The organism is Senegalimassilia anaerobia JC110 (assembly GCF_000236865.1).
Lineage (GTDB): Bacteria > Actinomycetota > Coriobacteriia > Coriobacteriales > Eggerthellaceae > Senegalimassilia > Senegalimassilia anaerobia.
In genome coordinates this window covers 567695-672358 of the sequence record NZ_HE611014.1, presented here as the reverse complement: position 1 = coordinate 672358, position 104664 = coordinate 567695, and the positions used below count along the sequence as shown (strand labels likewise).

General features: G+C 61.8%; 86 protein-coding genes (1 of these 86 running past the window's edge). 47 read left to right on the top strand and 39 right to left on the bottom strand.

Annotated elements, in window-relative coordinates; all coding sequences use genetic code 11:
- Positions 1-343: 343 nt before the first annotated feature.
- Entirely contained in the window at positions 344-514 is a 171-nt protein-coding gene (locus SFHG_RS10925; RefSeq protein WP_187364754.1) for a hypothetical protein, read from the top strand.
- Positions 515-1096: 582 nt separating this feature from the next.
- Here SFHG_RS10925 and SFHG_RS02800 read toward each other — a convergent pair.
- Positions 1097-1978: a LysR family transcriptional regulator gene (locus tag SFHG_RS02800; protein ID WP_042433113.1), complete on the bottom strand. Its 882-nt coding sequence runs from the start codon at positions 1976-1978 to the stop codon at positions 1097-1099.
- Between the two features lie 137 nt (positions 1979-2115).
- Here SFHG_RS02800 and SFHG_RS02795 point away from each other — a divergent pair, with 137 nt between their 5' ends.
- The 7 genes from SFHG_RS02795 (at position 2116) to SFHG_RS02765 (ending at position 6978) form a co-directional block, all read left to right on the top strand.
- Entirely contained in the window at positions 2116-3135 is a 1020-nt protein-coding gene (locus tag SFHG_RS02795; protein WP_042433110.1) for an aldo/keto reductase, read from the top strand.
- A gap of 4 nt (positions 3136-3139) precedes the next feature.
- Positions 3140-3373: a hypothetical protein gene (locus tag SFHG_RS02790; RefSeq protein WP_042433107.1), complete on the top strand. Its 234-nt coding sequence runs from the start codon at positions 3140-3142 to the stop codon at positions 3371-3373.
- 5 nt (positions 3374-3378) lie between these two features.
- Positions 3379-3720: a carboxymuconolactone decarboxylase family protein gene (locus tag SFHG_RS02785; RefSeq protein WP_042433103.1), complete on the top strand. Its 342-nt coding sequence runs from the start codon at positions 3379-3381 to the stop codon at positions 3718-3720.
- Positions 3721-3760: 40 nt separating this feature from the next.
- A complete protein-coding gene (locus SFHG_RS02780; protein ID WP_042433101.1) occupies positions 3761-4234 on the top strand; it encodes a flavodoxin in 474 nt (157 codons plus the stop codon).
- Between the two features lie 36 nt (positions 4235-4270).
- Positions 4271-4717, top strand: a complete 447-nt coding sequence (locus SFHG_RS02775; protein ID WP_238318251.1) for a cupin domain-containing protein — start codon at positions 4271-4273, stop codon at positions 4715-4717.
- Positions 4718-4729: 12 nt separating this feature from the next.
- The gene (locus SFHG_RS02770; RefSeq protein ID WP_042433098.1) at positions 4730-5578 is read left to right on the top strand and encodes an aldo/keto reductase; all 849 of its coding nucleotides are present in this window, start codon (positions 4730-4732) and stop codon (positions 5576-5578) included.
- A 152-nt stretch (positions 5579-5730) separates the two neighbouring features.
- Positions 5731-6978 carry an MATE family efflux transporter gene (locus SFHG_RS02765; protein ID WP_392391968.1) on the top strand — a complete coding sequence of 416 codons (1248 nt, stop codon included), beginning with the start codon at positions 5731-5733 and terminating at the stop codon, positions 6976-6978.
- Positions 6979-7472: 494 nt separating this feature from the next.
- Here the strand turns inward: SFHG_RS02765 and SFHG_RS02760 are convergent, their stop codons facing one another.
- Positions 7473-7892, bottom strand: a complete 420-nt coding sequence (locus tag SFHG_RS02760) for a YjdF family protein (protein WP_042433091.1) — start codon at positions 7890-7892, stop codon at positions 7473-7475.
- A gap of 777 nt (positions 7893-8669) precedes the next feature.
- Between SFHG_RS02760 and SFHG_RS02755 the strand changes: the two genes are divergently transcribed.
- The 3 genes from SFHG_RS02755 to SFHG_RS11230 all read left to right on the top strand — a co-directional run bounded on the left by SFHG_RS02755 (position 8670) and on the right by SFHG_RS11230 (position 11876).
- Positions 8670-9878 carry an ATP-binding protein gene (locus tag SFHG_RS02755; protein ID WP_042433088.1) on the top strand — a complete coding sequence of 403 codons (1209 nt, stop codon included), beginning with the start codon at positions 8670-8672 and terminating at the stop codon, positions 9876-9878.
- A 564-nt stretch (positions 9879-10442) separates the two neighbouring features.
- Positions 10443-11327: a helix-turn-helix domain-containing protein gene (locus SFHG_RS02750; RefSeq protein WP_148514789.1), complete on the top strand. Its 885-nt coding sequence runs from the start codon at positions 10443-10445 to the stop codon at positions 11325-11327.
- A gap of 387 nt (positions 11328-11714) precedes the next feature.
- Positions 11715-11876, top strand: coding sequence for a type IV toxin-antitoxin system AbiEi family antitoxin domain-containing protein (locus SFHG_RS11230; RefSeq protein WP_374110311.1), 162 nt, complete (start codon positions 11715-11717; stop codon positions 11874-11876).
- A gap of 20 nt (positions 11877-11896) precedes the next feature.
- On the opposite strand, the gene SFHG_RS02745 is transcribed toward SFHG_RS11230, so the two are convergent.
- Positions 11897-12115: a winged helix-turn-helix transcriptional regulator gene (locus SFHG_RS02745; protein ID WP_238318250.1), complete on the bottom strand. Its 219-nt coding sequence runs from the start codon at positions 12113-12115 to the stop codon at positions 11897-11899.
- Between SFHG_RS02745 and SFHG_RS02740 the strand changes: the two genes are divergently transcribed.
- Positions 12107-13324: a radical SAM protein gene (locus SFHG_RS02740; protein ID WP_238318249.1), complete on the top strand. Its 1218-nt coding sequence runs from the start codon at positions 12107-12109 to the stop codon at positions 13322-13324. The genes SFHG_RS02745 and SFHG_RS02740 overlap by 9 nt on opposite strands.
- A gap of 82 nt (positions 13325-13406) precedes the next feature.
- Here the strand turns inward: SFHG_RS02740 and SFHG_RS02735 are convergent, their stop codons facing one another.
- The 3 genes from SFHG_RS02735 to SFHG_RS02725 all read right to left on the bottom strand — a co-directional run bounded on the left by SFHG_RS02735 (position 13407) and on the right by SFHG_RS02725 (position 23242).
- Positions 13407-13589, bottom strand: a complete 183-nt coding sequence (locus SFHG_RS02735; RefSeq protein WP_042433078.1) for a hypothetical protein — start codon at positions 13587-13589, stop codon at positions 13407-13409.
- A 1053-nt stretch (positions 13590-14642) separates the two neighbouring features.
- Complete coding sequence (locus SFHG_RS02730) at positions 14643-21326, bottom strand: chitobiase/beta-hexosaminidase C-terminal domain-containing protein (protein ID WP_148514788.1); 6684 nt, start codon at positions 21324-21326, stop codon at positions 14643-14645.
- A 1448-nt stretch (positions 21327-22774) separates the two neighbouring features.
- Positions 22775-23242, bottom strand: a complete 468-nt coding sequence (locus SFHG_RS02725) for a MerR family transcriptional regulator (protein ID WP_042433072.1) — start codon at positions 23240-23242, stop codon at positions 22775-22777.
- A gap of 187 nt (positions 23243-23429) precedes the next feature.
- Between SFHG_RS02725 and SFHG_RS02720 the strand changes: the two genes are divergently transcribed.
- From SFHG_RS02720 to SFHG_RS02700, 5 genes are read left to right on the top strand one after another with little or no spacing between them, the layout of a single operon-like run.
- Positions 23430-24098 (top strand): dihydrofolate reductase family protein, encoded by a 669-nt coding sequence (locus tag SFHG_RS02720; protein WP_238318247.1) that lies wholly within the window; start codon positions 23430-23432, stop codon positions 24096-24098.
- Positions 24099-24119: 21 nt separating this feature from the next.
- Positions 24120-24551: a cupin domain-containing protein gene (locus SFHG_RS02715; RefSeq protein WP_042433067.1), complete on the top strand. Its 432-nt coding sequence runs from the start codon at positions 24120-24122 to the stop codon at positions 24549-24551.
- A 13-nt stretch (positions 24552-24564) separates the two neighbouring features.
- Positions 24565-24891 (top strand): carboxymuconolactone decarboxylase family protein, encoded by a 327-nt coding sequence (locus SFHG_RS02710; protein WP_042433065.1) that lies wholly within the window; start codon positions 24565-24567, stop codon positions 24889-24891.
- A gap of 4 nt (positions 24892-24895) precedes the next feature.
- The gene (locus SFHG_RS02705) at positions 24896-25765 is read left to right on the top strand and encodes an aldo/keto reductase (RefSeq protein ID WP_042433063.1); all 870 of its coding nucleotides are present in this window, start codon (positions 24896-24898) and stop codon (positions 25763-25765) included.
- A gap of 14 nt (positions 25766-25779) precedes the next feature.
- Complete coding sequence (locus SFHG_RS02700; protein WP_052297777.1) at positions 25780-26256, top strand: flavodoxin; 477 nt, start codon at positions 25780-25782, stop codon at positions 26254-26256.
- 521 nt (positions 26257-26777) lie between these two features.
- Here SFHG_RS02700 and SFHG_RS02695 read toward each other — a convergent pair.
- The gene (locus SFHG_RS02695; RefSeq protein ID WP_042433059.1) at positions 26778-27146 is read right to left on the bottom strand and encodes a hypothetical protein; all 369 of its coding nucleotides are present in this window, start codon (positions 27144-27146) and stop codon (positions 26778-26780) included.
- Between the two features lie 306 nt (positions 27147-27452).
- Positions 27453-28319: a LysR family transcriptional regulator gene (locus SFHG_RS02690; protein WP_042433056.1), complete on the bottom strand. Its 867-nt coding sequence runs from the start codon at positions 28317-28319 to the stop codon at positions 27453-27455.
- A gap of 159 nt (positions 28320-28478) precedes the next feature.
- Between SFHG_RS02690 and SFHG_RS02685 the strand changes: the two genes are divergently transcribed.
- Positions 28479-29387 carry a DMT family transporter gene (locus SFHG_RS02685; RefSeq protein WP_042433053.1) on the top strand — a complete coding sequence of 303 codons (909 nt, stop codon included), beginning with the start codon at positions 28479-28481 and terminating at the stop codon, positions 29385-29387.
- A gap of 224 nt (positions 29388-29611) precedes the next feature.
- Here the strand turns inward: SFHG_RS02685 and hcp are convergent, their stop codons facing one another.
- On the bottom strand, positions 29612-31186 hold the full coding sequence (gene hcp, locus SFHG_RS02680) for a hydroxylamine reductase (protein WP_202898050.1): 1575 nt from the start codon (positions 31184-31186) through the stop codon (positions 29612-29614).
- Between the two features lie 95 nt (positions 31187-31281).
- On the opposite strand from hcp, the gene SFHG_RS02675 reads away from it, so the two are divergent.
- Both SFHG_RS02675 and SFHG_RS02670 read left to right on the top strand, forming a co-directional pair.
- On the top strand, positions 31282-31932 hold the full coding sequence (locus SFHG_RS02675) for a Crp/Fnr family transcriptional regulator (RefSeq protein ID WP_042433050.1): 651 nt from the start codon (positions 31282-31284) through the stop codon (positions 31930-31932).
- 47 nt (positions 31933-31979) lie between these two features.
- Positions 31980-32243 carry a VOC family protein gene (locus SFHG_RS02670; protein WP_316244720.1) on the top strand — a complete coding sequence of 88 codons (264 nt, stop codon included), beginning with the start codon at positions 31980-31982 and terminating at the stop codon, positions 32241-32243.
- 134 nt (positions 32244-32377) lie between these two features.
- Here SFHG_RS02670 and modD read toward each other — a convergent pair whose 3' ends face one another.
- From modD to SFHG_RS02645, 5 genes are all read right to left on the bottom strand, one after another.
- Complete coding sequence (gene modD, locus SFHG_RS02665) at positions 32378-33220, bottom strand: ModD protein (protein ID WP_042433048.1); 843 nt, start codon at positions 33218-33220, stop codon at positions 32378-32380.
- A 55-nt stretch (positions 33221-33275) separates the two neighbouring features.
- Entirely contained in the window at positions 33276-34007 is a 732-nt protein-coding gene (locus tag SFHG_RS02660; RefSeq protein ID WP_202898049.1) for an ABC transporter ATP-binding protein, read from the bottom strand.
- Entirely contained in the window at positions 33989-34879 is an 891-nt protein-coding gene (locus tag SFHG_RS02655; RefSeq protein WP_042433042.1) for an ABC transporter permease, read from the bottom strand. Before SFHG_RS02655 ends, SFHG_RS02660 begins: the two co-directional genes overlap by 19 nt.
- Before the next feature lie 3 nt (positions 34880-34882).
- Complete coding sequence (gene modA, locus SFHG_RS02650) at positions 34883-35701, bottom strand: molybdate ABC transporter substrate-binding protein (RefSeq protein WP_202898048.1); 819 nt, start codon at positions 35699-35701, stop codon at positions 34883-34885.
- A gap of 346 nt (positions 35702-36047) precedes the next feature.
- Positions 36048-37190 carry an aldo/keto reductase gene (locus SFHG_RS02645; protein ID WP_042433039.1) on the bottom strand — a complete coding sequence of 381 codons (1143 nt, stop codon included), beginning with the start codon at positions 37188-37190 and terminating at the stop codon, positions 36048-36050.
- Between the two features lie 340 nt (positions 37191-37530).
- On the opposite strand from SFHG_RS02645, the gene guaA reads away from it, so the two are divergent.
- The 4 genes from guaA (at position 37531) to SFHG_RS02625 (ending at position 40785) form a co-directional block, all read left to right on the top strand.
- Entirely contained in the window at positions 37531-38511 is a 981-nt protein-coding gene (gene guaA, locus SFHG_RS02640; protein ID WP_081468892.1) for a glutamine-hydrolyzing GMP synthase, read from the top strand.
- A 120-nt stretch (positions 38512-38631) separates the two neighbouring features.
- Positions 38632-39267: a GyrI-like domain-containing protein gene (locus SFHG_RS02635; RefSeq protein ID WP_042433036.1), complete on the top strand. Its 636-nt coding sequence runs from the start codon at positions 38632-38634 to the stop codon at positions 39265-39267.
- Between the two features lie 657 nt (positions 39268-39924).
- Complete coding sequence (locus SFHG_RS02630; protein WP_042433033.1) at positions 39925-40134, top strand: helix-turn-helix transcriptional regulator; 210 nt, start codon at positions 39925-39927, stop codon at positions 40132-40134.
- Positions 40135-40200: 66 nt separating this feature from the next.
- Positions 40201-40785: a hypothetical protein gene (locus SFHG_RS02625; RefSeq protein WP_042433030.1), complete on the top strand. Its 585-nt coding sequence runs from the start codon at positions 40201-40203 to the stop codon at positions 40783-40785.
- Between the two features lie 156 nt (positions 40786-40941).
- On the opposite strand, the gene SFHG_RS02620 is transcribed toward SFHG_RS02625, so the two are convergent.
- Together SFHG_RS02620 and SFHG_RS02615 are read right to left on the bottom strand one after the other, a co-directional pair.
- Entirely contained in the window at positions 40942-41778 is an 837-nt protein-coding gene (locus SFHG_RS02620; protein WP_042433673.1) for a DegV family protein, read from the bottom strand.
- Positions 41779-42204: 426 nt separating this feature from the next.
- Positions 42205-43470 carry a RidA family protein gene (locus SFHG_RS02615; RefSeq protein ID WP_042433027.1) on the bottom strand — a complete coding sequence of 422 codons (1266 nt, stop codon included), beginning with the start codon at positions 43468-43470 and terminating at the stop codon, positions 42205-42207.
- A 489-nt stretch (positions 43471-43959) separates the two neighbouring features.
- On the opposite strand from SFHG_RS02615, the gene SFHG_RS02610 reads away from it, so the two are divergent.
- The 3 genes from SFHG_RS02610 to SFHG_RS02600 all read left to right on the top strand — a co-directional run bounded on the left by SFHG_RS02610 (position 43960) and on the right by SFHG_RS02600 (position 45959).
- On the top strand, positions 43960-44982 hold the full coding sequence (locus SFHG_RS02610) for a DUF5692 family protein (RefSeq protein WP_052297786.1): 1023 nt from the start codon (positions 43960-43962) through the stop codon (positions 44980-44982).
- Positions 44937-45173, top strand: coding sequence for a DUF5692 family protein (locus SFHG_RS02605; protein WP_042433024.1), 237 nt, complete (start codon positions 44937-44939; stop codon positions 45171-45173). Before SFHG_RS02610 ends, SFHG_RS02605 begins: the two co-directional genes overlap by 46 nt.
- A 63-nt stretch (positions 45174-45236) precedes the next feature.
- Positions 45237-45959 (top strand): TetR/AcrR family transcriptional regulator, encoded by a 723-nt coding sequence (locus SFHG_RS02600; protein ID WP_202898047.1) that lies wholly within the window; start codon positions 45237-45239, stop codon positions 45957-45959.
- On the opposite strand, the gene SFHG_RS02595 is transcribed toward SFHG_RS02600, so the two are convergent.
- Genes SFHG_RS02595 through SFHG_RS02570 form a run of 6 tightly spaced genes read right to left on the bottom strand, consistent with a single transcriptional unit; the run spans position 45956 to position 51979 of the window.
- Complete coding sequence (locus SFHG_RS02595) at positions 45956-46954, bottom strand: XdhC family protein (protein WP_042433021.1); 999 nt, start codon at positions 46952-46954, stop codon at positions 45956-45958. The genes SFHG_RS02600 and SFHG_RS02595 overlap by 4 nt on opposite strands.
- Before the next feature lie 16 nt (positions 46955-46970).
- A complete protein-coding gene (gene yqeB / locus SFHG_RS02590) occupies positions 46971-47771 on the bottom strand; it encodes a selenium-dependent molybdenum cofactor biosynthesis protein YqeB (RefSeq protein WP_052297775.1) in 801 nt (266 codons plus the stop codon).
- Positions 47759-48418: a selenium cofactor biosynthesis protein YqeC gene (yqeC, locus tag SFHG_RS02585; protein WP_052297774.1), complete on the bottom strand. Its 660-nt coding sequence runs from the start codon at positions 48416-48418 to the stop codon at positions 47759-47761. The genes yqeB and yqeC overlap by 13 nt, the downstream gene beginning before the upstream one ends.
- A 14-nt stretch (positions 48419-48432) precedes the next feature.
- Positions 48433-50724, bottom strand: a complete 2292-nt coding sequence (locus SFHG_RS02580) for a xanthine dehydrogenase family protein molybdopterin-binding subunit (RefSeq protein ID WP_042433019.1) — start codon at positions 50722-50724, stop codon at positions 48433-48435.
- The gene (locus SFHG_RS02575; RefSeq protein ID WP_042433016.1) at positions 50717-51190 is read right to left on the bottom strand and encodes a (2Fe-2S)-binding protein; all 474 of its coding nucleotides are present in this window, start codon (positions 51188-51190) and stop codon (positions 50717-50719) included. The genes SFHG_RS02580 and SFHG_RS02575 overlap by 8 nt, the downstream gene beginning before the upstream one ends.
- On the bottom strand, positions 51191-51979 hold the full coding sequence (locus SFHG_RS02570; protein ID WP_262362177.1) for an FAD binding domain-containing protein: 789 nt from the start codon (positions 51977-51979) through the stop codon (positions 51191-51193).
- Positions 51980-52106: 127 nt separating this feature from the next.
- On the opposite strand from SFHG_RS02570, the gene SFHG_RS02565 reads away from it, so the two are divergent.
- Complete coding sequence (locus SFHG_RS02565; RefSeq protein ID WP_042433010.1) at positions 52107-52748, top strand: nucleotidyltransferase family protein; 642 nt, start codon at positions 52107-52109, stop codon at positions 52746-52748.
- 155 nt (positions 52749-52903) lie between these two features.
- On the opposite strand, the gene SFHG_RS02560 is transcribed toward SFHG_RS02565, so the two are convergent.
- On the bottom strand, positions 52904-54391 hold the full coding sequence (locus SFHG_RS02560) for a uracil-xanthine permease family protein (RefSeq protein WP_081468890.1): 1488 nt from the start codon (positions 54389-54391) through the stop codon (positions 52904-52906).
- Between the two features lie 363 nt (positions 54392-54754).
- Positions 54755-55732, bottom strand: coding sequence for a diaminopimelate dehydrogenase (locus SFHG_RS02555; protein WP_042433007.1), 978 nt, complete (start codon positions 55730-55732; stop codon positions 54755-54757).
- Between the two features lie 353 nt (positions 55733-56085).
- Here SFHG_RS02555 and SFHG_RS02550 point away from each other — a divergent pair, with 353 nt between their 5' ends.
- The 3 genes from SFHG_RS02550 (at position 56086) to SFHG_RS02540 (ending at position 61720) form a co-directional block, all read left to right on the top strand.
- On the top strand, positions 56086-57009 hold the full coding sequence (locus tag SFHG_RS02550; RefSeq protein WP_042433005.1) for a LysR family transcriptional regulator: 924 nt from the start codon (positions 56086-56088) through the stop codon (positions 57007-57009).
- 239 nt (positions 57010-57248) lie between these two features.
- Entirely contained in the window at positions 57249-58367 is a 1119-nt protein-coding gene (locus SFHG_RS02545; protein WP_042433002.1) for a 5-methyltetrahydropteroyltriglutamate--homocysteine S-methyltransferase, read from the top strand.
- Positions 58368-58582: 215 nt separating this feature from the next.
- Positions 58583-61720 (top strand): ATP-binding protein, encoded by a 3138-nt coding sequence (locus tag SFHG_RS02540; RefSeq protein ID WP_042433000.1) that lies wholly within the window; start codon positions 58583-58585, stop codon positions 61718-61720.
- A 211-nt stretch (positions 61721-61931) separates the two neighbouring features.
- On the opposite strand, the gene ung is transcribed toward SFHG_RS02540, so the two are convergent.
- The 5 genes from ung to SFHG_RS02515 all read right to left on the bottom strand — a co-directional run bounded on the left by ung (position 61932) and on the right by SFHG_RS02515 (position 68312).
- The gene (ung, locus tag SFHG_RS02535) at positions 61932-62663 is read right to left on the bottom strand and encodes a uracil-DNA glycosylase (protein WP_052297773.1); all 732 of its coding nucleotides are present in this window, start codon (positions 62661-62663) and stop codon (positions 61932-61934) included.
- A gap of 284 nt (positions 62664-62947) precedes the next feature.
- Positions 62948-63370 carry a potassium channel family protein gene (locus SFHG_RS02530; protein WP_042432998.1) on the bottom strand — a complete coding sequence of 141 codons (423 nt, stop codon included), beginning with the start codon at positions 63368-63370 and terminating at the stop codon, positions 62948-62950.
- A complete protein-coding gene (locus tag SFHG_RS02525; RefSeq protein ID WP_042432993.1) occupies positions 63363-64739 on the bottom strand; it encodes a chloride channel protein in 1377 nt (458 codons plus the stop codon). The genes SFHG_RS02530 and SFHG_RS02525 overlap by 8 nt, the downstream gene beginning before the upstream one ends.
- A 312-nt stretch (positions 64740-65051) precedes the next feature.
- Positions 65052-66101 (bottom strand): inorganic phosphate transporter, encoded by a 1050-nt coding sequence (locus SFHG_RS02520; protein ID WP_042432990.1) that lies wholly within the window; start codon positions 66099-66101, stop codon positions 65052-65054.
- Between the two features lie 255 nt (positions 66102-66356).
- Positions 66357-68312 carry a fructose-bisphosphatase class III gene (locus SFHG_RS02515; RefSeq protein ID WP_042432987.1) on the bottom strand — a complete coding sequence of 652 codons (1956 nt, stop codon included), beginning with the start codon at positions 68310-68312 and terminating at the stop codon, positions 66357-66359.
- Between the two features lie 247 nt (positions 68313-68559).
- Here SFHG_RS02515 and SFHG_RS02510 point away from each other — a divergent pair, with 247 nt between their 5' ends.
- The 3 genes from SFHG_RS02510 to SFHG_RS02500 all read left to right on the top strand — a co-directional run bounded on the left by SFHG_RS02510 (position 68560) and on the right by SFHG_RS02500 (position 70795).
- Positions 68560-69054, top strand: a complete 495-nt coding sequence (locus tag SFHG_RS02510; protein ID WP_042432983.1) for an S-ribosylhomocysteine lyase — start codon at positions 68560-68562, stop codon at positions 69052-69054.
- A gap of 175 nt (positions 69055-69229) precedes the next feature.
- Positions 69230-69946, top strand: coding sequence for a 5'-methylthioadenosine/adenosylhomocysteine nucleosidase (locus SFHG_RS02505; RefSeq protein WP_238318246.1), 717 nt, complete (start codon positions 69230-69232; stop codon positions 69944-69946).
- Between the two features lie 150 nt (positions 69947-70096).
- The gene (locus tag SFHG_RS02500) at positions 70097-70795 is read left to right on the top strand and encodes a class I SAM-dependent methyltransferase (RefSeq protein WP_081468889.1); all 699 of its coding nucleotides are present in this window, start codon (positions 70097-70099) and stop codon (positions 70793-70795) included.
- 16 nt (positions 70796-70811) lie between these two features.
- Here SFHG_RS02500 and SFHG_RS02495 read toward each other — a convergent pair whose 3' ends face one another.
- On the bottom strand, positions 70812-71723 hold the full coding sequence (locus SFHG_RS02495) for a LysR family transcriptional regulator (RefSeq protein WP_202898044.1): 912 nt from the start codon (positions 71721-71723) through the stop codon (positions 70812-70814).
- Positions 71724-71973: 250 nt separating this feature from the next.
- Here SFHG_RS02495 and SFHG_RS02490 point away from each other — a divergent pair, with 250 nt between their 5' ends.
- Complete coding sequence (locus tag SFHG_RS02490) at positions 71974-73284, top strand: bactofilin family protein (RefSeq protein WP_042432980.1); 1311 nt, start codon at positions 71974-71976, stop codon at positions 73282-73284.
- A 178-nt stretch (positions 73285-73462) separates the two neighbouring features.
- On the opposite strand, the gene SFHG_RS02485 is transcribed toward SFHG_RS02490, so the two are convergent.
- The 3 genes from SFHG_RS02485 to SFHG_RS02475 all read right to left on the bottom strand — a co-directional run bounded on the left by SFHG_RS02485 (position 73463) and on the right by SFHG_RS02475 (position 79066).
- On the bottom strand, positions 73463-74905 hold the full coding sequence (locus tag SFHG_RS02485; RefSeq protein WP_148514787.1) for a sodium-dependent transporter: 1443 nt from the start codon (positions 74903-74905) through the stop codon (positions 73463-73465).
- 224 nt (positions 74906-75129) lie between these two features.
- Positions 75130-78219, bottom strand: coding sequence for a mechanosensitive ion channel domain-containing protein (locus SFHG_RS02480; protein ID WP_042432975.1), 3090 nt, complete (start codon positions 78217-78219; stop codon positions 75130-75132).
- A 22-nt stretch (positions 78220-78241) separates the two neighbouring features.
- A complete protein-coding gene (locus SFHG_RS02475) occupies positions 78242-79066 on the bottom strand; it encodes a transporter substrate-binding domain-containing protein (protein ID WP_042432972.1) in 825 nt (274 codons plus the stop codon).
- A 304-nt stretch (positions 79067-79370) separates the two neighbouring features.
- Here SFHG_RS02475 and SFHG_RS10345 point away from each other — a divergent pair, with 304 nt between their 5' ends.
- The 4 genes from SFHG_RS10345 (at position 79371) to SFHG_RS02460 (ending at position 82050) form a co-directional block, all read left to right on the top strand.
- Positions 79371-79820, top strand: coding sequence for a LysR family transcriptional regulator (locus SFHG_RS10345; RefSeq protein ID WP_081468888.1), 450 nt, complete (start codon positions 79371-79373; stop codon positions 79818-79820).
- Positions 79742-80275, top strand: a complete 534-nt coding sequence (locus SFHG_RS02470; RefSeq protein WP_162096554.1) for a LysR substrate-binding domain-containing protein — start codon at positions 79742-79744, stop codon at positions 80273-80275. Before SFHG_RS10345 ends, SFHG_RS02470 begins: the two co-directional genes overlap by 79 nt.
- A gap of 143 nt (positions 80276-80418) precedes the next feature.
- On the top strand, positions 80419-81279 hold the full coding sequence (locus tag SFHG_RS02465) for a pyridoxamine kinase (RefSeq protein WP_202898043.1): 861 nt from the start codon (positions 80419-80421) through the stop codon (positions 81277-81279).
- 132 nt (positions 81280-81411) lie between these two features.
- Positions 81412-82050 (top strand): TatD family nuclease-associated radical SAM protein, encoded by a 639-nt coding sequence (locus tag SFHG_RS02460; protein WP_042432964.1) that lies wholly within the window; start codon positions 81412-81414, stop codon positions 82048-82050.
- Positions 82051-82142: 92 nt separating this feature from the next.
- On the opposite strand, the gene SFHG_RS10065 is transcribed toward SFHG_RS02460, so the two are convergent.
- On the bottom strand, positions 82143-83663 hold the full coding sequence (locus tag SFHG_RS10065) for a YARHG domain-containing protein (protein ID WP_052297772.1): 1521 nt from the start codon (positions 83661-83663) through the stop codon (positions 82143-82145).
- 355 nt (positions 83664-84018) lie between these two features.
- On the opposite strand from SFHG_RS10065, the gene SFHG_RS02445 reads away from it, so the two are divergent.
- The 3 genes from SFHG_RS02445 (at position 84019) to SFHG_RS02435 (ending at position 85781) form a co-directional block, all read left to right on the top strand.
- On the top strand, positions 84019-84330 hold the full coding sequence (locus tag SFHG_RS02445; protein ID WP_042432961.1) for a YbjQ family protein: 312 nt from the start codon (positions 84019-84021) through the stop codon (positions 84328-84330).
- Positions 84331-84441: 111 nt separating this feature from the next.
- Positions 84442-84957 (top strand): NUDIX hydrolase, encoded by a 516-nt coding sequence (locus tag SFHG_RS02440; protein ID WP_042432958.1) that lies wholly within the window; start codon positions 84442-84444, stop codon positions 84955-84957.
- Positions 84958-85091: 134 nt separating this feature from the next.
- Positions 85092-85781, top strand: a complete 690-nt coding sequence (locus SFHG_RS02435) for a phosphatase PAP2 family protein (protein WP_042432955.1) — start codon at positions 85092-85094, stop codon at positions 85779-85781.
- Between the two features lie 245 nt (positions 85782-86026).
- On the opposite strand, the gene SFHG_RS02430 is transcribed toward SFHG_RS02435, so the two are convergent.
- The 4 genes from SFHG_RS02430 to nifJ form a co-directional block, all read right to left on the bottom strand.
- Complete coding sequence (locus SFHG_RS02430) at positions 86027-86368, bottom strand: arsenate reductase family protein (RefSeq protein ID WP_042432952.1); 342 nt, start codon at positions 86366-86368, stop codon at positions 86027-86029.
- Positions 86369-86387: 19 nt separating this feature from the next.
- Positions 86388-90104 carry a UvrD-helicase domain-containing protein gene (locus SFHG_RS02425; RefSeq protein ID WP_042432949.1) on the bottom strand — a complete coding sequence of 1239 codons (3717 nt, stop codon included), beginning with the start codon at positions 90102-90104 and terminating at the stop codon, positions 86388-86390.
- 2 nt (positions 90105-90106) lie between these two features.
- On the bottom strand, positions 90107-93133 hold the full coding sequence (locus SFHG_RS02420) for a PD-(D/E)XK nuclease family protein (protein WP_148514786.1): 3027 nt from the start codon (positions 93131-93133) through the stop codon (positions 90107-90109).
- A gap of 226 nt (positions 93134-93359) precedes the next feature.
- On the bottom strand, positions 93360-96893 hold the full coding sequence (gene nifJ, locus SFHG_RS02415; protein WP_042432946.1) for a pyruvate:ferredoxin (flavodoxin) oxidoreductase: 3534 nt from the start codon (positions 96891-96893) through the stop codon (positions 93360-93362).
- A 424-nt stretch (positions 96894-97317) separates the two neighbouring features.
- Here nifJ and SFHG_RS02410 point away from each other — a divergent pair, with 424 nt between their 5' ends.
- The 5 genes from SFHG_RS02410 to SFHG_RS02390 all read left to right on the top strand — a co-directional run bounded on the left by SFHG_RS02410 (position 97318) and on the right by SFHG_RS02390 (position 103940).
- Positions 97318-98931, top strand: a complete 1614-nt coding sequence (locus SFHG_RS02410) for an ABC transporter substrate-binding protein (protein WP_042432943.1) — start codon at positions 97318-97320, stop codon at positions 98929-98931.
- A 134-nt stretch (positions 98932-99065) separates the two neighbouring features.
- Positions 99066-99968, top strand: coding sequence for an SGNH/GDSL hydrolase family protein (locus SFHG_RS02405; protein ID WP_042432942.1), 903 nt, complete (start codon positions 99066-99068; stop codon positions 99966-99968).
- Between the two features lie 142 nt (positions 99969-100110).
- Positions 100111-101067, top strand: a complete 957-nt coding sequence (locus SFHG_RS02400) for an ABC transporter permease (protein ID WP_042432940.1) — start codon at positions 100111-100113, stop codon at positions 101065-101067.
- 3 nt (positions 101068-101070) lie between these two features.
- Positions 101071-103092, top strand: coding sequence for a dipeptide/oligopeptide/nickel ABC transporter permease/ATP-binding protein (locus tag SFHG_RS02395; RefSeq protein ID WP_042432938.1), 2022 nt, complete (start codon positions 101071-101073; stop codon positions 103090-103092).
- A complete protein-coding gene (locus SFHG_RS02390; protein ID WP_042432935.1) occupies positions 103092-103940 on the top strand; it encodes an ABC transporter ATP-binding protein in 849 nt (282 codons plus the stop codon). The genes SFHG_RS02395 and SFHG_RS02390 overlap by 1 nt, the downstream gene beginning before the upstream one ends.
- Before the next feature lie 331 nt (positions 103941-104271).
- On the opposite strand, the gene SFHG_RS02385 is transcribed toward SFHG_RS02390, so the two are convergent.
- Positions 104272-104664, bottom strand: partial view of an N-acetylmannosamine-6-phosphate 2-epimerase gene (locus tag SFHG_RS02385; RefSeq protein ID WP_042432932.1) — the 3' portion only. The gene runs 288 nt beyond the window's last position; 393 of the gene's 681 nt are visible here — the last part of the coding sequence; its start codon lies beyond the right edge, outside the window — the gene reads right to left on this strand; the stop codon is at positions 104272-104274.

Here is a 104664-nt window from a genome sequence, read left to right as displayed (position 1 = left end):
CATCTAACTGTAGCGCATAAATCGCGCAGTAAGGGGAGACCAACTTCAATTTCTCGACAAAGACGCATCTCTTCGGTTTTCGCTTATAACAGCGCGAGTCAGATACTAGGCTGGAGCTGAAGAAGGAGCTTGGCGGACAGGTAGGTCGATACTGGTTCCCGGAACGGTGATCCAGCCAATTACACCAGGGCTCTAGCCATGCAGGTAAACCCAATCCATGACGGGAAATAGGTCCTCTTCTCTAGCTCGACGTCTTTCGCGGGCGACGGGTTAATGCGGCTGGCGGGGTTCCCTGCACGAAGCCGTTGTCGCCACCGCCTCCAGGCGCGGCTCATTTGGCAAGATGGGCGACTACGAGGCCGTGCTCGGCGAGGTCAGAAGATCCGATATGATGCGGGGCATCTGGTCCTCCTGCGTCTCGGCATCGCCCTATGCGGAAGGCGTCGATTTCGAAGAGGCGGTCGATTCGGCCATCGAGCTCGCAAGGCTTTCCGAGCTTGACGATTTGGACTGATGGAGGCGAGAAGCCCTTCACCGCGCCAATACCAGACGATTGCGCTATAGGCATCTCTCCGACCCTTTGAATCACCCCTTTTCACGCCACCCGCTACGAACCCCGGCGGAAACCAGGGAGTGATTAAAGGAGCGACCTGCGGTTTCGCGAATCAATTGAGTCATTCCCGAAATCGCGAATCAAGGGGCTGATTCGCCCAAGTTGCGCGCGAATCAGCCCTTAGGCGGTACGACGCGACACGCATCGACAACACTCGGACTGGATCAGTCACTGAGTGGGAGTAGGCTGGTAGGGTTCTGGCCTGCACTTTTGAGTGCCGCACTGTGCCGCCGAGTTTCGTTTCGTGCGAGAGTCATGGCAAAGCCGCCAGCGACGGCGGTGAGTAAAAACGATTATCGAGCCTCCGTTCCCGCGTTGGGACGGAGGCTTTTTCTTTGCCGTTTTACTCCCTTTCATCTGCGATTTCGCCATTTGCTCCCCGTGTTTCAAGACGGCAAAGTATTGGGCGGTATTCGGAGGAACGGGAGTAAGGATTTATCCTTCTCTCATATCAACGAATGCGACCAAGGGGCTGCCTCTTTGTCACATTCCATTCAAGCGGTTCAGGAACTCTTCGCAGGCGCGGGAACACAGGCGATATTTTTTCCACACCAGGTACGACGCGATGGTAAGCGGCGGCTCAAATGGGATAAACCGAAGGTCGCTGCTTTCGTCCACCTGCAGCAGGCTGCCAATGGCAACGGCACACGCAGTGCCCGAACGCACCAGATGCGATGCGTTGCCGATCAAGTCGAAATGCCCCACGACGTTGAGGTTATCGATGGTAAGGGCGCCGCAAGACCACGCCGCCAAATCCAGTGCTCGATTCGACGTGCGCGAGCTCAGCAGCAACGGCATTTGCGCTACGTCCGCAGGCGTCAGCACGTCTAAGTCGCCCCAGGGGCCGCTTGCCGCAACGACTACACCGGCTCGATCTGCCTCGGGCATACGGATCCACTCGTATTTCTCGACGTTAACGGGCTCCAACAGCAGGGCAAAGTCGAGCAGGCCACGCTCCAGGCGCTCCTCCACCGCGTCGGCATTGCCGGTGTTGAGCTCGATCGTCACGCCGGGATGGTCACGACGCAGCTCCGCAAAAGTGTCGAGCACCAGCCGCATCGACTTGGTCTCGCCAGCGCCAATGCGGATATTGCCCGCAATGCCGAGCTCCCGATCCGCCAGCTCCGACTCGGTCTGCTCAACCAGCGAGATGATTTCTTCGGCACGCTGGCGCAGGCGCATGCCGTCGCTTGTAAGCACGCACGACCGATTGGTGCGCTCAAACAGCTCGACGCCCAGCTCGCGCTCCAGGTCGGCGATCTGGCGCGACAGTGTGGGCTGCGTCACATGCAGCACGTTTGCCGCCTCGGTCATGTTTTCCTCGCGCGCCACCGCCAGAAAATAGCGCAGCGTTCGCAGCTCCATGGCGCCCCCAATCCGGCTAAATCCGTCCTTCGACTAGCCATTCGGTCATCGTATATCTAGATAGTCGCTATAAGCAATATACATCATCCGCCCGTCAACGTACGCTATAGCCATCCCTCAAGAACAAGGAGAGAGCCATGCAGTACACCACCCTTGGACATTCCGGCATCAAAGTTTCCAAACTCTGCTTGGGCGGCATGAGCTTCGGTGAGGCCAGCCCCGACTTCCACCAGTGGACCATCGGGCCCGACGATACTCGCGCCGTCATCAAGCGCGCGCTCGACGCCGGCATCAACTTTATCGACACCGCCAACTGCTACAGCTTCGGCACGAGCGAGGAATATATCGGCGCCGCGCTGCGCGACCTAGGGATCGCACGCGAAGACGTCGTGCTTGCCAGCAAGGTCCACTTCAACGAAGGCGGCCTTTCCGCCGCGGCCATCAAGCGCGAGATCGAAGGTTCGCTCAAACGCCTCGGCACCGATTACTTGGACCTCTACATCATCCATCGCTTCGATTACGACGTACCCATGGAAGAGACCATGGAATCGCTCAACGACCTGATGCGCGAGGGCAAGGTTCGTGCTCTCGGCGCCAGCGCCATGTACGCCTACCAGCTGCATAACCTCCAGATCGTCGCACGCGACAACGGCTGGACGCCCTTTACGAGCATGCAGTGCCACTACAACCTGCTGTACCGAGAGGACGAGCGGGAGATGATTCCGGTGTGCCGCCAGTTTGACATGGCCCTTACGCCGTACAGCCCCATGGCGTCGGGACATCTCTGCCGCCCTACCTGGGAGAGCACCAGCACCCGCGGCACCACCGACAAGACCATGGTCAACAAATACGACCACGACCGCGCCATCGACATGCCCATCGTCGAGCGCGTGGCCAAGGTTGCCGCCGATCACGGCACGCCGATGTCGCAAGTTGCATTGGCATGGCACTGGGCACGCGGGGTCGAGGCCCCCATCGTGGGCTGTTCCAAACCCGAGCGCGTCGACGATGCCGTGGCCGCGCTCGATCTGACGCTCTCCACCGCCGAGGTCGATTTCCTCGAGGAGCTCTATCGGCCGCATGCACTCGTGGGGCCCAAGAGCCGCCCGGGCGAGAAGCCGCTCGCCGGCACGACCAAGGTCAAAACTTCAAGGTAGGCCTATGGACGGTAGCATCATCGACAACCTCCGCGACGCCGGCTGCAGCGAGGAGCTCATCGAGCAGTACACCTCCGCCGACAGCGGCTGCGCGCGCATCTGCCTGCTCAAACAATATCGTCGCGAATTGCTCGAGAACATCCACTCGGAGCAAAAGAAGCTCGAGTGCCTCGATTATCTCATCTACCAGCTGCGCAGCGTCTCAACCGGGTGCTGTTCACGTAATTCAAAGGAGTAACCAGCATGACCATCAAACAGACCGCGGGCCACGACGCCTTGGGCGAGTTCGCCCCGGAGTTCGCGCATCTCAACGACGACATTCTCTTTGGCGAAGTGTGGAACCGTGAGGACAAGCTGCCGCTCAAACTGCGCAGCATCGTCACCGTGAGCGCGCTCATCGGCAAAGGCATCACCGACAGCTCGCTCAAGTATCACCTGGCCAGCGCCCACGCAAACGGAGTCACGCGCGAGGAGATGGCGGAGCTTCTTACTCACATCGCCTTCTACGCCGGCTGGCCCAACGCCTGGGCGGCCTTCAACGTGGCCAAAGAAGTGTATGCCGACGATGCCGACACCAAGGAATAACCCGGCATAAACCCGAACCGCAACAACGAAAGGATTCCCGATGGCCAAAACACTTGTGGCATATTTCAGCGCAACGGGCACCACCACGGACGTTGCAAGTCGACTGGCACGCGCGACGGACAGCGATCTGTTCGCCATTGTGCCCACCGATCCATACACAAACGCCGACCTTGACTGGCGCGACAAGCAGAGCCGCAGCACGCTGGAGGCGGCCGACCCCTCCTGCCGCCCCGCCATAGCCTCCAGGGTCGAGCATATCGAGAACTACGACACCGTCTTTTTGGGATTCCCCATCTGGTGGTACGTGGCGCCGGCGATTATCAACACGTTCCTTGAGTCTTACGACCTGGCAGGCAAAACAATCGTCTTGTTTGCCACCTCGGGCGGAAGCGGAATGGGCAAGACGGCGTCGATGCTCAGAGCATGCGCACCGGATGCAAAGATCGTCGACGGCGGCGTTCTCAACAACAAGAGCGACGCCGAACTCGAGAAGTTTGCAGCAAGGTACCTCTAACGCAGCAAGGACCAACAAATGAATGAAGGGAACACCGTGACTATCAAAAATGAAGGCGCAGCACCTGAGGCCCACGGCGGAATATTTGGCCTCGGTGAGCCCAACGACGCATTCGCGCCGTACTTTATCGGGCAGAGCTACCTCAATGCGCTGACCGCCCCGGGCGATTACCTGCCCATCCACAACGTCACCTTTGAGCCGGGCTGCCGCAACAACTGGCACGTTCACCACGCGAGCAAGGGCGGCGGACAGGTATTGATCTGCGTCGACGGCGAGGGCTGGTACCAGGAAGAGGGCAAACCCGCCCAGCGCCTGCGCCCCGGCGATATCGTCGAGATCCCCGCCAACGTCAAGCACTGGCATGGCGCCGTCGCCAACAGCTGGTTCAGCCACTTGGCCTTCGAGTTCCCCGGCGAGGGCACTAGCAATGAATGGCTCGAGCCCGTGGACGACAAAGCCTACAACGCGCTCGGCAATAACTAGAAAGGAACCAACATGAATTACGTGACACTCAACAACGATGTCAAGATGCCGCAGGTGGGCTTGGGCACGTATCTACTTTCACCCGACGACGCGCAGCTGTCCGTCGCCTACGCCCTGGACAACGGCTACGAGCTCATCGACACCGCCAACGCCTACGTCAACGAGCGGGCTGTGGGCCGCGGCATGCGCGACTCTAGCCGCACTCGCAATCAGATCTTCCTCGAGACCAAGTTGTGGCCGTGCTTCTATGAGTCCGACACCGCCGTGGACGAGACCCTTGAGCGCCTGGGCTGTGACTACATCGACCTCATGATCCTGCACCAGCCCGCAGGAGACTACGTAGCCGGCTACGCCAAGCTCGAGGCAGCATACAAAGCAGGCAAGCTGCGCTCTATTGGCATCTCCAACTTCAATCAAACGGAGATCGAGCATCTGCTCGCCCACTGCGAGGTTATGCCCGCCCTTATCCAGGTGGAGTGCCACCCCTACTTCCCGCAGACCGAGCTCAAGGCGCTGCTGGAGAAGCACGGCATCGCACTTCAGGCCTGGTATCCGCTGGGCGGCCGCGACAACAAGGTCATCCTCGAGGAGCCCGTCGTTCGCGAGCTTGCGGCTAAGTACGGCAAGACCCCGGCTCAGGTCATCATGCGTTGGCATATTCAGCAGGACAACGTTGTGATCCCCGGCTCCAAAACGCCGTCACACATCAACGACAACATCGACATCTTCGACTTCGAGCTCACCGACGAGGACATGGCGCAAATTGCTGCCCTCGATCACGGCAAGCCCTTTTACGAGCGCACGGCCGAGAAGATGAAGCTGTATTCCAGCTGGCATCCCGACGTCGAGGGCCAGAAATAAATACGAAAGGCTAGAAGCAAGCTCTTATGGCACAATCGAGCACCAACATCAACATCCTTCACGGTTCGCTGTGGCGCGATATCCCGTTGTTCGCATTACCTGTCGCCATCACCGGCATCCTCGAGCAGCTTTCGAATCTCATCGACACCTTGATGGTTGGACGCTTCTCACCCGACGGCGGAACGTTGGGCATGGCTGCCGTAGGCTCGACCACGCCTATTGCGACCCTGCTCATCATGCTGTTTGTCGGCCTCTCTTTGGGCGCGAACGTCACGATCGCGCATGCCGTAGGTGCCGGCAATCGAGATCGCGCGAATCGCTGTGCGCACACCGCCGTGGTTCTTGCGCTTCTCGGCGTCGTTGTGACCATCCTGATGGAGATCGCGAGCCGACCGGTTATGCAATGCCTGAGCGTGCCGCCCGAGATCTTTAACGATGCCCTCGTCTACCTGCGCGTGTATCTGTTGGGCATCCCGGCAATCCTGCTATTTAACTTTGAAGCCGCCATATTTCGAAGCGTTGGCGTAACGCGCATGCCGCTCATGGCACTTGCCATCTCGACGGCCCTCAACGTCGTGCTCGACGGCATCTTCGTAGCATTCTTGGGCTGGGGCGCTGCCGGCGTGGCGCTGGCCACTGTGCTGTGCTACATCGTAAGCTCCGGATTTCTCTTCACGCGCCTTCTCAAAGCGGACGAGGCCATTCGCATCGATCCCAGACGCCTGCGCATCGACCGCGAATCGGTCACCAAAATCGTTCGCATCGGACTCCCCGCAGGCATCCAGGGCAGCGTATTTTCGCTGGCAAACATTCTCATCCAAACCTGTATTAACAGCCTGGGCGCTCAGGTCGTGGCTGCATCTTCTGCCGCACTTGCGCTGGAGTTTGTCTGCTACAGTCTGCTCAACTCGTTTAGCCAGGCATGCACCACGTTCGTGGGGCAAAACAGTGGCGCGAGCAATCTGGGGCGTTGCAAAAAGGCGCTCAAGGTCGCCCTTATCGAAGACGCGATTATCACCATCGTCATGATTGTGCTGGTCGTTTGGCAGGGACGCACGATTTTGGCGCTCTTCAGCTCGGATGCCGAGGTTCTCGATATCGCCTATGTGCGCGTATGCATGCTCTTCCCTGCCTACGTGTTTAGCATGGCGTACGAAAACATGTCTGGCTACCTGCGCGGATTTGGCATCTCGGCGCTGCCTTCGGCGCTCACGGCAATCGGCGTGTGCGGCACGCGCTTCTTTTGGGCCCTGGCGGTCTTTCCGGTACACCCCACGTTTGCCACCGTCATGGTTGCCTACCCGGTAAGTTTTTGCACCACGGCACTGCTCATCGCCGGTGCACTTGTCTACTGCAAGCCCGCGCAACAAGCCATGCGCCCCAAGACCGCCACGTCGTAACACCAAATGGGGCGACCTTTCACCAGCGAAAGCCGCCCGCGACGATTCTTTCGGTCATCGCTCTTGCGCATCCCATCTGACCTGCGGAAATGTTAGGCGGCAAAGCCGCTGGCTACGATTTACTTCGCCAAACAGGCGCCAAAGAGGAAAATCGGCCGCTTTGGCGTCAATTTAGGACTGTTCTGGGCTCCAAAACCTGCTCTTTTTTGTCCCCGGGACAAAAAAGAAACTGCGAGCGGGGGGGTGCGGAAAAGTTTTCCGCGCTGTCCCACGTTTTGTCCCAAACGCCTGCGCGAAGCCACGCGGCGGGATTCGGCGGTATGACGCTCAAAACCGACGAGCCAACTGGGGTCAACTGGAATGGCGCGACAGCAAACGAGCGTGAAAGAATGGGAATAGAACAGACATTCGATGTGATGCTATAGCGCAGATTGCAGGCTTAGTTTCAATTGGAACTAAGCCTGCTGCTATATAAGCGCCTCCGCGGATGGCGATCAACGCCCGCAATGCTTCTGCTTGCGCTTCAGCTTCCGCTGCTCGAAGCGCGCCTCCGCCTCATCTGCGCGGCGTTGGCTTTTTTCGCGGACCGACTCTCGCTTCATTGCCTCCCGCTGACTCGCGAGCGCCTGCTGCGCCTTGGTGCCCATCGCCGGCCGTTTAAGGGCCTTCGACGCCTCGCGGGCGCGGCGCTTGGGGTTTTTTGCAGGCTCGCTCGCCTCGGCGGGATTGCCACCGAAGAACGTGAGCTTCGCCCATTTGCTAATAACGAATTGCAGGATTTCCTCATTGGACGGTTCTGCACCGAAGACGATGCGGGCGACGCCGTATCTCCCGTCTTCGACATGTTCCGCCAGCCCGACCCAAAATTGGCCCTCATGAAATACGGTCAGGGTGGACGACACGCTGATCTGCATGGTTGATTCCTCCTTTATGTAGATGACCATGCAGAGAAGGGACAACCAAGGAGGCAGGTTACTGATGCGGACTCCCGCACGCCCACGACTACCCGACGGGGACTGTGTTTTCATCTCTGATGGCCGCATTGTAGCACGAGCGAATGTGCCCCAACGCCGCTGCCGACATGACACGATCGGGATTCGCTCCTCGACGCATCCTTGTGTATATTGCATTCTCGGTTTCGAAACTCTAAAGAAATACGACTTTCGAAACCGAGAAGGAGTAGATGATGGATTAGGGCCGCATGTACGAGAACGCCGTCTTCCTGGAGCTGATGAGGCGAGGCTGCGAGACGACGCGGGAAACCGAGTGCAACTGGAATGACGGAACGGCGGAACCAGAAACATCTTGCTCGCTGGACCCGACGCCTTTGCCGAGGCCATGGCGCTTCTGGGTGATGGGGGCCTCCTCTGGGCAGGTCCGTGCTGTTCACGCGCGCTCGCCCTCGTCGACCCGCGCTCGGTATCCATGGCGACGCCTCTTTCGCCCAATGGACAATAGGATTACCAGGAATCGATGTAAACGCATTTGCATTTGTGCGGAAAAGCTACCCGCAATTGGGGTCCCCAAGAGCTTCCAAGAGCCCTGCCCGTCTCGTGATGATTGCCTAAGCAAGCGCGGTTCTCCGTTTTGACTGACGCAGCAATAGATCGAAGCGGTATAATTCCCCAAAATCAAAAGATTTTTAATTTTGGGGAATTGCCGATCATTAAGCACTATCAAAGGGGCCAATCGTGAAGCTCATAGAACGTTCGACATACCTTTCGGAGATGATGGAGCTAGTCGACGCTCCCGATATCAAGGTCATCACAGGCGTCCGCAGATCTGGCAAGTCGAAGCTCATGGAGGCATTGGCGAAAAAGATTTTGGAGCAGCAGCCCGATGCCAACATCATCCACATCAACTACAACCTGACCGACTTCGAAAGCCTCATGGAATATCGGGCGCTGGAATCCTACGTGGAGGACCACTATGCGCCCGAACATCGAAATTACCTGCTCGTCGACGAGGTACAGATGTGCGAGTCCTTCGAGAAGGCCATAAATAGCCTGCATGCCAGGGAGAAGTACAGCATATTCGTCACTGGATCGAACGCCTTCCTTCAAAGCAGCGACTTAGCGACCTTGTTCGTGGGCAGGACGTACGAAATTCCCGTTTACCCGTTTTCGTTCAGCGAGTACCTTGAATACTACCCGTCCCAAAACATCTATAGCAGCCTGACCGGCTACATAGCGGAAGGTGGCATGGCGGGCTCGTTCTTATACAAAACGGAAGAGCAGAAGCGCCGCTACATCAACTCCGAAGTTCTGAACGCCCTGGTGGTTCGCGACATCGTCAGCAAATACAAGGTGAAGAACGAGCAGCTGCTTCATGCTCTTATCGACTACCTTATGGACAACGTCGGGAACCTGACATCGTTGCGCTCCATCGCCGACACCCTCAGGTCAAATAGGACGAAAGCCGACCACAAGACGATTGGCAAATACGTCGATGCGCTATGCAAGGCCTTCGCTTTCTACCGTATTCGTCGCTACGACATCCGTGGGAAAAGATACCTAAGGTCGGAGGATAAATATTACCTTGTCGACCAAGGGTTTCGGTTCGCGCGCCTTGGAACCAAGAACATGGACTACGGTCGCGTACTGGAAAACATCGTTGCCATCGAGCTCCTGCGCCGCGGCTACGAGGCTTACGTCGGCGTGCTATACAAGAAGGAAATCGACTTCGTTGCGATTAAGCAGGGTGAGAAGCTCTATATCCAGGTTGCGAACGATATATCGGAGGAGCGGACGTTCGAGCGCGAGGTGTCCCCATTATTGGCGATAAAAGACGCATATCCGAAAATTCTGATTGCGCGCACCTATCAGCCTGAATATCAGCACGAGGGAATAAGGATCGTGGACGCTGCCGAATGGCTGAGTCGCGCTATTCCCCAAAAATGAAAAAACTTCAATTTCGGGGAATATGCGCCTTTACGACGGACGTAATTTTGCCATCAAGCGAGGCGATGCGAATCCCAAGTGCGTTCCCGGGCTCATGATGTGAGTCTTCAATGCGAATTTGGAAGTCAGATTCATGTTTATCACCTCATTTATCACTTCAGTCGATTCTGCCATTGAGGTGATAAATGGGGTGATTAGAACAGTCGATGTTGGACGAATCAGATGCGGTACGACTCTCTGAGGTACCGAGGAAATCTCACACGAATCAACCCCTTGACGGCATGACAACGGCACGAGACGACAGCACGCGAATTCGCTTAATCACTGGCGGAAATAACCAGCGACTATTCTGGGGAAGCCGTCCATCACTATTCTCACGATGACACGAGCCGTCATCAGCAAACAGAATAAGGTAAAGCTACTCAGAGTTTTTGAATAAAAAACGATGAAGCCCCCAGGATCACTTAGATTCCGAAGGCTTTCTTTGATCAATGAATAATACAGGAGGAAGACGGGGGGCGCTCTCACCTAACCGTTGGAAACCGCCAAAAACAATCGGAAAGCATGTTAATCCTCAACAATTTCAATTATAATGACAGGCACATACATGGTTCTGACACTATGATTGGAGGACATATGCCACCGAGGACAAAGGAAGGTAGCTTAGCTCTCGCCTACTCAATCAAACAGAGGCGCCATGAGCTAGGACTGAGCGCAGAAGAAGCGGCCCGAAAAGCTGGCGTCGGAACAAAGACTTGGTTCCGATACGAATCCGGAAACTCGATTAGGAACGACAAGATTAAAGGCGTTTGCAAAGCTCTTTCTTGGACTTCCCTGCCCCAACCGGGAGTTGAGCTCCCTGATTGCGATGACTATGCTTGGCTCAATTCAATTGATGCCTCTCACAAGGCATGGTCTCCGATCCTCGCCGAGGAATTCGGCCGCAAAGCAGCCGTCTCCTTCGCCGTGGGAAGCGACATCCTTCTAGACTACCTGAACGACGATCTTGAAGAACTAGGAAAAATGCCAGCAGGAACGCATATAGGTGAACTGGATTCGAGTTGGCTAGCCGACATGTTACCCCTACAATTTTTGACAAGGTACGATTTCGAATTCGTTTACCGGTTTAATACTGTTCTTGCAGAGTACCGAACTCGCGCTCGCTTCGGGACAAAAATGAACGCGCACAGCCCCGCCGAAGAACTCCTCGTCCGGCTCATTCGCGATCTTTCTTTTGACGCAATCGGCGAATGGACACCAGCCACCGAAGGAGAAGCTCCGGATAATGCCGAATGGCAGAACAGTGAAGGCTGGAAAGAATGGCCAGAAGACCTCTGCGGCGATGATGATTTGAGCGCATTTCTCTACGATACGCGATGGACTTCCAAGGATGAAGCGTATCACTTCGATAGATGGTTCGAACCTCAGTTCTATCTCGATCAACGCTAGCAAAGATTGAGCTCCTAGCGTACATGGTCAACCGTAACCACGGCCTCGCCTTAGGGATTCCGTCCATCCACAAGGTGAGGCCGAAGAGAGCACTTTGAAACGGTGCCAATAATCGACTAGCAGGAATCAGCCAGGTCCACAACTGTGCTGCTTACCGCGAGCACCTCTTTACGCCCACGGAATGCAGTTGCGCGACCTTGCAGCCATGTCGAGATGCCATTTCCCCATTCACGCAACTTGAACCAGTCGTATGCGGCTACGTCTATGGAGGAAGGTTTCCCATATCGTATACAACAGCAAAGCAGCTAGAGGCTGATATGATTATCGATATCGTTTTTCCCGCTTAAAGCTCGCTTGAATTGTTACTTGATTTGCCACAATCCAAACATGAAAGCAATCGAAGCCATACGGAAACCCAGCGATATCGCCTTCTCGCAAAGGGGCCTGTTCACGACGGCGCAGGCGCAACATGCGGGCGTGGAGCGTTATGCGGTCTCACGGCTTGAGAAACTGCCTCCAATCGTTTTTCATCCACGGATGCCGCCTTGAGGTCGGCTAGGTCAATGCACCTATAACCCCAGCTGTTCCTCACCCCAGGTTTTCATCGCTATGAGGATAGGGACGAAACTTTCGCCCTGCTTGGTGAGCACGTATTCCACGTTGGGAGGGACCTGGCCGTGGTCGATGCGCTCGAGCATGCCGTCGATCACCAGCTCGCGCAGCTGCCTGGAAAGCGTTGACTCGCTGATGGTGCCGATGCAGCGACGCAGCTCGCCAAAATGGCGCACATCGCGCAACGCTATGTAGAACAGGATCTCTATCTTCCACTTCCCGCCGATCATGCGCTGGATGGTCGATACCGCGCGGCAGCGTTCGATTTCTTGACCTGTTCGCCTTGCCAAAGCCCACTCCCCCGTTCGCCAGCCAGGTACTCCAGAAAAAGACAGTACTTCAATTCGGAAATCTTCTTTTGCATGATACCAGCCAACAAGAAGCAAGGCGCAACACAGCGCCGCCCCGCTTCGCACGACCCGATTGGAGGCATCATGCACTACACCGGTACCATATGGCGACCACCCTACGAATGGGATTCCCTTTTGCTCGAAGCGACCGCCGGCTGTACCCACCGCGCATGCAAGTTCTGCACGCTTTACGATGAGCTGCCCTTCAAGTTCCGCGGGCCCGATATGGGCGCCATCGAGTTCGACCTGCTGGAAGCACAAACGCTGCGCACAAGTCCCGATGCCCCCATGATGGCGCGCCTGCTCGGCCAAGCGCGGCCGGAAGGCATCAGGCGCGTATTCCTCACGGGAGCGAACCCGTTTGCACTACCCGCGGGAAAACTGCTGGAAATCGCCGGCATGATCCACCGCTACCTGCCCAGCGTCGAGACCATCGGCTGTTTTGCGCGCATCACCGACTCGCTGCGCAAAACCGACGGCGACCTCAAGCGTTTGCGCGAAGCGAGCTTCACCAGGCTCACCATCGGCGTCGAGACCGGCGACGATGATGCGCTGCGCTTCATGCGCAAGGGCTACACCTCGCGCGACATCCTGGAGCAATGCCGCCGCCTCGAGACGGCGGGCATCGACTACTCGTTTTTCTACCTCGTGGGAATCCACGGCAAAGGGCGCGGCATCGCAGGTGCGAAAACCTCGGCCGCCGTGTTCAATCAGCTGCACCCGTTCCTCATTGGTCCCAACATGCTCACCGTGTTCCCAAATTCGGAACTGGCGCGGGAAATCGAATGCGGCGCTTGGCGGGAATGCAGCGAGCACGAGAAGTACCGCGAAATCCGCGCACTCGTGGAGCAGCTTGACGTTCCCACCCAGATTGCCCTCATGGGCGCGTCGAACGCCTTCTTTCTGGAAGGTGATCTGCCTGCAGCAAGCCTCGCTTGCTTTCCGAACTCGACGACATCCTGCAAAGGTGCGACGAGAACGACTTGCGCCGCTACCGCGAGAATTTGCCCTCGCTCTGACGCGCGCTCGGCGTGAGGGGCTGCGCCGCGTGACCTTGACGTCCGGAAAAACGTCTGGAGTCCTCGATGGCTAAAGCTGTTCTTAAAACAATCCCTGGTTATGATTCGTGTGCTTTTATCATTTCCTCTAAGAATTGCTCGGGATGCTCTCCCGCCAAACCGCCATGACCGAGCTCGGTGAATATCTTGTATTTGAACGGGTAACCTTGTGCTTCTAACGCTTCGAGTTGCGATGAAAGCTTTTTATCTACCGTTCCTTTGATGCCATACCAAAGGTGCATATCCGTTCTTTTGAATCTTTCTTGGCTGACATTATCCCACCGCAACGCACCTACCGCCATATCGTGCAGCGGTTAAGACAAGCCCGGGGATCAGACGATGGAGATGCCACGGCTGCGTCGCGAATCGCGGTATTGATTCAACTCATAAGCAAGCCACCTGAGACTACTCACTTTGTTTACCGACAACGAAGTCCTATGACCTGGGGTTTTACAAACGGTGCGCGAGCCGCCCGCGTTGATTCACTTACGATTGCAGCTGGCGGCTTGCATGCTAAAGGACGGTTGAGTTTCAAAGCGGGCGTTTTCGGCGCTATTGAGTCTCCAAAGGCAGCTCGCCGCGCACTTTGGGACAAAAACAAAAAATCAAAGCCCTGAGTTTGAAATAAGTTTTTGAAGTTGTCCCAGCTTTTGTCCCCGAGGCCGACGAAGCACGACATGGCGTTACCTGGCGGCACTCGATTCGAGACGGCACCGAAAACTGGATGCAACTGAAATGACGGGACGGCAGAGCTGAAGCCATCGAGTAGGAATAATACACAGTAAAAAGTGTATTAGTTATACCGAATGATTTGAGGTTTTCTGGAATGTGATTTAGTTCACCCAGTTTTCCCCGAAAAGGTACACGAATAAAGAAAACCGCAGTTCAAACACTGTAAAGGCTAGGTAGAATCGAGTTTCAACCTAGCCTTTTTCGTTATGTTTGTTAGAGCTGAAGCGCACTGGTTATATCCAGTGCGCTGAGGTTGTAGCGATGATTTAATTGATTTTTTTATTCTGAGAATGACTTTTCCCAGTCTTCGTCTGTGAATGACACTTCTTCATTCATCAAGTCACCACCGACTACCAATCTTGTCATCGTCGAACGCCCGGGAACGCACAGCGTCAATATCTCGCCATCGCCGAACGCTTTGGAACGAATGGGGCGATTGCTGCCGCGGCGAAGCGCTCGGGGATAAGCCTCGGAGGCATCGTGCCAGCTAGCCGCGTGCCATTTGAGGCGAGGCGGAGGCGATCCGACGAGGCGGAGCGCCTCCGCAGGGGCTGCCCGCGCAGCTAGCTCTGCCGTTCGCGCCTGCGTTTGAGGAAAACGCAGGTCGCCGCACCCGCCGCGAGCACAGCACCCGCAACAAGCGCCGCAACCGCCCAACCAGACGAATCACCGGTTGCAGCACATGCTACACCCGTTGCCTCGGCATTGGCATCGTCTTCTTGCTCCGCGCCTGAAGCACCGCTCGCACCTGGGTCTGCGGCGGAATTGCCGCCTTCTGAGGTATCGCCAGAAGTAGCACCCGACCCACCAGGCTGTGCTGTTCCGCCGTCTGGATTGCTCAGATCGGAGCCAGGCTTTTGACCAGGATCAACAGGCCCAGGATCAGGACTAGGCTCCTGAGAATCGGCAACCGTCACATTAAGATTCAACCGCTCGCTATAAGCTTCGAAGGCCATGCCTTCTTTGTATGCCGCAATTCGGAATCGCGTATTCTGCGTCACCGGAACAGGAGTCGTGTACTCAACGCGCGAACCGTCTTCAATGCACGGGCACGTGTCGTCGGTGGTGTAGTAGATAGTTGCGCCTTCCGTACTGCAGGAAAGATCCAGAAGAGAGCCCTTCGCAACCTCAATCGAATTCTCCTTCGGCGAAGCTGCATCGAATACGGCGCCGTCAATCGTTGCCACGGGACGCGCGGGCTGCGCCGCATCAGACGTCACACGCACGGCTATCTCCTTAGTAAGATCGGTGCCGCTTGCAGAAAGCTCAAGCGTCGTCATGCCAGGCAATTCGCCTGCCAGCAGGAAGCTCGCCTTGCCCTCTGCGTCGGTCGTGGCCTCAACCCACACGCTTCCGTCCGCATCGCTCTGGAACGCGGCGCCTTTGAACGACGCAAGGCTACCCGATTCCAGCTTCGCAACCACGCGCTGACCAGCCACAGGCGACCCGTCGGCATAGCGCACATATGCGATAACCTGCACCGGCTCGCTGGCATTCTGCTGAAGCACCACAGCGTTTTCGAAATTAGCCACAAGCTGGGAGGGATGTTTGGAAACCGTCAGCTGCTGCGACCAATTTCCCCCCTGCGTTGCCAGAGCCGTGCCCACATAATTCTGCAAGCCCTTTATGGCGAGGTTCACCTGGGACCCTTCAGCAAGCGAGCTTTTTGGGTATATCCGCAGCACGCGAGAAAGCGTGCCGTAGCCATCCGCCTCGGACGCCTCCTGAGGATCAACCCACTCTATGCGTTCGGCGGCAATTCCATCCAGGGTCGCCTCAAGGGAATCCGATGCCTTCATGTACTGGTCGAATGCGATCTCGATACAGTCGGAATCAGCCCAGGCTTCTTGAACCTCGGGTGCTTTTGAGGACTCGAGCTTGATGTTCACACCTGTCTGAATCGGAAGCACATTGAGCCACTCGCTCGCCGAATCGCGATAGCCGTCCTTGCTTACGCGCACCTGGTACTGACCCGTGGGAGTATCCCACGCGAACGAACCATCGCCGCTGGTCGTTTGCGGGTTTCGCTGCTCGTACGCCTCAGCGTTCCATTCCTGCTCGGACCCGCCGGAAGCGGAGCCCCTTGTCCACAACGTAGCCGTTGCGCCCTCTACGGGATTGCTCTCCAACGCCTCATACACCACGCCCGATGGGTCGAGAATGACATTCGCACCATAATTGCGGTAGCGAACATCCGACCCATAGAAACGGTCCCAATCGATCGTTTCGCGGTATTTATCGTCCTCGCTTTTCTTCTTCCCGGAATTCTTGCATACGCTCATGCGATACGCCGTTGCCTCGGCGTATTCGTTCTTGGCAACGTCAGCCCAAGGAGCGCGCAGCATGTGAGCAGATGTCGAAGACACATCGGCACACAGCGAAAGCTTGGAAACGAAGTTGCCAAGAAGATCGGAACCCTCATACACTTCCGCAGAACCCGCCGCCCCGAACGAGCCCGAACCATAAAGGCTGCATACTGCCAGCATGGCGTTCAGCGTTGAGGTGCCACAGCCCCTCATAACATCCGAATAGTTGTTGTCATCTTCGGCAACAAGGTATTCCTTGTATTTCTCGGCGGCTTCAAGCTCGGCATACAACGCGTCGATGCAGCGCTGGCAATCGCTGTCGCAGGGGTTGTACGCACGCCAGTATTTAATGAGCTGGTAGATATTCTCGATGTCCGTTTCGATGAGGCGAATCTCGTTGCCGCTGTCAATGAGCGAATTCTTCGCGCTATCCATACCGAAGTAATCGTTAGCCAAGCCGAGCACGCCCGTTATACCCTTGCCCGTTTGCATCATCTGGTTCGCTTCACCAATTTCCTCCATTTCCTTCTCGAACAAGTTCGCTTTCGCATATGCCTCCATAAGAGGCGAAACCTCACTTACTGGCATATGCTCCATCAAACGTCTGTTGATGATGTTCTTGATTGTGAGCTTATTCGCATAATCGAGGCCCCCCGATACCAGTTCGAGCACCTGACCTCGTGCAATGCTCCACGCTGATGACCACATATCCGCTTTGGCGGCGTCGCTACGTTCATGGGCTTCATCGAAATTGGACGTATAAGTCGTAACACGAGCAGGCGCCTCGACACCCTGGGGTGCCTCTTCTGTCACGCGAGCGGTCATTCCCGAGTAAATCCCAGGCGTTTTGCCGTCTTTACCATTCTTCTGTTCTTCGGTGACGAAGTAATCACCCGTAAAACGACCATTCGTCGAAGAGGATATCTGCTCGCCCTTCGCATTATCTCCGTCCGAAATGGCGAGCGTATCGCCGCACTCCTTCTTCATGACGTTGTCTATCAGGGTGTAGGGCGAACCCGATTCGCTCGGCGCGCCCACGCCCGATTCGCGACCCAGCTTGTCAAGGCCGTTCACGATTGTCTTTTGCGTATTGCGCGCCCATGCGTTTTTCTGCTCAATTTCCTGCTGAACTTCATCGAAGGACTTGCGCGCAATGTCGGTGAGTTTTTGCTCGTTGCCGTTCTCATCGAGAATGACATTGCCGTTGCCGTCCATCAGAATCTCGTCGCCATACCACTCCTGGAGCTCGGCATCGGTGGGAGCCGTCCAGCTGATATCGTCCGGAAACTTCCCTGTGAAAATAGGCGAATCGATCGAGGCAATCCAGAGGTCATCGTCGGGAGCGAGCGCAGATCCGAAGTCGCGGAAATCAGGGCGCAACGCTTCAATTTCGGCAATGGTGGCCTGTACGTCTTCGCTGCTCGCATCATCTCGCTCGGCGAGCTGCGCTACAACCTCGCCCAAAGCGGCATCGACTTCCTGGGCGTGCTGCTTGGCGGTGTCATCCACCTCAAAGCCCGCCCAGTAGTCCGCCCAGAAGGCGCTGTATTGCTGCTGCCTTTCGGCAACCTCATCTTCAATGCGCTTTTTCGCGCGCTCTTCGTAATCTTCATCAAGGTTTGCCTTGTAGGAAAGCGCGAAGTTGCTAAAGCTGTAGCTTTCGGGAATGAAGAGATTCTTCGACTGGAGCAATTCCGAGGAGAAAAACCCCTCGCCCTCATTTTCCTCAAGCAAGGCCAGGTATTCTTGGTCTACGTATTCGCCCACGTAACGCGAGCCCTCGTCTCCTTGCGATACAAGGGCAAGAGGCACCGCAACATTTTCCCCATTTGCCAGCTTCGCGTACATCATGAGCACATCGCCGGCGTTGATCTGCGCAGTGGCGTTGTCAACCGTCACATCAAACGTCCAATATGCATTCTTTTTCTTTGGGAGTTGATACAGAACGGTGAGGTTATCGTAGGTCTCTTTCCCATCAACGATTCTTGTTTGGGTTTTGCCCGCATTCGTTATGCTGAACGTCTTGATTTTCGCACCTGGGCGATAGAAGCAATTGAGATGAGCATCAACCTGTTCACTTTTCGCATCAAGTTTTACGTAGTCGCCGAACAGAAGACCCTGGGTGACCTCTTCGGGAATGTCAAATGAAATCTGCGCATGACCAAGCGCGTTCGTATATGCCGTTCCCACCGTTTGGCCAGCAATGGAAAGCTCGATAAACGACGAAGGCGCGCTGTACACCGTGGCCTGATTGCCCGTATCTTTTACGCAGTTGTCGGCAACCTTGACCGTCATTCCTCGTGCGAGGAATGACGCATCACCCAAAGGAATCACCTTGTCGTCCGCCTCGAGCGACACGGGAAGCGAGTAAACCTGCTGCTTATCGGGCGTAAACGCAATATAGAGCACATCAGTGGTCGTTTGCGCATCGACATTAACAACCAGGCTGTCCCCATACACCCCGCAAGACGCATTACCTGAGCTTTTCAGTGATGCGCTTATGCCGTGATAATCAGCGGAAGGAATGCCGAAGGTGAATTCGAGCGGCATTGGCTTATCGAGGTCATAGGCCACTTCGATTATTGTTTCGCACCCAGCAACCACACCGTCACCCGGGGCTTGTACGCGCGCTGATTTCACCCCCGCATTCTTCAGCAGCTGCTCTTTGTCGTAATCGGGCACGTCGAGCGTCACCTCAGACACTGAATCGTCGGTTATTTCGACTTCGGCTTTCGCGTACGGAACGCCAGAACGCTCCAACACTCCCAGGTTCGACGCAGAGAGCACCGTGTCTGGCTTGCATGCCGCCACAACATAGGTTCCCGCCTTCAGCTTGCCCGTAGAAAGAATCCAATTGGGGTTTTCCTGACCATCTGGCCATTCAACCGACGTGTAGCTGTCCACGACGCAACGGGCATTCGCGTTGGTCCCGCTGAAGAGGAATACGCGACTGCGGCCCTCGTACGCGGCATTCGTGGACACACGTGCGCTGCCCCATGAAGAAAGGGTTGCCTCGAAACCGCCCCGTTCACTGCTGTAGGCAACCGTAGCGCCCGTAAGCTTCAGCGAATCGCTGGTCGAAACTTCGAGCGAAAGCCTCTCGAAGTTGCCCTCGTTCGCAAGCGCTTCGGAGAGCACAACAGAATTGCACTGCACGACGTAATCGGCGTCTTCGCCCGAAGCCAGATCGACGCCATCGCGCTTGAGCTTGAACGATAAACCAGGATTGCTCGTAATATTCGTGAGCGCTTCTTCGCCTTCCGCATTCGCGGCGTTCTTTGTATAGACGCTTATCGGGAGCGTGCGCTGAGCGGCGACTTTCTTGAAATCAGACGCGGCAATTGTTCCCAAATCCCACGAGGAGCCCATCTGCAATGCGGTACGCAGGTAGTTTTTATCATAGTACCCAGCAATTTGCACGGTGATGGAACACTCAGTAGCAATTGCTGCGTCGGGACACGTGAAAGACCCGTCTTCGGCTAGCGCCAGTTTCTTCAATGCGCCGTTTTGCTCCATAACTACCGACACGTCGCCGGGAGCAGCGCCTTCAGGAAGTTCAACTTTGCCGGTAACCGTGACAACCGACGATTCATCGTCGAGCCATACGTAGTTATAGTGCTTGGAGGATTCGGTATCCTGCTGCGAAAGGCGGTACGGGTCAGAATCGGTGCCGTCGCTCTTCTTCTTGTAGGCATACACAGTTGTACCGTCGTCGAAGGGGAGAGAAGGGTCGTCTAGGTCGCTGTCGTACTGGCTGCCAAAACGAATGTCGGGATTGTCGAACCGCACCTTCAGAGCGCCGCACGTCGTAAACGCTCCGCCGTCAAGGTATTTAAGCGATTTTGGAAACTCAATCAGGTCCTGCTTCGCAAGGCCGTTACAATTGGCAAATGCCCCGCCCGCAATGCACTCAATGCCCTCTTCGAATTGCAAGTCGGTCAAAGACGCATTTGTGCCATCCTGCATAAACGCATCCATGTTGATCTTTTTGACGAAGCTGGGGATTGAAAGCGAGCTAAGGCGATTGTATTCGAAGCCGAAGTCGCCAATGTGCACATCATGGCTGCCGTCAAACAGATCACGGAAGTTGACGGACGTAAGACCAGCATCGCCCTCGGCAATAACCACGTCGCGCTTCGCGCCGTCAGTTGTACCGCTGTAGTTTTTTTCAATGTAGGCATACACCTCAGCATCGTGCAGGGGGTTTGGCTGCGGCCAGTCGACTGTAAAGCTCCACCCCGGCTGGTCCCAGTAGCCATTGTCTTGGATGAGCGTACCTGCCCACATCTTTTTACCCTCGCAGCCGACTTTCGTTTTCCAGCGCTTGGCTGTCTCGGTTTTGTCGACGTTGCCCTCGCTGTCTACCATAACGTGTTTGTCGTAGTTGTCCAAGCCAAGCAGCGACTGCGCATCCACACCTTGCTTAAAGGGGTTCGGACCTGCTTCGGGGTCGTCGGCGGGAGTAGCGGCGTCATCCTGCGCAGCAGCTGCGTCAGCGCTGGCGCTTGCGCTACCGCCCTGCGCGGAAGCTGCATCGCGAGCGGCGGATGGAGCCGAATCGGAGCCGGCCTCTTCGCCATTTTTGTCAGAAGCCGCCCCAGGCTCGTTTCCTTCGAAAATGACGGCAGCATCGATAGCCGTGCTGCTTTCGGGAATGGCCACCTTCTGCGAATCGGGGGCATCGGTGCCATTGGCCATGCCTACGGCTTCAGTGTTCGCAGCATCGTCTGATGCGCTGGCAACATTCGCCGCAACGCCAGCTTCGCCCTGGGCAACATCGGCTATGCCAAAGCTAGGAACGAGTCCTATTGCAAGCACCAGCGAAAGCATGCACGCGCATGCCCGTCTTCCTCTTGCGCGCAATGTCATCCGCTTTTCCCGACGCGTGGCATTTCGTTTCATAGCAGCGTCCTTCTCTTTTTGATTTTGCTGATAGTTCACGCTAATCTTTGCGCTAATGAGAAAGGAATTCCTAGGTTCGTATATGCGAACCTAGGATTCAACTGGGACAATGATACTGTTCGTATAGTTGGCTCCGTCTAGCAAGGTCAAGATCGCAAGCGCATAACGCGCCAGGAAAGCATCAGCTGCAGAAAAAAGAGGTGTTCCTATAGTTCTGTCAAGAGGGATTCGCCCTTTCGATGGGCGTTTTTGGCAATGCTGACGCAGGCCCTGCCGGGCCTGCGATCTCCGCCGGCCGTTAGGCTGCGCACGGAACCTTGTCCCTCGTGATCGCGTAAATCACCTCGAGCCGCTTCCTCGCCACGGCCATGAGCTCGAGGGTCGCCGGGTCCGAGAGGTCGGCTTGCGCCTCGAATTCCGGGCACGATTCGAGCAATATGCTGCGGAGCCTGTATTAGCGACGGAAGCATCGTAGTTGGCGGGCTGTGCGGCGTCGACGCCGAGGCATCGGACTGCCGCCCCCGCATTTACATGCGGCTGCTGCGTCTCATTTTCGAGAGCCATCAGTTAAACGGGCGACTTCCCGAAAAGGAAGGCTTCATTCTCTAATCACACCTGTACCCCAAATCGCGAACTCGGTTCGACTCATGGACAAGCCACCTGAGACTACTCACTTTTCCCGCCGAAGGCGAAAACCTGCGACCTGGTGTTTTGCGAATGGCACGCAAGCCGCCCGCGTTAATTCACTTACGATTGCAGCTGGCGGCTTGCAGACTAGAGGGCGGTTGAGTTTCAAAACGGGCGTTTTCGGCGTTTTCGGCGCTATCGAGGCTCCAAAGGCGGCTCGCCGTGTCCCTTGGGACAAAAATAAAAAATCAATACTCTGAGTTTAAAATAAGTGTTTGAAGTTGTCCCGGCTTTTGTCCCCAAAGCCGATGAAACACGACATAGTGATACTTGGCGGCACTCGGCTCGAGACGGCACCGAAAACTGGATGCAACTGGAATGACGGGACGTCAGAATCGACGCCACCGAGTGGGAGTAGCCGAAAGGTTTTTTGAAGCATCGAATTTCCATCCGCTGAGTACCGCAGAGTGTCGCAGCGTACGGAAGAAACGCAAAGCCCCCAGCAACTTGGGGGAATAAATGAAATGAGACGCCCCCGATTTCCACTTGGAATCGGGGGTATTTTTTGTGCTTTTGACCTGCTGTTTTAGGAAGCTTTACTCCTAAAACAGGGCTGCCAGTGGCAGCGTGAGAGTAATCTAGGGGTGGCGGTTCTGCCCGCTGCCGTCCCGTGCTGATTCCGGCTTGCGAGGCGATTCTGCTATCCTGCGAGTTGAAAAGGTTCCACCCCGGCGACAAGAGCTCCCCTGCTCTTCCGCGAACCGCGGATAGCCGGGGTGGTCGTTTGTTAGTAGTACTTTTTGAACGATAAAGTTACCGTGATAATCAAGCGGTTGACTGCCGTTGCCTAAGCAGTCTTGTCATATCGTTGCCACAGTCCCCGGCGCAGTGCGCAGCTCCTGTCGAATCTTCCGAAAGCGTTCCGGGACTTCGGCAAGCTCCATCTTCTGCGGGGCATCGACCGTGCCCGCTTCCTTCGCCGTTTCGTAATACCAGCACTTGTAATCCACCATCTCCATGGTGTGCTGCAATTCCGCCATCTGCTGTTTCAGAACTTCTTGTTGGCGCCGGAACATGGCAAGGCGCAAATCGATGGTGTCGTCTCCTTGCAGCGCCATCTCGATGTACTGCCGGATATCCTTGATGGACATCCCGGCTTTCTTCATGCAGCTGATCACCTGCAGCCATTCGATATCCGATTCCCGGAACATACGAATGCCACCGGAGGAGCGCTCCACGAAGGGCAGCAGCCCCTCCTTGTCGTAGTAGCGCAAGGTGGACGCCGCAACCCCCAGCAGCTTCGCCATTTCCCCCACCGTATAGACCATCTGAAAACACCTCCGAATTATTCCAGAATCCCCTTGACTTAAAGTTAACTTCAAGTTCTAGGATGCACATGAAGTTCAAAGGAAGCATGCTTCCAAACAGAATGTTTGTCAATCATAAGGAGGGGAATCGAACGTGAACAGGCCGTATGTTTTCTGCCACATGATGTGCGCTTTGGACGGAAAGATCATGGGCGATTACATGGGAACGCCACAGGGCAGAGCGGCGGGCGATGCGTTCTACGACATCGCCTTCGGGAAAGAGCCCTTTTACCATCACCAGGGCTGGCTGTCCGGCAGGGTGACAACGGACGACAACTTCACCTTCTACAGGAAGCCGGACCTGGACGAAGATGCGCCGGCCGTTCCGGCAGGTGATTTCATCGCGCAGCCGGACTTCGGAATGTTCTACGTCTCTGTGGACCCCCACGGCAAGCTGGGGTGGAAAAGCAGCACCCTGCGCTATGTGGACACCACCGCCCATGTCGTCGAGGTGCTGACAGAGCAGGTCGGCAACGGCTACAGGGCATTTTTGAGAAAGCTGGGAATCTCGTACATCATCGCGGGAGAAACGGAGCTGGATCACGGTCTGGCCCTTTCCAAGCTGAAAGAAGAATTCAACATCGAGACCCTGATGCTGGGCGGTGGCGGCGTGCTGAACTGGTCGTTCCTGCAAGCGGGGATGTGCGATGAGATCAGCATCGTGTTGGCGGCGGCGGCAGACGGGAGCCCGGATACTCCGCCGGTCTTCCGAGCTGCAGAAGGCATTTCGGAAAGCAAGGCCCTTGGCTTCACGCTGAAAGAGGCGAAGGCCATGGACGACGGGGCGGTCTGGCTGCGCTATGGCGTGAATCGATGATCCTTAGAGGAGGTTTCAATTATGAGATATGAACGAAAAGAGCAGTTCGAGAAGGTCAACGCATTCGGCACGGGAACGGCGAACACCGCCTATGCCCAGTTCTTCACCGGCGATTCGTTCCTGAATCCGCTGACCGATCCGGAAGGCGGCCTGTTCGCCGCCAACGTGACCTTCGAGCCGGGATGCCGCAACAACTGGCATATCCACCACGCGGACAAAGGAGGCGGCCAGCTCCTGATCTGCACGGCTGGCGAGGGCTGGTACCAGGAGGAGGGCAAGGCCGCCGTCAGCCTGCACGAGGGCTGCGTCGTGATGATCCCCGCCAACGTCAAGCACTGGCACGGAGCGAAGAAGGACAGCTGGTTCAGCCATATCGCCGTGGAGGTTCCCGGCGAGAATTGCGAGAACGAGTGGTGTGAGCCGGTATCCCATGAAGAGTACGCAAGGCTGTAGGAAGGAACGAAACATGGCAGTCAAGCAGACGGCAGGCAGAGATGCCCTGGGCGAATTCGCCCCGAAATTCGCGGAACTGAACGACGACGTGCTCTTCGGAGAGGTCTGGAGCCGAGAGGGGCAGCTCAGCCTCCGCGACCGCTCCCTCGTGACCGTCGTCGCGCTGATGGCTCAGGGGCTTACCGATGAGAGCTTCCACTATCACCTGACGGCGGCAAAGAAGAACGGTATTACAAAAGAAGAAATCGCGGAGGTCGTGACCCATGCGGCCTTCTACTGCGGCTGGCCCAAGGCGTGGGCGGTTTTCCGCATGGCAAAGGATATCTGGGGCGAGGAGTAGAACGATGGTCTTGAATGAAACCTACCCGTTAGCAAACGGAGTTCAGGTTCCCAAGCTGGGACTGGGCACCTGGTTCATCGACGATGCCGAGGCGGCGGAAGCCGTTCGCGAGGCGGTAAAGCTGGGCTATCGCCTGATCGACACCGCACAGGCCTACGGAAACGAACGCGGCGTCGGCGAGGGCGTGCGCACCTGCGGCGTTCGCCGGGAAGAGCTGTTCGTCGCCAGCAAGGTCGCGGCAGAGCTGAAGACCTACGAGGATGCGGCGAAGTCCATCGATGAGACGCTGGAGAGGATGGGGCTCGGCTACCTCGACCAGATGATCATCCACTCTCCCCAGCCGTGGAGCGAGTTCCGTGTGGAGAAGCGCTATTTCGAGGAGAACAAGGAGGTCTGGCGTGCGTTGGAGGATGCGCGGGCGGCGGGCAAGGTCAAGGTAATCGGCGTGTCCAACTTCCTGCAAGATGACCTTGAGAACCTCCTGGGCTCTTGCCGCGTGATGCCCATGGTCAATCAGATCCTCCTGCACATCACCAACACCGATTCGGCATTGGTGGGCTTCTGCAAGGCACAGGGCATTCAGGTGGAGGCATACTCTCCCATCGCCCACGGCGAGGCGCTGAAGAATCCGGCGATCGTTAAGATGGCAGAGAAGTACGGCGTATCTGCCGCCCAGCTCTGCATCCGTTATGTCCTTCAGCTTGGAGCCGTCGCGCTTCCCAAGACGGCAGATCCCGCCCACATGGAAAGCAACGCGGACGTGGATTTCGCGATCTCCGAGGAAGACATGGAAACTCTCAAGAACATGGAGCGCATCGCCAACTATGGTGAATTCAGCGCATTTCCCGTGTTCAGCGGAAAGCCTCTTGCATGAGGAGAAAGCGTGAAATGAAAACCTTGATTCTGTACTACTCCTACGGAGGCAACACGAAGCGCATCGCCGAGATGATCCAGAGGGAAATCGGCGGGGATATTGCTCGTATGGATACGGTTGTTCCCTACGATGGCGATTATGATGAAGTCGTCAATCAGGGGCAGCGTGAGATTGCCGAGGGTTATTGCCCGGAACTGAAGCCGCTGCACATTGGCTGGAGAGACTACGACACCATCATCCTGGGTTCTCCTGTCTGGTGGTACACCTTTGCGCCCGCCATGCGCAGTTTCCTGGAGCGGGCTGACCTGACCGGGAAGATCGTGTATCCGTTTGCCACCAATGGCGGCTGGCTGGGACACACGCTGAAGGACTTTGAGGAAGCCTGCAAAGGCGCAATCGTGAAGCCGGGCCTCGATGTGCAGTTCGATGAATCCATGCTCCGTACTCCTGAGAAAGATATTCAGGCATGGATTAATACAATCCGCAGATAATCGATCTGCAGCTTTCGGCATCCGCCACAGAGCTGGCAAGGGTTTGGGACGATCCCAAAAATGCAAACAGAGCATTCCGGCTTCCCGACGGAACGCTCTGTTTCCCTTCTCGCGTTGTGTTCGCACCAATCCTCTGCCCAATTACTCTACACCAGGGCGAAAGCCTGCTACAAACAGAACGCAAATCAGAGAAAACACCACGCTTGACCTGCGTAAATAAGATAGCTATCCGAGCGGGCGCAGCGCATAGCCAAAAACGGAGGCTTCGGTGGTTTGTGTGACAGGGGGGCTAGCCTAGGCGGCAACGCTCTTCGCTCCCTCCGTGCCCTTCTTTCTCGCCCTCTGGCCGTCGGTGAGGTCCTCGGATGACCCGTATCGTCTTTTCAGACGCGCACGCCAGAGACTTCGATGCTCTAGCATACACACACCCCCCTATCGTGAACCTATCGCGCATCAAAGCAAAAGCGCGCGGGCCTCGAAGGACCCGCGCGCTCTATGCATAGTTTGCGGCGTGAGATGTATTACAGCTCGATGCGGCCGAACTTCGCAAGCAGTTCGGAGGCGGCGGCGCAGGAGGGGCAATTGCAATACTTGGCGCCCGCTTCCTTGCGCGCGAGCTGCGCTTCGAGCATTTTGGCCGCGGCCTCTTCGCCCATGATTCCCTTCGCCGGGCCCTGGGCGAACGCGATAACGCCATCAATCGTGGTGGGACGACCCTCAAGAAAGTCGAGCAGCTTGGTGGTTGCAGCCTCGACAGCGGCGTCGCTGCTATCGGCGGCAACAGCGTCTTTCCAGGCAGCAGCCGCGCCCTTGGTTTCCTGCTTACTCGTGTCGGCGGTGGCGAGAATGCCCGCGCGCTCGGCAACGTAATCGAACAGTTCCTTCTCCATGATGAACCTCCTTGATTGTGTGTATCGTCTTATGGTCATTATAGGATGCTGGCAACGCACTCCAAGTAGCTACCTCGGGGAAACCAGGGCCATATCGCCTTCAACGAGAATCGTCTCGCACGAAGCGTGTGGCACCATGGCCCGGCTGCAGTTGAACACGATGGAACCTCTAGACCGTCCCCCATGGCCTCTACCATGTGGGAGACCGGGCTTTCGCGCGAGGACGCCCATCTGATCTTCGTCCACAACGTCCAGGGAAACCTCGCGGTCACCCGCCGGCAATCCCATTTGCGATACCGCACGCAGCTAAGCCTCGATATGCGAGCTCATGTAATCGATGAACTTCCTGGTGGCGATGGGCATGGTCTCCCAGCTTCGCCATGCCGCCACCACATCGCGCGATGGCGCCGCCGCGATCGGAAGCACCTTGATGTCGGCGCGCACGCCCTCCACGGTGCGGCGATAGAGCATGCTGACGCCCAAGCCCTCCTCGACCATCGCCATGATGGTGTAGTCATCGGTCACCTCGCCCGTCACCAGCGGCTGCAGCCCATGAGCGGCAAACGCATCGAGCACCAGGCTCTGCTCGCCCTCGTCAAGCAAAAGGAAAGGTTCGGCCGCCAGATCCTCAAGCGTCACCTGCTCTTTAGCGGCCAACGGATGCCCGGAGGACACCAGCGCCACCATCTCGTCGTGATAGACCATATGCATGTCCAAACCTGCCGTGAAACCTCGCGCGGTGAAGCAAAAATCGACCACGCCGTCGTGCACCCACTGGGCGTTGCGCGTGTAATCGCCCTGCTTAAGGGTAAAGTGCACGCCGGGATGCAGAGCGCTGAACCCGCGGATCACGCGCGGCAGCACGGTACGGCTCACGTTGGTGAAGGTTGCTATACGGATGTCGGTCGAAGACAGGCCCAGCAGCTCTTGACGCTTTCCCTCTAGCTCGGCCTCGGCCGTCACGATCTGACGAAGGTAGGGCAGATACTGCTTCCCGTCGCGCGTGAGCGAAACGCCCTGCTTGCCCCGCTCCAAAATCGTGGTGCCCAGCTCGCGCTCGAGCGCCTTGACTGCCTGGCTGACCGCGCTTTGCGTGTAGCCCAGCTGGTCGGCCGCCGCCTTAAGGCTCCCGCGATCGACCACCGCGCAGACGACCTGATACCGTGATGCCATAACGCCTCCGTAGCAAAGGGGGCGGTGAAATGTTTTGCCCCAGCCTGTATATCTTCTATTAGCATTGCTTAATCATACTGAAGATACATTCGCTTTACTACATCGTTTTAGCAGCGCACAATCCTTTTCATGAAACCATTCCGAAGCAAAAGGAGTCCCATGGATCGCAAAAAGGCAATCGCGCTCTCGTTTTCCGTTCCCGTCGCATGGGGCTTCTCGTACCCCTTGATGAAGATCGGCATGGACGGTATGAACGCCACGAGCATCGTCGCGCTGCGTTGCACCATCGCCTTCATCGTCTGCGTGCTGCTTTTCCACAAGTGCACCTTCCGCATCAACCGCGACCTCATCGTCCGCGCCGCCGTCATCGGCGCCATCATGGCGGTCGAGCTTACGTGCATGTGCCTGGGCTCAAGCCTCACCTCGGCTTCCACTGCCGGCTTTTTGCAAAGCCTGACGGTCGTGATCGTGCCGTTCGCCAACGCTTTGCTGCTGCGCCGCGCCCCCGAGCGCAAGGTGCTCATCGGCACCGCCGTCGTAACCGGGGGCATGCTGCTGCTCTCGGGCGCCGACTTCACCAGCCTCAACCCCGGCGCGCTCGTCATGCTGCTTTCGGCGTTCGTCTACGCCGCCCACATCATCATCAGCAAGCGCTTCGTCGAACAGGTCGACCCGCTGGCTTTGGGCGTTTGGCAGCTGGCCTTCGCCGGCCTGTTCTCGGGCATCGGCGCGGCCGCGCTCGGCGGCATCACGCTTCCCAGCACCCCGACCGAGCTCACGGTCATCATCGCCCTCGCGCTCATCTGCTCGGCTTACGGCTTCATCACCCAGGCTTACGTGCAGCCGCATGTTCCCGCCGAGACCACCGGGTTCGCCTTCTCGCTCGAGCCGGTCTGCTCTGCGGTGTTCTCGTTTTTCCTTGTTGGCGAGGTCTTGACCCCCATCGCCTTCCTGGGTGCAGCGCTCATCATGGCTGGCGTATTCGTCGCCACCATCGAGCCGCCTCGTCTGCATGCCCCGGCCTACCCGCAAGAGGCGATGGCGGTGGAACCCGAGCGGGTTTCGTAAGCCCCCCTCCCAGCTAAAGCCGCCTCCGTGCGAGGCGACACAGTCGCGAGGCTTACGAAACTCTAGCGAACCAGCCATGGCGCCCTGGTACGAAACGCTTGCCGGGTACAAACCTCTCCCATAGCCGTTAGCGCTGGCGTATCCACCGACAGGGACAAAAGCAGCGACGCAGGTCGCAGCCCAGCCCTTGGATGAATCCCGCCCAAAGGGAAACGATCGGCCGGCTAGCCCATGATCTGGGCAAGGTCGGCTTCGGGAGTGGATATGGGGCGGATACCGTAGTTGTCCACCAGCACCTGTAGCACGCCAGGGCTCACGAACGCCGGAAGCGTGGGACCCAAGTAGATGCCCTTGATGCCCAAGTGCAGCAGCGTGAGCAAGATGCACACCGCCTTCTGCTCGTACCAGGAGAGCACCATGGAAAGCGGCAGATCGTTCACACCGCAGCCGAAAGCATCCGCCAACGCGAGCGCGATCTTGATCGCGCCGTAGGCGTCGTTGCACTGGCCGACGTCCAGCAGGCGCGGGATGCCGCCGATGCTGCCCAGGTCCAGGTCGTTGAAGCGATACTTGCCGCAGGCAAGGGTCAGGATAACGGAGTCGGAGGGGGCCATCTTGGCGAAGTCGGTATAGTAGCTGCGCTCCTTGCGCATGCCGTCGCAGCCCGCCAGCAGGATGAAGCGCTTGATGTCGCCGGACTTGACCGCATCGATGACGGCGGGAGCGACGCTCATCACGGTATCGTAGCCGAATCCGGTGGTGACGCTGGTGCCGCCGTTGATGCCGGTGAAGGTCCGATCAGCGGCCCAACCGCCCAGCTCCAGCGCCTTATCGATAAGAGCCGAGAAGTCCTTGGCGCCGTCTTCGCCCGCCTCGACGACATGCGCACCCGGGAAGCTCACGGGACCGGTGGTGAACACGCGGTCGGCATACGACTCGTCCGGCTTCAGTAGGCAGTTGGTAGTCCACAGGATCGGCGCGGGAAGGTCCTTGAATTCCTTGCGCTGGTTGTGCCATGCGGTGCCGTAGTTGCCTTTCAGGTGCGGATACTTGCGCAGCTCGGGATAGGCGTTTGCAGGGAGCATCTCGCCGTGGGTGTACACGTTCACGCCGCGGCCTTCGGTCCGCTCCAAAAGCTGCTTGAGATCGTGCAGGTCATGGCCGGTGACCACGATGAAGGGGCCCGCCTCGACCTTGAGTTCAACCGTCGCGGGCTCGGGCTTGCCGTAGGCGGAGATGTTCGCGTCCTCCAAAGCCGCCATGGCGGCCAAGTTGACCTCGCCGCACTTGAGAACCAAAGGCAGCAGCTCGTCCATGCCCAGATCGGAGCCGACGGCCCGCATACCCTCATACAGGAACGCTGTCACAGCAGGGTCCGACTTCCCCAACGCCTGCGCATGATAGGCATACGCTGCCACGCCGCGCATGCCGAAAAGCAGCAAGCTCTTCAGGCTGCGGATATCCTCCTGTGCGTCCCACAACTCGCCCATGTCGTACAGATCGAATTCGCCCAGGGCGATAGCCTTAGCGCGAACGCGGCGCTCAAGGGCGGCAATGGCCTCGGGGTCGAAGCTGACGTTGCTCACGCAGGCGAACATGCCTTCGAGCATAAGCCCATCGGACTCGGAATCCCCCTTTCCGCCGTTCTCTGCTCGGGCCAGGGCGATCAATGCCCCGGTCAGCTCGTCTTGCAGCCGAGCCACATCGGCGGTCTTGCCGCATACGCCGGCGGCTCCGGTACAGGCGGTGCATCCCGCCGTTTGTTCACATTGGAAGCAGAACATGTTCCCGTCAGTCATTTCGCGCTCCTCAATCAAAGGGTGTATTTACGAAGTGACTGCACTATACTGTTGTGTCTCATACATTTCTGTTGTAGAACCTACAGGTGAAGCCAATGCTTAATATCCCCACTTCTTCTTCAATGCTTTTCGCCGGCATAGCCCAAGACGAAGCGAACTTGATGCTACCTTGCCTTGGGGCGACAAGAAGGGCTTTCAGCCGGGAGGAGCGGATCATGCGCGCCGGCCAGCCCACCGAATACCTCGGCATCGTCCTGTCCGGACGCGTGAGGATCGAGGTCTCGGACGCCTGGGGCGAGACGACGATCCTGGATATCTTGGGACCCGGCTCGCTTTTCGCTCACGGATACGCCTGCAGCATGGAGCCCCTTGACATCGACGTGCTGGCAGATTCGGCCTGCGAGGTGGTGCTGCTCAAAGCCGAGCGCATCATCCATCCTTGCCCCAAGCAATGCGGCTGCCACTCGCACATTTCCTCGAACCTCATGCGCGCCTTAGCGCTAAGCAACCTGGACATGAACCGCCGCGCCATCGCCATGACCCCCAAAACCATACGGGGCAAGATCCTCGCCTTCCTCTCGCAGCAGCAGAAAAAGGCCGGCACCCGCGCCTTCACCATCCCCTACAGCCAAACCAAGCTGGCAAGCTACCTCAGCGTCGACCGCAGCGCGTTGTCGAACGAGCTGTCGAAGCTGCGCAAAGAAGGCGTCATCGACTACGAAGGCCGCACATACCGGCTCCTGTAGCGCGCAGGCAACTTGCTGACACGTTGCAGCTGACACGGATTTCCGCTTTGCGACCGACGCGAATCCTTGCACTCACGTCCGCAAACGACGAGGCGCCCTTCGAGATCGAGCTCACCTGGAACCGCGGGCAGGTGGAGCCTTACGACAACGGCGGCAAGGACGCCCACATCGCATTCGCCGTGGACGATTTCGACGCTTTCCATGAACTCCACGAGAAGATGGGTTGTATCATCCGGGAGAACCCCCGCATGGGCCTGTACTTCATCGCCGACCCCGACGGCCAGTGGATCGAGATCATCCCCGCGAAATAAGAGTCCCAAGCGCTTCCTCGGGCCGGCAGTGCGAGCGGCTCGATCTCGCACAAATCAAGTGGCGTCCACCATGCTGCCCGTACGCAAGCCCTGAAGCACACGCATACGGGCAGCGCGCAAAACCCGGCGCTTCCCTACAGCGCGCTCATGTGCACGCTCATGTCGAGGGGTTTGGCGAAGTGCAGGCAGGTGGTGGCCAGGCCGTCCACGCCGGTGGCGGCATACTCGGCGGCATTACCCAGGTTGACGCCGCCGGCGGCGATGAGGGTCACGTGCGGGTTGATGGCCTTGAGCTGCGGCACCAGCTGCGCAACCTGCTCAGGCGCCACCTTGTCAAGCTGCACGCCGTCGACGCCGGCTTCCACCAGGCGCACCGCGTCTTCGGTGCTCGACTCGACGAACAATTTCTTCTCGCAGACCTTCGCCTTGAGCTGCGGCAAGTCGGCGATGAACCGCTCAAGCCCGCCGTAGAAGGTCAGGTGATGATCGAAGACGAGCACCGTCTCGCTCAACCCCAGACGATGCGGGAACGCGCCGCCCACCGTAAGCGCCTTGACGTCGAAGGGCTTGGTGCCGGGCATGAGCTTGCGGGTGGAAAGCACCTCGCACAGCGGGTTCACGGCATGCACGGCATCCACCATCTGCCTGGCCTTGGTGGCAAGCGCGCAATAGTACTCGAAGATGTTCAGGCAGATCTTCCACCCCATATGCAGGCCGGCAGCAGGACCCTCAACGGTCATGAACACGTCACCAGGCGCAAGCATGCTGCCGCTGGGAAGCGCCTCGACCACCGTGCAGCCGAAACGGCCGAAGATGCGGGCAGCCTCCTCGGTCCCGCAAAGCAGGGCCGCGTCGCGCGTGTAGTATTCCATGCGGCCCGGCTGCGCGCCGATGCCCAGAACATGCGTGGTCAGGTCGATCCCACTGGGGATGTCGGAAGCGATAAGCTCATCGAGATAGCTGTCCGGGATATACATATGATTCCTCCTTGCGCTTCCTAGCGCGTGATTTTCCTTTTTGACGATGATACCGCTAGCCGCGGCCCAGAAACGCCATCACCTGCGGACAGAACTCGCGCGTGAACAGCTCGTCGGCGGGGCACACGGCCTGCAGCGCGCCGTCCAAGATGATGCCTGCGCGGTGCCCCAGGCAGCACGCCTCATTGAAGTCATGCGTGACGAACACCACGGTGCAACGGAAGCGGCCGTGCACGTCGCGCAGCGTCTCGTACATGCGCTTCTTGGTGGTGGGGTCGAGCGCCGAGAACGGCTCGTCGAGCAGCAAGATCTCCGGCTGCATCACCAACGCGCGCGCCAACGCCGCGCGCTGACCCTCACCGCCGCTGATGATGCCGGGGTACCGGTCGGCGATATGGCGGATGGAGAACAGGTCGAGCATCTCCTCCACGCGGCGGGCGGCCTCGGCCTTGGGCACGCGCGCCATCCTCAGGCCGTAGCCGATGTTCTCCGCAACCGTCATATGCGGGAACAACGCGTGGTCCTGATACACGATCCCCAACCGCCGTTGCTGCACGGGCAGGCAGCGGATGTCCTTGCCGTCAAGCAGGATGCTGCCGGCCTCCAGGGGAAACGCCCCGGCAATCGCCTCGAGCAGCACGGTCTTGCCGGCGCCTGTCTCCCCCACGATGGCGAATATCTCGTGCGGCTCGATATGCAATTCGTCAACGCGCAGCAAGAAGCTGCCGCGGCGCGCCACCATGTCGCGAATCTCGATGCTGCCGCCGCTCATCGCTTTCCCTCGCATTCCCCGCATTTCCTCATGCGCCTCAAACCCAATCCCTTGCCGGCCCTGCCCACGCGGCTTGCGCCCGTGGGGCGGTCGAGCACGTTCGCCACCGCCAGCGTGAACGCCGAAACCAGCAGCATGATCATAGCCGTGGCCATAGCGGTTTCGGTGTTGCCCGTCGAGATGCTCAGATAGATGCTGCCGGGAAGCGTCTCGGTCTTCATGCGCGTCACGCCCACCAGCATGAGCGTCGCCCCGAACTCGCCCATGCCGCGCGCCCAGGTGAGCACGAACGCGCTGATGATCTGGTTGCGGCACATGGGCACGATGATGGTACGGAACACGTCCCAGGGCATGGCGCCCAAGGTCTGCGCCACGAACTCGATACGCGGATTGACGCCGGCGAAGGCCGTGCGCATCATGCGGATGGCGAAGGGAAGGTTGACGATCATCTGGGCGAACACGATGCCCGCAGGCGAGAAGACCACGGCGAAGCCCGCCTCCTTGAGCGCCTTGCCCAGCGGCGACGAGAAGATCAGCAGCAAGGCGAAGCCCAGCAGGATATAAGGTAGCGACAGCGTCAGCTCCATCAAAATCTCGGCCAGGCGTTTGCCGGGAAACGCCACATGCGACAGCGCATAGGCGGTCGGCAGCGACAGCAGCAGGCAGATGACGGTGGAAATGCTTGAAGTGGTCACGCTCATGCGCAAGGAGAACAACACCTCCTCGGAGCTGATGGCCTCGCCGAAATGCGAGATGCCGCCCGCCACAATAGCGAAGATGGCGCTCCCGATGAATAGGAGCACCATCCCCGTTACCAGCATGCACAATGCCGGGAAGATGTTGCGCTTGCGGCCTCTGTGACGTTTTGGCTTAGGTGCCGCAGACATGCGTTACACCAGCTCGTAGCCGAATTTCGTCCAGATGTTCTTGGCGGTCTCGGTCTGCAGGAACTCGGAGAAGGCCCTGACGGCGTCGGCATCGGCGGCACAGGTCAGCTCGGCGCTGGGCACGGTCTTAACGTAGTTTTCCATGCCGGAGTTCTCAAGGATGGTCAGGCCGTCCTTGCCCGCGTTCTCCTTCCACACGATGGCGGCGTCGCCCTCGCCCTTGGCCAGCGCCTCGGCGATCTGCGGGGCGGTGGTGGAGGTGGTGATGGCGCCAGAGGCCTTGACCTGCTCCATAACGCCGGCATCGGTCATGGCCTTGACGGCAATCTTGCCGATCGGCGTGGACTCAGGGTCGCCCAGCAGAAGGGTGTCGCACTTCACCAGATCGCTGACGGTCTGGATGCCCTTGGGGTTGTCGGCAGGCACGACCAGGACGGGAATGTGCTTGACCAGGTCGGTGCTGGTGGCAACATGATCGCTGACGAGCTTGAGCTCATCGGCGGAGCCGGCGATGAAGAAGTCGCCCTCCTGCGTGGTGTTGATCTGCGTCTGGATCTGTGCGGCGTTGGCGAAGGTGATGTTCATCTCGCAGCCGGTTTGCGCCTTGAAAGCGTCGGCGATCTCCTGGAACGGCTTGGTCATGCCAGCGCCGCAATAGATGTTGAGGCTTTTGCCCTCAAGGGTTGCGGCAGCGGTCTGCTCCGGCTGCTCGGCCTTCTGCTCGCTCTTGCCGGAGGAGCATCCGGCCAGCACGCCGCAGGCAAGCACGGTGGCAAACGCCACGGCTACGATCGCTGTCAGGCGGTTCTTCATCTTTTTCATACTGGTTCCCTTCTTTTTTGTCCCCATACCACCAGGCGCCCCTTCGCATGCGAAGGGGCGCCTGTCATTTCGCTGATTATACACAGATGACGATAATATTTGCAAGAGCATATAATCGCAAACGAAAATAACCGCTTAGGGCAAGCGATAGTTCGTGGCTAGGCGCAAATAGAAAGAAATGCCTGGTCATAAAGTGTTGCTCTATAGACTGGAAGCTGCGGAGCCTGTCGGCGCGTCACTATCGCAAAAGTGCTTGATATCGAGACGATCAAGGAAACGGGCCTATCCCGCCACAATTCCTAGCGCAAGCGATCACGCCAACGCCCCCGACACTCCCCCTTTCCCGCTAAGCGCCGAACAACGCGGCGGTTTCCTCCATGCGCTGGGCGATGGGCACGCCGAACGGGCAGTTCGCCTCGCAGGCGCCGCATCCGGTGCAGTCCCCGGCGCGAACCTCAAGGGCAAGGTAATGGTCGCGAACGGATGCGGGCGCCTCATCCTGCATCTGCGCCAGGTCGGAATACTTGTTCACCTCGGCAATGTTGATGCCCACGGTGCAAGGCTGGCAATGCCCGCAGTAGATGCAGTTGCCGAAATAGGCGTGCTGCGGCGCGCTAGCCAAGATGGACGCGTAGTTTTTCGCCTCGTCATCGGCAGTTTCGTACGCCAAGCAGCCCGCGCATTCCTCGATGTCCCTGAACCCGGCCAGCACGGAGGCGACCGCGGGGCGAGTCAGGCAATAATGGCAAGCCTGCACGGGGGTCATCGCCGCGCCGAACGGCGATTTCTCGGCGTCGAACAGGCGCCCACCCGCGAACGGCTTCATGACGGTGATGCCCACGCCGTTTTCCTCGCACAGCGCGTACAGGCGCTTGCGCTGCGGGTCCATGTTCTCAAGACCGGGCTGGTACTCATCCTTGAACAGGTCGTTGATGTCCTCGGAAGCGGGCAGCATGTCGTAGGCGGGGTTGATGGAGAACATGATCATCTCGATGTCCGGCGTAACCGCAGCCCGCAGCGCAACCTCGGGGTTATGCGTGGACAAGCCGATATGATCGATGCGCCCGGCGGCCTTCTCGGCTCGCACGTACTCGATGAACGGGCCGTTCATGATTTGCTCGAACTCGACGACCGCGTCCACGAAGTGGATCAGCCCCAACTCGATATGCCCGCCGAAGCACAACAGCAGCTCTTCCCAAGCCGGGATCACCGCATCCATCTCGCGCGTGCGGGTGTACTGGCCGTTTTGCCAGGTGGCGCCGAAGTGACCTTGCACGATCCACTTGCCGCGGTGCGCGCAGACGGCGTTGCTCAAAACCCTGCGCACCGCCGGATCGGCCATCCAGCAATCCACGATGTTGACGCCCTGCTCCGCAGCGAAATCCACCAAACGGGAAACCTTCTCCTGGTCGTCACCCGGCATCCACTCCGCGCCGAAGCCGATCTCGCTGACCTCAAGCCCCGTCCTGCCCAAACGCCTGTAGTTCATGGAACCCCCTCCTTCGCTTGATACCATACCCGTATCCTACCAGGAGAAAACCCTGCCGGGATGCATCGGCAACGCGGCTGCTCCCGCGCCGGCACTGCAAGGGCGATTCCCGTAACCGCGCAAAACGCGCGGCCTCGTGCCGTCGAGAGGGAATCGAATGTCACCTCCTGACGGCATGCGAGCACGACCCGCCTGTCGCCGAGCGCAGGAATCCGCTGCTCGACCACAAAAAAGCCCGTCTCGGCAAAAGAAAACCTGGACCCTGCCGCATATAATATGGGGGCTATGACTCATGTGCTGCGCACGGCAGCGCATACCCGCGAACCAAAAGGAGCTCTGCATGGATCCGAACAAGCGTCCCGACGACATGGTGCGCATCACCACCCCCGAACTCGCCCAAGCCTTCATCGACGAGCAGGTTGCCGCAGTCCGCGAGCAAATCGGCGACAAGAAGGTCCTGCTGGCCCTTTCCGGCGGCGTTGACAGCTCCGTCGTCGCAGCGCTGCTCATCAAGGCCATCGGCAAGCAGCTTATCTGCGTGCACGTGAACCACGGCCTCATGCGCAAGGGTGAAAGCGAGCAGGTCATCGACGTGTTCAAAAACCAGCTGGACGCGAACCTGGTCTACGTGGATGCCACCGACCGCTTCCTGGGCAAGCTCGTCGACGTCGAGGAGCCCGAGGCCAAGCGCAAGATCATCGGCGCCGAGTTCATCCGCGTGTTCGAGGAGGAGGCCCGCAAGGTCGGCAACGAGGTCAGCTTCCTGGCGCAGGGCACCATCTACCCCGACATCCTGGAGTCCCAGGACGGCGTGAAGGCGCACCACAACGTGGGCGGCCTGCCCGACGATCTGCAGTTCGAGCTGTGCGAGCCCGTCAAGCTGCTGTACAAGGACGAGGTGCGCGTGGTCGGCCGTGAGCTCGGCCTGCCCGAGAACATGGTCGAGCGCCAGCCCTTCCCCGGCCCCGGCCTGGGCGTTCGCTGCCTCGGCGCCATCACCCGCGATCGCCTGGAGGCGCTGCGCGAGGCAGACGCCATCGTGCGCGAGGAGATCGACAACGCCGGCCTGACCATCTGGCAGTACTTCGCCGTGGTGCCCGACTTCCGCGCAACCGGCGTGCGCGAAGGCAAGCGCGCCTACGACTGGCCCTGCATCATCCGCTGCATCAACACGGTCGACGTCATGACCGCCGAGGTCCCCGAGCTTGACTGGGCGCTGCTCAAGCGCATCACCGCCCGCATCACCGCCGAGGTTCCCCGCATCTGCCGCGTGTGCTACGACCTCACCCCCAAGCCCGTCGGCACGGTGGAGTGGGAATAGAACACCCGTTCGATTCTATGATATAATGACTGCCGATAGGCGCGGTTTCTCCCGAAGCCGCGCCTATCGCTATGTTTGAAGCGATATCGGCGGGAAACTTACATTATGGGAGGGCGATTAATGGCATACGATTTCAAGAAGGAATTCAAGGAGCTTTACAAGCCGTCGTGCAAACCGAGCATCCTGACCATTCCGCCCATGAGCTACATTGCCGTACGCGGCAAGGGCGACCCCAACATCGAGGGCGGCGAATACCAGGGCGCCATGCCGCTGCTCTACGGCGTGGCCTACACTGTCAAGATGTCGAAGAAGGGCCCGCACGAAATCGAAGGCTATTTCGACTTCGTCGTGCCGCCGCTCGAGGGGTTCTGGTGGCAGGACCCTGCAGACGATCAGATCGACTATGCGCGGAAGGGCGACTTCAACTTCATCTCCTGCATCCGCCTGCCCGATTTCGTCACTCGCGACGATTTCGATTGGGCTGTCTCGGAGGCTGCCGCCAAAAAGAAGCTTGACTTCTCAGCGGTCGAGATGCTGAAGGTCGACGAGGGCCTATGCGTTCAATGCATGCATACCGGGCCTTACGACGGCGAGCCGGCGACCATAGACGCCATGCACGCATGTGCAGCCGAGCAAGGCTATGCGCCCGACTTCTCCGAAGCCCGTCTGCATCACGAGATCTACCTCTCCGACCCGCGCAAGTGCGCGCCGGAGAAGCTCAAGACCGTGATTCGCCATCCCATCAAGCCGATTTAGCAGAACGAAACGCCGCAATGTGCTCCAAGCGCGCCTTTTCAATCGGCAAAGACCATAGCTGACTCGATTGCGGGACGTTTGTCAGCACCGGCAACAGCGAGTATAATGATTGACGATGGGCCCGGGATGACCGCTGATTCAAGTCACCGGGCCTAAATTTGTATCTACAGCAGAAACCTTATGGCAAACGCATGCGGGCGCCTTTTCAATCCTGGACCAAATGGACATTCGCCCATGGGAATCGACTCGGACATGCTTTCCTTGTTCAAGGCTTTATCGCCATTGGCCTACGAAAGCCTTCACGGCAACGAGAAGAAGACGACGGTCGAGAGATTCCTCGAAAATCATCCAGCGCCGGTAGGCGTGAGGCTGTAGCTAATTCAATCACCTAGATTGGCCACCAAGCAGATTGACCAAGCATCACAACCTCCACCCTAGAGCAAGAATAAACTCACAGCGACATATCGACTGTCCGAAACGCGCTACTCTTTGCAAGGCGCCTTTTTGTGAGAAATCGTTTGCAACACTTCTTGTACCGATAGCGAATATGCCGCATTTACATTTCATAATGCAATATATAATTGACATTATGATTTGAATGCAATATATTTCTGTCATGTTGCAACGGATATCTGTCCATATGTCGAAAGGAAGCCCATGCCAGGTCAGAAAAACCTACGCATGAAGGCAGCGCGCGCAGCGGCCGGCCTTTCGCAATCCGATTTAGCCGAAGCCGTCGGCGTCACACGCCAAACCATCGGCCTTATCGAGGCAGGCGGTTATAATCCCACGCTCAATTTATGCGTTGCCATTTGCAAAACCCTTCATGTCACCCTAAACGACCTTTTCTGGGACGAAGAACGCTAACCCGTTTTCATCGTTCCCAACCCAGCACGTTACCCAAACCAAGACATATCCTTTTAGGAGAGAATCATGAAGCTGCAAAATATGAAACTTGCCCAGAAATGGCGCGAATATGCCGGCCCGAAGGACGAGCGTCTTGAGACCGAGAACGCGAAAATCTACAAGCTTGGGTTCATGCTACTATCGTTCGGCATGCTCACGTTGCTTGTGTATCAAATCATGGCCCAGCAGGTAGCGTGGGTGCACGATGGCGCCGGCGAAGCGTTTCGCCTCTTCGCAAATCCCGTTGACGCCGTCATGTACGCATGGCTTTTCATCGTGATGACCGTCTGTGCCGTGCTGCAGACGAGGAAAGGCTATGTCGACACCAACCGCTTCGGGCAAACAGAGCACATTCCCACAGGCTATTTCCTGCTCATTTCGGGCATCACCGGCATCGCAAGCGCACTCGCCATCGCTGCTATGCGCTGCATCGCCGAGGCGCAGATCGTACCGATCGAAAGCGTCTTTTGGGGAGCGAACCTGGAAACGGGCGTAGTATTCGGCGTGACCATCTTCGTTGCCGTATTCGGTGCGCTGTGCCTGGCATTCTTTGAGGCAAAACAGCGCCGCGCGAAAATCGAAGCGGAACTAGACTGCCCCGACGACCTGTAACCTAAAAGAGCAGGATCCCTGCCCTATACCACCCCGTCAGGGAAATGTAACGAGCCGCGCCAAAACAATCTTTTTGGGCGCGGCTCAACCATTTCGGAAACACTGTTGCTAACGAAACCGCATCTTCGTAATCAACGATGCGCGACAATCTACGAGCTAAAAGCCGACGATCAAGCCTCCGCGTTCGGCATAGTAGCTGCAAAGACCCCTGGTCGGGAGGATCTCGATCCGAGAATCCGCCCACGCGCTCAAAATGCTCTCCTTAAGAGCCTGGGCAACAGCATGGTTGTCGCAATGGCTGATGGCAACGTTGCCGCCCGAGAACCCACGCTCCCTCATGCAGTCGACCAGCGCGCGGACGGTGCGCTTCGAACCGCGCGTCTTACCCTCGACGACGATCCTGCCCTCGTCGCTGGCGCTGCCGATTCCCCACATGCCCAGCGCCTTGGCAAGAAAGCCCGCCATCTTGTGCATACGGCCGTTTTTGATCAGGTTATCGAAGGACGAAAGCGCGAAAATCACCTTGGTTTTATCCAAAAACGCGTTCGCACGGTTCACCGCCTCGTCGAAGCCGACGCCCTCGCGGGCGAGCCTTTCAATCTCACGCACGCAAAGGACCAGCTCAGGACCGGTTGACCGGGAATCCAGAACGGCGATCTTCTTATCCGGGTCAGCCTCAAGCGCCAAATCGCGAGCGGTAAGCGCGCTATTCATGCTGCCAGACAGCTGCGACGAAATGGTAATGGCAAACGTGTGATCAGCCTTCTCGAACTGCTCAAGCCACGCGCCCGGAGCAGGGCAGGAAGTGTAGCTGGCGGTCTTCTCCTGCTCCATATCGCGCAGCATCTCCTCGATATCAAGCTGCTCGTCATCGGTATACCCGCGAACACCGACGCTGATCTCGAACGGCACGCTGGATAGCTCGATCACGTCAGATCGATAGTCCGACGGAATAAGGTCGCAGCTTGAATCCGTGACCACGTTCCATTTCATGTAGGCTGCCCTTTCCCGATGCGTCAGAGCGCCTGCACGCAACAGGCGCCCCGCATCCATCTCTTTTCCCTGCATCCATCAGTCGAAGCGCAGCTTCCCCGCGCCCTTACATCGTAAGAAACCATCATGCCCATGCCTTTCCCCATAAAGCAAGGGCATGCGGCGAATCTCAAGCCGAAAGGCCGCCGCAGCAAGCGCGGCGGCGCCTCAAGCCGCCTGCCCCACCTCGCCGCACGCGCATGCTGCGACCATCCGCAATCGCAATCTGTCCCCACCCGCAGCACGCACGAACCACCGATTACCCTTATTCGTGACGCGCCCGCGCCCTAGCCTTCCTCAAACGCAAGAAAGGGAACGGGCAAAAACCCGTTCCCTTTCCAAAACCATCGGTTGCCCGATGATCGACAAGGATCCGCAGATGATTCGCTAGGCGATCGGCGGGGTGCCCTCGAAGTTACCGAAGATGGCGTCGATCTGGATGGCGGCGCCCATGGGCAGGTTCGCAACGCCGACCACGCGACGAGCAGGGGTTCCCTCGGGGAAGAACTGGGCGTACACCTCGTTGACGGCGTCCATGTCGTCCATGTCCTTCACGAAGATGTTCACCTTGACGCAGTCCTCCAGGACATGGTCGACGCTCTCGATGATGGCCTTGATGTTCTTGAGAGCCTGCTCGGTCTCGGCCTTCACGCCGCCGGCGACCAGCGCGCCCGTTGCCGGGTCAACGCCGAGCTGGGCGGAGATGTTGTTGTAGTGGGAGAACGCCACGGTCTGGGAGGACAGCTCGTCCTTCGGAGCGTCGGCGATGTTGTTGGCCTCGATGATCAGGCCATGACGGGCCTCAACGGCCTGCGGCGGGGTGCCGTCGCCGTGGGAGCACACGGCCTCGATCTGCACGAGCGCGTGCTGCGGCAGGTCGGCGACCTCGACCACGGTGCGGGCCGGCAGGTAGTTGACGGCGCGGGCGATGCCCGAATCCGGGAAGAAGCGCTTGTAGATCTCGTTCATAGCCTCAACGTCGCCGAGGTCCTTCAGGAAGACGGTGACCTTGACGATGTCGTCGAACGGAACATCCATGGCGGTCAGGACGGCCTTGATGTTCTTCAAGCACTGAGCAGTCTGCTCCTGAACTCCGCCCATGACGATCTGGTTGGAAACCGGGTCGATCGGCAGCTGAGCGGTGATGTTGTTGTAGTGGGAGAACGCCACGGACTGCGTGGACATCGCGTCGAACGGGGCGTTGTGGGTGTTGTTGGCGTACTTGACCAAGTCGCCGGCCTGGGGCTCGTTCGGGATGGTGCCTTCACCGTTGGTGAGCAGAGCCTCAACCTGGACCAGGGCGCCCATGGGCAGATCGTTGACGGCAACGATGGTGCGGGCGGGCACGTAGGTGGTGAAGAAGGACTTGTAAGCCCTCTCCACAACGTCGATGTCCATGATGTCCTTGACGAAGATGGTGACGCGAACGACGTCGTTCAGGTCATGATCGATGCTCGCAACGATGGCTGCGATGTTGCGGAAGCACTGCTCTGCCTGCTCCTTGACACCGCCCTCGACGATAGCGCCGGTCTTAGGATCGACAGGCAGCTGGGCCGAGAGGTTGTTGTAATGGGAGAAAGCGACGGTCTGAGAGCACATCGGGCACTTCGGTGCGTTCTCGGTGTTCCTTGCCACTACCACGTTATCCGCCATGGCAATACCCTTTCTGTTGACAGCCTTCAATGAGGTTGCGCAAATACGTTTTCCCACGACTTGCGTCAGAGCGCATTAAACTTGACGGCTATTGTCATTGTCAATCGGTTTTCAGCAAATTCGTTGCCGGCTTCTATAGGTCGAATCCCGGGAATCTAAACGGAAAAATGATTGCCCGATCCCATAATCCTTATGTTTCGGCGCGTATTTTCCAGCGAAACCCTGTTCATTCCGCATAACGTTCGGCGCCCTTTTCGGCGAAAAATATTCCAACCGTTACCGTTCCGTCAATCACGTTTCCCGTCGAAAAACAGCCGCTTGCCGTCGAAGCCCATCCCTGACGAATCAAGGGCTAACCGTCAAACCGACGGAAAAAGCCCTTGCTACACTTTCGCCGAAGGGAGCGGGCCGAGCCGGATGCACGCCATCGCAAGATTGCCGAACGGCGCCCCGGACGGCCTGCAAGCATACAAGGAGGAGGGATCTGCCATGTTTTTCTACGAGCCGCTATCGGCGACGGCATGCGTGAGCGCGTTGCTGTACCTGGCATTTCTGATCGGCATGAACGAGCTGTCGCGCTTGAACAAATGGATCGGCGCGGTCATATTCATCGCGCTGCCGGCCGTTCTGACCGTCTTCGTTTGGCCCCATACCGCGGTCGAGGGCACGGGCGCCGGCACTTGGTTCCAGTGGGTGAAAACCTACTCGTGCTTAGCTGGAGCGATCTTGGGCTGGCTGATCGTCTACTTCCCCGCCTTCCAAAAGAAGTACATCGTCTGCATACCGCCCATCATCTTCGCCATCAACATCCTTGAGGCGTGCATCCGCGACTTCCAGCTCACGGGCGTCAACGGCATCGTCGACGGCTACATGGTGGTCGGTGGCCCGTGGAACGTCATGAACGGCATCGCCGGCATCTTGAACGCCATCTGCATCTGCGGCTTCTTCGGCATCATCGTCAGCCGCGGCAAGAAGAAGGACTACGTCTGGCCCGATCAGCTGTGGTTCTGGATCATCGGCTACGACCTGTGGAACTTCGCCTACACCTACAACAGCGTCTCCGACCGCTCCATGTACTGCGGCCTGGTGCTTCTGGCAGCCTGCACCATCCCGGCGTTCTTCATCAAGCGCGGCGCCTATGCACAGCACCGCGTCCGCACGCTTGCCGTGAACATGATCGTCACCATGACCATCCCCTGGTTCTTCCTGCATCCGGCGTTCGTGGTCCATTCCACCAACAACCCTGCAGCTCACATGACCATCTCGGTCATCGCGCTCATCTTCAACGCGGGCGTGTTCATCTACCAGGCCTACACGATCTTCGGCAAGAAGCGCAACCCCTTCAAGCAGGAGCTCTACATCGACAACCCGCGCTTCCGCAGGGTGTACCTCGAGAGCATCGACGTTCCCGAGGGTCAACGCGAGGCGGCGCTTGCCAACCTGGAGGAGCTCGGCTATGCAGCCGCATGGGACGGGAAGGGCCGCGTCAAAACCATGGTGGAGCGCCCGTAACGTTCGCCGAGATTCCCGCGACCCACAACCCGAACGCGTTCTTCGCCGTCAGCCTGGTGGCGCTCATCGCCAATGCGACCCTTGCCGCCTACCAGCTACGCCGAATCCGCGCACGGCGCCTTAACCCGCTTACAGACGAGCTCTATAATGACACGAAGAGCTATCAAGAGGTCGTCGAGGAAAACCGCTGATCTACAGCGAACCGCGCCTGGGCGCACGTAGCGCGGCGGCTTCCCCACATGCGAAGGAGCCCCGTGTCTGCACTGGACAGCAAGCCGATACCCGGATTCGATCCTGACCTGCCGCACCCCGTCACGCGGCAGGTCAGGCAAAGCGCGAGGCTTGAAGGAACCGCCGGCGACATCATGCTGGCGGCGCGCGAGCTTTACGAAACCGAAGGGGTCGCCGCCACCAGCATGGCCGCCATCGCCCGCAAAGCGGGCGTGGCGCGCAGCCTTCTGTACTATTACTTCCCCGACAAGCAGGCCGTCACCGACGCCGTGATCGAGGACTATCTTGAGGATCTGGTCGAAAGCGTGTCCACCTGGAACGAGCTGCGCGCGTTCGGCGAAACCCCCTCGGAGCTGAAAAACTGCGTGTCCATGCTGCGACGCGCGCTCTACACCGCATCGGGCGACCCTCGCCCGATGTTTTCCGTGCTCGAGGAGCTCGGCCTGCGCGACCGTTTCGCCACCCAGGCCGTCCGCGAGGTGGTGGCATGCATCCAGAACTACATCGTGTCCGAGTACATGGCGTACCGGACCATCGAGATCCAGCTGATCCCCGAAACGTTCGGCCTGCTCATATTCGGGTTAGCGGGGATGATGAAGGCCAAGCCCGACATCACCGACGACGAGCTTGCAACGCTTATCGCCCAAACGCTTCGCCTTGATATGACGGTAATCGATCCACCGCCATGGCCGGAACACCCTGATGCGCCTTCACGCCCGACGCCGTCCTCCGATGGCGCGGCTTAGCGCGTCGCTCGGTGCAGGATGCACTCGGCCACTATGCTGACGGCTATTTCCTCGGGCGTTTCGGCTTTGATATCCAACCCTATGGGCATGTGCACGTCGTCAAGCGCCGATTCGGGGATCCCCGCTTCCAGCATGCGCTCGCGCGCCGTGGCGATCTTGCGCCGCGAGCCCATGAACCCCACATATGCCAACGGCTGGCGGAGCACCTGCTCCAGCACGGCGAAATCGTGCCGATGGCTATGCGTCATGATGAGGACGTAATCGCGCTCATCAAGGGTCAGGGAGGCGGCGATATCGCTGTAGTCCCCCACGACCACCTGCTGCGCGCCGTGGGATTTGCCGGCGTTTGCGAACTCGGGACGGCAGTCGAACAGCGTGCAGGAAAACCCCACGCGCGACAGGGCCGAAACGGTGGCGCTGCCCACATGCCCGCCGCCGAACACCACGGCGCGAACCGGCAAGGGAACGGGCAGCATAAGCCAACCGTCCGCGATGCAGCGCCCCTTCTGGCCGCGAACCCGATCGCCCGGCGCGGAGCCGTCGCCTGCGAGCAAGGCCCCATCGGCGTCGAGCAACGCGACGCCTTCGCCGGATTGCGGCAGCTCATCGCAGCAGCTTAACGCCAGATACGCCGGCGTACGTTGCTCGAAACAGCGCAACAGCTCGCTGGCAACCTTGGCCCATGCTGCGCTGCCGCCGCATATCGGAACATACAGCAAGCTTGCGCTTCCGCCGCAGACCATACCCAGGCGCTCCTCAAGGCCCATGTTCTCGAAACGGTGCGCCTTGCCTCCCAGCAAACGGCGCGCGCAGGCTATGCCATGCGCCTCAAGGGCGCCGCCGCCGATGGTGCCGCACACCAGCCCGTCGGCGGACACCAACATGAGCGTTCCCGCTTTGCGCGGCGTGGAGTCCTTGCTTTCCGCCACCGCGACCAGCACCAACGGCTCGCCCGCACGGCAAGCACCTGCGATATGCTCTGCGATCTTGCGCATCTTCCCACCTCACGCCCTATCGGGCCGAAAACGTTCCACCTACATGAAGGATAGCCTCAAGCACGCCGCCCGCAACCGCCAGGCCTTTGTCCGAGACCAGCCCGCAATAGCCGCTCTGGTCGCGTGGGTCCACATCACCGCACTTCAAGCCCTGGCGAACCTGCACCCCATCGGCTATCAGGCCGCGCAAAACGCCCGTGAGCGTGGCAACCACGGGGACATCCCCCGCATACGCCACAACCTGACCTTCCTCAACATGGTCGCCTATGGTCGCAACGCCGCGGAATTCGCCATCGCACGGGGCGCGCAGCACGCGCTCGCCGGCGAAGCCGCCCACCAAACCAGGCACCGCGGTGTTCGGCAACGCCGACCCCTCGTAATACGCTCGGCCCAGGGTATGCCCGCGCATGGTCTCCACCACGGCATGGCAATCCACGCCTGCGGTGAATCCCGGGCCGACCCCGACGACGATGGGCGCCATATCCATGGTAGTGCCCAGGTTGCGCTTGGCCAGCACGGCATCGACCACCGCGTCGGGCGCCACGTCCTTGACGCATGCGCACGCGGGGTCCACCAAAACAGGGATGACGCCTTCGCCGGAAAGCAGATCCAAGGCATGGGACGCATCACGGGCACGCACGGCCGTCACGCCTTCCACCTGGGCTTTTCCCATGCGAACGGCTTCGCTGAAGGCAACGGTGCGACGGACCGTCAAAGGCTGCCCTATCTCGGTCATAAGCACGGAAGCGCCGCATCGCACAAGGCGCAGCGCGATGGCGCTGGCGATATCGCCGGCGCCACGGATCACCGCAAGCATCGAAGATCGTCCCTCCAAAGGCTTCCCGCCACCACCGGCGTATCGCACAGCGCCGCGATGCGCCGCGCCGCCTGCCAGTCGGCGGCAGTCTCCACCTTGTTGATCAAAACCACGTCATGAAGCGCCTCGGCACACAGCACCGCCGCCACCGCCTCGGGCGTGACCGCATCGTCGGCGGAAACGCCGGCCAGCTGCGCGAAGATTTGCGGCCGGTGGCACGTCTGCGAAACGGGAGCGCCTAGGCCGTCGACCCCGACCACGCACACCGTCCGCCCCGCGCACGCGGGGATGACCGGCTCGTGCTCGGCATGCGCCTTCAGCGGGAGCTTCTTCGCCCCGTCCGCCTCCACCAGCACGTAGTCCGCCAAACACACCAGGTCGGAAAACGCCGCCCGCGGCTCAGTCAACTTCCCCGTAGGCGGATGGATGGAGCCCGCGCATACGATGGGGGCCTCAGAAAGCGCCGCCTGCACATCATCGGGCGACGCGCCAAGCACCACAGGGCACCAATCGGGCACGTACATCTTCGTGCTGGTGGCCACGACCACGCGCGCATCGTGCGACAGCTCCTCTGCCAAGGCACGCAAAAGCGTGGACTTGCCGCCACCGCCGATGATGGCTGTAAGCCCACGCTGGATATGTAGCAAGCTGCCTAGAATGCCTACTCCTTCGGTTTCGCCAAAAGAATGTGCTCGGGAAGGATGGGCAGTTCGCGATGCCACACGCCCGTTGCCCGGTAGATGGCCTGCGCCAGCGCAGGACCCGGCGTGTTGATGACGATCTCGCCGATGGACTTCGCGCCGAACGGGCCCGTGGGCTCGTAGGAATGCTCGAACTCCACATTGATGCGGCCCGTGTCCAGACGGGTGGGCAACCGGTACGTGAACAGGCTCGATTCGCGGATGGCTCCCTTGGGCGTACGCGTGACGTCCTCCATGAGCGTATGCCCGATGCCCTGCACGATGCCGCCTTCCACCTGGATGCGCGCGAGTGCCGGGTTGATGGGGATGCCGCAATCGACCACGGCGGCGTAGTCGAGCACCTCTACCACGCCGGTCTCGCGGTCGAGCTCGATCTCGACCATGCCCACCATGTACGGCGGCGGGGACACCGGCGAGGAATGCTGGGCGGTGGCCTCCGGGGCAAGGCGGCAGTTGCACTGGCTTTTCGCGGCGATCTCGGACAGCGAGACCGTGCGCCCCGTGGCCTCGTGGCGAACGCATCCGCCCTCGAAGCGCAGCTCTGCCGCATCGCAGCCGAGCTCCTCGGCGGCGATGGCGCACAGGCGCTCCTTGAGCTGCGTGCACGCCTTCTCCACTGCCATGCCGGTGACGTAGGTGGTGGAGGATGCGTACGAACCCGAGTCATAGGGGGACGCGTCGGTGTCGGCGCCGAACACGCTCACGGCATCCACGGGGCATTCCATATGCTCGGCGACCATCTGGGCCAGGATGGTGTCGCAACCCGTGCCCATGTCGGCCGCGGCGATAAGCAGCATGTATCCCCCGTCGTCGTTGAGCTTGACGGTGACCGAGCCCACGTCGATGCCGGAGATGCCCGAACCCTGCATGGACATGGCAACGCCGGCGGCGCGCACCTTGCCGTTGCCCATGTCGCGCACGGGGAACTTGTCCTTCCAGCCGAACATATCGCTGCAGTGCTGCATGCAGCGGTCCAGGGCGCAGGCGTTTGCCATCTCGCCGAAGTAGGCGGGCATGGCCATGCCCTCGCGCACCATGTTCTGCTCGCGCAGCTCCACCGGGTCGCGACCCAGCTTCGCCGCCAGCTCGTTGACGGCGCTCTCCACGGCGAACTGGCCCTGCGTGGCGCCGAAGCCTCGGTACGCGCCCGATGGCTGCATGTTCGTGTACACCACGTTCGCGTCGAATTTGAACGCCTCGAGCGAGCCGGTGTAGAGCGGGATGGACTTGTGGCCGGTCAGGCCGACCGTGGCCCAGCCGTGCTCGCCGTAGGCGCCCGAGTTCGACAGCGTGGTCACCCCAAGCGCGCGGATGCGGCCGTCGTTGTTCGCGCCCAGGCGGACCTTGACCTCCATCTCATGGCGCGGCGACCCGCAGGTTTGCGATTCCTTGCGCGAGAACACGCACAGGGCCGGGCGCCCCGTCTTCATGGTGACAAACGCGGGGTACACCTCGCACACCGCGGTCTGCTTTGCGCCGAAACCGCCGCCAATGCGCGGCTTCTCCACGCGGATGCGGCTTTTCGGGATGCCGAGCGCGTGCGACAGGATACGGCGGACGTGGTACACGATCTGCGTGGACGAGATCACGTGCAGCCTGCCATAGCGGTCCAGCTGGGTGAACGTGCGGAACGTCTCCATCATGGCCTGGTTGTAGGCCTTCGTGTGGTAGGTGCGCTCCAGCACCACATCGCAATCGGCCAGCACGGCCTCGATGTCGCCGCCGGCGTCGGAGGTGGTGCCCACCAGGTTGCGTGTGTTGTCGCCGCCCAGGTCGCACAGCATATGCCAGTTGTCCTCGGGGTGCACCAGCACGGGGTTGTCCTTTGCGGTGCGGAAATCCAGGACGGGCTCCAGCACGTCGTACTCCACCTTGATGCGCGAAAGGGCGGTTTGCGCCGCCTTCTCGTTCTCGGCTGCCACGATGGCCACCACGTCGCCCACGAAGCGCACGTGCCGGTCGATGATCAGGCGGTCGTACGGGCTGGTTTCAGGATAGGTCTGACCCGCGTTGGAGAAGCGCTGGTTGGGCACGTCCTCCCAGGTGTACACGTCGACCACGCCAGGCACCTTCTTTGCCTTGGACGTGTCGATGGTCTTCACCATGGCGTTGGCGTGGGGGCTTCGCAAGAGCTTGACCACCAGCGCATCGGGCGCGATGTCCTCGGTGTAGACGGGCTTTCCCAGCAGAAGCTGCAGCGAGTCCTTCTTGCGGACCGACTTGCCTACGGAGCGGTATTCGGGCTTATCCACGCTCGACCTCCTTGCCGTGCTTTTCGTCCAGGAAGGCGCGGATGCCGCGCAGCTGGCCCACGTAGCCCGAGCAACGGCACAGGTTGCCGCTCAGGTACGCCAGAATCTCGTCGTCGGTGGGGTCGGGGTTCTCGCGCAGCAGCGCGATGGTGTTCATCACGAAGCCGGGGTTGCAGAAACCGCACTGCTCGGCGCCCTGGTCGGCGATGAAGCCCACGAACTCCGACGCCTCGGCCTGCAAGCCCTCCAACGTGCAGACGCTGCGACCATCGGCGCGGGCGACCAACGTGGAGCAGGACAGCACGGGCACGTCGTCGAGCATCACCGTGCACAGGCCGCACGCAGACGTCTCGCAGCCGCGTTTGACGCTTTTGCACCCGTGGGCGCGCACGAAATCGATGAGCAGCATGTCGGCAGGGATGTCGTCGACCACCGTTTTGCCGTTCAGCTTGATCTTGACTTCCATCTAGCGCACCTCCCCTAACGCAAGCAGGGCGCGGCGCACGAGCACGGGCGCGAGCGCGCGGCGATACTCGGCGCTGCCCCACATGTTCCCGGAAACGCGGATGCTTCCCGCGGCATGCTCGGCAAACGCCGCGACGCTCTCCTCGGTGATACCGTCGGCAAGGATGCCCTGGTCATCGCGCAGAAGCACGGCACGACCCGGGCGAGCGCCCACCGTCACGCGGTATTCGCCGCCTAGCTTCGCCGCCATGCAGTTGAGCGTGGGAAGGTCGGTGCGCTGCTTGCGCACGGCCTGGTACGCGAACGCGCCGGGACGCTTCTTGACGATAAGGCGCACCAGGATGTCCTTGTCGTAAGGCATGTTCACGAAACGCTCCAGGGGCACGATGCCGCCTTCATGCAGCTCGACGTAGCTGTCCATGGCAAGAAACGCCGTGACGATGTCGGAGAAGCCCATGCGACGCCACAGGCTACCGCCGACCGTGGCGCCGTTGCGGAACTGCACGCCCACGATATCTTGGAACGCCGCCTTGATGGCGCCGCGGGAATAGGCGTCAAGGCCGGCGTGGGTTTCCATCTGGCGCAGGGTGACCATGGCGCCGATGCGGAACTCCTCGTCGGTCTCCTCGATGGCATCCAAGCCCAGACCGCACAGGTCGATAGCGGTGCCAAGGGAATGGTTGCCCATCTTCAGCCACATCATGCCGGCCACCACGCGATTGCGCTTCTTCTGGTTCAGCTCCCAAGCCTCTTGCAGGCTTTGCGGGCGAACGTATTTCTGAAAGGTAATAATGGTGCACCCCGTTGCTTGAGGTTTATAGAAACGTACATATTATACTGTGGCCGGGGAATCCTTCGAAAGCCCCGCACACCGAACCCAACCGACCGACCATCGAATCTGCAAAGGCGAACCGACCATGACCAGCCCCGTTGAAACCCCGAACGCCGTACATGGCTGCATCATCATGGCATCGGGTCTGGGCACGCGCTTCGGGTCGAACAAGCTCATGGCGAACCTTGACGGCGCGCCGCTCATCGCCCACGCGATCAGCGCCTGCGACGGGTTGTTCGCGAAACGCGTGGCGGTCACGCGCCACAAGGACGTGGCGAAGCTGTGCCGCACCCTGGGCGTGGAAGCCATCATGCACGACGAGCCGCTCAGAAGCGACACCGTGCGCCTGGGGATGCAGGCCATGGACGGGTGCGATACGGCCACGTTCATCCAGGCAGACCAGCCGCTCATTAGCGCAAACACCCTTGCCGCCCTGCTTCGCGGCGCCGAGGCGCACCCCGAGTTCATCTGGCGCGTCGGCTTCCAGGGCACGCAAGGCGCACCGGTGCTGTTCCCAGCTTGGGCATTCGACGAGCTGCGCGCGTTGCCGCCGGGCAAGGGAGGCGGCTTCGTGGCCAAAGCCCATGCGCAGCGCGTGCGCTGCATGGAAGCCGCCAGCGAATGGGAGCTGTTCGACGTGGACACCGTGCAGGACCTGGAGGTGCTGCAGGCGCATATGAAGCAATGCCGAGCTGCCTCCATAGGCGGCAACGACGTCATCGGATAGCCAAACGAGCCATCGGGCGTGCCAGCACGCCGACCGTAAAGCCGCACATCACCCCAAGGCGGGCTAACCCGCCCGCAAAGCCCCTGAAAACCCGAAATGCCCGGCAGGTCGCACAGACCTACCGGGCATTCTCATCATATATGCGTCGCGAAAGGCTATACGTCTGCGTCGCTTTGGGGCATTTCCTTATCCTTGGGAAGCACGATATTCAAGACAATGGCCACGGCCGCCGCGGCAACGATGCCGGAGCCGCCGAAGATCAGGCTGACCATCTGAGGAGCGCCAGCCAGAACGGCCGGGTTGGCGCCGATGCCGTAGCCCAGGCCCAAAGCCACCGACACGATGCTCAGGTTGCGCGGGGTCAAAGGCTCGCGCGTGATCAGCTGGATGCCGCTGACCACGATGGAGGCGAACATCATGACGGCCGCGCCGCCCAGAACGGACTGCGGCATGATGGAGACCACTGCGCCCAGCTTCGGGCACAAACCGCACAAGATCAAAAACACCGCGCCGCACGCCAGGGCCTTGCGGTTGACCATCTTCGTCATGGTGACCAGGCCGACGTTCTGGCTGAACGAGGTGTTCGGCAGCACGCCGAACAGGGCCGCCGCGGTAGATCCCATGCCGTCGCAGACCACACCGCCGGAAAGCTCCTTGTCGGTAGCCTCGCGGTTCATGCCGCCCTGCGTGACGCCGGAGATGTCGCCGACGGTCTCGACGGCGGTGACCACGAACATCACGAGCACGGGGGCGATGGCGCGCATATCGAACACGGGCGCCACGGGCAGCGGGTTGGGCACGGCAAACCATGCCGCCGCGGCAACCTTATCCCAGTTCAAAACCCACGCCTTCGTGTATTCGACGCCGTTCGCGTCGACACCGGTGGTGGGCAGGACCATGCCCATGACACCCGCAACGATATAGCCGACGATAATGCCGACCAGAATGGAGGATGCGCTCAAAAACCCGGTGGTCGCGTGCTTAACCGCCAAAATGACCACCAGCACGACAAGCGCCAAGCACAGATTCTCAAACGAGCCGAAGTCCTTGGCGCTGGCGCCGCCGCCGAAGGTGTTCACGCCGACGCTGATCAGGCTCAAGCCGATGGAGAGCACCACCGTGCCCGTGACCACCGCCGGGAAGAACCGGCGCAGCGGCTTGAGGAAAAAGCCCAGCACAGCCTCGAACAGGCCGCCGATGATGGAAGCGCCCATGATGGCGCCGTAGGCCAACAGGCCGCCGCCCATGGATGCCGCCACGGAATTGAACACGCCGATGAAGCCCGAGGACGTGCCCATGATGATGGGCACCCTGCCGCCGACCGGGCCGATGCCGAACAGCTGGACCAAGGTGACCACGCCCGCAATCCACATGGCGTTTTGCAGCAGCGAAAGCTGCACGTCCGCGAACTCCGCGCCCGCCAGGCCGCACGCGCCCGTAACGATCAAAAGCGGCGTCAGATTGCCTACGAACATCGCCAGCACATGCTGCAGACCCAGCGGAACGGCCTGCGCCAGCGACATGTCGCCCTCAAACGAGAAAACGCCGAGCGACCTTGCGTTACCGGAGGTTTCCTCCGAACCAGCGGCCGAGCAATCCTTCTCCTGAACCTGCTCTACCGCCTCCGGCTTCTCATCTACCATGCACATCCCCCTTCTAAAGGACGGAAACTTCAAAAAAATAGCACCCTGGCGCATCTTTTTGAAGAAGGCATGGAGTAATTTACACGTACGTGACATTTTCGGGAACGGCTATGGCCGCCCCAAACGCAAAGCGGGGGCGCTGCCCATTCGGCAACGTCCCCTGCGCCATGAGCGCCTTGCGGCAGCATGCCGACGCATCCAGCGCAAAAGCCCGTGATTCGGAAAAGAAGCAGCTTCGAGCCAAAACGAAACGGCCGCCCCGGAAACGGGACGGCCGCAAACATCACTGAAGGAAGACCCCCAATCGCCGAAGCCGGGGCAAACCCCCGCCCGCGCGCTGACTTAGTTCTAGAAACCGCGCCCTTACAGCATGTGGGCGCGCAGCTCCTCGCCGCTTACGGGCGAGAGGTAAGCGGGCGCGATGTCGAACACGGTCTTGCAGCCCTTCGCACCCTCGGAGGCCAAGCGCGCGACCGCGCGAGCGTAGGACACCAGCACGCAGGCGGTGAACTCGGGGTTGGAGCCCAGGTCGAGCGAGTACTCGATACGGCAATCGTTGCCGCCGGCCGTGGTGCCCGTGCGGATGACGAAGCCGCCGTGCGGCAGGCCCGCGTGGTCGCGATCGAGCTCTTCCTGGCTGATGAAGTTCACCGTGACGTCGTACTCGTCGAAGTAGTTCGGCATCTCGACGATCTGCTTCTCCACGGCCTGGGCGTCGGCGCCCTCCTCAAGCACCACCCAGCACTCGCGCGTGTGCTTCTGGCGCGTGGTCAGCTGCGGGTTGTCGCCGGCGCGCACCGCATCGAGCGCGGCGGGCACGGGGATGGTGTATTGGCGCGCATCGGCCACGCCGGGGATGCGGCGCAGCGCATCGGAGTGTCCCTGGGACACGCCGCGGCCCCAGAACGTGTAGTCCGCGCCCTGCGGCAGGATGCAGTTGGCGTACAGGCGGTTCAGCGAGAACAGGCCCGGGTCCCAGCCGCAGGAGATGAGCGCGCAGGTACGGGCGTTACGAGCAGCCGCGTCAACGTTCGCGAAATGCGTAGGGATGTTGGCATGCGTGTCGAACGAGTCCACCACGTTGTACAGCGCCGCGTACTTCGGTGTCTGCTCGGGCAGGTCGGTGGCGCTGCCGCCGCACAGGATGAGCACGTCGATGTCCTCGTTACCGGTTTCCAGGTCGGCCACGGAACGAACGGGCACGCCCTCGGTGGCGATGCTCACGCTTGCGGGGTCGCGGCGCGTGTACACCGCTGCGAGCTCCATGTCGTCGTTCTGGCGAATGGCCAGCTCAACGCCACGTCCAAGGTTTCCGTATCCCAAAATGCCGATGCGAGTCATTTCGCTTCCTTTCCCGATGCGGCGGCGCAGGGCCGCGATAGTGCCTGAAAAACGCTTCCATGATACGCGTATCATGCGCCAAACCCGCAAGCGCCGCGCAATTTCCGCATACCAACCGTATAGGGAAACGCCCGCAAAACCCCGATTGCAGCGCGGCGGCGAACACTCGCTCGCGGCGTCGCGACAAACTAGCGGCGAACGCCCGCGCATGGCACGACGGCAAGCCTGCGCGCGACACAACGGCGACGCCCCGTCCGCAACGCCGCGGCCGATCCTTGCGCAACACCGCCGCGGCGCGGATCGACCCGGCTATATCCTACCGGTCTCCTTCCCTTCCTGCTAGAATACGGCCCATGAAACTTCAACAGCTTAGATACGTCATCCAGGTAGCCGAATCCGGGTCGCTCACCGCGGCGGCAGAGAAGCTCTTCGTCGCGCAGCCCAGCCTTTCCAAAGCGGTATCGGAACTTGAACGCGAAATGGACATCACCATCTTCACGCGCTCGCGCACCGGCGTCGTCCCCACCGAAGAGGGCATGCGCTTCCTCTCGCGCGCACGCCAAGTCATCGAGCAGGCCGACCTTCTGGAAGGCGAATACAAGGGCGCCGACCGCATCCGCCGCGTGTTCGGCATCTCCACCCAACATTACGCCTTCGTGGTGAACGCGTTCGTCTCGCTCGTACGCGAATACGACCGCAACCGCTACGAATTCTCGCTGCGCGAGACGTCCACTGCCGGCATCATCGACGACGTGCGGGTGCAGCGCAGCGAGCTGGGCGTGCTGTATCGCTGCGACTTCAACGAAAGCGTCATCTCGAACGTGGTGAAGTCGGCCGACCTGCACTTCGTGCCGCTGTTCCGTGCGAAGCCGCACGTATTCGTCAGCCGCAACAGCCCGCTGGCGCACCTTGAGCGCGTCACCCTTGCCGACCTGGCACCCTACCCGCGCCTGAGCTATGACCAGGGCATCCGCAACTCGCTGTACTATGCCGAGGAGCTGCATATCGCCGAGGCCGTGGACAAGAGCATCGTGGTGACCGATCGCGCGACGCTGTTCAACCTGATCATCGGCCTTGACGGCTACACCATCTCGAGCGGCATCCTTTCCGAGGACCTCAATGGCAGCCAGATCACGTCCATCCCGCTCGAAAGCCCCGAGCATATGGAGCTGGGGTACGTCAAACGTGCCGACCGGCCGCTGTCCTCGGTCGCCGAGCGCTACCTGCAGCTGCTGCAGGAGTATGTCAACGAATACCAGCGCGAAGCCGGCGAATAAGGGCAAGGCGCAGGGCGCCCCCCATACCGCCAACCCCACTGCGCGGCAGGCCAAGCGGCAGCGCAAACCGCAAGGCGGGGCGCACGGCGCTGCCTGCCGGCGCCCGACGACGCGCGCCAAGCCGCAGCCCGCTTCCATTCCTTTTAGCTATACATAACCCTACCAAACCGATAGTTTTCTATCACGCGGGCCTGTGGCATCCTTTCCTTCGCAACACAAGCGATGAAAGGATGCCACCCATGGCCATCACCAACCCTCCCTACGCATATGACATCGTCGGCAGCTTCCTGCGCCCCGAGGCCCTCAAGCAGGCGCGCGCCGATTTCGCCGCCGGAACCATCACCCGCGAGCAACTGACCGCCGCCGAGGACGCCGCCATCGCAGACCTGGTGGAAAAGGAGAAGCAGGCGGGCCTGAAGGCCGTCACCGACGGCGAGTTCCGCCGCGCCATGTGGCACCTCGACTTCCTGGAAGGCCTGCAAAACGTCGAGCACGTCGACGCCGAAACGTGGTCGGTGGAGTTCAAGGGCCCCAAGCCCAAGGGCGCCCAGCTGGTGTTCCGCGACAAGATCGCCTTCGGCGACCACCCGTTCCTGGCCCATTTCGCCAAGCTGCGCGACATCGCCGGCGACTATCCGGTGAAGCTGACCATCCCCGCACCCTCCATGCTGCACCTCATCCCCTGCGTGCGCGGCAAGGCCACGTACCGCCCCATCGAGCGCTATGCCGATGAGTCGGTGCTCTTCGACGACATCGTGGAGGTGTACCGCGATGCCGTGCGCGCCTTCTACGACCTGGGCTGCCGCTACTTGCAGTTCGATGACACCAGCTGGGGCGAGTTCTGCGACCCGGCCAAGCGCGAGGCGTATGCCGCCGAGGGAATCGACGTCGACCAGGTGGCGAAGAGCTACGTGGACGCGATCAACCGCATCCTTGAGGCCAAGCCCGATGACATGACCATCACCACGCACATCTGCCGCGGCAACTTCCGCTCCACGTGGTTCTCCTCCGGCGGCTACGAGCCGGTGGCCGAGGTGCTCTTCGGCGGGGCGAACTACGACGGTTTCTTCCTGGAGTACGATTCCGACCGCTCCGGCGATTTCGCCCCGCTGGCGCATATCCGCGACCAGAAGGTGGTATTGGGCCTGGTCACGTCCAAGTTCCCCGAGCTGGAAAACGAGGACGACGTAATCGCGCGCATCCATGAGGCAGCGCAATACGTTCCGCTCGAGCAGCTGCGCCTGTCCACGCAGTGCGGCTTCTCCTCCACCGAGGAGGGCAACGTGCTCACCGAGGATGACCAGTGGGCCAAGATCGCGCTGGTGCGACGGGTCGTCGAGCGCGTCTGGGGCGAATAAGCGGCCAACGCACGTAACCGAACCCGATACGTTGGGCCCGGGAACGATGGTTCCGGACCCAACTTGTTTTGACGCGGGATAACGCTTGGCACAATGCTTGTTTCGAAAACGGCACCGCTCTGACTTTCTAAACCTACGCAACGGTCGCCCGAAGCGACCCCATGATAGAATCGCCGTTGACTCGTATCAGCTTCCCCGTATCGCAAAGGCTTAGGATGAACACGCGCACCACCAGCAAAGGCAGCCGAATCTCGCGCGTCCTCATGACGGCGCTCACCATCTTGCTCATCTTCCTGTTCCTCGACATCATGTCGCTCGTCGCAGACATACAAGGCACCGCGCGCGTGGTGAACTACGCCGGCTTGGTGCGCGGCACCACGCAGCGCATCGTGAAGATGGAAGATGCGGGGCTTGCGCAGGACAAAATGATCGAGTCCGTGAATTCCTACATCGATGGACTGCGCTATGGAAGCGATGACCTAGATTTGGTGCGTCTTGACGATGAAGCCTATCAGGCGAAGATGACCGAACTGGCCAACCGCTTCGCCGGCCTTCGCACCGAGATCGAGCTTGTGCGCGAAACCGGCTACCAAGACACCGACATCATCGCGAAAAGCGAGGACTTCTTCGAACTCTGCAACCAGACCACCGGGCTGGCGGAGGAATACTCGCAAGAGAAGGCCACCGCGCTCGACCGCCTGGAAAGCATCGTCATAGCCGATATCGTGGGCCTGCTGGCGTTGTTCGCCATTGAGCTTGTCCGTGCGCTGCACACCGCAGCCCTGAACAGGCAGCTGCAGCGCAAGGTGTACCTTGACGAAGCGACGGGGCTTCTCAACAAGAACAAGTGCGAGGAGATCTTGTCGCAGCCCGGGCCCATCGGCCCCGAAAGCCCCTTGGCCGTGTTCGTGTTCGACCTGAACAACCTTCGCACCATCAACAACAACCTTGGGCACGAAAAGGGCGACGAATACATCCGCTCTTTCGCGCTGCAGCTGGCGAAAGTGCAAAGCCCCCTATGCTTCACCGGCCGCTATGGCGGCGACGAGTTCCTGGCGGTGTTGCGTGGCGCCGATGCCGCACAGGCCGCGGCGCTGCTCGACCGGATAAGGCGCAACGCAGATGAGTATTCCCAGGCCCATCCCGATATGCCCATCAGCTATGCCGCCGGCTACGCCCTGTCCAGCGAATTCGAATCCCCCACCATGCGCGAGCTGTTCCGCCAAGCGGACAAGAACATGTACATAGACAAGAACAACGCGAAGATCGCCGAGGCGGCGGCGCGCCAACGGCAAAACGAGCGCATCTTGAAGCGCGTTTCCCGTCTTGGCTTCCATTTCTCCAACTGCATATACTGCGACGCGAAGCTCGATCAGTATCGTATCCTGCGCGCATCCTCAAGCATGTTCCTCGCCGACAGCGGCAACTACTCGGGCGCCGTCGAGCACATCGCATGCTCGCTGACTTGCGAGGAGCAACGGCCCGAGGTGCGCCGCGCACTGCAGCTGGAAACGCTTCGCGAACGCCTTACCCCGCAAAGCGAACCTATCGAGCTGATCTTGCAAAGCCCGGCATGGCGCGGCCGCATCACCGTGCTGCACCTAGACGATAGCGAGGAAGGGGCGCTCCATCACTTCGTGGTCGCCCTCGAGCCGTTCTCCGACGGATCGGCAAGCGAGAAGCAGCAGCTCTCCCGCTACTACGACCAGCTCAGGCAATCCATCCTCGAGAACGACGGCGGCTACGTGGACGCGCTGCTCGATTCGGCGCAGGCGGCATATTCGGTCGACCTGACCAACGATCGGCTTGAGCAGGTGTTCTTCGCGGCCGACGGGGGCTTCGCCGATCCGGACATGCAACTACCTTGCTCCTATACGGCCTTTTGCCGCGAACATGTCGGATCCGTCACCGAGAGCACGCTGGAAAGCTATCGGCTCGCAGATTCCTCGGAGAAGCTGCTTGCGCGTTTCAAAGGCGGCGCGAACGAGGTGACCATCGAATTCTGCGAAACAAGATCGGACGGCAAGCCGCAATGGTCGCAAAAGGTCGTGCTCATGTCGCAAGATTCGCAATACCGCAGCGACATCCAAGATGAGCTTCCCGTCGTGCGCGGCATCGTGCTGATCAAGAACACCTCGGCGTTCCATGAGCGGGAACAAGCGGAAAAACACCGTCTTGAGCAGGCGCTGCAAACCGCCGACTCCGAGAGCAAGGCGAAAACCGAGTTCATGAACCGCATGAGCCACGACTTCCGCACGCCCATCAACGGCATATTAGGCATGCTCGACATCATCGGAGCAAGCGAGCAAGACCCCGCGAAAACCCGTCAATGCCTGGACAAGATCCAGATATCGGCGAACCACCTGCTCGACCTGGTCAACGACGTGCTCGATATGAGCAAGCTCGGCTCCGGGCAGGCGGTGCTCGAGCAGGACGAGTTCAACCTTCTGGAATTGGCCGATGACGTGGAATCGCTCGTTGCCGCCCAGATACTGGAAAGCGGCATCTCCCACGAACGATTCTGCAAAAACGTGAAGCACAGTCAGCTCATCGGCAGCGACCTGCGGTTGCGCCAGATCATGCTCAACCTGTTCAGCAACGCCATCAAGTACAACAAGCCCGGCGGGAAGGTGGACACGTATATCACCGAGCTTTCATGCAACGGCTATACGGCGCTGTTCGAGTTCAAGATCGCCGACACCGGCATCGGCATGAGCGAGGAGTTCGTGTCCGAGCACCTTTTCAAGCCGTTCACGCAAGAGCAAAACGGCGCACGCACCCGCTACCAGGGCACCGGCTTGGGCATGTCCATCGTGAAAACGCTCATCGACGCCATGGGCGGCACCATCAGCGTGCAAAGCACGCCCGATGTCGGAACGGAGATAACCTTCACGTTGCCGTTCAAGATAAACGGCAACGTAGCGACGAAGCCTGAATGCGCTCAGGCCGCTCCGCAAGCCGAGGGCTCCCTTTCCGGCAAGCGCGTGCTGCTGGTCGAGGATAACGACCTGAACATGGAGATCGCCGAGTTCTACCTGGACCACGCCGGCGCCGCCGTGGTCAAAGCATGGAACGGCAAGGAAGCAGTCCGGATGTTCGCAAGCTCGAAGCCGGGCACGATCTCGCTGATCTTGATGGACTTGATGATGCCCGTCATGGACGGCTACGAGGCCACCCGCGCCATACGCGCGCTCGACCACCCCGACGCGTCCACCGTGCCCATCATCGCCATGACGGCCAACGCCTTCGACGAGGATCGCAAGAAATCGAAGGCCGCCGGGATGAACGCACACCTGGCGAAACCGCTTGATATGCAGGCGCTGCTGTCCGCAGCCGGACGTTTCTGCAGATAGGGCGCTGGAACACGCAAGCTCCAATCCGGTAGCAAGAATGTCGCCAGCAGGTTTTGCGGCAACAGAAACGGGGCCGTATCCTGCAGTCGGGGCCGCATCGCATCATCCTGACCCGCACTCCGATTCGCCGCGCCCGGAACAACGGTTCCGGGCGCGACTCGTTTTGATGCGCGATACCGCCTGAAAAGGCGCACGGACCGCGAAGGGTGCCCTACCCCGCAAGTACGCTCTGCCAGTCGATGGGCCGTTCGCCCGCTTCCTGCAAAATGCGATTGACCTGGGAATACGGCCGCGACCCCATGAACGCGGGCAACGTGGCGGTGGCACGGTTGGCCGAAAGCGGCGAAGGATGCGTGCTCTTGAGCACATGCTTGTTAGCAAGCGATGCCGTCGCAGGGCCCGCCTCCACGGCCTTCCAAGCCCCGTCCACTAAATCGATGGCGTGCTTGCCCCAGGTCAGGAACGCCACGGGCTGCGGCACCTCCAGGCAACGGCGCACCACATGGTCGGTAAGCACCCGCCAGCCCAACTTGGCGTGCGATGCCGCGGCGTGCTCGCGCACCGTGAGCGTGGTGTTGAGCAGCAACACGCCCTGCGCAGCCCACGACGTCAAATCCCCGCTCTCGGGCATAGGGCATCCCAAGTCGGCGGCCATCTCCTTGTACATGTTGCGAAGGCTGGGGGGCAGCTTACAGCCAGCGGGCACGGAAAACGACAACCCCATGGCCTGCCCCGGCCCGTGATACGGGTCCTGGCCCAAGATGACCACCCGCACGTCTGCGGGCGCGGTGAACGCAAGCGCGTTAAGGATATCGTCCTGCGGCGGATAGATGGTCTGCGCATCCCGCATAGCCTCCACCTGCGACAACAGCTCCTGCGTGGTTTCGCGCACCTGGTCGGGCGCGGCGTCAAGCCACGCGTTCACGTTCTCGTTCGAGCCCATGGGGCCTCCTTCTTATAGAGGGAAACGCCGGCAAGCGGCGTTTTTCCGATTGCGTATCGGCGGTGCGGGCAGGGAGCGGAGCCCGATCAACATAGCGGTCTTACCCGCCGAACGCCACAGACCCCGCAAGCTAAACGCTTTCGCACCAGCGGTTCCGAAGTTTATCCGTACTTGGCAACGATAGCCGATGTTGCCCGGCGCATCTCGCCCGCCTCGCTTCGCCATTCGATTATCATCTATCGAACGCTTTACCGACGGCCGTCCACAGCCGCAGTAACCGAGCGCTACTTCCCGCGGCGGTACTCCTTCACGCGTTCGCAGAAAACGGCCAGCTCATCGGGCGTCATCTCGTCGAGCCGCTCCAAGTTCTCAGCGAAATGAGCGAGCGTGCCCTCCTGGCGCTGCCGCAGCATGGCATTGCAATAGCTGACCACCACGCCGGTGATAAGGGCGATGTAGAAGATGCTCACCACGCTGAGCAGCACCGTGGCGATGCGCGCCACCGGCCCCGCCGCCGTCACGTCGCCGAAGCCGATGGTGGAAACTGCCTGGAAGCTGAACCACATGCCGTCGCCGAACGTGTTCGCCACCGGGTCGGCAAGCCACACCGCCAGCGAGCACAGCAGGAACACGACGACGAACAGGCAGGTGATGGGGCCGAAGCCCGCCTGACGCTCGATCTCCACGAGCATGCGCAGCCTACGCATGGCGCTCCCCTTCCCCGTCCGGCGTTGCCGAGCTTGGCGCGTTTTCGCCACCGTCGGGCAAATCCCCCGTCTTTTGCGGGCTCAACGCCTGTGGCAGAGGGATGGCCGCGCCGATGGCGGCCGCCGCCAGCATCACGATCACGCCCTTAAGCGGGAAGCACATGACCAGCAGAAGCGCCGCCATGAGCGGCTGGCGCATGACCGCACCCATAAGCGCCGAGGTGCATGCGGCAACGCAGAACACCGCGTCGGCGCCGCTGATCTGGGCAAAGCCGTAGCCAAGCGCGATTCCCGAGAAGATCACCGGGAAGAAATGGCCGCCGCGCCAGCCAAGCTTGATGCACGCGGGCGTGAGCGCCGCCTTCACGAAGCCCGTCGCCACCAACGCGCCCGCCGGGATGGCGGTCCAGCGCGCCATGAGCAGGGTAGACTGCGTTTCGCCGGCGAACATGGCGTAGGGAAGCGCCATGCCGCAAAGCGCCAAGGCCAAGCCGGCCAGCATCGCCTTGGCGACGGGCCTGTCGCCCATGCGGCGCGCCAACGCGCCGGCAGCCGCGCCCGAAGCGTGGTATGCCCAGCCGCAGGCCGTGCCCACAAGCGCCAGCGGCACCAGCCACGCAAGCTCGCGCGGCCCCACGTTGGCAGCCGAGAAACGCGGCAGCCCGCCCCCGCCGCCGATCAGCTCGGCGAGCCCGAAAAACGCACCGAGGGCGCCCACCACGGCGCACAGGTACACCGCCGCCTTGCCGGCGCGCGGCAGCTTGATGTCCACCTCGCCTTCCGGCACGCGCCCGTCGGCGGTGCCCGCAAGAGGCGCGGCGAAGCCGTAGAGCGGGGCGGTGAACAGGGCCGTCAATGCTGCCTGCGTGCCGGCCACGGTCATGGCGCGGAAGTCGGCGCCGAAGCGGCGCATGCGGTCGCCCACCCATGTGCACAAACCGGCGATCACGCCCGTCAAGCCCGCCTCGGGGCCCACGCTGCCGCCGAACAAAAGCGGCAGCAGCGCCGAAAGCGAGCGCTTGCCAAGGTGGTCGTAAGGGTAGCGCCCTTCGCCTTTCACCTTGCCCATGACCACGTTCAGCTCCTCGGGGGCGAAGCCGACATGCTTGTCGTACAGCCCGATGGCAAGGCCGCCGATCAGGCACACGATCAGCGGCCATGCGGTGAACCCGAACGGCCCCGACGCCAGCGCCGGAACCTCCCGGCCCACCGCAGCCCCGAGCATCTGCGGCAGCTTCTCCCACAAAAGCCCCAGGCCGATGTCCATGCAGAAGAAGAACGCCCACACGAACGCGCCGGCGATGGCGCCCGTGATCAGCACGCACAGCGCGAACAGCAGCCGGTTCGCCGGCTTGGCAAGCTTGCCCATGAAAACCCCTTGGCATCAAGCTGCGAACCGGGGGCACGCAGCATTGCGGATATGTCAGCCATATTGTAACCGTTGACCCGCCTGGCAAGCCAAGGACCCTCCCCCAACACGACACGCCCAAGCTGCAAGGGGCGCGGCAACCTGCCGTAGGGCCAAGTCGCAGCCGCCGCCCATGCCCAAAGCCCCATGTGTAACGAAGCCCGGACAACAAAAAACCGCCTTCCGCCCCTGATTGCTCCAGAAAACGGAAGACGGTTCGAAAAGCGGTCAAAGCCGAAACCCCGATAGCGCCGACAAGCGGCAGACGCGACTTTACGCCAGCATCATAAACAGCTTCGCCAGCACGAAGCCGATGAGGCCGCATGCCGGGAACGTGATCACCCATGCCAGCAGCATGTTCTTGGCGATGCTCCAGTTCACGCGCTTGATGGAACGGCTGGCGCCCACGCCCATGATGGCCGACGTGTTGCAGTGGCCCGTGGACACCGGCATGCCGGTCAGGCTTGCGAACAGCAGCGTGAACACCGTGGAGAAGTTGGCGGCCACGCCCTGGTACTTCTCCAGCTTCACCATGTCCATGCCCACGGATTTGATGATGCGCTTGCCGCCCACCACCGTGCCTGCCGAGATTGCCAGCGAGCACGTGATCATGACCCACATGGGGAAGCCGCCCGCGTCGGGCGTGGAGCTGCCGAAGGAAAGCGCGATGCCCAGCATGGCGATGGACATGAACTTCTGGCCGTCCTGCGCACCGTGCAGAAACGACAGCGCCACCGCGCACAGGTCCTGGATGGCGGTGAACACGATGTTAGCCGCCTGACGGTTGGCCATCTCGAACACACGCTCGATGATCTTCGTGAACACCCAACCCAGCGCAAAGCCCGCCAGCAGGGAGAACACCATACCGTAGATGACCTTGACCCACTCGGAAGGCACGACGCCCGCCCAGCCGTTCATGGCCACCGCGCCGCCGGTGATGCCGGCGATAAGGGAGTGCGATTTCGAACAAGGAATGCCGAAGAACCAGCAGAAGATGCCCCAGCCTATGGCGCCGATCATGGCCGCCACCAGGGCAAGCAAGGCGGCATCGGTGTTTCCTGAGAAGTCGACCATGCCGAACATGGTCTTCGCCACGGCCGTGGAGATGAACGTCATGCCCACCAGGCCGACGAAGTTGAACACGGCCGCCAAGGCGATGGCCGTGTTCGGCTTGAGGCAACGCGTGGAAACCACCGTCGCGATGGCGTTCGGCGCGTCGGTTGCGCCGGACACCGCGGTAACGCCGATGATAAGCACCAAAATGACGAACAGGATAGGCTGAGCCATAGCCTGCGCAAGAAAGTCAGCAAACGTAAGCGCCATGCAATTCCCCATACTCGTAAGAGCTGCGTCAATTTTTTGACGTACGCCTAACAATACTACATTCAGCCATGCGAGCGCTATGCCTTAACCCCGGCTTCTTCCATCATCTTTTCTGCATCGCACGCCATCGGGCGGCCAAACGTCGACGGTTCCGCCGACAGCCCGCTCGCGCCGCCGCCCCGAAACGCAACAGTCGGGGCGCCGCCACGCAGCAACGCCCCAACCGCAGAATACGGTAAGCCGTCCGTCTCGGCGTTAGCGCACGCCCTCGGCAATCTGGCCGTCCCGATACGCCTCCAGCAGCTGCTCAAGATCCTCGACGCGGCGGCGGATATCGGCACCGTCGTCGGTGTCGGCCACCAGCGTGCGATGCTCGACGCGCTCGACCACGCGGCGGCTCGAGTGGATATCGAGCTCCTCGACCACTGCCGCGGCCGCGGACTTCAGCGGCTCGTGCGCCGCCAGGATGAACTCGTAGGAGTTGTCGATGAGCGTGTAGCCGGCGATGCCCGTGGTGGGCTGGTAGGCCCTCGAGAACCCGCCGTCGATCATGAACACGCGCCCGCCGCACTTCACGGGGTCCTCGCCGTCCTTGACCTTGACCGGCACGTGACCGCACACGATATGCGACGTCTCCGGGTCCATGCCGAAGTCCTCGAAAATCCCCGCGATGACGCGCTCGTCCTCGATAAGCGTGTAGAAGGGGTTCTTCACCTCCTTGCGCGCGGCCTTGTCGGCGATGAGGTACAGCTCGAACGTGGCCATCTTGCTCTTCGCGAACAGCGGGCTTCCCTCGCCCAGCCACAGATACCACAAAAGGTCGCGGCCGCGACGGCTCTCCTCGGCGTCATGGCTGAAGAAGGCGGCGCGCACATAGCGCTCCATCACGTCGTAGAGCGCGCGGCCCTTGTAGCGGTGGCCGAACACGTCCACTTCCTTCAAGCTGCCGTCGGCGTTGAGCGGCACGCAGGCATGGAACATGAGGTTGCCGTTGCGGATTTTGTACAGGCTGCCCACTTCCAGCAAGAAGCGCATATGACGCTGCAGTTTCTCGCATCCGGTGAACGCGGCCTCCAAGCGGCACATCACCTCTTCCTCGGCCGGCGTGAGCGCGAAGGGGTTTTGCGGGTCCACGGTGGGGAACACGCGGTCGGTCAGCGGGTACTCCACGCCATCGACCACCACGGTGCCCGCCTCGTAATCGATCTTGTCCAGCAGCTTGCGGCTTTCCAGCCCGAACTCGGGGTACTCGTCGATCAGCGCCGCCTCCACCTTGAACTGGATGATGGCCATGGCCTTTTGGATCTTCACGTTCATCTCAAGCTCGGACGGCGACAGGTCGGGGTTGCCCTTCAGGCCGAAGCCCACGCACGGATCGTCACGGTACGCGTCAAGGGCGAAGCTTGCCAGCGGCAGGATGTTGATGCCGTAGGCGTCCTCCAAGATGGACAGGTTGCCGTAGCGGGCGCAGTTGCGCACCACATGCGCGATGCAGCCGCGCTGCCCGAGAGCCGCGCCCATCCACACGATGTCGTGGTTGCCCCACTGGATGTCCACATTATGCTGCGCCTGCAGCGTCTCCATGATGACGTCGGGCTGCGGGCCGCGATCGTAGATATCGCCGATGATGTGCAGCTGGCTGATGGCCAGGCGCTGGATGAGCTGCGCGAGCGCCTCGATGAGCGCGATGCCGCGCCCGGTGCGCACCGCCGCATCAAGGATGCCGGCATAGTACGCTTCCTTGTCCACGCCGTGGTTGTCCTCGTTCATCAGCTCCTCGATGATGTAGGCGAACTCGGCGGGCAGCGCCTTGCGCACGCGGCTTGCCGTGTACTTGCGCGCCGCGCGCTTGCACACCGCCACCAGGCGCGGCACCACGGTGGCGTACCAGGCGCGCTCGTCTTCCACGCCCGCCAAGATCAGCTTCGCCTTCTCACGCGGGTAGTAGATGAGCGTAGCCAGCTCGCGCTTCTCGGCCTCGGTCAGCTGATCGCCGAACGCCTCGTCCACCTTCAGACGGATGGAACCCGACCCGTTGCGCAGGATGTGGCTGAACGCCTCGGATTCGCCGTGGATGTCGGAGCAAAAGAACTCCGTGCCCTTCGGGAGGTTCAGGATGGCGCTCAGGTTGATGATCTCGGCCGCCGCCAGCTCCTGCGTGGGGAAAGATCGGGCCAACAATTCCAAGTAGCGCTTCTGATCCGCTTCCATGAAAACCTCCTCAGGTCATCGCACAGTGATGGCACGATGGTACCGCGCGCAGCCCTCCCCCGCGCACCCGCACCGGTAAACGGCGCAACCCGAACGCAGGCGCGCCCTCGCGCCGGTCACCACGCCGCGCGGAGATTTTCTTGTTCGCATGCCGATCGGCGAAGCGGGTTGCTCGCGGGCGGTACAATAGGCGCTGCGAACCTACGGCGACCACGTTGCCGTTACCTATATTTAGCAAGGAGCATCCATGGAACGCATTGCAAGCTTCTCCGTCGATCACCGCGTGCTCGAGCCCGGCGTGTACGTGTCGCGCCGCGACTCCGACGCCGCCACCGGCTGCACGACCACCACGTTCGACCTGCGCATGACCGCCCCCAACCGCGAGCCGGTCATGGACACCGCCGCAGTCCACGCCATCGAGCATCTCGGCGCCACCTTCCTGCGCAACGACGCCGAATGGTCCGGCCGCGTGATCTACTTCGGCCCCATGGGCTGCCGCACCGGCTTCTACCTGGTGGCCTTCGGCGAGCTCGAGTCCACCGATGTGGCCGACCTCGTGCGCCGCATGTTCGCCTTCATCCGCGATTTCGAGGGCGAGATCCCCGGCGCCAAGCCCGAGGAGTGCGGCAACTACCACGACAACGACCTCGTGCAGGCGAAATGGTGGGCACGCCGCTACATGGCCGACACCCTCGAGGTGCTCGACGAGGCGCACACGCACTACCCCGCCCTGCTCGGCTAGCGCAGGCGAACAGGATGAGCAGGGGACGGAGGTGCGTTCGGGGCAAGCCTTTCATTCCCGCAGATTCACCCAGAACACACCTCCGTCCCCTGCTCACCACCCCCTCTATTTCGCACGCGTGCGTCCTCGGCTCCCTTCCGGCGCGCGCTTCCCTTCCCCGATCAGAAAGCAGCTTATGACTACGAGCTTCAACACCATGGGCATCATCGGCGCCATGGACGTGGAAATCGCGCTGTTGCGCGAGGAGATGGCGAAGGCCGGCGCAGTGAAGATCACGCGCATCGCCGGCATGGAGTTCAACGTGGGCACCATCGGCAACACCACCGTCATCGTGGTGCAGTGCGGCGTGGGCATGGTCAACGCCGCCACGTGCGCGCAGGTGCTCGTCGACCGCTTCGGCGTGGGAGCGCTGCTCAACACCGGCATCGCCGGCTCGCTGGACGCATCCATCAACATCGGCGACATCGTGGTGGCCGACGACGCGGCCAACCACATCATGGACGTGTGCAACCTGGGCTACGCCGCAGGTCAGACGCCTGGACTGGACACGCTAGCGTTCCCCTGCAGCCCGGCGCTGTCGAAATCGGTCGTCGCCGCGGCGTCGGCGATAGGCGCCACCGCGCACACCGGCCGCGTGGCCTCGGGCGACCACTTCGTGCGCGACAACTTCGAAAAGCAGCGCATCACCGAAACGTTCGGTGCGAAGTGCTGCGAGATGGAAGGCGCGGCCATCGCGCAGGTCGCATGGGCCAACGGCGTGCCGTGCGCCATCGTGCGCGCCATCTCCGACAAGGCCGACGGATCCTCGTCCATGGACTACCCCACGTTCGAGGCGCAGGCGGCCCGCAACAGCGCCGCGCTCGTCATCGCCATGCTTAAACGGCAAGGCTAGCAAGCCTCGGAACCGGTGCCGCGCGACGCGCGGCACCGACCCGCACGCGCAGCGCCTCGGAAAACCCGGCTCGCACGAACCCGCGGGCCCGGCGCCAACCCAGACCCGCGGCCTCGAATCCCCCGCTACCCGACGATCGGACGCTTCCCCATGACCTTCGACGACAACATGCTTCCCGCCATCGACGACCCCGCCGTCAGCCTGGTGCGCGACGAACGCGGCCTGGCGCTGGTGGGCGAAGGCATGGAGCTGCGCTGCGATCTTGCAGGCATGCTGCCGCGCATCAAGCCCGGGAGGCTCTCCCACGAGCTGCTCGTCCGCGCCGCGCGCGTCAAAGGCGTCGATCAACCTCGCGCCATCGACGCCACCGCCGGGTTCGGGGAGGATGCGCTGCTGCTGGCCGCTGCCGGCTTCCATGTGCAGCTCTTCGAGCACGACCCCGTCATCGCCGCGCTGCTTGCCGACGGCCTGGCGCGCGCCGCCGCCGACCCGCAGCTTTCGCCCATCGTGGCGCGCATGCGCCTGACCAGCGGCGACAGCGTGCAGGCGCTTGCCGCACGCGCATCCATGGACGTGGCCAAACCCGACGTGGTCTACCTCGACCCGATGTTCCCCGCCCGGCAGAAAAGCGCCGCGGTCAAGAAGAAGTTCCAGCTGCTGCACCATCTGGAAGCGCCGTGCACCGATGAGGAAGGGCTGCTGCGCGCCGCCATAGCCTGCGGCCCGCGCAAGGTGGTCATCAAGCGCCCGGCGAAAGGCCCGTACCTGGCCGGCATCAAGCCCAGCTACTCCATCGACGGTAAGGCCGTGCGCTACGACTGCATCATCCCCGCCAGCATGAAGCTGTAGAGCGTGAACAGGCCTTCTAGCCCTCCACCTTCGCGTAGAGCTTCATGGCCGCCACGAACGCCTCGCCTATCGCATCGAGCGTCAGCCCGCGCGGCATCACGTAGCCGATATGCATGCGCTCGCCCGAGCGGATGGGCACCGCCGTGATGGCGCCGCGCTGCAGAAACTCCGGGTACACGCCGCTGGTCACGGTATAGGCGTCGGAGTGCAGCATGAAGCTGGTGGCGAAGCCACGATCGCTGACCTTCACCGTCTTCGCCGAGGGCGCCCACAGCGGCTCTTCGGAAAACGCCGACGACTCATAAGCCCCCTGCACGAACGACAGCTGCGGATACGGGTACAAGTCGTCAAGCGAAACGCTCTCCCGCCCCGCCAACGGGTGCCCGAAACGCAAAAACACGTGCGGCACCGCTTCGAACAGCTCGTAGAACTCCAGCTTGTTGCGGTCGAGCACGCGCCCCACCGCCCCCTCGTTGGCGCGCGAGAGATACATCACGCCCAGGTCGCTATCGCATCTTGCCACGTCATCGATGATCTGCTGCGTCTGCGTCTCGTTGAGCACCAAGTCGAACCTACCCGAACCAACCTGCTGCGCAACGTCCAAAAACGCCCGCTCCACGAACGTGAAGTGATGCGATGACACCGCGAAGCGCATTCCCTCGGGTTGGTTGCCGCCATAGCGACGCTCGAGGTTGTCCATCTGCAGCACCACCTGCCGCGCCCGGCCCAGGAACTCCATGCCCTCCTTCGTAGGCGTAGCGCCGGTGTTTCCGCGGGTGAACAGGGAAAATCCCAGTTCGCGCTCCACGACCGACACCGCCTCGGACAGGCTGGGCTGCGAAACCGACAGCACACGCGAAGCCGCCACCATCGACCCCGTTTCCGCGATCTTCAACATATAGCGCATCTGTTGCAGCGTGATCTTCATGCCAACCCTTCCGGCGAAAAGAGAAACCTTCGAAAGCCAAGTATACGTCACGCCCCGCGCCAACCCTCAAACGCCCACATGCGGATGAAGCCGTGTACGGCTCGGCTTCACCATCTCGCTTACCCTCTCCTTACACGTACGCGCGCGGGCAAGTATACTGGCGGAAAGGGGAAAGCCGCTGCGCAAAGGCGCTTTCACGCGACGCCGGGGCCGCCGTTACGTCGCGCAAACGCAAACGGAGGAGGACATCATGACCGCTATAACGCTTCTCATGGCGATCGCGCTCATCGTGCTTGCAGGCGCGGGCATTGCCGCATGGGCTCGCAACGCCCGGAAAACCGGCGCGAACGCGCCGGGCGCGCTCGCGGGCGCCGCGGTAGCTATCGCAGCCGCGGGCACGCTCGCCATCGCCCCGGCGATGCCGGCATTCGCGGCGGACGAATCGCATCACGCAGACGACGACCACGCCTGGTCAACCGATGAGATCGCCGTCGACGATGCGAGCGGCATGCTGGGAGACGACATCGTCTGGTTCGGCCAAAGCAAGCTGTTCACGAAGACGGCCGCACCTAACGACATCCTTGCCGCTGGCCAATCCATCGCCGTAAGCTCATGCACCGTATCGGGCAGCATCCGCGCAGCAGCCGAGGACATCGCCATCAGGGGCGCCGATGTGGCGCACAGCATCACCCTTGCCGCAAAAGATGCCACGGTGAGCGACACCACGGCGCAGGCGGTGGCCATCGCCGCCGGCGATGCAAGCTTCTCCGGCGAATGCAACGCGCTCTACATCTGCGCCGAGCACGCCGTCATCGACGGAACCGTCCACGGCAACGTCGTGGTCAACGCCGACTCCGTACGGCTGGGCCCGAACGCCCGCATCGAAGGCGCCGTACGCGGCTCTGCCGGCGATCAGCCCGAGATAGCCTCCTCCGCACAGCACGGCGCACTGGAGCTTTCCATCCACACGCAAGACGATAAGCCCAAGCCCGCGTTCAATGCGGTCAGCACCTTGCTGGCAGCGATCTATAGCGCCCTCGCGTGCCTGGTGACCGCGGCGGCGGCCGAATGGCTGGCGCGCAAGCACACCGCAAACGCCGCCCAGCTGGCGAAAACCCGCACCGGCTACCTGATCGCCTCCGGGATCATCGGCGCCATCGCAGCGCCCGTGGCGGTGATCATCCTGTGCTGCCTGGTCATCACACTGCCCCTTGCCGGCGCCGCAACGTTCGCCCTGATCGCGCTCACCATCGTCTCGGGCGGCTTCACCGCCGCGGCGCTGGGCAAGCTGGTCTTCAAGAATCTGGGGCGCTTCCCGGCGGCAATCGCCATGGGCGCCATCCTCGGCGCAGCCTGCGCGCTGCCCTACGTCGGCAAGCCGATCGCAGCCGCTTGCTTCATGTTCGCCCTAGGCTACAGCATCCAGAACGCGTTCCTGGGATTGACGAACCGCAACGAGGGCGCACCGACGCCGCAGACGGGCAACCCCGTCTCGGCCGCAGCGGCGCCCGATGCTCCGCAAAACGGCTCCGGCAATCCGCCGCAGGCGCCCACGGCATAACCTGCACACCACGCAAAAGGGGCTCGACGCGATTCAACGCGTCGAGCCCCTTCGTCATAAGCAACCGATTCTTGCAATCAACCGAACGCAGCATCCGGCCGAAACCCCGGCTTCGCCGCCGGCACGACAACCGCACACCCGGCCACTCCCGACCGAAGGCCTTCAGCAAGCGCAAGCCCTAGGCAAGCCCCAGCCAGATGGCAACCTTCGGCGCGTATCCCAGCACGAAGATCACCACGATCAGCGCCGGGATGCCGTACTTCAGCCACAGGCGCGTCCAGCGCGGGAACTTCACGCCCTCGCCCTGGTCGGCCTCGGCAAGGAAGCTCTCCCATCCCCAGCCGCGGCGCGTGGTGCAGAACAGCACGAACGCCAGGCTGCCCAGCGGCAGCATGTTGTTCGACACGATGAAGTCCTCGATGGACTGGATATCGCCGATGGCCGGGATGGTGACGCCCGACAGCACGTTGAAGCCCAGCGCGCACGGGATGGAAAGCACCAGCACCAGCACGGCGTTGAAGATCACGGCACGGCTGCGCATCATGCCCCATTTGTCCATGGACCAGCTGATCAGGTTCTCGAACACCGCGATGACGGTGGACAGCGACGCGAACGCCATGAACACGAAGAACAAGCAGCCCCACACGTTGCCAAGCGGCATCTGTCCGAACACCACCGGCAGCGTCACGAACACCAGCGACGGGCCCTGATCAGGGGAAACACCATAGGCGAAGCACGCCGGGAAGATGATGAGGCCCGCCAGGATGGCCACCACGGTGTTCAGCGCAGTGACGGAGACCGCCTCGCCGGTAAGGCTACGCTGGCGACCGATGCGCGATCCGAAGATCTCCATGGCCGCAATGCCCAGCGACAAGCTGAAAAACGCCTGGCCCATGGCCGCGTACACCGCATCGCCGAACGTCGACCACCCGTCGGCGAACAGGCGCCCGAAGTCGGGCACCAGGTAAAATGCAATGCCCTCGGCGGCGCCGGGCAGCGTGACGGCGCGGATGCACAGCGCGATCATCACCACGAACAACGTGGCCATCATGACCTTCGTGACGCGCTCGACGCCCTTTTGCAGGCCCAAGCTGCACACCAGAAAGCCGATCACCACGGCCACGACCATCCATCCGATCAGCCACGCGGGATTCTCCAGCATACCGCTGAACGCCGCACCCGCAAAAGCGGCATCGGCGCCGTCGAACATGCCCGACGCCATCTGCGGCACGTACGAGATCATCCATCCGCACACGGTGGTGTAGAACATCATCAAGATCATGCAGCCGATATAGCCCCACCACGAGAACCAATGCCACTTTCCGCTCGGCTGCAGCTTATCGAAGGCCTGCGCGGCCGAGCGCTGCGATGCGCGCCCCACGGCGAACTCCATGACCATGACGGGCATGCCCAAGATCACCAAAAACACCAGGTACAGCAGCACGAACGCCGCTCCACCGTACTCGCCGGTGATGTAGGGGAAGCGCCACACGTTGCCCAACCCGATCGCGCATCCGGCGCTGATCAGGATAAATCCCAGCCGCGACGCGAAATGCTCGCGCGAGGCCGGCGTCTCCTTGCCCGACGCCGCCACGGGCGCCTTGGGTGCGTTTTCCGCCATATCCATTCCCTTTCCCAACGCAAAGGGACGGCCACCTCGGGCAACCGTCCCATAGCAAGCTGAAACGTTGCGCCCGCATACGCAGGCGCAACGTCATATGGTACCACTATCGCAGGGCAGCCCCATCCAACCTCTTCAGGGTGGTTTTATGGAAACCCGTCCCTGCTTTCTCCACGGTTCCGGGGCTCTCGGCGGTTTTCCCAACGCCGCAGCACGGGGAAGCGCTACTTGCGGGCGTCGTTCCCGACGTTGCGCGCGGCGTTGGCCTGCTGCTCGCTGAAGGCATCCGCCTCCTTGAGCTGCGCGGCGTTCTCCATAAGCTCATCGGCCGTCGGCTCCGCCTCGTCGTGCTCGCAGGTCAGCTGGTACGGCGCGATATCGTTGCGCGAGAGCAGCAGCTTCATCTCGCGCTTCAAGCTGCGCTCGAGCGCCGCGCGATCAGTCTCCGAGCATGTCGCCACCACGCGGATGGTCATAGCCGAATCGGTCAGCTCGACCACGCCCTTGTAGAACGGGCCGTCCAAGATCTCGGGCACGCGCTCGGCCACCTTCGGCAGCTCGCGCGAAAGCACGTTCTCCACGTACGGCAGGCTCTCGCCCGTGGGAATGACCACATCGACGTTGGCATAGGAGTCGAGCTTGGTCTTGTTCACCACGTTGGATATGCCGCTGTTGCGCAGGACCAGCACATCCCCGGCCCCGTTCTTGATCTTCGTGGTGCGCACGCCGATCTCCATGACGGTGCCGGTGCTGCTACCCACCTGGATGATGTCGCCAACGCGGAACTCGCCCTCGAAGATGATGAACAGACCGCACAGGATATCGGTGATAAGGTCCTTCGCGCCGAACGACAGCGCCAAGGTGATGATGCCCATGGAAGCCAGAAGCGTTGCGGTGTCGACGCCCAACACGCCAAGGCACCAATACAGCATGAACACGACCATGCCGTACTTCACCACGCTTGAAAGCAAACGGCACACCGTCTCGCCGCGCGTCCCCAGCACGTCGGACAGCAGGCGCAGCACCCACTGCGCGATCGTCGCCACGGTGATCGCCACGCATGCGTACATAATGGACGCCGTGACGGCGAACACGTTCACGCCGCGCTCCCAGTCATCGCCCAGGATGTAGGCGAACACCGAATCCGACGAGAAGACCCTGTCGCCGAACACCACCGCCAGGAACACGCAGAACACGCCCACGCCCGCAAACCAGCGGATCACCGTCGCCAGCTTCTGCTCGGGGGACTTCTCGTTCCAGGCCATGGACCCGTTCAGCCAGCGGCTGACCGCGCTCTCCGTGCGCTTCGTGCGACCATCTGCCATGACCACGTTCACCATGCGCGCATCGGAGCCGCGATGCCCCCTTCGCGCCGACGGACGGCCCTGCTCGCCCGGCTCGCCCTGCGCGCGATGCTCAAGGGACAGCACGGCGAACACGAACAGCAGGCAGATCAGCGCGATGACGCCCGTGGCCACGGAAAGGGGGCCGCGTTCGGCCATCAGCTCGCCTTCGGGGCCGGCAACGAACAGGTAATAGTCGGCAAGCTCGGTGCAATTTGCGAAATACCGCTCGCCGCCCACGGTGATGTAGTCTGAGAACCCGTCTTTGATCTGGGTCTTCTCCAAGCCCAGCTCCTCGGCGGACTTGCCGATGTATTTGGCGTTCGGATAATACGCCACAGTGTCGTCCTCTTTGCCCAAAGCGAAGGCGAATCCCTCAGAACCCACCTTCACGCCGTCGAGCACATGGTCGATCTGCAGGCTCTTCATCAGCGTCGCCAGATTCGACGTGCGCACGCCGATCTGCACGAGGCCGCTTGCTATGCCGCTATCGTCGTAAAGCGCGACGCCCAGCCATTGGTCCACCTCGCCCGTCGATGCGTTGACCGACGGTTCCTGGATGAACTCGTCCTTGCCCGCCAACAGGCTGCGGAACGCATAGGACGAATCGCCGTAGGTGTTCGACAGGCTGTAGCTGCGCTGCGAGGTGTTCGACGCCGTCATGTTCCCGTTGCCATCGAACACGTACACATAGGCGACCTGCAGCGCATCGGCCATCTCGACCAGCTTCCCATGGGAGACCAGCTCGGGGTTTCGCTCGATCATGTACGCGGCAAGGTGGTTCTTGTCAAGATAACGCTGCGCATACTGGTCCTCCAGCACGTCCGCCCTCTTGGTGTTCGACGCCAGCGTCTCGGAGACCTCGGCGCAACGCTGGCCGTTGGCCACGGCCTGGCTGGACAAGGCGAACAACGTCTGCATATAGAAGGCGACGCCGACGATCGCCAGGAACCCGACGATGGAAAGCACGATGGCCTTCTTGCCGATGGCCTTGTTGTAGCGGTATCCGCCGAACGAGACGCTCCCCTCGCCCGCGCCCGCGCGCAAGCCCTCCTGCATCACGAAGATGCCGTACAAGGCCACGGCGGCCATCACGGCAAGGAACACGAACAAGATGACGCCGACGGTGATCGCGCGGGAACCCGCCAGATCCGCCTCGGGGACGCAGTACAGATAATACGCATCATCGATTTGGAACACGCCGCAGTACAGCGCCTCGCCATTGAACTCGGCATGGAAGAAGTTGCCGTCTTCAAGCTCCGAGACGTCAAGCCCCGCCTCAAGGGCGTCGGCGCCCACCACGGCGGTATCGGGGCTGTACGTGACCAGATAATCCCGTGCGGAAACCGCCATGACGTAGCCGTTGCGCCCGACGGTCATATCCTTGAGCACGCTGGCGGTCGAGCTAGTGCCATCGACAAGCTCGCGCAGCTCGGAGGGGCTGTTCTCGATGACCACCATGGAATCGTCGTCGAGCGCGCACGCGTAATAGCGCTCCAGCCATCCCCGCTCGGGCAGCTCGATCTCCACCGCATCGGAGGCCTTGCCCGTATCAAACGTCACCCGTAAAGCATTGAACCTGTCGTAGGCGAAGTTCGCCTTGGTATCGGCGGCCTTCGCCACAACCTGCCCGTCACGCGCGACGACCATGATGTTGTCGACCTTCAGCAGGTCCTTGTATTCCCGCATCTTCGCATCGGATGCCTCGAACCCGACGTCGTTGCGCGCCATGAAGGCGACGCTTTCCGCCTTGCTTTGGTAAATCGCGTCGAACGTCTCCTCGTTGCCCACCGTCTCATCGGCCGCAGCCTGCAAGACGCCGGGCAGCTCGGCCGCCTCTTGGCGGATCTCGTGGTCGAGGCTCTCAAGCTGCAAACGCTCCTGCATGCCGTTGAGCAATATGCCCATGACCACCATGCTGACGGCTATCGCCACCGCCAGGATGACGGCTTTCCCCTTCGTACGGTACATCACGGCACCTGCCTCCTTATCCTTAATCCCATGCGTCGATGATCGCGGCGACGGTGCCGTCGTCGACCATGCCCCTGACGGCGTCCCCTACGCGACCGGACAGCGCACTGCCCTTCTGCGTGGCGACGGCATAACGTTGCGGGTCGATGGAAAAACCGGGCAAGATGACGCGCTCGTCGTTGAGATACGCCTTGGCGATGACCCCGTCGCACGCCATCACGTCCACCTCGCCCGATTCAAGGGCGTCAGAGAGCTCCTGATAGCTGGAATACATCATCAGATGCCAGGTGTCGTATTCGGCATCGCAGCCATCCGAAGATGCCGAAAGCTGCTTGCCGTCGCTGAAGCCCACCTCCGCAAGATGGCGGGCCAGCTGTGGGGCCGTGTTCGCGCCAGACATGACGCCGAAGGTGCATCCGCCCAAGTCGTCGATGCCCTTGATAAGCGAGGTGTCCTGCGCCACCAAGATGATGGAGTCGGTGCAATACTCGGGCGAGAAATCGAAGAGCTCCGAGCGCTCATCCGACACCGAGTAGCATGCGATCAGGCAATCCACCGCCCCTCTTTGCAGCATCTCCTCGCGGCTTTCGGGCGTGACCGCCGTGAACTCCGCGCCGGCATAGCCCAAGCGACGCGCCAGCTCCTCGGCGATATCCACTTCCGCACCATAGAACTTCCCCGTGTGCTCGTTATAGGAGCTGAAGCCCACCACATCGGCGCGTACCCCGACCTTGAGCACGCCGCCGGACGCTTCCCCGGCGGCGCATCCGCCCAGCAGGCACGCGCACGCCGCCATGCACACCGCAAGCAGGCAAACCGCCCATCTCGCTTTGAAAACGCTCCCCATACGGTCCCCTTTCCTTTCCGGAAACGCCTTGCGCCCCGAACAGGCGCCGCGCGATTCCCATAGAGCCTCGATTCTACTCGCGCGCGGTACCCGAGCCGTCGGAACCGCCCGTTTCAATCGCTCGTTGAGGGGGAGGTGTTTCCACGCCCTATCCCCTCATCCCACCGCCCTGCAACGCACGCGCCGTGTGATGCCGTTTTTCGCGGCCCCACCTCAAGCATCGCGAAATAGCACCCGCTTCCGCCAAGAAGGGGTATCATTTGGTTCGATACCCCGATCCCGAACCAGCTGAGGCACCCCCGACATGAACATCAACCAGGTTAAGTACTTCGTCACCGTATATGAGCAGGGAAGCATCTCCACGGCGGCGCGAGGCCACAACGTCTCAGCCCAAGCGGTGTCGAAGGCCATCAGCGACCTGGAAAGGGAATATGGGCAGAAGCTGTTCGATCGCACGAACAGCGGCGTCAGCCCCACCGTGCAAGGCCGCGCGTTCTATCAGAAGGCCAAGGTTGCAGCGAGGGCGTACACGGACCTGGAAACGATGTCCTTCGGCGGCGGGCTGCCCGAACCGAAAGCCTGGCGCCGTTCCGAATGGCCCTTTGCTCGCCCGCCTTCGACGGCGACGATCAGCTGCGCCGGGCGTGGTCGATGTTCTTCCAACGCAACACCGGTATGCCCATCACGTTCGATCTGGCAAGCCGCGAGCAGATGGCGCGCGGCATCGACCCCGATGAATACGACGCGCTCGTGACCATCGGCAAATACGAGAGGCAAGGCTGCACGTGCACCCCCATGGGATCCCTTCCCACCGGCATCACCGTGGCGCGCACGCATCCCCTTGCATCGAAGGAGTTCGTCACCTTTGCCGACCTGGGTAAATACCCGGCGGGGGAATCCGGCGTCTACGATTCGTTCAATAGCTCGATCTTGGTCACCTGCAAGCAGCTTCACCTGGTGAGCAACGTCAACCAGATCACGACCGCCGCCGACGCGCTGGCGCACATCACCATCAAGCAAGGGTATTACTTCAGCGTGGTGCTGAACCGCCTGAGGAAGGCGAAGCTCGCGACCGCGCTCATCCCCATCGACCCGGCCGAAGACCCGCGCATCCCCATCTGCATCGTCACGCGCGACGACCGCGAAACCGCGCGCCATCGCGTAGTGCGAAACTTCGCCCTGCACGCGATGGACCTGGTAGGCAGCTAAACCGCGCCTTCCCGGCGCCTCCCCCGGCCGAACCTCACCGGCGAAAACGGAGTCCGCAGGCATTCTGCACCACCAGCCGCAGGCCCACCCAGAACTCCCTTATAATGTGCGCATCAGGAAACATCACCTAGGAAAGACGCCCCGTGAGCACCATCGAACCCGCCGACACCGCCCTGCCCAACCACAACAACCAGAAGAAGATCGCGCTCATCAACGACTTCACCGGCTTCGGCCGATGCTCGGTGGCGGTGCAGCTTCCCGTCATCTCCCTGCTTGGCGTGCAATGCTGCGCGCTGCCCACCTCGGTGCTGTCCAACCACACGGGCTTCCCCAGCTACAGCTTCCAAGATTTCACGCCCTACATGCGCGAGCACATCCGCGAGTGGCGCAAGCTCGGCCTGAGGTTCCGCGGCATCTGCACGGGCTTTTTGGGCTCGGCGGAGCAGATCGCGGTGGTCAGCGAGTTCATCGATGAGTTCGGCGGCCCCGACTGCATCGTGATGGTCGACCCCGTCATGGGCGACGAAGGCCATCCTTACGGCACCTACACGCCGGAGATGTGCGAGCGCATGGCCGAGCTCACGGCGAAGGCCGACATCATCACCCCGAACCTCACCGAAGCGTGCATCCTGACAGGCGTGCCCTTCAGCAAGGACATGACCTGCGAAGATGCCGCCATGATCGCCCAGCAGCTATCGGAAACCGGTCCTGCGCGCGTGGTGGTCACCGGCGTGGAGTTCCAAGACCGCGTAGCCAACGTGTGCTACGAGCGGGGCTGCACGTCCTTCACCGTGCAGACCGCGCGCTTAGGCGGGCAGCGCTCCGGCACCGGCGACGTGTTCTCCGCCATCCTCATCGCCGACGCGGTCAACGGCGTGCCGCTGGAGAAGTCGGTGGAGAAGGCCTCGCACTTCGTGTGCACCTGCGTCGAGCGCGCCATCGACATGGACCTGCCGCGCACCGACGGCCTGCCCATCGAGGAGGAGCTGCGCAACCTGCGCTAGCATCGCGCACCGCGCGCCGGCCGAGGACGTGCACCTTGCAGCAGGCGCACCTTAAGGCGTACCCTAAACGGAAACGGGAAGGCGAACCGCATCGCGACCTTCGCCCCCCACCTCAAGCGAAAGAGGCTCATCATGGCGAAAACGAAAGCCGAGACCATCGTATACCCCGTGCACAACGGGCTCTATGTCAACCTGACCAACCGCTGCAGCTGCGCTTGCACCTTCTGCATCCGCCAAACCGCCGACGGCGTGGGCCAGGACGGCGAAGGCGGCGAGAACAACCTGTGGCTCGACCACGAGCCCTCCTTCGAGGAGGTCATGGCCGCGTTCGACGAGCAGGACATGAGCCGCTACGAAGAGGTGGTCTTCTGCGGCTACGGCGAACCTACCTGCGCCTTCGACACACTCAAGCGCGTGGCCGCCGAAGTGAAGCGCCGTTACAACCTGCCCGTGCGCGTGAACACCAACGGCCAGGGCAGCCTGATCTGCGGCCGCGATATCGCGCCGGAGTTCGAGGGCATCGTGGACACGGTCTCCATCAGCCTGAACACCCCCAATGCCGACGAGTACGCCGCCATCGTGCGCAGCCGCTTCGGCGACAAGGCGTTCCCGGGCATGCTCGACTTCGCCCGCGAAGTGCGCAAATACGTGCCCAACGTCGTGATGACCACCGTGGAGACGACCATCAGCCACGAGGACGAAGCCGCCTGCCAGCGCATCTGCGACGAGCTGGGCGTGCGCTATCGCATCCGCGCCTGGGTGAACTCGTAAGGCCCGGCACGGCCCGGACAGCAAGCCAAGCAACAGCAAGGCCCGCGGCGCAAACCGCGGGCCTTGCTCGTCTCGGCCGATTTCGCGCCAGCCTACTCCGCCGTCTCCAGATACGGGGAATTGCGGCTTTGCTCGATTTCGTACATGGTCTGCACGTTCTTCAGCTCGTAGTCGTTGAGCTGCGAGGAGGATATGGCGTCGAACTCCTCGGGCGTGTACGTCTGCGTGTACCAGCGCTTCGTGGCGAAGTAATCGGTCAGGTCCTGGTTCTTGAAGCCGCGGCCGTGGCGCGCGAATATCTCGTTGCGCGCAAGGTAGAGCTCCCACAGCGACATCTTCTCCAGCTCGGAGCGCGAGTAGTACTTCGAAGCGCTGCCGGGCAGCACGTAATCCTGTGAGCTCACGCTGGTATCGTAGGAGGAGATGCTGGTCACGGGCACATACGTATGCGAGATCTGCCCTGCGAACGGACCCGAATCCGAGCAGCTGAGCAGCACGGTGCGCGTGGCGGAGGTGCTGCCGGGGCACGTGGAGGTGAACACCACGCGGCACATGGAGCGCTGATCGTCATAGATGGACTGGTAGATTTGGCGAAGCGCCTGCGCCAAATCGTCCGACGCCGCATCGTAGTACGCGCCGTTGCAGCTTGACGCCAACGACTGCAGCGAGCTGCGGTTCACATCGCCGCCCACGCCCACGATGTAGACGGGGATACCCGTTTGCTGGGACAGCGTGATGACGTCGTTCAAGCTGCAATTGCTGCCGTTCTCCTCGCCATCGGTGAACGCGATGACCACGCGCGAGCCCGATTTCAGGTTCGTGCGCTGCAGCGCCCAGTACAGCGCGTCGTAGAGCGCCGTCTCGCCGGTAGGCGATACCGCATCGATGGCGCTGTTGAGCAGCGCGGCGCTCGAGGTGAACGGCTGGCGATTGTACACGTAATCGTTGAACGAGGTGATCTCGGCCACATTGCCCTGGGTTTTCACCATCTCGTCGACGAACGAGCTTGCCGCCTTCTTGGCGCTGTCCATCTTGCTGCGCGCCCTCATGGACCCGCTCTGGTCGACCACCAGGTTGATGTTCATGGCATCGCCCACGGCAAGCGGGACCACCTGTTCCACCGTGGCGGCATATTGCGAACCGGACGAATCGGTTTCCGTGACGGTGAACTGCGACGCGTCAAGGCCGCTTGGCGTCGAACCCGCCTGGTCGGCGATCTTCGTATATAAGGTGACCTGCGGATACGCGGAATTGTCCACCTGCGACACGAACATCGTCAACGGGCTTTTCGGCTCCGACGAGGCGGTTGCGGGCTGGCTTGATGCCGCAGGCTGCTGCACTGTCGTCGGCGTCTGGACGGTGCCTGAATCCGCATCCGAGGCGTCGTCGCCGCCAGGCCACAGGAAATACAGCGCCGCGGCTATGGCGACGATGGCCACGACCACCCAAATGGTCGGGATGTCGCCGATGGATTTCTTCGGAGAAGCGTTGCCGGCTGAAGCAGCGCCCGAAGCGGGCGCGTTGCCGCCGGACACCGAGTTTAGAGCCTTGCCGCACGATGAGCAGAACGCGTCACCGTCTTTGACCGAGGCTCCGCAATGGGGGCAGAACATGTCAGATCCCTTTCCTTCCAGTTAAGCGTCGCTTGACGTTGTCGCCGAAAGCTAGCGCAACACCCGGACCCAATCGCAAGGTTACCAAGCCGTAACTTCTCATGCAGGTTAAAGATACGCCTGCCACGATACCCCGGCAAGGCCCCTATCTGGCCAAATGCGCACATAGGCGGCAAATGCCGCGAAAGCCGAAGGCGCAACCTGGCCGGCAGACGAGCATGCACGGCCCCAGCGCGACCACAGAGCTGCGGTACAATACAGCAAGCAGCGCCCACAGGGCTGCAATACAATAGAGCGAGCACGCGGCGCGCGCACGCGCACCATCGCATCCGCCCCAAACGCAAAGGAGCCTCCCATGATCGTCACCTCCGCAGACGTGGTACCCGGCCAAAACGTCCAGGTCCTCGGACTGGTACGCGGCAACATCGTCACCTCGCGCCACATCGGCCGCGACATGATGGCAGGCATGAAGGAGCTGGTGGGCGGCGAGATTAAGTCGTACACCGAGATGACCGACCAAGCCCGCACCGTGGCGGAGGGCCGCATGATCGCCGAGGCCGAGCGTCTCGGCGCCGATGCCGTGGTGGCCATGCGATTCTCCAGCGGCTCCATCAACCCCGGCACCATCGAGATGCTGGCCTACGGCACCGCCGTGAAGTTCGTGTAGCCGCCGTCCACAACACCATATCGGGGCCCATTCGCAACGCCCCGCCAACCCCGCTTCATCCCGACTGCCCGCCCAACCGGCGGGCAGCGCGGCATCTGGAAGGAACGCCCCATGCCAACGCCCGAATTCATCACCAACCTGCGCACGAAGATCGGCAACGACCCGCTGTGGCTCACCGGCATCACCGCCTACGTGGAGGACGGCCAGGGCCGCATCCTGCTGGGCAAGCGTGCCGACACCGGGCAGTGGGCGCTCATCTACGGCATCGTGGAACCCGCCGAAGAGCCGGCCGATACCTGCGTGCGGGAGGCCCTCGAGGAAACAGGCGTCGACATCGAGCCCGTATGCCTGGTCAGCGTGAAGTCGTCCCCGTATATGGTCACCTACGCCAACGGCGACCAATGCCAATACATGGACCTGCTGTTCTTCTGCCGTCCCCGCGAAGACGGCAACGCGCAGCCCCGCGTCGCCGATGACGAGAGCCTTGAAGTGGGCTGGTTTGCCCCGGATGCCCTTCCCCAACCGCTGGCGACATCCACCCGATCGCGCCTTGAGCTGGTGCAACGCTTCAAGCAAAACGCCGCCCAAGGCAACCACGCCTGCCTGTTCGCCAGCAATCTCGTCTAGCCGAGCGCGCCGGGCAGAATTTCTCCCTCCCATTTCGCTTTCTGCAGAATTCCTCGAAATCGAGCGGTTGACCCCATACCGGATGCGTTCGGCTTTACCATCTCTTTATATTCGAAGGCCAGATGGGAGTTTTCATGCATAACCGCACTACCGCGCACGCCTCCGCGATCGCCGCCAGCGTGCTCCTTGCGCTGTTCGCCGCGCTCACGGTTTCGCTGGTGTTCGTAGACCGCCAGCCTATCGCAGGCGATGGCAGCTTGGTGGGCCTTGCCACCTTCAACCTTGATGCCCGCGCCATCCTCGGACAAAGCGACCTCATGGAGAAGCTGTCCAATGCGCTGCTCATCGTTCCGGCCGTCGGCGCGCTTATACTCGTGATAGTCGGCTGCAAGCAGCTGATCCGCTCCCGCAGCCGAGGCGGGATCGACCGCGACCTTTGGCTGCTGCTGGGGGTTTACGGCGCCATGCTGGTGCTGTACGTCCTATTCAACTGCATCTCGCCCAACAACCGGCCCATCCTGGAAGACGGCGTTTGCGAGCCGTCGTTCCCCTCGTCGCACACGCTGCTGGCCGTCACCATGTGCGGAACGGCCATGATCCAGGCCGTGCAACGCATCCGAGAAGGCGGCCTTCGCACCGCAGCCCTGGTCATCTGCGCCGCGGGCATGGTGGGCATCATCGCCGCACGCGCCATGGCGGGCGTTCACTGGGCCACCGACATCCTTGGCGGCATCCTGCTCGGCGCGGCCTTGGTTGCCGTTTACCACACGATAGCGTTCGCCGACTATGGCAAAGCCTCACGCGGAAAGCACGCAAGGCGCTAGCCGCAAACCGGCGCGACGATCCGGCAGCCTCCTCGTCTCCGCGCGTCGCACCTCATCCCGAAACCGGTATGCACAAGAAAGCCTTCTATTTCTCGAACACAGGAATAGAAGGCTTTTTCACGATGGCAGCCAGACCTTTTCACGCTGGCTGCCAGCACATTTCCGACAGGGGCGCGCGTAAGCGGCGATCAACGTGCTTGCCATAGCAGCACCTCAGCATGCCCTCAGGCACTGACGAAGCCGATTTACTCCCAGCCCTTCCACACATCAGGCTGATAGCCCACCGTGGCCTTCTTGCCGTTGCGAACCACCGGCTCGCACAGCACCTGCTGGTTGTCGAGCACCTTCTCGAACTTCTGGTCCGCCGCCAGATACTGCAGCAAAGCCACGGTATCGGCATCCTTGGCGTCGGGGTTGATCAGCTTGTCAAGGCCGCCGACGGCATTGGCCACCGACTGCAGCTCGCCTTTGCTCATGCCCTTTTCCTTCAGGTCGATGAACTGGAAGCTGATGCGACGCTCCTTGAAGTAGCGCTGGGCCTTCTTCGTATCGAAGCTTTTCTTCGTGCCGAAAATCTGGATGTTCACGCAAACGTCCCTTCAAATCCTACAGCTGACCGTGCCCATGATACGCCCGCGCAAGGGCGCGGCCCATCTCTTCGGCATCGGCCGCATCAAAACGATACGACACCGTCTGCGGCTGCCCAGGCGCGTCGGCACGGTCCTGCTCGACGCGCACGAACACGCACTCCACCTGCGCATATCCCTCCATCAACACCGCATACGCGTAGCATGTGGCCTGCAGCAGATGCTTCTCGTGCAGCTGCTCGGCGGTTTCGGCAGGCGAGCCGCCGGTCTTGTAGTCAACCACCAGCGCGCTGCCTGCCGACTGCTCGCGCGTGCCGGCGGGGGCGACGCATGCCAGCAGGTCGATCTCGCCCTCAAGGTAGGCCGCATCGCGAGGGCCGTCCACGCGAACAAGGAACGGCGCCTCGGCGCTTACGCTCTCGCATACGCCCACGCGCGCCGCTATATCGCTGGCGAACCACCGCTCAAGCGCCGCATCCAAGCGATCGCGCTGCTCGGCGGAAAGCCCGCACGAACGTTCCAACGCCCGTTGGCGCACAACGTCCGGACGCTCAAAGGCGCAACCCGGCCGCCAAGCCAACGCCGCAAGCTGCGCCAAGCGGTGAAACGCCGTTCCCAAGCTTGTGGCCGCATCGGCGTCGCGCGCGCCCAGCGAGGCGCTGGAGGCATCGTCGGCCGCATCTTCCACGGAGAAGTCGACGAACCCTCCGCCATCCTCGGCGATGGAGGAATAGCTGAACATACCCGCCCGCGCACTCTCATAGGGCTTGCCCCGCTCGGGCTCGTAGGGCCTCACCACGGGAAGGGCGATCATGCCCGGCTTGCCGTCGGCGGGGCAACCGCCGAGGGCAGCCTCGCCGACGCCCGATCCACCATCGGCCGCAAAGCCGTCGGGCGAAACGCCCGCCGCAGCCTCATCAACGCCCGGACGGCCATCAACCTGCAACTCCACGCCATCCGCGGCATCGCCCGCAACGCCGGCCGCACCTCCCAGCAGCTCCTCGACATCCGCCGGCGTCAGGTGCATGCATTCCACGTGCGCCGGCCGCTGCCCGCCGAAGTCGAACATGCTCACGCCCGGCTCGAACGCGCAGCACTCGCCCACCAGCGCCGATTGCACATCGCCCCAGCAGCTCTTCGACAAGCCGGTGGCGTCGACCTTCGACGACTTGCCGCGCATAGACACCACGAGGGCCTCCTTCGCGCGCGTAAGCGCAACGTAGAGCAGGCGCCGCGATTCGGCGGCCTCGCCGCGCTCCTCGTGCAGCTTGATGGCCGCACGCCTATCAGCGGGAAGCTGGCTACGCGAGACCATGGCGGCGAGCTCCTCGTCGTCGAACTCGCAAAACGGCTGGTACGACCCGCTCTTAGCCACCAACGAGGAGGTCTTCTCCTTCAAGCGCTCGAGCACATGGCCGCCGTCGAGCGACACGTAGGTGCGCCCTTCGATCGAGCAGCACTCCAACGCCTGCGACCGCGCCGCATCGTCTCGCAGCTCGGCCACCGCCACGATGGGGAACTCAAGGCCCTTGCTGGCGTGAACGGTCATGATGCGCACGAAATCGCCGCCTTCGGCGGACAGCGCACCCGGCGCCTCCTTGGCAAGCTCAACGCGCAGCGCAAGCTCCTCGGCCACGCCCGCGGGCCCCATGCCGCCAGCCGCCTCGATATCGCGCGCCATGCGGATGGCCTTGTACACGTTCCCCGCGCGCGCCAACCCCTCGGGACCGGCCTCCTCAAGGCGCGCAAGCCACCCGGAATCGGCCACGATGCCCTGCATGATGTCGGCAAGCGCCACGTTTCCCACCTGCTCGGACGCTCGGCGCATCAGGCTTGCGCACGCCGCAAGCGCCGGCGAGACCGCGCACCCCGATGCCACCTTGCGCTCGATATGGCGAAAGCCCTGGTCGAACGCCCGCCTGCGAGGAATGCCGCGCTCCTCGTCCATACCCGTGGACAGCTCCAGCAGATCATCGGCGGACAGGGCGAACAGCTCGCTCGAGAGCACCTCGAACAGCGCCGTGGTCCACTTCGGGTTCGCGATGGCCTGCGCCAGGCGAACCATAAGCGCCACCTCGGGCGCACGGTTGAAGATGGAGCCGCCGGCCACCACGCACGGCAGCCCCTCGGCCCGCAGCGCCTCGGCATACACGTTCGCGCGGCCCATGCCGCCGAGCAGCACCACCATGTCGCCCGGCCTGTGCCCGGCGGCCGCGAACTCGGAGAACGACTTCGCCACGCGCCGCGCCGCCACCGCCGCCGCATCCGCAGACGCCACGCCGCGCGACGGGGTCACGGTCACCTGCACCTGCACGCGGGGGCCATCGGGCAGAAACGGGCGCTTGACCTTGGATTCCTCGCGCCCCGGCGCCAACGACATGAACTCGGCGCCGAACACCTGCGGCTGCTCGAAGATGCGGTCGCACAGCGCCAGCACATCCCCGTGGCTGCGGAAGTTGTCGGGCAACTCGATGATGCCCTCGGGGTTGCGGCGGCGCACATCCTCCAGATGACGGCGGTACACCGACACGTCCGCGCCACGGAACCGGTAGATGCTCTGCTGCGCGTCGCCGACGGTGCACATGCGCGAGAAACCTTCCCCGGCCATGCGCTTGATCATGTCCACCTGCAGCTGATCGGTGTCCTGGAACTCGTCCACCATCACCAGCTTGAAGCGATCGGCGTACGCCGCCTGGATGGCGGGATGGTCGCGAAACGCGCAGGACGCGAAGGCCAGCAAATCGTTGTTGTCCAGCAACCCCGCCTCGCGCTTGCGGCGCGCGAACGCGTCCGCGACCGACTTCGCCACATCGATCAGCGTAGCCAGCTGCTCCTGCACCAGCCCGCAACGCGCCTGCGCGGCGATGGCGCAGTACTGTTCCGCCAGCTCAGCGGCCTGTTCGCCATACGGCGTGTTCTTGCCGAAGTTACGACCGGGAACGAGAAATCCGTTCATGGCCGAAAGCACGCGCCGGTACGTCAGCCCGTCGGAGCCGCGTCCGATCAGCTCGCGTGCGCCCTCCAACGCATCCTGCGTTGCCGCCAGGAACTTGTCGCGCGTGGAACCAGGCTTGACGCCGTCGGCCAAGGCATACGCGGTATCGGCGACGTCCACCAGCTGCGCCAGCAGCTTGATCGGGCTCGGCGCCTCAGGGGGCGCCACCACCGACGCCATGCCGTCGGGATGCGCCGAGGCGGCCTCGACCAGCTGCCGCACCATCCCCTCGACCGACGCCGTACGTGGACCGGCCGGGTGCACGTCGAACGATGCGAACAGCGCATCAAGGCGCTGCGACGAAACGCCTTCGGCAACCGTGACCAGGTCGTCCCTGCCGCCGAGCACCTCCTCAAGCGACGCATCCAGAAGCGTTCTCACCGTGGCCTCGTCGGCAACCTTGAATGCGGGGTCGAGCCCCAGCTCAAGCGCATGCGCACGAAGGATGCGCGAGCACATGCCATGGATGGTGGATATCCACGCCTCATCGGTTTTCAGCGCCTGCTCGGTCATGCCGCCGGCGCGCAGCGCGCCCTTCACGCGCGATTTGATCTCGCCCGCCGCCTTCGACGTGAAGGTGATGGCCAAAACCTGGTCGATATCGGTCAAATACCCGCTTTCCAGCGCATGCACGATGCGGCGCGTGAGCGTGAACGTCTTGCCGCTGCCGGCGCCGGCGCTCACCGCCAACGGCTTGTCCAGCGTGTTGACGCACTTTTCCTGGCCGATGGTCAACGCCATGGCTATCCCCTCCTTTCCGAACACGATGAGACCGGGCACCACTTGCACGCCTCGGGCGTTTCCGGGCGCGGACGGATATCGCCTGCCAGCATGCGCTCGAGCGCCGCGGCCACCGCCTCCTCCGTCTCGTCGAGCACATCGGAAAACGGCCTGTCGGCGCACATGCAATCCTTATGGCGCATGTTCGGCAGGTGGGCGTTCTCTATCACGCGCCCGTCGTAGGCGCCCGAAATCATCTTGCGCCGCCCGTAGCACACGTACAGCGCGCCCACCGGCTCCAAGCCCAGCGTACGGCGAACCACCTGGGCGTAGATGAGCGCCTGCACCTTGCCCAGGCGCCCCTCCTCGCGCACGCCGAGCGCGTACGACCCGGAAATCGAGCCCTTGTAGTCGATGATCGCGCACCGCCCTTCGCCGTCCACATCGATGCGGTCGGCCGTGCCCAGCAGCTTGTGGCCCGCGTAATCCACCGCGCCGCCGCAAGCCACGTCGTACTCCAAATACTTCGGGGCGAAGGTGGGCAGAAGCTCAGCCTCGAAGTCCAGGTAGTCCATCAACTTGTGTTCAAGCTCGGCAAGCTCCCGATGCTCCACCTGCGACGTGGGGATCAAACGGTTCTCCGACTGGCGAAGATGCGGCTGCAGCGCCTTATGACGCGCAAGCACGTCGGCCATGAGCTCCCGCGCCTGCGCAAGCAGCTGCGGCGTCACCTTCGCCTCACCCAGGTCCTCGGACATATGCTTATAGAAGCTGTGCAGCGCGTTGTGCGCGAAGTCGCCCATCTCAAGCGGCCCGAATCCTTCGTCCAGGTCGTCCAGGCGCAAACGCCTTTGAGCGAACCACTTGTACGGGCACTCCAGATAGCTTTCGATCTGGGAAGGCGAAAGGCACGGCTCGTCGAGCACCTGCCCGCCCTGCAGCACGCGCGGAAGTACCACGAGCGAACGCGCCTCAGGCGACACCGCACCCGTCAGCGGCGGCTCGATGCGCGCCGCTTCAGGCGCCGGCGCATCCGACAGCGCATCGTTGGCGCACAAGGCATCTTCACCGCGCAGCAGCATCCCGTCCTGCAGACGCTCGGGAAGCGAATACGGGTTATCGATATCCTCGGTGGCCGTGGGATCGTCCCGATAGCAGTCGACGAACTCCTCCAGCACCACGCAAGGGTACGTGGGGTCGGCGGACGAATCGTTGAGGCAGCGCTCGAGGATCAGCTGATCGGTTGCAGCGTGCTCGAGCGCGAAGAACGCACGGCGCATGCGGGCAAGCGCCGAATCGGCACGCTCCACGCCAAGATGCTCGAGCAGCACCCGGGAGGCGTCCTCGGGATCGGCCGCCGGATAGGCGGCGCTTGTCAAGTCTGCCGCCACGAGCACCTTGCACGAGCCGCTGCCCAAAGACGCCGCCGTGTTCTGATCGGTCACCAGCACATCGGGCGCACCAAGGGCGGCGCCGTCGCAACCGCGCGGCGCCACGATGCGTGAAACGTTGACTTTCAAGCGTTTTGCCTGGTCGAACGCTGTGTCCGCCCCCAGCCCCGCTAGTTTGGCGGCGTCGGCGGCGCGCTGCAGAGCGCGCAATGCAGCAATCTGCTCGGCGCGCCACGCCTCCGAGCGGTTCGTCATGCGCCGCACGGCAGCCTCGAGCTCGGCTGCTGCTCGCGCATCCAGCTGCAAGGCAAGCCGCTCCATCGCCGCGAACATCGGGTTGTCGCCGCGAAGACGGGCGCGCAGGTCGGACCGCCGCGCCGTGCGATCGGCGCGCATATCGGCGTCAAGCTTGAACGCCGCCTTCTTCGTCATCCCGGAAAACGGCGACAGCGCCCAATCGGCCAGGTCGGCGCGATCCCAGCGCTCCACATCGGTCGGGGCGATATCCCCGTATCCTTCGATATGCGAGACACCGCACGCCTGCCCTTCGTCAAGGAAACGGCGAAGCGAGCAGATGGCCCTGCCGAAAGCGGTGTCCGCGAAGCGGCGCCGCCCGCGCAGGGCAGCCACATGGCCCTGGCGAACAAGCGCCGGCGCCACGCGCCCGAACAGCACCGCCGGATTCTTGGCCGCAACCACCACGACAGCGGCCTGCGACCAGGCCAAACGCCCATCTCGATAGCCGTCGGCGCTGCCGGAAGCGTCCTCGCAGCTGGAAGCACCGTCATCACCGGCAGCCGGACCGGCCGCAGCAGCCGGCGCCGCCCCTCGGCCCGCAGCCGCGCCAAGGGCATCGCGCACGATATCCGCCAGCAGGGCCGGCCAGGCATACTGCCCCGAGGGGAACGCGAAGCGAACCCGCACGCCTTCGGGCGCGCGAACAGGACCCTGGCTTCCCGAAGCGGCGCGAACCTCCACGCCCATCCACGGACAGGCGGAGAAAAACGCCTCCTGGCCAGGGGTAAGCGGAGCAGCATCCTCCAACAGCACGTGCAACGGGCGCTGCGGCAGAAGCTCAGGGAGCAGAGCCAGAGCCTGCCCAGGCTCCACCAGCCCCAGTTGCGCCAACCGATCAAGGTATCCCCCGATCATCCGCAGCACCGGCACTTCCGCGCGAGTCACGCCCTCAAGCGCGCCAGCACCCGCCAGCACGCCCTGCTGCGCATCCCGCACCGCCGCATCGAAGGCAGGCAGGCCGACGCCGGCGGCAACGCAAGCTGCCGCGACGCGATCGAGCCCGAGCGCCTCCGTTTCGCCATTTCCGACCAACGCGCAGGCGCCTTCCGCGATGCAACCTTCCGCCAACTCGCATCGTCCGCTAGCACCATCAAGCTGCGCGCGCTTGTCGCTTTCCAGATCAACGCAGTCGCCGTCAGCAGCCCGCTCGCAAGCCGCGCGCAGCAACGCCTCGCGCTCAAGACGCGAGACGAACGTCCTGCCATCACCGTAGAGTTCCCAAAGGTCGCGAACCCAAGCGCCGAACCCGGCAACCGTCACGCCCATAAGCGAACAACCGCTGTCTGCAGCCCGTTTCCTATACGCCACCGCCCGATCGGTATCCGGCAGCAGCACCACATCATATGCAATAGAAGTATCCATGCCCGACATTCTAGCGCACCCCCTGAGCGCCTTCGGTCCCATACATGGGACTTACCCGAAGTTTCGCCGATCGTCCCGGCCGCAGCGCAAAGAAGGCCGGCCGCCCTTTCGGACGACCGGCCTTCCGAAACCGATCTATCGCACGATCGAAAGCCTCAGCACGCTCCCGACATCCCGCAGCAAAGCTCTTGCCAGCGGAAACGCGGCGCCGCGCTGGACGGACGAACTACTCGCCGTCGTACATGGCCTTCAGGCGCACCAGGTGATCATAACGCTCGATGGCGGCCTTCTCGTTGCGCTCGAACAGCTCGCCGGCGCGCTCCGGGAACTCGCGGGTCAGGCGGCTGTAGCGGGCCTCGTTCATGAGGAACTCCTGGTAACCGCCAGCAGGCTCCTTGCAGTCCAGCGTGAACTTCTTGCCGGCCTCTGCTGCCGGGTTGAAGCGGAACAGGTTCCAGTAACCGCAGTCCACGGCCTTCTTCATCTCGGTCTGGCAGTTGCTCATGCCGCCCTTGATGGAGTGCATCTCGCACGGGGAGTACGCAATGATGATGGACGGGCCATGATACGCCTCTGCCTCGGTGATGGCCTTGAGCGTCTGGGCCGGCTTGGCGCCCATGGCTACCTGGGCCACGTACACGTAACCGTACGCCATGGCGATCTCGGCGAGCGACTTCTTCTTGACGTCCTTGCCGGCGGCGGCGAACTGCGCCACCTGGCCGATGTTAGAAGCCTTGGAAGCCTGGCCGCCGGTGTTGGAGTAGACCTCGGTGTCGAACACGAAGATGTTCACGTCCTCGCCGGATGCCAGCACGTGGTCGAGTCCGCCGTAGCCGATGTCATAGGCCCAGCCGTCGCCGCCGAAGATCCAGACGGACTTCTTGGCCAGGTACTCCTTGTGGTCCAGGATGCGCTGCGCGGCCTCGGCTGCGGCGCCTTCGCCGGCGGCAACCTCGGGCAGAGCGGCGATCAGGGCGTCGGCGGTCTGACGGCTGGCGGCCTTGTCGCCGCGGGCGTCGAGCCAAGCCTGGGCGGCCTCGGCGGCGGCGCCGGCCTCCACCAGGACGGCGGCGTCGGCGGCGAGCATGCCGTTGACGGCCTCATAGCCCAGCTTCATGCCCATGCCGTGCTCGGCGTTGTCCTCGAACAGGCTGTTGGACCATGCGGGGCCGTGACCCTGCTTGTTGACCGTGTACGGGCTGGTGGCAGCCGGACCGCCCCAGATAGAAGAGCAGCCGGTGGCGTTGGAGATGTACATATGGTCGCCATAGAGCTGGGTGATCAGGCGGGCGTAAGCCGTCTGGGCGCAGCCGGCGCAGGCGCCGGAGAACTCGAGCAGGGGCTGCTTGAACTGGCTGTCGCGCAGCGTGGTGCCCTCGATCTCGGGCTTGTCGGCGATCTTGCTCACGCAATACTCGAACACGTCCTGCTGAGCCATCTCGTCCTCGACGCCGACCATGGTCAGCGCGTCGGCCGGGCAGGCCTTGACGCACACGCCGCAGCCCATGCAGTCCAGCGGGCTGATGGCCAGCGTGTACTTCAGCTCCTTGTGCTTGCCCTTCATGGGAAGCACGGCCATGGCCTCGGGGCCGGCGGCGGCTTCCTCGTCGGTCAGGCCGAACGGGCGGATGCAGGCATGCGGGCACACGAACGAGCAGCTGTTGCACTCGGTGCACTTCTCGGCATCCCACTTCGCCACGGACACGGACACGCCGCGCTTCTCGTAGGCGGCAGCGCCCTGCTCGAACTGGCCGTCGGCATGGTCGACGAACACGGAGACCGGCAGGGAGTCGCCTGCCATGCGGCCGACGGGCTCCATGATCTCGCGAACCTGCTTGACCAGCTCGGGACGGCCCTCGAGATGCTCGACCTCGGCGTTGTCCTCGGCATCGGCCCAGGCGGCGGGCACGTCGATCTTCACGAACGCCGTGGCGCCCGCGTCGATGGCGCGGTGGTTCATGTCAACGACTTCCTGGCCCTTCTTCAGGTAGGAGCGCGTGGCGGCGTCCTTCATGTAGCGCACGGCGTCCTCGGCAGGCAGGATGTTCGCCAGCGTGAAGAAGGCGGACTGCAGGATGGTGTTGGTGCGCTTGCCCATGCCGATCTGGCGGGCCAGGTCGATGGCGTTGATGGTGTAGAGCTGCACGTCGTTGGCCGCGATGTAGCGCTTGGCCTCGGCGGACAGGTGCTCCTCAAGCTCCTCGGGCGTCCACTGGCAGTTGATCATGAACGTGCCGCCGGGCTTGACGTCCTTGACGATCGGGAAGTTCTTCGTGATGTAGCTGGGGTTGTGGCACGCCACGAAGTCGGCCTTGTTGATGTAGTAGCTGCTGCGGATAGGCGAATCGCCGAAGCGCAGGTGGCTGATCGTCACGCCGCCGGTCTTCTTCGAGTCGTACTGGAAGTAGGCCTGCACGTACTTGTCGGTGTGGTCGCCGATGATCTTGACGGAGTTCTTGTTCGCGCCGACGGTGCCGTCGCCGCCCAGACCCCAGAACTTGCACTCGATGGTACCGGCAGCTGCGGTGTTGGGAGCGGACGCATCCTCGGGCAGGGACAGCCCGGTGACGTCGTCGACGATGCCGATGGTGAACTCGCCGCGCGGCTCGTCCTTGGCCAGCTCGGTGAAGATGGCGAACACGGACGCGGGCGGCGTGTCCTTGCTGCCCAGGCCGTAACGGCCGCCGGAGACCTTGATGCCCTCGCGGCCCTCGACCATGAGCGCGTTGACGACGTCCAGATACAGCGGATCGCGGGCGCCGGGCTCCTTGGTACGGTCGAGCACGGCCAGCTTCTTGCAGGTTGCCGGCAGCGCCTCGGAGAACTTCGCGGTGACGAACGGACGGTACAGGCGCACCTTCACCAGGCCCACCTTCTCGCCCTGGGCGGTCAGGTAGTCGATGACCTCCTCGGCCACGTCGCAGATGCTGCCCATGGCGACGATCACGCGCTCGGCGTCGGGGGCGCCGTAATAGTTGAACAGCTTGTAATCGGTGCCCAGCTTGGCGTTGACCTTATCCATATACTCTTCCACCACGGCCGGCAGCGCGTCGTAGATGCCGTTGCAGGCCTCGCGGTTCTGGAAGAAGATGTCGCCGTTCTCGTGGCTACCGCGCATACGCGGACGCTCGGGGTTGAGCGCATGGTCGCGGAAATCCTTCACGGCGTCGAAGTCGCACATGTCGGCCAGGTCGGCGTAATCCCACACGGCCACCTTCTGCACCTCATGGGAGGTACGGAAGCCGTCGAAGAAGTTCAGGAACGGCACGCGGCCCTTGATGGCGGCCAGGTGCGCGACGGCGGACAGGTCCATGACCTCCTGGACGTTGCCCTCGGCGAGCATGGCGAAGCCGGTCTGACGGCAGGCCATGACGTCGGAGTGGTCGCCGAAGATGTTCAGCGCGTGCGTGGAAACGGTACGGGCCGAGACATGAAACACGCTCGGCAGCTGCTCGGCTGCGATCTTGTACATGTTGGGGATCATGAGCAGCAGGCCCTGGGAAGCCGTGTAGGTGGTGGTCAGGGCACCGGCGGCCAGCGAGCCGTGCACGGCACCGGCGGCGCCGCCCTCGGACTGCATCTCGCACACCTTCACCTTCGTGCCGAAGATGTTCTCCCTACCGGCCGCCGACCACTGGTCGACCAGGTCGGCCATGGGGCTGGAAGGGGTGATGGGATAGATGCCGGCAACCTCCGTGAACGCATATGAGACATGCGCTGCGGCGGTGTTGCCGTCCATGGACTTGAATTCTCTCGTCATTTCTTCTCCTAAGGCTATCCCCGATCGGCGCGATCGGAAACATCGTCTGGCCGTACAATGCGCCTATATTAGCAGCCTCGACGCGCCGAAACCCCACGGATTAACTCCGAGCAGGCGTGGGGCGGATGCTCTCGGCAAGCGGTCTCGATCAGACGGGGCCCTCCCGCTCGCCAGGACCGGCGCGCTTGCCGCTCACCCCGCCATGGCAACCGCCCGCCGCCGGCAAGCCCTTCCGAGGACCCTCCCGAAACGCCCTGCGCACGAGGGGGTTCCCCCGTAACGGCCGGGTAAAACCTTTACCCCTTCTTTATTTTCGAAGCCCGTTCAGGGATAATGCATCGTGTTTGCTGTAGTGCGTGCGCGAAAGGCGCATGCGCAGGCTCGGGGCGAAAAACCGCCTCGACAGATGAACGGAGGGAATCCCATGGAACAGCAGTATTCTCTGTCTCGCCGCACTTTCCTGGCGGGCAGCGCCGTTGCCGCCGCAACGGCCGGCCTGGCCCTGAGCGGCTGCGGCAGCAGCTCCTCTTCCGAGGGCGGCAAGCCCAGCGGCTCCGCTGCCAACACCGGCGGTGTGATCACCGCTGCTTGCAGCTACAAGAACGCTAACTACAACCCCATCGGCGCAAGCTCCGCTCTGATGCTGCCCGCTATCCAGCACTGCCTGGAGGGCCTCTACGAGCTGGATTACTTCACCGGCGAGTCCAACGCCGCCCTGGCCGCCGGCGAGCCCGTCAAGGTCTCCGAGACCGAGTACGAGGTCGCTCTGCGCGAAGGCGCCACGTTCTCCAACGGCGAGGCCGTGACCGCCGCCGACGTCGTGGCCGTCATCGAGGCCAACAAGGCCAACGCCACCTACAAGGACATGCTATCCTTCATCGACACCGTCGCCGCCAAGGACGACGCCACCGTGTCCTTCACGCTGGCCTACCCGTTCGTCGACAGCGACAAGCAGCTCAAAGAGCGCCTGTCCCTGTGCCGCGTGTTCCCGGCTGCCGAGATCACCAAGGAGACCATGACCACCCCGCCGACCGGCTCCGGTGCATGGGCCTTCGGCGAGTGCAACGGCGAGGATGGCGGCGAGCTGAACTTCGTCCCCAACCCCAAGTACAACGGCCCGAAGCCGGCTTCCGCCGACGCCATGCAGTGGCTCGTGCGCGTTGACAACACCGCTCGCGTGACCGCCCTGCAGGAGGGTACCGCCATCGCCGGCGAGAACATCCCGTTCTCCAACATCGACCAGCTGGTCGGTGCAGGCGTCACCGTCGACAGCGTCGACAGCTACGGCATCGGCTTCCTGATGTTCAACTGCCAGAAGGAGCCCTTCAACGACAAGCGCGTCCGTCAGGCCTTCCACTACGCCATCGACTACGACAAGCTGATCAAGAACCAGCTGGGCGGCAACGCTGAGACGCTGACCTCCTACCTGCCGAAGGACAACCCGGCCTACCACGAGGCATCCACGGTCTACAAGTACGATCCCGAGAAGGCAAAGGCCCTGCTCAAGGAGGCCGGCCAGGAGAACCTCGAGGTCAAGCTGCTCGTCATCGACAACTGGATCAAGGACCTGTCCGCTCAGATCCAGCAGGACCTGCAGGCCGTCGGCATGAACGTCACGCTCGACGTGCAGGCTGCCCCCTACCCCACCATGGCCGCTTCCAAGACCGACGAGATCCTGCCCTTCGACGTGTTCCTGGCCCCCGGCGACGTCTCCTGCTTCGGCACGAACGCCGACGTGCATCTGGCCTGGTTCTACGGCGAGAACACCGACTGGTGCCAGGGCCGTTCCTGCTGGGCTAAGGCCGGCGACGGCAAGTGCCAGGAGTTCAACGAGTACCTCGACCAGGCTCGCAAGGCCACCGATGCCAAGACGCGCCAGGAGGCGTACAACAAGTGCTTCGACATCATCTCCGAGGAAGTGCCGCTGTACCCGCTGTTCCACAAGAAGGTCGTCACCGGCTACTGGGCCGGCCTTATCGAAGGCTTCGAGCCCAGCCCGACCACCGGCCTGTACTTCCAGAACGCGAAGCTGAAGTAATAACCGCCAAGTTATAGGCTGCAACCGGAAAGCCCGCCTCATTGCGAGGTGGGCTTTCTTTGCGTCTTGACCCCATATGCGCATGAAGCGTATACCATGTTCACGTCAATTCGATTTAGGGGGGTTATCACCGCATGACACGTTTGTTTTCCGTATACGGAGACTCCATCAGCTCCTTCGAGGGCATCCTGCCGCAAGGCTGGCGCGTGTTCTTCGAAGGCGAGCAGCTTGAGCTCACCGGCGTGAAAACGCCGCACGACACCTGGTGGGGTCAGGTCATCGACCACTTCGACGGACAGTTCCTGGCCAACGCGTCCTGGTCGGGCTGCGTGGTGGAAGGCCGCGACTTCCCCGTCGGCGCCTCGGCCGAGCGCATCGAGCACCTGCAGGCCGACGGGCGTACCCCCGATGACATCCTCGTGCATATCGGCATCAACGACTACGGCTGGGGCTCGGGGTACGCGCAGATCTGCGCGGCAACGCCTTCCGCTCCGCCGAAGCTTGCGGCCGAGTGCCCGGACCATGGCAAGGTGGCGGGCATGGCCCCCGAAGGAACCCTTGCCAACTTCGAGGAATCCTACCGCCGCATGCTGACAACGATGCACGCCCAATACCCGAACGCCCGCATCTGGGTCTCCACGCTCCTTCCCGGGCGCGTGAAAGGCGCGCATCGCCCCACGTCCCCGCGTTGGTTCCGCGGCATCTGCGTCGATGAGTACAACAAGATCATCCGCGCTGCCGCCAGCGACGCCGACAACTGCTATCTCGTGGACATGCAGGCGTTCGGCTACGACTACGACGCCATCGACGGAACCCACCCCACCGCGCTGGGCATGAAGCAGATGGCTTCCATGTTCATCCGCGGCATGGAGCAGGCCGACCCCGAGCTGCCGCGCACCCCTTACGACGGGCACAACCTGTTCCCCGACGAAATGCGAAGCGCCGAGTTCTGCACGAAACCCTGCGTCGGCTGCGAATACGCGCGCGGCACCGGAAACAACTGGTGGCATGTCTGCGAAAAGCAGCTGGCTGATTAGTTATCCTATTTCGCCGTTTATCTGCGAAGGAATCTTGCAAATCGGTATAATGTGGAAGGTTTGCCAGCCTGCGTGAGCTGAACGATGGCAAACCATGTAACGTAAGCATGCTCTTATGAGCCTACAGAAAGGAGGGGATCGAGTGAACAACCTGCTTCGACTGATCGGCAATCGCCTGCTTTGGCTGCCCATCATGGTGTTCGGTGTCACCGTTCTCGTCTTCTTCCTGATGTCGCTTTCGCCTATCGACCCCGCCTTCTCGGCGCTTGGCGAAAACGCGTCACCCGACCAGTTGGAGGCCTACCGCGTCGAGCACGGCCTCAACGATCCGCTGATCGTTCGCTACGGCGACTACATGGTCGGCTTCTTCCATGGCGATCTGGGCACGTTCGGTCCCTCGAACCAGTCCGTGTCCGCTCGCATCGCCACCGCGCTGCCCATCACGCTGCAGCTCGGCTTCTTCGGCTTCATCATCGCCATCGTCGCCAGCGCCATCCTCGGCGTCGTTTCCGCCCTGTATCGCGACCGCTGGCCCGACCAGGTCATCCGCATCTTCTCCATCGCCTGCATCGCCACGCCGTCGTTCTGGCTGTCGGTGCTGTTCATCCTGCTGTTCTCCTCCACGCTGCACCTGCTGCCGGCCTCCGGCGCCCTGCCTGCGCTCACGCAAGACCCCGGTGGATGGCTTGCGCGCATGGCCATGCCCGGCATCGCCCTTGCCGTGCCGCTGACCGGCCAGATGACGCGCATCATCCGCACGTCCATGGTCGAGGAGCTCGATAAGGACTACGTGCGCACCGCCCGCGGCTTCGGCATCCCCTACGGCACCGTCGTCGCCCGCAACGTGCTGCGCAACGCCCTGATCACGCCCGTCACCGTGCTTGGCCTGAAGTTCGGCTACATGATCGGCGGCGCCGTGGTCCTCGAGGTCATCTTCGCCCTTCCGGGCATGGGCATGGCCATCGTCTCCGGCGTTACTTCGAATTACGTCATGTTGGTTCAGGGTGTCGTTCTCGTCGTCGCCATCACGTTCATCATCGTGAACGTCATCGTCGACATGCTCTACATCCTTATCGATCCGCGAATTAGGACGGTGTAGAGTATGGTTCAACTTCGTGGCGACCTCACCAAGAAGATGGAGGACGGCGCCGGCAAGGTCCGCTTCCGTCGCTGGAAGAACATGACCATCGGCGCGCGTATCTCGCTGGTCATCCTCATCGCTATCATCGTAGTGGCCGCACTCGCCGACTTCATCGCGCCCTACAGCCCCTACGAGATCTTCACCTCGTTCTGCGCGCCTGATTCCGCGCACCTGTTCGGCACCGACGACAAGGGCCGCGACGTTATGTCCCGCCTGATGTGCGGCGCTAAGTACTCCCTGGTCATCGGCCTGGGCGCTACCGGCTTCGCACTGGTCGTGGGCTCCATCATCGGCGCTATCGCCGCCGTCGTGCGCCCGCGCATCGCCAACGTCATCATGCGCATCCTGGACATCATCATGTCCTTCCCCGGCATCGCGCTTGCCGCAACCTTCATCGTGGTGTTCGGCAACTCCGTACCTTCGCTCATCTTCGCGATCGGCTTTCTGTACATCCCGCAGATCGCCCGTATCGTGCGCGCCAACGTCATGAGCGAGTACAACCAGGACTACGTCCGCGCAGTCGTCGTCTCCGGCGCCCGCGCCCCGTGGATCCTGTGGAAGCACGTCGTGCGCAATTGCGTGGCTCCCGTCCTCGTGTTCACCATCGTGCTCGTGGCAGACGCCATCGTGTTCGAGGCCTCCCTGGCCTTCATCAGCGCCGGCATCCCCGAGCCCACCCCCACCTGGGGCAACATCCTGGCCGACGCCCGCAACGGCGTGCTGGCCGGCCGTTGGTGGCAGGCGCTGTTCCCCGGCATCATGATCATGCTGACCGTTCTGTGCCTCAACATCGTCTCCGAGGGCATCACCGACGCCATCGCCGCGCCGAAGAGCGCCGTGAAGGTCGACGAGAACGACCTGAACAAGGACCGCGAGGCCGATCGTATGGTCGCCGACCCGACGCTGGCCTACGCTGCTCAGGCCGACATGCTCAACAAGCGCCTGGCCGCCCTTAAGGAAGCCGAGCTTACGCGCACCGACCGCTTCGAGGCCCGCACCGACGTGCCGCCCATCCTGGAAGTCAAGGACCTGTGCATCAAGTTCCCCCGCCATGGCGATGTGAACGTGGTCGACCATGTCAGCTTCGTGGTGCGCCCGCGCCAGACCATGGGCCTTGTGGGCGAGTCCGGCTGCGGCAAGTCCATCACCAGCCTGGCCATCATGGGCCTGCTGGACAAGAAGGCCGAAATCTCCGGCGAGATCATGTACGACGGCAAGAACCTGCTCAACCTCTCCGACAAGGAGATGAACGAGCTGCGCGGCCGCGAGATCGCCATGGTCTACCAGGACGCCCTGTCCTCGCTCAACCCCTCCATGCTCATCCGCTCTCAGATGAAGCAGCTGACCAAGCGCGGCGGCACCCGTACCGCCGAGGAGCTGCTCGAGCTGGTCGGCCTGGACCCAAAGCGCACGCTGGATTCCTATCCGCACGAGCTCTCCGGCGGCCAGCGCCAGCGCGTGCTCATCGCCATGGCCCTGACGCGCGACCCCAAGCTGGTCATCGCCGACGAGCCCACCACCGCCCTTGACGTGACGGTCCAGAAGCAGGTCATCGACCTGCTGAACAAGCTGCAGCACGAGCTTGGCTTCGCCATGGTGTTCGTGAGCCACGACCTGGCGCTTGTTGCCGAGGTCGCCAACTCCATCACCGTCATGTACGCTGGCCAGGTTGTGGAGCAGGGCCCGGTGAAGGAGATCCTCACCAACCCCATCCACGAGTACACGCGCGGCCTGCTCGGCTCCGTTCTGTCCATCGAGGCCGGCGGTGCGCGCCTGCATCAGGTTCCCGGCTCGGTACCTTCGCCGAAGGACTTCCCCGAAGGCGACCGCTTCCGTCCGCGCTCCAGCCATCCGGACAAGACGTCGAACGTGCGACCCATGCTCAAGCGTGTGGCGAATTCCGACCACTACTACGCCGAGCTGCCTGACAGCGAGCTGAAGCGCATCGGCGTCAAGCCTTATCTCACGGGAGGTGCGAACTAATGGCCGAAGCAACCAACAGTGCAGCCGTCGCCAACAACGACGAGCAGACGCCTATCATCTTCCTTGATGATATCCACGTGGTGTTCAAGACGCGTACCGGCTCCCTGCTGCACCCCAACAAGGTCCACGCCGTCAACGGCCTGTCCCTGAAGCTCATGCCGGGCCAGACCATCGGCATCGTCGGCGAGTCCGGCTGCGGCAAGTCCACTACGGCCAACGTCATGTGCGGTCTGCAGACCCCCACGTCCGGTCATGTGTACTTCAAGGGCACCGATGTCACGAAGCGCACCGCAGCGCAGCGTAAGATCATCGGCCGCGTCATCTCCGTCGTGTTCCAGGACCCGGCAACGGCCCTGAACGCGCGCATGACCGTCCGCGAGCAGCTAATGGACCCCATGATCGTGCACAAGGTGGGCGACGCGAAGTCCCGCGAGGCTCGCGTGCGCGAGCTCATCGAGATGGTGGGCCTTCCCAACAGCGTCCTTGAGGCGCTGCCCGGCCAGATGTCCGGCGGCCAGCGTCAGCGCGTGGCAATCGCCCGTGCGCTGTCCCTGAAACCCGACGCCATCATCGCCGACGAGCCCACCTCGGCACTCGACGTGTCCGTGCGCGCCCAGATCCTCAACCTGCTGATGGATCTGAAGAAGGAGCTCAACCTTGCCATGGTGTTCATCAGCCATGACATCCAGACGGTGCGCTACATCTCCGACCAGATCATCGTCATGAACCATGGTCAGGCCGTTGAGCGCGGCACCGCTGAGCAGATCTTCAACAACCCCAAGGACGACTACACGCGCCTGCTCCTGGGCGCCGCCCCCTCCCTGCTCCATCCCGAATTGGGCAAGTAGCCTTCCAACGGGCTAACCTAACGGGAAACGCAATCGCCCCCGCCGCTCGCAAGAGCAGCGGGGGCGATTTTCATTTGCTTGGATTTCAGAAGCAATAACATATAACCTAGGAAGCCCTTGTTATCGGCGAGCCAACAATCCGAGTAACACAGATGAGCCCTTGCTCGGTACCTCATAAAGCGAGTTCCGCAGCGACTGGAACAGTCCAGTGGACTGTTCCGCCAAGCGAGGACTGTCTGAGCGACTGGGGAACCGAGCAAGGACTCATCGAACGGGACAAAAAGAAGCCCCGGCCAACAAAAGCCGGGGCTTCCGATGGGACTGCTAAAACCTACTTGCTAGCAGCCTCCACGAACCAGCTGGTGATGCTGGTGGGGTGCGTGATGGCGGTGCCGACCACGACAGCCCACGCGCCGGCATCCATGGCAGCCTTGGCGTCGGCAGGCGTATGCACGCGGCCCTCGCAGATGACAGGCTTGTCGGGGAACTCCTCCACGGCCTGGCGCACCAGCGCCACATCCGGGCCGTCAGCCATGCCGCAGTCGATGGCGGCGCCAGGGTGCGAGAGCGTGGTGGAGGCGATATCGCAGCCGATGGCGAACGCATGGCGGATGTCCTCGATGGTGGAGCAGTCCGCCATCACGAGCACGCCCTCCTCCTTCAGCGGACGCACCGTGTCCTCAAGCGTCTTGCCGTCGGGGCGCGGGCGATCGGTAGCGTCGAT

What these genes read in the sequence shown, in the direction of transcription:
- SFHG_RS10925 (WP_187364754.1), top strand. Translation starts at nt 344, where the DNA reads ATGGGCGACTACGAGGCCGTGCTCGGCGAGGTCAGAAGATCCGATATG.
- SFHG_RS02800 (WP_042433113.1), bottom strand. Translation starts at nt 1,978, where the DNA reads ATGGAGCTGCGAACGCTGCGCTATTTTCTGGCGGTGGCGCGCGAGGAA.
- SFHG_RS02795 (WP_042433110.1), top strand. Translation starts at nt 2,116, where the DNA reads ATGCAGTACACCACCCTTGGACATTCCGGCATCAAAGTTTCCAAACTC.
- SFHG_RS02790 (WP_042433107.1), top strand. Translation starts at nt 3,140, where the DNA reads ATGGACGGTAGCATCATCGACAACCTCCGCGACGCCGGCTGCAGCGAG.
- SFHG_RS02785 (WP_042433103.1), top strand. Translation starts at nt 3,379, where the DNA reads ATGACCATCAAACAGACCGCGGGCCACGACGCCTTGGGCGAGTTCGCC.
- SFHG_RS02780 (WP_042433101.1), top strand. Translation starts at nt 3,761, where the DNA reads ATGGCCAAAACACTTGTGGCATATTTCAGCGCAACGGGCACCACCACG.
- SFHG_RS02770 (WP_042433098.1), top strand. Translation starts at nt 4,730, where the DNA reads ATGAATTACGTGACACTCAACAACGATGTCAAGATGCCGCAGGTGGGC.
- SFHG_RS02765 (WP_392391968.1), top strand. Translation starts at nt 5,731, where the DNA reads ATGGTTGGACGCTTCTCACCCGACGGCGGAACGTTGGGCATGGCTGCC.
- SFHG_RS02760 (WP_042433091.1), bottom strand. Translation starts at nt 7,892, where the DNA reads ATGCAGATCAGCGTGTCGTCCACCCTGACCGTATTTCATGAGGGCCAA.
- SFHG_RS02750 (WP_148514789.1), top strand. Translation starts at nt 10,443, where the DNA reads ATGTTAATCCTCAACAATTTCAATTATAATGACAGGCACATACATGGT.
- SFHG_RS11230 (WP_374110311.1), top strand. Translation starts at nt 11,715, where the DNA reads ATGAAAGCAATCGAAGCCATACGGAAACCCAGCGATATCGCCTTCTCG.
- SFHG_RS02740 (WP_238318249.1), top strand. Translation starts at nt 12,107, where the DNA reads ATGGCGCACATCGCGCAACGCTATGTAGAACAGGATCTCTATCTTCCA.
- SFHG_RS02735 (WP_042433078.1), bottom strand. Translation starts at nt 13,589, where the DNA reads ATGCACCTTTGGTATGGCATCAAAGGAACGGTAGATAAAAAGCTTTCA.
- SFHG_RS02725 (WP_042433072.1), bottom strand. Translation starts at nt 23,242, where the DNA reads ATGGTCTATACGGTGGGGGAAATGGCGAAGCTGCTGGGGGTTGCGGCG.
- SFHG_RS02720 (WP_238318247.1), top strand. Translation starts at nt 23,430, where the DNA reads ATGGGCGATTACATGGGAACGCCACAGGGCAGAGCGGCGGGCGATGCG.
- SFHG_RS02715 (WP_042433067.1), top strand. Translation starts at nt 24,120, where the DNA reads ATGAGATATGAACGAAAAGAGCAGTTCGAGAAGGTCAACGCATTCGGC.
- SFHG_RS02710 (WP_042433065.1), top strand. Translation starts at nt 24,565, where the DNA reads ATGGCAGTCAAGCAGACGGCAGGCAGAGATGCCCTGGGCGAATTCGCC.
- SFHG_RS02705 (WP_042433063.1), top strand. Translation starts at nt 24,896, where the DNA reads ATGGTCTTGAATGAAACCTACCCGTTAGCAAACGGAGTTCAGGTTCCC.
- SFHG_RS02700 (WP_052297777.1), top strand. Translation starts at nt 25,780, where the DNA reads ATGAAAACCTTGATTCTGTACTACTCCTACGGAGGCAACACGAAGCGC.
- SFHG_RS02695 (WP_042433059.1), bottom strand. Translation starts at nt 27,146, where the DNA reads ATGGAGAAGGAACTGTTCGATTACGTTGCCGAGCGCGCGGGCATTCTC.
- SFHG_RS02690 (WP_042433056.1), bottom strand. Translation starts at nt 28,319, where the DNA reads ATGGCATCACGGTATCAGGTCGTCTGCGCGGTGGTCGATCGCGGGAGC.
- SFHG_RS02685 (WP_042433053.1), top strand. Translation starts at nt 28,479, where the DNA reads ATGGATCGCAAAAAGGCAATCGCGCTCTCGTTTTCCGTTCCCGTCGCA.
- hcp (WP_202898050.1), bottom strand. Translation starts at nt 31,186, where the DNA reads ATGACTGACGGGAACATGTTCTGCTTCCAATGTGAACAAACGGCGGGA.
- SFHG_RS02675 (WP_042433050.1), top strand. Translation starts at nt 31,282, where the DNA reads ATGCTTAATATCCCCACTTCTTCTTCAATGCTTTTCGCCGGCATAGCC.
- modD (WP_042433048.1), bottom strand. Translation starts at nt 33,220, where the DNA reads ATGTATATCCCGGACAGCTATCTCGATGAGCTTATCGCTTCCGACATC.
- SFHG_RS02660 (WP_202898049.1), bottom strand. Translation starts at nt 34,007, where the DNA reads ATGCGAGGGAAAGCGATGAGCGGCGGCAGCATCGAGATTCGCGACATG.
- SFHG_RS02655 (WP_042433042.1), bottom strand. Translation starts at nt 34,879, where the DNA reads ATGTCTGCGGCACCTAAGCCAAAACGTCACAGAGGCCGCAAGCGCAAC.
- modA (WP_202898048.1), bottom strand. Translation starts at nt 35,701, where the DNA reads ATGAAAAAGATGAAGAACCGCCTGACAGCGATCGTAGCCGTGGCGTTT.
- SFHG_RS02645 (WP_042433039.1), bottom strand. Translation starts at nt 37,190, where the DNA reads ATGAACTACAGGCGTTTGGGCAGGACGGGGCTTGAGGTCAGCGAGATC.
- guaA (WP_081468892.1), top strand. Translation starts at nt 37,531, where the DNA reads ATGGATCCGAACAAGCGTCCCGACGACATGGTGCGCATCACCACCCCC.
- SFHG_RS02635 (WP_042433036.1), top strand. Translation starts at nt 38,632, where the DNA reads ATGGCATACGATTTCAAGAAGGAATTCAAGGAGCTTTACAAGCCGTCG.
- SFHG_RS02630 (WP_042433033.1), top strand. Translation starts at nt 39,925, where the DNA reads ATGCCAGGTCAGAAAAACCTACGCATGAAGGCAGCGCGCGCAGCGGCC.
- SFHG_RS02625 (WP_042433030.1), top strand. Translation starts at nt 40,201, where the DNA reads ATGAAGCTGCAAAATATGAAACTTGCCCAGAAATGGCGCGAATATGCC.
- SFHG_RS02620 (WP_042433673.1), bottom strand. Translation starts at nt 41,778, where the DNA reads ATGAAATGGAACGTGGTCACGGATTCAAGCTGCGACCTTATTCCGTCG.
- SFHG_RS02615 (WP_042433027.1), bottom strand. Translation starts at nt 43,470, where the DNA reads ATGGCGGATAACGTGGTAGTGGCAAGGAACACCGAGAACGCACCGAAG.
- SFHG_RS02610 (WP_052297786.1), top strand. Translation starts at nt 43,960, where the DNA reads ATGTTTTTCTACGAGCCGCTATCGGCGACGGCATGCGTGAGCGCGTTG.
- SFHG_RS02605 (WP_042433024.1), top strand. Translation starts at nt 44,937, where the DNA reads ATGGGACGGGAAGGGCCGCGTCAAAACCATGGTGGAGCGCCCGTAACG.
- SFHG_RS02595 (WP_042433021.1), bottom strand. Translation starts at nt 46,954, where the DNA reads ATGCGCAAGATCGCAGAGCATATCGCAGGTGCTTGCCGTGCGGGCGAG.
- yqeB (WP_052297775.1), bottom strand. Translation starts at nt 47,771, where the DNA reads ATGCTTGCGGTGATCCGTGGCGCCGGCGATATCGCCAGCGCCATCGCG.
- SFHG_RS02575 (WP_042433016.1), bottom strand. Translation starts at nt 51,190, where the DNA reads ATGGAAGTCAAGATCAAGCTGAACGGCAAAACGGTGGTCGACGACATC.
- SFHG_RS02565 (WP_042433010.1), top strand. Translation starts at nt 52,107, where the DNA reads ATGACCAGCCCCGTTGAAACCCCGAACGCCGTACATGGCTGCATCATC.
- SFHG_RS02560 (WP_081468890.1), bottom strand. Translation starts at nt 54,391, where the DNA reads ATGGTAGATGAGAAGCCGGAGGCGGTAGAGCAGGTTCAGGAGAAGGAT.
- SFHG_RS02555 (WP_042433007.1), bottom strand. Translation starts at nt 55,732, where the DNA reads ATGACTCGCATCGGCATTTTGGGATACGGAAACCTTGGACGTGGCGTT.
- SFHG_RS02550 (WP_042433005.1), top strand. Translation starts at nt 56,086, where the DNA reads ATGAAACTTCAACAGCTTAGATACGTCATCCAGGTAGCCGAATCCGGG.
- SFHG_RS02545 (WP_042433002.1), top strand. Translation starts at nt 57,249, where the DNA reads ATGGCCATCACCAACCCTCCCTACGCATATGACATCGTCGGCAGCTTC.
- SFHG_RS02540 (WP_042433000.1), top strand. Translation starts at nt 58,583, where the DNA reads ATGAACACGCGCACCACCAGCAAAGGCAGCCGAATCTCGCGCGTCCTC.
- ung (WP_052297773.1), bottom strand. Translation starts at nt 62,663, where the DNA reads ATGGGCTCGAACGAGAACGTGAACGCGTGGCTTGACGCCGCGCCCGAC.
- SFHG_RS02530 (WP_042432998.1), bottom strand. Translation starts at nt 63,370, where the DNA reads ATGCGTAGGCTGCGCATGCTCGTGGAGATCGAGCGTCAGGCGGGCTTC.
- SFHG_RS02525 (WP_042432993.1), bottom strand. Translation starts at nt 64,739, where the DNA reads ATGGGCAAGCTTGCCAAGCCGGCGAACCGGCTGCTGTTCGCGCTGTGC.
- SFHG_RS02520 (WP_042432990.1), bottom strand. Translation starts at nt 66,101, where the DNA reads ATGGCGCTTACGTTTGCTGACTTTCTTGCGCAGGCTATGGCTCAGCCT.
- SFHG_RS02515 (WP_042432987.1), bottom strand. Translation starts at nt 68,312, where the DNA reads ATGGAAGCGGATCAGAAGCGCTACTTGGAATTGTTGGCCCGATCTTTC.
- SFHG_RS02510 (WP_042432983.1), top strand. Translation starts at nt 68,560, where the DNA reads ATGGAACGCATTGCAAGCTTCTCCGTCGATCACCGCGTGCTCGAGCCC.
- SFHG_RS02505 (WP_238318246.1), top strand. Translation starts at nt 69,230, where the DNA reads ATGACTACGAGCTTCAACACCATGGGCATCATCGGCGCCATGGACGTG.
- SFHG_RS02500 (WP_081468889.1), top strand. Translation starts at nt 70,097, where the DNA reads ATGACCTTCGACGACAACATGCTTCCCGCCATCGACGACCCCGCCGTC.
- SFHG_RS02495 (WP_202898044.1), bottom strand. Translation starts at nt 71,723, where the DNA reads ATGAAGATCACGCTGCAACAGATGCGCTATATGTTGAAGATCGCGGAA.
- SFHG_RS02490 (WP_042432980.1), top strand. Translation starts at nt 71,974, where the DNA reads ATGACCGCTATAACGCTTCTCATGGCGATCGCGCTCATCGTGCTTGCA.
- SFHG_RS02485 (WP_148514787.1), bottom strand. Translation starts at nt 74,905, where the DNA reads ATGGCGGAAAACGCACCCAAGGCGCCCGTGGCGGCGTCGGGCAAGGAG.
- SFHG_RS02480 (WP_042432975.1), bottom strand. Translation starts at nt 78,219, where the DNA reads ATGTACCGTACGAAGGGGAAAGCCGTCATCCTGGCGGTGGCGATAGCC.
- SFHG_RS02475 (WP_042432972.1), bottom strand. Translation starts at nt 79,066, where the DNA reads ATGGGGAGCGTTTTCAAAGCGAGATGGGCGGTTTGCCTGCTTGCGGTG.
- SFHG_RS10345 (WP_081468888.1), top strand. Translation starts at nt 79,371, where the DNA reads ATGAACATCAACCAGGTTAAGTACTTCGTCACCGTATATGAGCAGGGA.
- SFHG_RS02470 (WP_162096554.1), top strand. Translation starts at nt 79,742, where the DNA reads ATGCCCATCACGTTCGATCTGGCAAGCCGCGAGCAGATGGCGCGCGGC.
- SFHG_RS02460 (WP_042432964.1), top strand. Translation starts at nt 81,412, where the DNA reads ATGGCGAAAACGAAAGCCGAGACCATCGTATACCCCGTGCACAACGGG.
- SFHG_RS10065 (WP_052297772.1), bottom strand. Translation starts at nt 83,663, where the DNA reads ATGTTCTGCCCCCATTGCGGAGCCTCGGTCAAAGACGGTGACGCGTTC.
- SFHG_RS02445 (WP_042432961.1), top strand. Translation starts at nt 84,019, where the DNA reads ATGATCGTCACCTCCGCAGACGTGGTACCCGGCCAAAACGTCCAGGTC.
- SFHG_RS02440 (WP_042432958.1), top strand. Translation starts at nt 84,442, where the DNA reads ATGCCAACGCCCGAATTCATCACCAACCTGCGCACGAAGATCGGCAAC.
- SFHG_RS02435 (WP_042432955.1), top strand. Translation starts at nt 85,092, where the DNA reads ATGCATAACCGCACTACCGCGCACGCCTCCGCGATCGCCGCCAGCGTG.
- SFHG_RS02425 (WP_042432949.1), bottom strand. Translation starts at nt 90,104, where the DNA reads ATGGCGTTGACCATCGGCCAGGAAAAGTGCGTCAACACGCTGGACAAG.
- SFHG_RS02420 (WP_148514786.1), bottom strand. Translation starts at nt 93,133, where the DNA reads ATGGATACTTCTATTGCATATGATGTGGTGCTGCTGCCGGATACCGAT.
- nifJ (WP_042432946.1), bottom strand. Translation starts at nt 96,893, where the DNA reads ATGACGAGAGAATTCAAGTCCATGGACGGCAACACCGCCGCAGCGCAT.
- SFHG_RS02410 (WP_042432943.1), top strand. Translation starts at nt 97,318, where the DNA reads ATGGAACAGCAGTATTCTCTGTCTCGCCGCACTTTCCTGGCGGGCAGC.
- SFHG_RS02405 (WP_042432942.1), top strand. Translation starts at nt 99,066, where the DNA reads ATGACACGTTTGTTTTCCGTATACGGAGACTCCATCAGCTCCTTCGAG.
- SFHG_RS02395 (WP_042432938.1), top strand. Translation starts at nt 101,071, where the DNA reads ATGGTTCAACTTCGTGGCGACCTCACCAAGAAGATGGAGGACGGCGCC.
- SFHG_RS02390 (WP_042432935.1), top strand. Translation starts at nt 103,092, where the DNA reads ATGGCCGAAGCAACCAACAGTGCAGCCGTCGCCAACAACGACGAGCAG.